Below are 113564 nucleotides of genomic sequence, written 5' to 3'. Positions count from 1 at the left end.
GTCGCGCTCTTGTCGCCGCCGTCCGCCATGAGGGTCACGATGAGCGCGACCTCGATGACCGTGACGGCGATGGCGAGGACCAGGGAGCCGAAGGGTTCGCCGACCCGGTGGGCGACCACCTCGGCATGGTGCACGGCGGCCAGCACGGACGCCGCCAGGACGATGGTGAGCAGCGCGACGACCACACCGGGCAGCGAGCGGCCCCAGGTAAGTACGAGCAGCACGACCGCGACCACGGGCGTGACGGTCGTCCACCGTGCGAGGAACGCCCTGGGACCGGTGACCATGCGGTGATCGTCGCAGAGGGCGACGGGGCACGCACGCCGGGTCCCCGGGCCGCTCACCCGCCGGGCCGGCCGCCCCGCCCGGCACGCCAAAGGCGCCGGGCATGCGGGGAGCGGCGAACGGCTCCGCGCCGTTCGCCGCTCCCCGGCCGGGTGGATCAGGCCTCGATGCTGTCCTTCGACGTCTCGCCGCTCCCGGCGGCCGCCGCTTCCGCCTCGGCCTGCTTCTTCGAGGCGCGGAGGCTGGTGATCGTGGTGACGATCAGGACGGAGCAGATCACGCCGAGCGAGACCGGAATGCTGATCTCGGGGACGTGGACGCCGGACTCGTGCAGGGCGTGCAGCACCAGCTTGACGCCGATGAAGCCCAGGATCACGGACAGGCCGTACGAGAGGTGGACCAGCTTCTTCAGCAGACCGCCGATGAGGAAGTACAGCTGGCGCAGGCCCATCAGCGCGAACGCGTTGGCCGTGAACACGATGTACGGGTCCTGGGTCAGGCCGAAGATCGCCGGGATGGAGTCGAGCGCGAAGAGCACGTCGGTGGTGCCGATCGCGAGCATCACGACCAGCATCGGGGTCATGATCCGCTTGCCGTTCTCCTCGATCCACAGCTTGGTGCCGTGGTATCGGTCGGCGACGCCGAAGCGGCGCTCGGCGGCCTTGAGGAGCTTGTTCTCCTCGAACTCCTCGTCGTCCTCGTCGGCCCGGGCCTCCTGGATGAGCTTCCAGGCGGTGTAGATGAGGAAGGCGCCGAAGATGTAGAAGACCCAGGCGAAGCTGGCGAGGATCGCGGCACCCGCGGCGATGAAGATGGCCCTGAGGACCAGGGCTATGAGGACACCGATGAGCAGGACCCGCTGCTGGTACTGCGAGGGCACCGCGAACTTCGCCATGATCAGGACGAAGACGAAGAGGTTGTCCACGCTCAGCGACTTCTCGGTGATGAAGCCCGCGAAGAACTCACCGGCGGGTTCACCGCCGCCGAAGAGGAGCAGGCCGAGCCCGAAGAGGCCCGCCAGGGCGATCCAGACGCCGGTCCAGATGCCGGCTTCCTTGATCGATACGTCGTGCGGCTTGCGGCCGATGAAGAAATCGACCGCGATGAGGGCGGCGAGGCCCACGATGGTCAGGACCCACAGGGTCACCGAAACTTCCACTTACGCCTCCGGCAGTACGTCACACGGCAGATGTCAGCGTCGTCGCTGCCGGAGGTCTCTTCCACCCCGGCCCGGGACGCGTGAAGCGTCCGGACCACGGGCCGACGCCCCGGGATCTGGCCTGATCCGTATTGACGGGTACGCCGCAGCAGACAGGGAGTACTCCCCTCCGTACGGACGACAGTACCCCAATCACCAAGGGAAGGTAAAGAGATTTGCAAATTAAGCTCAAAAGGCCAGCTCGGAGGCGGTCACCGGTCCCATGAGCGACGGGCGGCGGCGACCTGCGCGAGGACCTGCTGGAGTACCTGGCTGCCGGGCGGCACGAGCGGCGGCTCGTACGTCCAGGCATGCCCGACCCACGGGTCGGCGAGGTGGTCCTCGGCCACCGGTGTCAGCCGCAGCAGCGAGCGCCACAGCGGGTCGAGCAGCGGTCCGAACCCGGAGGACTCCTCGCGGTCGGCGACCATCATCAGGTGGACGCCGACGGCCGGCCCCTCGTCGGCGAGGTAGCGCAGCTGGTTGACGGCCCGGTCGTCGAAACCGTGCGGGAAGTCGTTGACGATCAGCAGCTGGTGCGAGGTGTCGAGGCCGGGCGGGAGCGCGTCGGGAGCACCCCCGCGCAACGCCATCTGCACCAGGTCGACGCGCTCGGTGAGACGGGACAGCACCTCCGTCACCCCCGCGGCGCCCTGGGCCGGCGGCGCGGCGAGCACCCCGCTGTGCACCAGCGGCGCCAGTGCCTGCGCCCCGGAACCGGCCGGGTCGATGACGTGCACGGTGAACTCGCCCGGCGGGTAGACGGCGAGCAGCCGGGCCGCGTGGGCGACGGCGGTCTCCAGGCCCAGGCGCCGCATCTCGTGTGAGTCGGCGAACGAACCGTCGAGCGAGGCGGAGCGTCCGCTGTCGATCCACAGGCCCCGCTCGAGCGGCAGCCGGATCAGCATGGGGATGCGTATGCGGTCGGCCTCGGGCAGGTGGAGATCGCCCAGCCGCAGGGCCATCGGGATCTCCATGGGGACGCGGTAGGCGTGCCAGACGGGGTTGTCCCAGCGCGCGAAGGCGGCCGGGAGCGCGGGCTCGACGACCTCGGCCTCCGCGAGGAGCTGGGTGACGTCCCGGTCCAGGACCTCCCGGGCCTGGGACACCAGCTCGCCGTGCCGGGCACGCGCCGCCTCCCGGGCCGCGTCGCCCTGTCCGCCGATCCGGTTGCGCGGGTCGGACAGGACCTGGTCGAGCTCCTTCTCCATGCGGGAGTCGGCGAAGTCGACGGCGCTCCGGTAGGCGGCCATGGTGCGGGCCAGGTCCTCGAACATGCCCCACACCTGGTTGTAGAGCCGCTCCTCCATGGACCAGCCGGTGGCGTCACCGGCGACGGGCCTGGCGGGCCGGCCCGGCTCGGCCGGGGGCGCGGCCGGCGGAGGCGGGGGCGGCGCCGCGGTCTGCCGGCGCGGGTGGCTGTAGTCGATGGGGCCGTCTCCGCCGGGCGCGGCCGGCTGACCGGCGGTGGCGGACTCCCCCGGACCGCCCGGGTACGGCTGCTGCGCTCCGTGCTGCCCGGGCACTCCGGGGCCCTGCGGGCCGGGGCCGGAACCGGGGGCGCCCTGGGGGTCGTACGGCGACGACGCCGGCGGTACGGAGCCACCGGTACCGGTCCGCGGCGCGGTGCCTTGGTCCGGACGGTGCGCCGGGGCGGCGGCCGGAGGAGCCGGCACCGAACGGGCCAGCCCGCTCGCCACCGCCTCGTGGATGCTCCCCGCGAGCTGGTGGGCCTGGGCCAGTTGCTGGTCGGCGAAGAGCTCGGCGAGGCCGCCCGCGTAGCCCTGGCCCACGGCGCGCACCTTCCAGGCGCCCTGGCGCCGGTAGAGCTCCAGGGCGACGACGGCGGACTCGGCCTCCAGGCCGGTGATGGTGTAGCTGGCGACCTCGTCGCCGTCGAGGCCGGTGACGGCGACGAAGGGCGCGGCGACGGCGCCGAAGCGGGCCGGTCCCCTGCCGCCGGTGGGCAGGGCGAGCAGCACACTGACGCGGTGCACGGCGTCCGGTACGGCGTCCAGGTCCACCGCGAGGCGGTGGTCGGCGGCGGCCTGCCGGGAGACCTCCAGGCCGGGCAGGGTGGGCGCGCCCGGGTGGGCCACCTGCTCGACGCCGTGGATGGTGCCGTCCTCGTCGCCGAGTGTGGCCCCGGCCACGACCGGTGTGCCGGCCGAGACCCGGATCTCGAGACGAGCCCCGGGAAGCGGGTGGTTCTGTCCCCGCGTCAGCTCGGCCGTCATCGCCTGTCCCCCTGTGTCAGTCGTACGTCGCCCGCGAGGCGTCACGCGGGCCTGGCCGGCCCCGCGTACGGGACCGGCCGGTTGGTGTCGGACGGCTGCGGGCCGGACCGCCGCAGCCGGCCCCGGCGGGCCGGGCGCTACAGGACCGGCAGGATCGCCGGCATCAGGTCCTGGAAGGTGCGGCCGTTGGCCGGGGTGCCGATCGCGGTCATCGCCCAGCCCTGACCCGCGCGGTGCACCTTGGCCATGATCTGCGCCGTGAAGGCGCCGCCGCCGGCCAGGGTGTAGCGGGCCAGTTCCTGGCCGTTGGTCTCGTCGACCAGGCGGCAGAAGGCGTTCTGCACCTCCTGGAAGGTCTGGCCGGTGAAGGAGTTCACCGTGAAGACGATCTGGTCGATGTGGACCGGAACGCGCTGGAGGTCGACGAGGATCGCCTCGTCGTCGCCGCCCTGGCCGACACCGCCGACGAGGTTGTCCCCGGTGTGGCGCACCGAGCCGTCGTCGCTCACCAGGTGGCGGAAGAAGACGACGTCGACCGGCTGCTTGTCCGCGAAGAGGACCGCGGAGGCGTCCAGGTCGATCTCCCGGGTGCGCGAACCGAACAGGCCGCGCCGGGGAGCCGCCTGCCAGCCGAGACCCATGCGCACGGACGTCAGGGTGCCGCCGTCGCTCTTCTGCAGACTGATGGCCTGACCCTTGGTCATGTTGACGGTCACGCGCTGATCCCCTCTCGAACTGTCCCCTGTTGCCGCGTTGCCCGCGGTTGACCAGAACACTACGCAGGGGCACTGACAGTGCCCCACCCCGGTCCGCGCTTTGTGTCGGTCTTGCAACACAGTGCGCTGTCCGGACGGGCCGTCAGGCCAGGCCCGCCTCCTTCATCTGGCGCAGTTCCTTCTTCATTTCGGAGACCTCGTCGCGCAGCCGGGCCGCGATCTCGAACTGGAGGTCGGCCGCGGCGGCGCGCATCCGGTTGGTGAGATCCTCGATCTGCTCGGCCAGATCCGCCGCCGGGCGGTCGGTCACCGCCGTTTCCTTGGCCCGGCCCTTGGCCGCCTTGGTCCCGCCCGCCGTCTGGCCGCCCAGCGCGGGCACGGGGGCCTTGGCGCCCTTGCCCTCCTTCGTCTGGCGGTAGCCAGAGCCGAGGAGCTGCTCGGTGTCGACGTCCTCACGGGCGATCTGGGCGACGATGTCGTTGATCTTCTTGCGGAGCGGCTGGGGATCGATGCCGTTCGCCTTGTTGAACGCGACCTGCTTCTCGCGGCGCCGGTTGGTCTCGTCGATGGCCTTTTCCATCGCCGGCGTGATCTTGTCCGCGTACATGTGGACCTGGCCGGAGACGTTGCGCGCCGCGCGGCCGATGGTCTGGATCAGGGAGGTGCCGGAGCGCAGGAAGCCCTCCTTGTCGGCGTCGAGGATCGCCACCAGGGACACCTCGGGCAGGTCGAGACCCTCGCGCAGCAGGTTGATGCCGACCAGGACGTCGTACTCGCCGGCGCGCAGCTCACGGAGCAGCTCGACGCGGCGCAGCGTGTCGACGTCGCTGTGGAGGTAGCGGACCTGGATGCCGAGCTCCACGAAGTAGTCGGTGAGGTCCTCGGCCATCTTCTTGGTGAGGGTGGTGACCAGGACGCGCTCGTCCTTCTCGGTCCGCGTGCGGATCTCGTGCACCAGGTCGTCGATCTGCCCCTCGGTGGGCTTGACGACGACCTCCGGGTCGACCAGGCCGGTGGGGCGGATGATCTGCTCGACGGCGCCGTCCCCACGGGAGAGCTCGTAGGCGCCGGGGGTCGCGGACAGGTACACGGTCTGCCCGATGCGCTCCTGGAACTCCTCCCACTTCAGCGGGCGGTTGTCGAGCGCGGAGGGCAGCCGGAAGCCGTGGTCGACCAGGGTCCGCTTGCGGGAGGCGTCGCCCTCGTACATGGCGCCGATCTGCGGGACGGTGACGTGCGACTCGTCGATGACGAGCAGGAAGTCGTCCGGGAAGTAGTCGAGGAGCGTGTTCGGCGGGGAGCCGGGCGAGCGGCCGTCGAAGTGCATCGAGTAGTTCTCCACGCCGGAGCAGGATCCGATCTGGCGGAGCATCTCGATGTCGTACGTGGTGCGCATGCGCAGCCGCTGGGCCTCCAGGAGCTTGCCCTGCTTCTCCAGCTCGGTCAGGCGCTCGGCCAGCTCCTTCTCGATGTCGTTGACCGCCCGCTCCAGTCGCTCGGGGCCGGCGACGTAGTGGGAGGCCGGGAAGACGTACAGCTGCTGGTCGTCGCTGATGATCTCGCCGGTGACCGGGTGGAGCGTGGACAGGGCCTCGATCTCGTCGCCGAACATCTCGATGCGGACGGCCAGCTCCTCGTAGACCGGGAAGATCTCGATGGTGTCGCCGCGCACCCGGAAGGTGCCGCGGGCGAAGGCCACGTCGTTGCGCGTGTACTGGATGTCGACGAAGCGGCGCAGCAGCTCGTCGCGGTCGTGCTCCTCGCCGACCCGCAGGGGGACCATGCGGTCCACGTACTCCTGGGGGGTGCCGAGGCCGTAGATGCAGGAGACGGAGGCGACCACGACGACGTCGCGGCGGGTGAGCAGCGAGTTGGTGGCGGAGTGGCGCAGGCGCTCCACCTCCTCGTTGATCGAGGAGTCCTTCTCGATGTAGGTGTCCGACTGGGGGACGTACGCCTCGGGCTGGTAGTAGTCGTAGTACGAGACGAAGTACTCGACGGCGTTGTTGGGCAGCAGCTCGCGGAACTCGTTCGCCAGCTGGGCGGCCAGGGTCTTGTTCGGCGCCATCACCAGGGTGGGGCGCTGGAGCTTCTCGATCATCCACGCGGTGGTGGCGGACTTGCCGGTGCCGGTGGCGCCGAGCAGGACGACGTCCTTCTCGCCTGCCTGGACGCGCCGGGCCAGCTCGGCGATGGCGGTCGGCTGGTCGCCGCTGGGCTGGTACGGGCTGACGACCTCGAAGGGCGCCACCGTGCGTTCGATCTGGGAAACGGGCCGCATGGGTTCCACCGTACGACCCCGCACTGACAACGGGTCCCGGTCAGCGGTTCTGCGGGGTGCGGGAGCGCCGGTGGGCGAGGGGACGGCGGGTGCGCCGGGCGGGGTGGTGCGCCGGGTGCCGGACCGTGCGCGGCACCTCGGTGTGGGCGGGGATGCCCGGCTTCCGCTCCACGGGGGCCGCGGCGGGCCTCCCCATGACCATCAGAGGGTCGAAGAGGACGACGACGCCGGCCAGGAGGAGGAAGGCGAGGGGGCCGATCAGCATGGGCGCGAGCAGTTCGGCGGACGATCCGCCGACGGTGGGCTCGGTCGTGCCGGTGAGATGGACCTCGAGGGCGGCCATGCCCGTGTAGTGCATGCCGGTGACGGCCAGCCCCATGACCAGGGCGGCGCCCATGCTCCACAGGAAACCCCGGACCTGTCCGGCCGCCCACAGGGCGGCGGTGGCGGCGGCCATGGCTATGACGACGGACGCGGCGACGGTGAACGTGTTGTACGTCAGCTGCCCGTCCAGGTGCATCCCGGCCATTCCGAGGTAGTGCATCGAGGCGATGCCCAGGCCGGTGACGGTGCCGCCGGTGAACAGGGCCGTGCCACGCGCGCCCCGGTAGCCGACGATGAAGATCCCCACGCCGACCATGACCACGGCGACGGCGAGGCTGGCGAAGGTCATCAGCCAGTCGTAGCGGATCGGGGTGTGTTCGATCGTGAACCCCATCATCGCGACGAAGTGCATGGTCCAGATGCCGGAACCGATCGCGGCCGAGCCGAGGGCGAGCCACCCGGGGCGCCAGGAGCGGGTGACCAGCATGGCCCTGGCGGTGCAGCGCAGACCGAGGGCGCCGCCGAGGCAGGCCATGAGATAGGCCACCAGCGGTGTGACGAGTCCGTAGCTGAATCCGTCGACCGTGCTTTGCATGTGCGGCTGCCTTTCCGCCTTCTTACACCCCGGTGGTGTCCCGGTTGCTCCTGATGTGCGCCCCCTCCCAGGACCGCGCGGGCGATCAGGGTCGAGGCAGAGAGTATGACTTCCACCGGAATGGTCGAACGATTCTCCGGCAAAGAATCACGGTCTCGCCCCAGTTGTGCCGCCTCCGTGAGCGTAGTTGAGCAACTCCATTCAGCCCGTGGCCACTCCGCACCCCTCTTTTGTTGACGCTCTGGTGTCACAGTGGTGCTGTCCGTGATCGTTCGAGGCGAGGAGTACGCATGCCCGTACGCGCAGTAGCCGTCACGACCACCGCTCTTCTGGGGGTCGCCCTCACCGCACCCCTTTCGCACGCCCGGGCCGACGAGGCGGCCGGCGACGGGCCCGTGGTCGTCGCCCACCGGGGTGCTTCCGGGTACGCGCCCGAGAACACGCTGGCCGCCGTCGACCGGGCGGCCGAGCTGGGGTTCCGCTGGGTGGAGAACGACGTTCAGCGCACCCGGGACGGCGAACTCGTCGTCCTCCACGACGAGAGCCTGGCGCGTACCACCGACGTGGAGGAGGTCTTCCCGGACCGGTCGCCCTGGAAGGTGAAGGACTTCACCGCCGCCGAGATCGCGCGGCTGGACGCGGGGAGCTGGTTCGGGCCCGAGTACGCGGGCGCGCGCGTGCCGACGCTGGAGCAGTACGTGCACCGCGTGGAGCACAACCACCAGAAGCTGCTGCTGGAGCTGAAGAGCCCCGGACTGTACCCGGGCATCGAGCGGCAGACCCTCAAGGTCCTCGCCAACGAGGGCTGGCTCGACCGGCGGCACGTGGCGGGACGGCTGGTCGTGCAGAGCTTCGACGCCGACAGCATCCGGACGGTCCACGATCTCAAGCCGGCCGTCAAGACCGGTTTCCTCGGCACTCCGGCCGTGTCGGAGCTGCCGGCGTACGCGGAGTTCGCCGACCAGATCAACCCGTCGCACAGCTCCCTCTCCATGAGCTACGTGTCCTCGGTGCACGCGTTCACGGGCCCGCACGGCAGGCCGCTGGAGGTGCTCACCTGGACGGTGAACGACGCGGAGACCGCGCGCCGGGTCGCCGGGTACGGGGTCGACGGCATCATCACCAACAAGCCCGACGTGGTGCGGGACGCCGTGGACTGACCCGGGCGCAGTGGACCGGCGGGGCGTTGTCAGTGGCGGGTCGTACGGTGGGCGCATGGACAGCCATGGGCAGTACGAGCAGCGGGTCGTGTGGACCGTCGTCGGCACCGGCATCGGTCCGCTGCTGCTGGCCGCCACCCGCGACGGCCTGGTCAACGTCGTGTTCCACGCCACCGACGCCGCGCGGGACCGGGCGCTCGAAAGACTCGCGGCCCGGCTGGGCACGGAACCCGTCGAGGCGCCCGGTTCCCCGCTGCTGGCCGAGGCGATACGCCAGGTGGAGGCGTACTTCGCCGGCCTCAGGCGCGACTTCGAGCTGCCGCTGGACTGGTCGCTGATCTCGGGCTTCAACCGGCAGGTACTGCGCGAGCTGGCCTCCGGCGTCCCCTACGGCGAGGTCGTCGGTTACGGCGACCTCGCCGGCCGGGTGGGCCGCCCGGGCGGCGCGCAGGCGGTGGGCATGGCCATGGGGGCCAATCCGCTGCCGGTCGTCGTGCCGTGTCACCGGGTCGTGGAGAGCGACGGCGGCATCGGCGGGTTCGGCGGCGGCGTGGACACCAAGCGGCGGCTGCTCGCGCTGGAGGGCGTGCTGCCCGAGCCGTTGTTCTGACGGGCGGCACCGGCCGCCGGGCAGGCGGGCGGGCAGGCATGCGGGCGGTCGGCGGGCAGAACCAGCAGGCCGCTACTCGTAGTGCCTGGCCTCGATGATGTTGCCGTCCGGGTCGCCGAAGTAGAAGCTGCGCCGGGCGCTGCCGCGGGCTCCGTAGGCGCCGTGCGAGAGGTCGGACATCGCTATGGACTGCTCGTCCAGGCGGGCGCGCAGGGCGTCGAAGTCGTGCGCGGACAGGGATACGCAGATGTGGTTGACGGGATGCCCGGCACTGGCGTCGGCTCCGGGCAGCATGCGCATCCGGGCCGCCATGGAACGCGGTGCGAGGTCGAGGATGGTCTCGTCGTCGATCCGCACGGAGGGGAAGCTCACGGTCCCCGCGGTGTACTCGCCGACCCGCAGGGGCTCGAAGCCCAGGTTCTTCTCGTAGAAGCCGGCCGCGGCGACCGGGTCGCTCACCCACAGGACGACGTGGTCGAGACGTGTCGTGTTGTCTGTCATGGCCCCAGGCTCGCGGCCCGCCCCGGGGGCCGCAACGGTTTTGTTCCCGCGCCGGCTGGGTTTGGCCGGGGCCCCGGCCCGCCAGGGATGAGGGAGAGCGGAGCAGAGGGAGACCGTCCGGACGAGAGGCAGGCACGTGATGCTGGTGGTGTCGGAAGAGGTGCGGGAGGCGGTCGACGCACGTCGCCCCGTGGTGGCCCTGGAGTCCACGATCATCGCGCACGGCCTGCCGCGCCCGCGCAACCTGCTGGTGGCCCGGGAGCTGGAGGAGGCGGTGCGGCGGGAGGGCGCCGTGCCGGCGACGATCGCCGTGCTGGACGGTCGGCCGCATGTCGGCCTGGACAAGGAGCAGCTGGAGCGGGTCGCCAACGAGGACGGCATCCGCAAGCTGGGACACCGGGACCTGCCTCTCGCGGTGGCCTCGGGGGCGAGCGGGGCGACCACCGTGTCCGCGACCGCCCTGCTGGCGGCCCTCGCGGGCGTGAGGGTGTTCGCGACGGGCGGGCTGGGCGGCGTCCACCGGGAGTGGACGGTGACCCAGGACGAGTCGGCCGACCTGGGCCTGCTGGCCCGCACCCGGATCACGGTGGTCTGCGCGGGCGTGAAGTCCATCCTGGACGTCCCGGCGACCCTGCAACGGCTGGAGACGCTGGGCGTCGCGGTGGCCGGATACGGGACGGACCGCTTCCCCGGCTTCTACCTGTCCGACTCGGGACACCCGGTGGACTGGACGCTGGACGACCCGGAGCAGGTGGCGGCGGTCATGCGGGCGCAGGACGCGCTGGGCGTGCCGCCGTCCGCGCTCGTGGTCGCCAACCCGGTGCCCGAGGAGGAGCAGCTCGATCCCGCGCTCCACGCGCGTGTGCTCGCCGACGCGCTGCACGCGTGCGAGGCGGAGGGGATCTCGGGCCAGGCGGTCACGCCGTTCCTCCTGGAACGCCTGGTACGGCTCACCGACGGTGCCTCGCTGAGCGCCAACCTGGCGGCGGTGCGGGGAAACGTGCGGCTGGCGGCCCGGATCGCGGCGGCCTGGACCGGGGCATGAGCACCGCTCCGGAGAGCACTGCCCCGGAGAGCACCGCCCCGGGGGACGCGCTGCTGGTCGTGGGGGACGTGGTCACCGACGTCGTCGCCCGGCACCGGGGACCGCTGGCCGCCGGCACGGACACCGCCGCCTCGATCCGGCGGCTGCCCGGCGGGGCGGGGGCCAACGTGGCCTGCTGGGCCGCGTACGCGGGCTGCGCGGACGTACGGATGCTGGGCCGGGTGGGCGCGGACGCGTCCGCGTGGCACGAGCGGGAGCTGGCGGCGTGCGGGGTGCGTCCACTTCTCGTCGTCGACGCGACGGCGCCCACGGGCACGGTGATCTGCCTCGTCGACACCGGTGACTCGGCCGAGCGGACGTTCCTGACGGACAGCGGGGCGTCGCTGCTGATCGGGCCGGACGACTGGTCGGACACGCTGCTCGACGGCGTCGGCCGGCTGCACCTGTCGGGCTATCTCCTCTTCTCGGAGCCGGGCCGCGCCCTGGTGTCGGCCGCCCTGGCCGCGGCCCGCGCGCGTGGGGTGCCGGTCAGCCTGGACCCGGCGTCGGCCGGGTTCCTCACCGAGCTGGGCGTCGGCCGTTTCCTCGGCCTGGTCGAGGGCGTGGACGTGCTGCTGCCCAGCCGCGGAGAGGCGGGTCTGCTCACCGGCCTGCCCGACGCGGCGGACGCGGCCGCGAAGCTCAGCCGGCACGTTCCGCTGGTGGTCGCCAAGCAGGGCGCGGAAGGGGCGCTGGTGGCCCGGTCCGGCACGGTGAGCGCCCGGGTCGACGCCGTCACGGCGTCGCCGCGGGACAGTACGGGCGCGGGGGACGCCTTCACCGGCGCGTTCCTCGCCGCGCTGCTCACGGGTGCGGAGCCCGAGGAGGCGGCGGCCGCCGGGTGCCGGGCGGGCGCACGGGCGGTCGAAGGGGTGGGCGGGAGACCGCCGCGTACGCAGGGGCAGCGTACGGACGGGCAGCGTACGGACGGGCCGCGAGCGGCCGACGGGTAGCCGCGCTCACCCCTTGCGGCCCCATGCCGAGATCATCGGCGCGGTAGCGAGGTCCATGCCGCCGGACGCGACGTTCGCGAGGTGGCGGTCGATGTCGTCGTGGGAGGCCACCCCCGCGGAGACCAGCTGGTCGCGGACCTGCCGTACGGTCGCCGACTCCAGGGCGGCGCACGCCGGCGAGGTGACCGGAAAGTAGGCGTCGGCCTCCACCCGGCGCAGGCCCGCCTCCCGCAGCAGCCGGGGCAGCCGGCGGCCGTAGGACAGGTCGGCGCCACGCCGGGACAGCAGCTGGCGGAAGCCGTGCCGCAGCCGGTTCGCCAACTGCTGCTCCGGGCCGTGCTCGTCCGGGCAGAGCAGGGGCTGGAGCGCCGGGTCCGCGTCCTCGACCAGGAGGCGGCCACCCGGCCGCAGGGCCTTGATCATGGACCGCAACGCCTGTTCCCGGTCGGGGACATGGACGAGCACGAGCCGCGCGTGGACGAGGTCGAAGCCGTCCCCCGGCGGTTCCTCCGCGCCGACGTCGTGCACCCGCACCTCGACCGGCGGACGGCCGGCCGGGGCGACGCGTGAGGTGTCGATGTCCGTCGCGAGGACCCTGCCGGTCGGCCCCACCCGCTTGGCCAGCCACGACACCACCGAGGTGCCGCCGGCCCCGACCTCCCAGCAGCGCCACCCCGGGCCGACGCCGAGCGCCTGGAGGTGCCGGAACGTGGTGGGGTCGAAGAGCGTGGCGAAGGCGTCGAAGCGCTCCGCAGCCTCGGACTGACCGTTGTCGAGGAGGTATCCGTCGGTTCGCGTCATGCTGGGATCATCCCAGTTGTCCCGCTTGCCCGAAGGGGGCGACGCTCCGGCGGCAGCGGCCCTCCGGGTCAGCCGTTCCAGGCGGGACGGCGTGGATCGTCGGCGCGCACCACGACGTCGGCGGTGCCGGACGGGTCGCTCTCCTCGTCGTAGCGCGCGAAGGCGGGCAGGGTCCAGTGCTCGGGCTCGGGGGTGCGGCGGCGCAGCGCGCCCGGGGTCAGGACGAGGTGGACGCTCAGGTCCAGGGGGAACCAGTGGCGCAGCAGGAAGGGGCCGTGGAGCAGCAGCGCGCCGCCGGCGGGCAGCGGGACGCGGGGACTGCGGGTGGCGCGGTCGGTGACCGGGTCCCACAGGTCGGGCAGGACCCGCCCGTCGCCGCCGGGCCCGAGGGGGTCGAAGACCTCGCGCCACAGGGCGCCGGTGTCGTACCAGCCGTTGTAGTAGGACTCGACGTCCTGGTGTCCGTATTCCAGACGGAGCGAGGCGGGGCGCAGGAATCCCGCCGTCCCCACGACGAGCGAGGGGCGGCCTCGGACGCGAAGCGCCTCGCCGACGCGGTCGGCGAGGTCGCCGGGGCGGGCGGCCGGGGCGCCGTCGAGGGCGACCCGCGTCCAGGCACTGCCGTCGGCGGGTTCCAGGTCGAGCAGCCGCTCGGCGAGCCGGTCGCCGAGCCGGTCCCAGGTGATCGCTTCCAGTCGCACCCGCCCATGATGCGTCACCCGGCGGGCCGGCCGTCGCCTCGGTCGTGCGGGCGACCGTGCGGGCGCTCGCGCGGGCGGTCGCCGGCCCGGCCCGCCTGGACGCTCGCGCATGGGTCCGCGGCGCTCGGCCATGGTCACCGTGCCGGTGGGGCGGTTGACTTGGGGTGATCGGCGGCCGGGAGGACGGCCGCCGCGCGAGGGGTGGGAGTGGACTGGACATGACCGACGGACCGTACTTCGTGCTGACGGTGCTGGGTGTGCTCGGGACCGGTGTGACGGCCGGTGTCTTCTGCGCCTTCTCCACGTTCGTCATGCGGGGGCTCGCCGCGCTGCCGCCCGCGCGGGGGGTCGCCGCGATGAACGCGATCAACACGGCCGCGGTACGGCCGGCCTTCATGTCGGTGTTCCTCGGGACGGCGGTACTGGCGGTGGTGATCGCCGTGGTGACGCTCGTGCTGTGGCCCGAGGAGGCCGCGGTGGAGTTGCTGCTCGGCAGCGCGCTGTATCTGGTCGGGGCGTTCGGGGTCACGGCGGCCGCCAACGTGCCGCGCAACGCGGCGCTGCTCCGGCTGGAGCCGGGTTCGGCGGAGGCGGCCGCCCGCTGGTCCGCCTACGTGCGCGAGTGGACGGCCTGGAACCACGTCCGCGCCGTCGCCTCGGCCGCCGCGGCGGTGGCGTACGTGCTGGCCCTCGCCTGAGCCGGTGGGGGCGGGCCGGCCGGGCGGCAAGCCGCCGGCCGCCCGGCCGCCGACGGCTTGTCGCCTCGCCGGCCGGGTGGTCGTCCTGTCACTCCAGGTGGTGGGTTCTCCTCGCGACGGGTGGTCGACTCAGTGCCAAACAGCTTAAAAACAACAATCCGAAGCGCAGGGTTCAGGACAGCAGGAAGTCCGCCTCTCCCGCCTTGGCGCCCTGGATGAAGGCCGTCATCTCGGCCGAGGTGTAGATCAGCGCCGGCCCGTCCGGGTCGGTGGACTGCCGTACCGCGATCCGGCCGTCGGAGAGCTTCATCGCCTCCAGGCAGTTGCCTCCGTTGCCGCCGCTCCACGGCTTGTGCCAGCCCTCGCTGCCCAGCTCGCGGGCGGGCATGCCGTTGTAGATCCGCTCACCGCGGGTCAGTGGCGGGCGCTGGGGTTTGATGCGGTTCATTCACAGCTCCTTGCGGAGATCCCGGAGGATCTCCTTCGTGCGATGTGCCGTGGCGGACTGCGCCGCCATGCGGTCCATGACCTCGAGGTGGGTCGCCACCTCGGCACGCGCGTCGAGATAGACGGCGCCGGTCAGGTACTCGCTGTAGACCATGTCCGGGAGTTCCGGCATGGCGAATCGGAACAGCACGAAGGGCCCGTACGTGCCGGGGTGCGGCCCGTTCGCGAACGGGGCGATCTGAAGCGTCACGTTGGGCAGCTTCGCGGCTTCGAGCAGCCGGTCGATCTGGGCACGCATCACCTCCGGTCCCCCGACGGGGCGGCGCAGCGCGGTTTCGTCCATCACGACCCACAGCCGGGGTGCGTCGTCACGGGTGAGCAGTTCCTGGCGTTGCATGCGCAGGTCGACGTGGCGCTCGATGTCGTCCGGCCGGGTCTGTCCGATGGCGCCCGAGCGCAGCACCCCGCGCGCGTAGTCCTCGGTCTGGAGGACTCCGGGGACGAAGTGGGGCTCGTAGGAGCGGATCAGGGAGGCCGCGCCCTCGAGGCTGACGTACAGCGAGAACCAGCCGGGGAGGATGTCGTGGAAGCGCTGCCACCATCCCGGCTTGTTGGCGTCCTCGGCCAGCCGGACGAAGGCGTCGGCCTCCTCGTCGCCGACACCGTAGGCCTTCAGCAGGAGCTGGAGGTACGGGATCTTGAGGGCGACCTCGGCCATCTCCATGCGGCGCACCGTGGCGGGGGCGACGCGCAGGACACGGGCGGCTTCCTCGCGCTTGAGACCGGCGCGTTCCCGCAGGTCCAGCAGGCGCCGGCCGAGTACGACCTGGCCGACCGTCGGCGCGGACCGCGGCTCGCTCACCGCCCACCTCCTGAAGAGTCCCGAAAGAGTCCTTGCGTCCCTGTTCCGTTGTACGGACAGCCTCGGCGAGCCCGGCGTGTCCTGGTGCGGACAGCCCGGCGGCGCCATTCGAAGTTCTGTTCGAAAGCCGGAAAGGCCTTTCGAACGACCTGAAGTGGCGCCGCTCGACGTGCTGTTGCGAGCAGTGTGCCACGGCCGTCCAGAACGTCACACAGCACTCTGCATTTTTCAGAGTGACACTTGCCAAGTGTTCACGGCGGGGCGATAGTGGCAAGCGTGATTCCGTCCGCGCCCTTAGGAACAGACGCCACCGTGGGCTCCCTGGGCCTCGGTGCCGCCATGGGAGCCGGCTCCTCGGGAGCCACCGCCGCCGAGCGCCGGTTCCGTTTCGAGCTGGCCGCCCATCCGGGCTCTCCCTCGCAGGCCAGACGCCTGACCCGGGCCCGGCTGAGCGGCTGGGCGGTGTGCGCGGACACCTGCGACACCGCGGCCCTGGTGGTCTCCGAGCTGGTGACCAACGCGATCGTGCACACGGCGAGCAGACACATAGTGTGCGAACTGCACGACGCCGACGACCTGGTCCGCATAGCCGTGCGAGACGAGGGCTGCGCCCCCGGCCAGCCCCACCCCTCGGAGGATCAGCAGCCCGAGGACGAGCACGGCAGGGGCCTGCTCCTCGTCGACGCCCTGTGTGACGCCTGGGGCGCCCACGAGCACGGTCCCGGACTGCTGGTCTGGGCCGAGCTGCCGCGCAAGGCCGACGGACCGGTCGGCCCCGCGGAGCCCCGCAACGACCTGGGCTGGGGCGCCCGCCCGAAGCCCGGCCCCGCGGACACTCCCGGAGACGAGGACGAGGCGGAGGCCCGCCGCCGGGTGAGCCGTGAGAGCCGAGAGACACGCCGCGGAACGGGGACCGAATGGCTATGAGGGCTGCGTCCGGCATCCGACCGCTCGGTCTGGACACCATGGTCCGCCTCCAGCGCGGACGGCGCGGTGCCGGGACGCCCGTGCGGCTGCCCGTGCCGGACGGCATGACGGCACCGCTGGGCTGCGACGCGGTGGCGGTACCCGCCCTCCTCGCCCAGCAGGTTCTGCCCCGGCTGCCGCGCGTGGGGTGCGTCTACGCCGATGAGACGCACTGGTGGTGGATCGTTCCGTCCGACTCCGACTACGCCCTGGAGTGGCCCGCGCCCGCGCGCTACGCCACCGGTGCGGTGGTGCCCGGGGCCGCCGACGTCCCCGGCCTCCTGCACCGCTCGGACGGCACGGTTCCCTACACGCCGCCCATCCCGCTGTACCTGGCCCTGTGCCGGCTGACGAACACGACGCCCACCTGGTCGCGGACGGTGGGCGCGCAGGCGCAGTGAGCGCCTGGGCGGCCGCGCGGGTCAGGCCGCCGCGTCACCCGCGGCGTCGCCGCGGCGCACGACGACCAGGAACATGTCCGTGGCGAGGTCCATGACGACCTCGGCGGGCAGGCCTTCCAGACGCCGCGCCTGTGCGAACTCCTCCGCCGGCCAGGATCCTCGGGGTCCACCGGCGGGAAAGCGTTCGAGCACCGTTCGCCCGTTCACTCCGCACCTCCATGTAGCGCTGTACTCGTAGAGTTAAACGCCAACCATGGAGCGAACGCCTCGCGTGGTGATGGTACTGAGACATAGTTGACACCCGTTCACCGCAAAGTGTGAGCGGCGCCTCGGCCGTTCGGCCGTTTCCGCTACGGAGCGTCTCAGTCCTCGTACTCGTCGTGGTATCGGACTCTCCCACTGCCCACGGGCGCACCGAGAGCCGCCGCGCGCCCCTCGGGTTTCTCCCAGGGCTCCCGCCGGCCGAGCGCGGTCAGGTCGAGCAGGCTGGTGGTCGAGCCGATCCCGTCCAGGCCGCGCCCGTACACGGAGTAGGTGTGGAAGACCCGTTCGCGGTCCCGCAGGAAGCAGCTCAGCCCCGGCCGCTCCACCAGCTCGCCCTCGTGCTCTTGGGTCGCCTCGAAGTCGGTGTTGAAGTCGCTGACGAACGACGAGTACCAGGGCAGCGTCCAGCCCATCCGCGCCTTGAACGGCAGGATCCTCGGATACGGCGCCCGGGAGACGGCCGCGAACGACGTACCGCGGGCCCTCAGGTGCGCGAGGTGCCCGATCTGGTCCAGGAACGCCGAGCAGCCGCGACAGCCGGACTCCCACTCGGGCGCGAACATGAAGTGGTGGACGACGAGCTGGTCCCGGCCCTCGAACAGGTCGAGCAGGGTGGCCTTGCCGTCGCCGCCCTCGAAGACGTACTCCTTGTCGACCTCCACCATGGGCAGCCCGCGCCGCTCGGCGTTGAGGACGTCACGCGCGCGGGTGGCCGCCTTCTCCTTGGCCAGTAAGGCCTCGCGCGCCGCGCGCCAGTCCGCGCGGGTGACGATCTCGGGCAGCGACATGGCTCCAGCCTCCTGTGCGACATGCGTCGTGCTTCGGTCCGACGGCCGGCGGTCCGCAAGCGGCCGGGCCGTCCGGGTGGTGACCGAAGGGCGGAGCGGAACTCATCGCTGCCCGGGAGGTTTTTTTTCGACGCGCCTCTGAACAGGCGTTTCAGGTGTCGTACTCCTGGATGCGCCGCCCGTGCCGCCGGTCGGTCAGGGCGGGCAGCCGCTCCCCCAGCTCCCGGACCACCTCGGGCACGTCCACGGTGAGCAGTCGGCGGTCGCGCATGAGGACGCGCCCGTCGACGATCGTCGTGCGCACGTCGGCGGAGCGCGCGCTGTGCACCAGGGTGGCGGCGAGGTCGTGCACGGGCTGCGTGTGCGGTCCGGTGAGGTCGACGAGGATCAGGTCGGCCCGCCGCCCCGGTGCGATGCGGCCGACGGCGTCCCCGAGCCCGACCGCCTCGGCGCTCTGCACGGTGGCGTGGTGCAGTGCCTGACGGGAGGTCAGCCAGCGGGGGTCGCCCTCGGTGGACTTCTGGATGAGGGACGTGAGTGCCATCGACTCCCACACGTCGAGGGAGTTGTTGGAGGCGGCTCCGTCGGTGGCGAGCCCCACGGGGATGCCGATGTCGCGCAGGGCTCGCACGGGCGTGGTGCCGGGCCAGGCGAACTTGAGGTAGCCGCGGGGCGCGGTCGCCACCGCCGTACGGCCGTCCGCACGCGCGAGGAGCGGCAGGTCGCCCTCGGTGATGCCGGTGCCGTGGGCGATGAGCACGTCGGTGCCGAGGACGCCGGTGCGTTCCAGGACCCCGATCGGGGTGACCCCGTGCCGGGCGAGGCTGGTGTCGGTCTGGTCGCGGTTCTCGGCGGCGTGGAGGTGCACGGGCAGGCCGTGCTCGCGGGCGAGTTCGGCGGTCGCGGCCAGGTCGGCGTCGACCACCGTGTAGGGGGCGTGCGGAGCGAGGGCGGTGGTGATCCGGCCGCCGGCGGAGCCACGGCGGCGCAGCGCGAACTCCAGCGACGCCGCCATGCCTTCGGGCCCCTGCGAGGAGAAGTACGCCTGCCCGAGCTGCGCCCGCATCCCGCACTCGTCGACGACCTCGGCCACGGCGTCCATGTGGAAGTAGCTGTCCGCGAAGGCCGTGACGCCCGCGCGGATCATCTCGGCGCAGGCCAGCCGGGCGCCCAGGGTCACGTCCCGCACCGTGAGGTTGGACTCGACGGGCCAGACGACGTCGTTGAACCACTCCTCGGTGGGCAGGTCCTCGGCGAGTCCGCGCAGGGCGACCATCGGCGCGTGCGTGTGGCAGTTGATCAGCCCGGGCAGGGCGACCTGACCGCGTGCGTCGATGCGCTCGGCGGCGGGCACCGCGGCCCCTGCGACGGCGGTGGTCACGCAGTCGACGATCCCGTCGCGCACGACGACGGCCGCGTCCTGCTCGAAGCCGATCCGCCCCCGGTCGTCGTGCACGAGAACGGTGCAGCCGGTGATGACGAGATCGGCCGGCCGGCCGGGACGGCCACGGCGGGCGCCGGGCTGCGGCTTCTCAGGCGGAGAGGGCGTCATCACGCCAACGTACGGCCCCGGGAGTCGGCCCGGCATCCGGCCCGGCTGATCCGCCGGCCCGCCCCGTCACCGGGACCGGGCCGTCCGCACGGCCCGGTCGAGCAGCGTCCCGCAGTCGTCGACCGCGCGTGCCAGGCTCTCCGGCTCCGGTGCCAGGGCCGCGACCAGTGCGTCGACCCCGTCCAGTCCGGCGCGCGCGACCAACCCCTTCTCGTTCGTCACCCATTCCCCGCGCGCCGCCAGGACCGCGTGCGCCGTCTGGGTCGTGGCGAGGGCCAGGGCGCCGGCGACCTGGGTGAGGGCGGCCTTGGGTGCGTGGCCGGCCCCGGCGTAGGCGAGGGTGGCGGTGGCGGCGCCGTACCAGCGGTCGGGGGCCGTGGTGCGCAGGGCCTCCGGGTAGGCGGGGCGGGGCAGACTGCCGCGCAGCACCTTGTTGACCGCCAGTTCGGCGACCACGAGGTACGTGGGGATGCCCGCCAGGTGGAACATCAACGGTTCGACGCCGAAACGGCCCGCCCCCGCCTCCGTCACCTCGTGCTCGACCACGTCCAGGTCGCGGTAGTGCACGTCGACCCGGCGCCCGTCGATCGTCAGCCAGGCACCACCGTTGAACACGCCGCCCCCCCCCACGCGCCGATCTCCGAGATCTCGCCCTCCCAGCCCACCGCCCGGAGGTCGTCCGGGTCGAAGGCGCCCCGGTAGTAGACCGCCAGGTCCCAGTCGCTGTCCGGTCCGTGCGTGCCCTGTGCCCGGGAGCCGCCGAGGGTGACCGCCCGGACCGCGGGCAGGGCGGCGAGCCGGTCGGCGGTGGTGTCGAGGAACGCCTGGTCGGTGAGGGTGGGGGTGGGCACTGGGGTGGGCTCCTGGCATGGGAGGGGGAGGCAGGGCGGGGCCGATGCCGGGAGCCTAGGCGGCCGGGGTGCGGGTCGCGAGCGAAATTCGGGTGCGCGGCGCGGGCCGGGAACGGACGATCGGGAGGTTGTCCGCCCCCCTCTTCCAGGAGTCCCCGTGATCCAGCGCGTCACTGTGCCCGGTCTCTTCCCGCCGCCCGTCTACTCCCACGCCACCGTCGTCGAGGCCGGGACCAGGCTCGCCTTCCTCGCCGGGTCCGTACCGCTCGACGCCGAGGGGAAGCTGGTCGGTGCGGGGGATCCGGTCCGGCAGGCCGAGCAGGTGATCGCGAACCTCACCGAGCAGTTGCGCGCCGTCGGGAGCGGCCTGGAGCACGTGCTGTCGACCGACGTGTACGTCGTGAGCACGGAGACCGCCGCGCTGTCCGCCGTCTGGGACGTCGTCGAGGCGTCCGGGCTCAGTGCGGGCCCGCACTCCTCGACGCTGCTCGGGGTGGCCTGTCTCGGTTATCCGGGGCAGCTGGTGGAGATCACCGCGACCGCGGCGGTTCCGGAGGGCGGTCGTCCGTGAACCGGGGAGCCGAGCCCGGTGCGGAGGCCGGGGCGGGTGCCGGTGCGGTCCTCCTGCGGCGCGCCTCGGCCGCCGACGCGCGCGCGGCGGCCGACGTCTGGCTGCGCTCCTTCGCCGCCGCGCTGCCGGGCGTGGTCCGGCCGCGCACCGACACGGAGGTGCGCGCGTACTTCCGGCACGTGGTGGTGGAGCGGTACGAGACCTGGGTGGCGGAGGCGGCCGGCGGTGCGGTGGTCGGGGTGATGGTGCTGGAGGGCGAGGAGCTGTCGCAGCTGTACCTCGCCCCCGAGTGGCGCGGCATCGGAATCGGGGACCGGTTCGTCGCCCTGGCCAGGCAGCGGCGGGCGGCCGGGCTGTCGCTGTCGACGTTCCAGGTCAACGCGCCCGCGCGCCGCTTCTACGAACGGCACGGTTTCACGGCCGTGGAATGGACGGACGGCGCCCGGAACGAGGAACGGGAGCCGGACGTGCGCTACGTGTGGCGGCCCTAGGCCCTCACGATCCTGCACACCCCGGTGCCACCGCGTTCTTCACACCCCGGTGCCACCGCGTCCTCCACACCCGGTGTCGCCGTGTCCTTCACACCCCGGTGTCGCCGCGCGCGTACTTGTCCGTCGCCGCGATCAGGGCCTCGTCGCCGGCCGCTCCGGCGTCGTGCCCGGCCTCGTCCACGACCACCAGCTCGCTGTCCGGCCAGGCGTGGTGGAGCCGCCAGACGATGCCGAGGAGGTTGCCGAAGTCGAGGCTGCCCTGGACCAGCGTGCCGGGGACGCCCGTCAGCAGGTGCGCGTCCCTGAGGATCACGCCCTCGTCGTTGCCGTCGCCCAGGAAGTGGTCGTTGCCCCAGTAGTGCGTGACGGTACGCGCGAAGCCCATGCGGAACTCCGGGTCCCGGAACCGGGCGACCGAGCCGGGCGGTGCCGGGATGATCGCCGTCTCCCAGTCGGTCCAGGCCCGCGCGGCCCGTTCCCGCACCGCCGCGTCCGGCGACTCCAGCAGACGGTGGTACGCGGCCGCGAGGTTGCCGTCGCGTTCGTCCGGGGGCAGCTCGGCGAGGAACCGCTCGTGGGCCTCCGGGAAGATGTTTCCCAACCCGCGCGTCAGAAGGGCCACTTCGGCGTCGGAGCCGGTGGCGACGCCGGTCAGCACCAGCTCGGTCACCACTCCGGGGTGCGTCTGCGCATACCGCAGGCCCAGGGCCGAGCCCCACGACACGCCCCACACCAGCCACCGCTCGATGCCCAGGTGGGCGCGGAGCAACTCGAGGTCGGCCATGAGGTGGGCGGTCGTGTTGACGCTCATGTCGGTGTCGGGGGCACTCGCGCGGGGCAGCGAGCGTCCGGCGCCCCGCTGGTCGAGCAGGACGATCCGGTAGGCGGCGGGGTCGAAGTACCGCCTCAGGCCCGGACTCGCACGGCTGCCCGGCCCGCCGTGCAGCACCAGCGCGGGCCTGCCGTGCGGGTTTCCGCACGTCTCCCAGTAGACGTGGTTGCCGTCCCCGACGTCGAGCATGCCGTGGTCGTACGGTTCGATCTCCGGATACAGGCCCATCGGGGCACCATAGTCGCAGCGGCCCCCGGCACTCATCTCCTTTACGGGGTGGGGCCTACCGGGTGGCCAGGCCCGCCGTCTCCGCCGCCCCGCGCAGCACGTCGCGCAGCATCTCGGGGGTGAGCCGGCCGGTGAAGGTGTTGCGCTGGCTGACGTGGAAGCAGCCGAAGAGGTGCAGGTCCGGTCCGTCGGGCGCGTCCAGCGTCACGTGTCCGCCGTGTGCGAAGGCCGGGCGGGGGCGGGGCACGGTCCAGCCCGCTCCGGCGAACGCGGGCAGCGCGGCCTGCCAGCCGAAGGCACCCAGGACGACCACCGCGCGCAGCGTCGGCCGCAGCAGTTCGAGTTCCTGGACCAGCCAGGCCCGGCAGGTGTCCCGCTCGGCCGGGGTGGGTTTGTTGGCGGGCGGGGCGCAGTGCACCGGTGAGGTGATGCGCACCCCGTACAGTTCCAGGCCGTCGTCCACGCTGACCGCGGTGGGCTGCGAGGCGAGGCCCACGTCGTACAGCGCCTGGTACAGGACGTCACCGGAACGGTCGCCGGTGAACATCCGGCCGGTGCGGTTGCCCCCGTGGGCGGCGGGCGCCAGTCCGACGATCAGCAGCCGCGCGTCCGGCGGGCCGAAGCCGGGCACCGGCCTGCCCCAGTAAGTCCAGTCGGCGAACGCCGCCCGCTTGGTACGGGCCACCTCCTCCCGCCACTCGACCAGCCTCGGGCAGGCCCGGCAGCCCGCGATGCGCTGGTCGAGCACGGAGAGTCCACCGGTGTCCATGCGTCCACCGTAAGACCGTCCCGGCCTCCGTGAGGTGTCCCGGGGCCGTGCTGCCCGGTCCCGCACGCCGGCCGGCCGGGGAAATCACGGCCCGTGCCACCGTGCCGGGCGGTTAAGGTCGAGGCATGGCTTCCGAGCATGACGAAAACGGAAGCGGCCCGGTGGCCGCCCCGCAGGACGGTGCCGCTCCCGCCGCCGGGACACCGGACCCGAAGACCGCCGCGGCGATCGCCGCCGCCGAGGCGGCCGGGCCGCAGAACGGCGAGAGCGTCCGCGTGGACAGCTGGATCTGGGCCGTCCGTCTGATCAAGACCCGCTCCCTGGGCGCCACCGCCTGCCGCGGCGGCCACGTCAGGGTGAACGGGGAGCGGGTGAAGCCCGCGTACTCGCTCCGCGTCGGCGACGAGGTGCGCCTGCGGCAGGAGGGCCGGGAACGCGTCGTCGTCGTGAAGCGGCTGATCCGCAAGCGCGTCGGTGCCCCGGTCGCCGTCCAGTGCTACATCGACAACTCCCCGCCGCCCCCGCCCCGCGAGGCCGTCGCCCCCGCCGGCATCCGCGACCGGGGAGCCGGACGTCCGACCAAGCGCGACCGCCGCGAGATGGACCGGCTGCGCGGGCTGGAGGGCCTGAGCAGCTCCCGAAGGGACGCCGGGAGCAGGCCCTGAGCCCGACCGCGGCACGGCCGGGTTGGCTCAGCCCCGCCGGACCCGGGCCCGCACCAGGCGGTCCAGCTCCTCGTTGGACCCTCGGCGGGCCCGGGCGACGATCAGGAGCGGCACCATCAGGATGAGCGGTGTCGCCGCGTTCTCACCGTCGAAGTACATGAGCTGGACGACGAACGCACCCACCATCAGCGCGCTCAGGGCCGTCGCCGCCACCGACTGCAGCAACGGGACCATCAGCGCCACCGCTCCCGCCAGCTCGAGGACACCGATTGCGTACATGCCCGCGTCGCCCCAGCCCATCTCGGCGAAGGTGTCGGCCGCCGAGGAGTGCCCGATCAGCTTGGGCAGGGCGCTCGCGACGGCGAAGAACAGCGCGAGAAGCACCTGCACGACGCGCAGGGCGACCCGGAGGCCCCTCCCGCGGGCAGGCAGGGTGGCGGCGGGGGAAGTGGTGGCGGCGGGGGAAGTGGTGGTGGCGGGGGAAGTGGTGGTGTCCGGCATGGCGGTCTCCTGAGCCGAGCGGTCCGTGCTGCTGTCGGGATACAGACCGCTCGCCGCCCCGGGACTCATCGCCGGGACCGACGCCTTTCTCCTCCCGTTCTCTCCACTACCCGTGCCGCACGGGCACGGCCCTCACCCATGTCCCGTCGTCGGTGAGATACCGGTCCACCGCGAGTCCCGCCTCCCCCAGCGCCTCCTCGAACTGCTCCGTGGTCAGCGGCCGGGCGCGGAAGGTCTGCGTCCAGACCGCGTCCGGGAACTCGTACTCGGCCCGGACCGAGTTGACTCCGTCCCCCACCGGATCCGCCGACAGGATCCGGACGGTGAAGCCGCTGGGGTCCACCCGCTCACGCGGCAGATTCGTGTGATAGTCCGCCCCCTCGCGCTGGATCAGTACACAGCCGTCCGCCGCGACATGCCGGGCGCAGGTGCGCAGCAGCCCTCTCCGCACCTCGGCCTCCCCGGTGTGCACGAGGAACGACGCCAGCATCACCGCGTCGAAGCGCTCGTCGAGGTCGAGGTCCTCGATCGGGCTGCATATGGTGCGCGCCCCGCGCACGCGTTCCAGCATCTCGGCGGACTCGTCCACCGCGGTGACGGTGAGACCCCGCTCCAGCAGCGGATGGGTCATGCGTCCCACGCCACTGCCCAGCTCCAGAATCCGCGCGCCCTCGGGCACGGCGGCGGCGACGATGTCCGGCTCGGCTCCGGCCGGCAGCCGCGCATAGAGCTCGACCGCGCAGCCGTCCGGGGTGATGGCCCCGGGTCCCGTGCCCTGGTGTCCCTCTCGCATTTTCAGCTCCATGCCCGTCCAACGGCCCGCCCTCGCACGCTCGTTCCCTCGCGGCAGCGGTTCACCCGACCGAGTGAACGGACCCGGTCGCGCGGTGTGGCCGGCCCGGCGGCAGCCCTCGCTTCCCCCTCGCGGTCCGCCGGAGTACGTTCGTTACAGGAAGTGGTGAACCGATGCGTACGGGCAGTGAACCGGCCACCGCGCGCAGTGCCCTGCGGGCGCGTTTCTGGCTGAGCCTGTGGGGGCTGGCCTGGGCGGTCTTCGGCACGGCCGCCTTCGCGCTCACGGGACGGTTCGGCTGGGCGCTCGCCTGCGGGGTGCTGTGGCTGATCGCCACGGTCGACCTGACCGTGATCCTCCGGCACATCCGCCAGGGCCCGCACTACCAGCCGGGCCGGGACATCCCGCCGTACCTGCCGCCGAAGCGCTGACCGGCCCCTCGACCGCCCGCACACCCCCGAGGGGCGGCTGCCGGGAGCCGAGCGGCAGTCAGGAGTCGAACCGCGCCTGCTGCAAGTACTCCGGGTTCGGGTCCAGCGCCGCCGCCAGCCGGAAGTGGCGCCGGGCCTGGTCGGGGCAGCCCCGGCGCTCGTAGGTGCGGGCGAGTGCGAAGTGCGCGAACGCGTTGTCCGGCTCGCGCTCCAGGACGATGGTGAACTCCAGCTCGGCCGGTCGCAGTTGCGCCGCCGCGAAGAAGGCACGCGCGCGCAGCATCCGCGCGGCGGTGTTCTCGGGGTGGGCGCCGACGACCCCGTCGAGGAGCTTCACCGCGCCGCGCGGGTCCCGCGCCGCGAGCAGCTGCTCGGCGGCACGGAAGTCGATGACATCCGTCTCCGGCGTACGTCCGGTCGAACCGCTTGTCTCGGGCACGGCAGAGTCCTTCCCTCGCTGGAAGGGATCAACGCGCGCGCGGGGTTCGCTATTCCGTGCGCCGCCCGGCGTCCCGTTCGCCGTGCGCCCTGCGCACCAGTCCGGCCCACACCTCTGCCACCCGGCGGCGCAGCTCCTCGAGCGGTACGTCGTTGTCGACGACCACGTCGGCGATCTCCCGGCGCTGCTCGCGCGTCGCCTGGGCGGCCATGCGGGCCCGCGCGTCCTGCTCGGTCATGCCCCGCAGTCGTACCAGCCGGTCGAGCTGGGTGGCCGGGTCGGCGTCCACGACGACCACGAGGTCGTACAGCGGTGCGAGGCCGTTCTCCGTGAGCAGGGGGACGTCGTGGACGACGACGGCGTCCTCGGCGGCGGACTCTTCGAGGGCGCGGGAGCGCTCACCGACCAGGGGGTGCACGATGCCGTTCAGGACGGACAGTTTCTCCGGGTCGGCGAAGACGATCGAGCCCAGTTTCGGCCGGTCCAGGCTGCCGTCCCGGGCGAGGACGTCCTCGCCGAACGCCGCCACGACCGCGGCGAGCCCCGGCGTCCCGGGGGCGACGACCTCACGCGCGATCCGGTCGGCGTCGATCAGGACGGCGCCGTGCTCGACGAGGAGCCGCGACACCTCGCTCTTGCCGGCGCCGATCCCGCCGGTCAGGCCCACGGACAGCACGACCGCGCCTCCACCTCACCAATCCCCGCGGGTGCGGGGAGCAACTTACCGACTCCGATACCGCCGGTCAGACCCACCGGATCATCCCCGCTGCAGCGAGGAGAGGTGGGGCGCGCTCATCCGGCAGGTTACCGGATCAGCCGTCGCCCTCCCGCTCCGCCAGGAACCGTTCGAACTCGCGGCCGATCTCGTCCGCCGAGGGGATCTCGAGGGGCTCGGCGAGCATGTTGCCCCGGGTCTCGGCACCGGCGGCCGCGTCGTACTGGTGCTCCAGGCCCTGGACGAGCGCGGTGAGTTCCTCGTCGCCCTCCTGGATCTGCCGGTCGATCTCCGTCTGAGTGCGATGGGCCTCGGTGCGCAGGGCGTGCGCGATGCCGGGCAGGACCAGACCGGTCGCCGCGGTGATCGACTCCAGGACGGTCAACGCCGCGTCCGGGTACGCGGAACGGGCGATGTAGTGCGGGACGTGCGCGGCGACGCCGAGCACCTCGTGGCCGGCCTGCGCGAGCCGGTACTCGACGAGCGCCTCCGCGCTGCCGGGGACCTGTGCCTCCTCGAAGGGGCTGCGGTGGCCCGGCACGAGGTCGGTGCGGGTGCCGTGCGGGGTGATGCCGACGGGACGGGTGTGCGGGACGCCCATGGGGATGCCGTGGAAGCTCACCGACAGACGGACGCCGAGCCGCTCCACGATCTGCCGTACGGCGGCGGCGAAACGCTCCCACTCGACGTCCGGCTCGGGGCCCGACAGGATCAGGAAGGGCGCTCCGGTGGCGTCCTGGACGAGCCGCACCTCGATGGTGGGTTCCTCGTAGTCCGTCCAGGTGTCGCGTTTGAAGGTCAGCAGCGGCCGGCGCGCCCGGTAGTCCACGAGCCGGTCGTGGTCGAAGCGGGCGACGACCTGGTGGGGCAGCGAGTCGAGCACCTGGTCGACGATCTGGTCGCCGGTCTCGCCGGCGTCGATGTAGCCGTCGAAGTGGTACAGCATGACCAGTCCGGCCGACTCCTGGGCGAGTGCCATGTCGACGACGGCAAGGCCCTTCGGCTCCCAGGCGTACAAATCCTGCGGATCAAGCACAGTGACCGCTCCCCTCCTCGTGTTCACACGTGACAACGCCCTTGCGGGGCGGGGCATTCCCAGAAGGAACCGCCCCGGGAGAAACCCCGAAGGGGCCGCACCTCGGAAGGTGCGGCCCCTCGGTCAACCGCTGTGCTTCAACCGCCGTGGGTCAGCGGCCGGTGTGCGGAGCTTCAGCTCTGGCCGCCGGCCAGCTTCTCGCGCAGCGCGGCCAGCGCCTCGTCCGACGCCAGGGCGCCGGAGTTGTCGCCACCCTCGGAGGAGTACGAGCCACCGCCGCCGCCACCGCTGCCGGACGCGGCCTGAGCCGCACCCGCGGTGTCGACACCCTCGGCCGCGGCCTTCTCGTCCGCCTCGCGGGACTTGATGACCTGCGCCTGGTGCTGCTCGAAGCGCTGCTGGGCCTCGGCGTACTGCGTCTCCCAGGCCTCGCGCTGGGTCTCGTAGCCCTCGAGCCAGTCGTTGGTCTCGGGGTCGAAGCCCTCGGGGTAGATGTAGTTGCCCTGGTCGTCGTAGGACGCGGCCATTCCGTACAGGGTCGGGTCGAACTCGACCGCCGACGGGTCGGCGCCGAAGGCCTCGTTGGCCTGCTTCAGCGAGAGGCTGATGCGGCGACGCTCGAGGTCGATGTCGATGACCTTGACGAAGATCTCGTCGTTGACCTGGACGACCTGCTCCGGGATCTCCACGTGGCGCTCGGCCAGCTCGGAGATGTGGACCAGACCCTCGATGCCCTCGTCCACGCGGACGAACGCACCGAACGGCACCAGCTTCGTGACCTTGCCGGGCACGACCTGGCCGATCTGGTGGGTGCGGGCGAACTGCTGCCACGGGTCTTCCTGGGTCGCCTTCAGCGACAGGGAGACACGCTCGCGGTCCATGTCGACGTCGAGGACCTCGACGGTGACTTCCTGGCCGACCTCGACAACCTCGGACGGGTGGTCGATGTGCTTCCAGGACAGCTCGGAGACGTGGACCAGACCGTCGACGCCACCCAGGTCCACGAAGGCACCGAAGTTGACGATCGAGGAGACGACGCCGGAACGGACCTGACCCTTCTGGAGGGTGGTGAGGAACGTCTGGCGGACCTCGGACTGGGTCTGCTCCAGCCAGGCACGGCGGGACAGGACCACGTTGTTGCGGTTCTTGTCCAGCTCGATGATCTTCGCCTCGAGCTCCTTGCCCACGTAGGGCTGGAGGTCGCGGACGCGACGCATCTCGACCAGGGAGGCCGGGAGGAAGCCGCGGAGGCCGATGTCGAGGATGAGACCACCCTTGACGACCTCGATGACGGTACCGGTGACGATGCCGTCCTCTTCCTTGATCTTCTCGATGGTGCCCCAGGCACGCTCGTACTGGGCGCGCTTCTTCGAGAGGATCAGGCGGCCTTCCTTGTCCTCCTTCTGGAGAACAAGGGCTTCGATCTCGTCACCGACGGCGACGACCTCGTTGGGGTCGACGTCGTGCTTGATCGAGAGCTCGCGGCTCGGGATGACACCTTCGGTCTTGTAACCGATGTCGAGCAGGACCTCGTCCCGGTCGACCTTCACGATGACGCCGTCGACGATGTCGCCGTCGTTGAAGTACTTGATCGTCTCGTCGATCGCGGCGAGGAAGGCTTCCTCGTTACCGATGTCGTTGACCGCAACCTGCGGGGTGGTGGCGGTGGTCTCGGTGCTGCTCGTCATGTGGGAAAGGGCTCCGGTACGGACATTGAGTCGTAGGTACTGCTTGCGCCGGGAGCCCGTTTCGCTCTGAAGAAGCCGGACAGCTTAGGAAGCGTCACCGAAACCAGGGGTGACACCTCGAGAACCGAGGGGACATACAACAGATGCGAGCGCGACCTGCTACGTCTGAGGTGCGCAGGCCCGCAGCGCAACTTGTAGCATACGGGGGCAGCCGGGCAGGGTCAATGCGCGAAGCCGCACACCCGGGGCGGATCGTCGCATACCCGGCACAAAAGCCGTCTCCCGAGGCCACACGGAGCCCTGGACGCCCCTTGCGCGACACGCGGGCGGCGGCACGGAAGAGCCCGCAGACTAGTACGAGGGAGCCGGTCATCCAAGAGCCCGCAACGTCCGAAGCCGTATCCGGGGTCGCATCCGGGGCCGAGGGAGCCGAAGGTCCAGAACCCGAGGCCACCCGGCGTGCCGCCGGTGTCACGGAGAGTTCCCGCGCCAACCGCGGCTGGTGGGACCGGAACGCGGACGAGTACCAGACCGAGCACGGCACCTTCCTCGGCGACGACCGCTTCGTGTGGTGTCCCGAGGGGCTGGACGAGGTGGAGGCCGAGCTGCTCGGCCCGCCGGAGGACCTGAAGGGCAAGGACGTCCTGGAGATCGGGGCCGGCGCCGCCCAGTGCTCGCGGTGGCTGACCGCCCAGGGCGCCCGCCCGGTGGCGCTGGACCTCTCCCACCGCCAGCTCCAGCACGCCCTGCGCATCGGCGGCTCGTTCCCCCTGGTGTGTGCCGACGCGACGGTCCTGCCCTTCGCGGACGGCTCGTTCGACCTGGCCTGCTCTGCGTACGGGGCGCTGCCGTTCGTCGCCGACCCGCGGCTGGTGCTGCGGGAGGTGCACCGGGTGCTGCGGCCCGGCGGCCGCTTCGTCTTCTCGGTCACGCACCCGCTGCGCTGGTCGTTCCCGGACGAGCCCGGGCCCGAGGGGCTGTCGGTGTCCGCGTCGTACTTCGACCGCACGCCGTACGTGGAGCAGGACGACGAGGGCCTCGCGGTGTACGTCGAGCACCACAGGACGCTCGGCGACCGGGTGCGGGACGTGGTGACGTCGGGGTTCCGGCTGGTGGACCTCGTGGAGCCGGAGTGGCCGGAGTGGAACACCTCGGAGTGGGGCGGCTGGTCGCCGCTGCGCGGGCATCTGATCCCGGGGACGGCGATCTTCGTCTGCGAGCGCGACTGAGCCGTGGCGCCATCGGCCCGGCTGCGGGGCCACGCGCGCGTGGAGGGCGGTTTCGTGGGCGTACGACACTGGGGGCGTGATCCGTTACGACGCCCTGGACGCGCTGCCCGTGCGCGGCGCCCTGCCCGCGCTGCACGACGCCCTGGAGGGGCCCGGCACCGCGGTGCTGGTCGCGCCGCCCGGCACCGGCAAGACGACGCTGGTGCCGCTGGCGCTGGCCGGTCTGCTGGGCGGGGCCGGGGCTCCCGCGCGGCGCGTGGTCGTGGCCGAGCCGCGGCGGATCGCGGCGCGGGCGGCGGCGCGGCGGATGGCGTGGCTGCTGGGCGAGAAGCCGGGCGAGCGCGTCGGGTACACGGTGCGCGGTGAACGGCTGGTCGGGCGGCACGCGCGCGTGGAGGTCGTCACGACCGGCGTGCTGCTCCAGCGGCTCCAGCGTGACCAGGAGCTGACGGGCGTCGACGTGGTGGTGCTGGACGAGTGCCACGAGCGGCATCTGGACGCGGACACGACGGCCGCGTTCCTGTGGGACGTGCGGCAGGCCCTGCGTCCCGAGCTGCGGCTGGTGGCCGCGTCGGCCACGACCGACGCGGAGGGCTGGTCCCGGCTGCTGGGCGGCGCGCCGGTCGTCGAGGCGCCGGGCGTGTCGTATCCCGTCGAGGCCGTGTGGGCGCCACCGGCACGTCCCGTGCGGCCGCCGCACGGGATGCGGGTGGACCCGGCGCTGCTCGCCCACGTGGCGTCGGTGGTGCGGCGGGCGCTGGCCGAGCGGGACGGGGACGTGCTGTGTTTCCTGCCGGGGGTCGGCGAGATCTCCCGCGTCGCCGGGCATCTGGGGGCGCTCGGGGACGTCGACGTGCTCCAGGTGCACGGCCGGGCGTCCGCGGCCGTGCAGGACGCGGTGCTGGCGCCCGGGGCACGCCGCAGGGTGGTGCTGGCGACCTCGGTGGCCGAGTCGTCGCTGACGGTTCCGGGCGTACGGGTGGTCGTCGACGCGGGCCTCGCCCGGGAGCCGCGCGTGGACCACGCGCGCGGGCTGAGCGCGCTGACGACGGTACGGGCGTCGCGGGCGGCGGCGCGGCAGCGGGCGGGCCGGGCCGGCCGTGAGGCGCCGGGGGTGGTGTACCGCTGCTGGGCGGAGGCGGAGGACGCCCGCCTGCCGCGGTTCCCGGCGCCGGAGATCAAGGTGGCCGACCTGACGGCGTTCGCGTTGCAGGCGGCTTGCTGGGGCGACCCGGACGCGTCGGGTCTGGCGCTGCTCGATCCGCCGCCGGGCGGGGCGATGACGGCCGCCCGGTCGGTGCTGGAGGCGGTCGGCGCGGTGGACCCGGCCGGCCGGGCGACGGAGCGGGGGGCGCGGCTGGCCCGCCTCGGGCTGCACCCTCGGCTGGGCCGGGCGCTCCTGGACGCGGAGGAGCTGAGCGCGGGGACTTCGCGCCGGGCCGCCTCGGGGCCGGGGGCGGCACCGGGGGGTCGCGCCGGGGCACGGGGCGCGAGTGCGGGTACGGGTGGCGGCGCGGGGGCACGTGACCGTGCGGGGGCACGTGACGGTGCGGGGGCGCGTGACGGTGCGGGGGCCTCGCCGGCGAAGGGCTCGGCCCCGCGGCACGCCGACGGCGACACCGCGCGACGGGCCGCCGCCCAGGACGAGGGCTCAAGCCCCGGTGTCTCCGGGGCTGGTGTCTCCGGGGCCGGTGCCTCCGGGGCCGGTATCTCCGGGGCGGGCGCCCGCGAGGCAGGTCTGCCACGGATCGACGCCCCCGGTACGGGCGCTTCCGGTGCGGGCGCTTCCGGGACGGGCGCTTCCGGGACGGACGCCTCCAGGGCCGGTGACTCCGGAGCAGACGCGGCCGGGGCGGCCCCCTCCACGACGGACGCCCTCGGGACGACCCCCTCCGGGGCGGGCATCTCCGGAACGCGGGCCTCCGCCGCAGGCGATGACCGGGCGGGCGGCTACGCGGGCCGGGGAGCCGGGGTGGGTGCGGTGGTGGCCGAGGTGGTGGGGCTGCTGAGTGAGGAGGCGCCCCGGGAGTACGGGGACGATCTCCCGGCCGTGCTGCGGGCCGCTCGGCGCGGCGGGGACGCGTACGCGGCACGGTGGCGGGCCGAGGTGCGGCGGCTGCGGGGCGCCGTGGAGGGCGGGGGTGGTGGACGCGGACGGCAGGTGGGCGAGGAGGCTCTCGCCGGACTGGTGGCCGCCCTGGCGTTTCCCGAACGGGTGGCCAGGAAGGACGGCGGTTCGTATCTGATGGTGTCCGGCACCCGGGCGGAGCTGCCGGAGACGTCCGCGCTGCGCGGGGCGCAGTGGATCGCCGTAGCCGTGGCCGACCGGCCCGTGGGAAGGGGGCACGCGCGCGTGCAGCTCGGCGCGGTCGTCGACGAGGACACCGCCCGGCTCGCGGCCGGGGCGCTCCTGACGGATCGGGACGAGGTGCACTGGGCCGACGGCGACGTGGTGGCCCGGCGTGTCGAGCGGCTCGGGGCCGTGGAGCTGGCGGTGCGGCCCCTCTCCGACGCCGACCCCGGCCTCGTACGGGGCGCGCTGCTGGAGGGGTTGCGGCGGGAGGGGTTCGGGCTGCTGCGCCGGTCGGCGGACGCGGAACTGCTGCGCCAACGGCTCGCGTTCCTGCGGCGGCACCTGGGTGAGCCCTGGCCGGACGTCACCGACGACGCGCTCCTCGCGCGCGCGGACGAGTGGCTGGAGCCCGAGCTGAGCCGGGCCCGGCGGCGGTCCGACCTGGGGCGGATCGACGCCGGCCAGGCGCTGACGCGGCTGCTGCCCTGGGCCTCCGGGGAGGCGGCGCGGCTCGACGAACTGGCCCCCGAGCGGATCGCCGTCCCCAGTGGGTCCAGGATCCGGATCGACTACGCCAACCCCGAACAGCCCGTCCTCGCGGTGAAGTTGCAGGAGATGTTCGGGCTCCAGCGGTCACCGGAGGTCGCCGGGGTGCCGCTCCTCGTGCATCTCCTCTCCCCCGCCGGCCGTCCCGCCGCGGTCACGGCCGACCTGGCCTCGTTCTGGAGGGACGGATACAAGGGCGTACGGGCGGAGCTGCGCGGCAGGTATCCGAAGCACCCGTGGCCCGAGGACCCGGCCACGGCGGAGCCGACGCGGTACACGAAGGCCCGGCTCGGCAGGTGACCGCGGCGGCCCGGCGGGGCGGAGGGCGCCCCGCCGGGCCGGCCGGCCTACGCCTCCGGTCCGGTGGACGGTTCAGTGGCGGGGGTCTCGGACGGGCCGGTGGAAGGGGTCTCGGACGGGTCGGTGGAGGGTTCCGGTGTCGTGCCGGCCTCCTTGGCCACCGTCAGGGTGACGTCGAGCGTGCCGCCGCCCGGGGTGGTGAGGCGGAGGATGTACGTGCCCTCGGCGTCGTCGGCGTAGAGCTTCGGCAGCTCCAGCACGCCCTTGGCGTCGGTCTTCCGGCCGGTCAGCGTGCGGACGGCCTTCTGGTCGGCGTCCTTGAAGTAGGGGCCCTTGTCGTTCTCGGTCGGGTCGGCGTCCGACTTGATGAGCGTCGCGGTGACGGCGACCTTGTCCGCGACCGCGCCCTTGAGCGTGGCCTTCACCACGACGGGGTCGGCGAACTCGCCGCCCGGCGTGCACGTCGGCTCGGTCTCGGTGGTGCGGGTGAGCTTGTCGGCGACGCGCTCGGTGACGGTGGCCTTGTAGTCCAGGCCCGGGAGGGTACGGCCGATCACCGTGGCGCGGACGGTGAACTCGCCGGTCTGCTCGCCGGCCACCAGCGCGGGTGCCTCGGCGGTGCCGGAGGCGTCGGTGGTGACCGCGGCGAACTTGTCACCGCCGGTGAAGGCCGCGTCCGTGTCGCCCAGGACCGTGAAGCGGATGCGCACCTTGCCGACGGCGTCTCCGGCCTTGGTCTCGGCACGGGCGCTGATCTTCTTGGCGAAGGTGTCGCCCGCGGTCGCGGTGAGCCCCGTGGTGCCGGCGTTCTCCAGGTGGTGAACGGTGTCGGTGGGGGTCGGGACCGGCGTGGGGGTGCTGGTCGGCGGCTCCGGGTCCTTCGGGGGCTTGGTGCTCGGACCGCCGGGGCCGGTGGACTCGCCCGACGTCGGCGGCTTGCTCGGGCCCTTGCCCGGGCCGCCCGGGCCGGGCGTCGCGCCCGGAGCCTTGGGCGGAGTGCTCGGGCCCGTCCTGCCCCGCGGGGGACCGGCGCCCGCGTCGGTGTCGTCGCTGCGGCCGACCGGGAGGCTGCCGGTGCCGTCCGGGATCTCGTGGGTTCCCCTGCGGTAGTGCTCGAGCCACGACAGGACCGTGTTCAGGTAGTCCTGCGAGTTGTTGTAGCTGAGGATCGCGCGGTCGAGGTCGGCCTGGTCGGACAGGTTCCAGTCGTAGCGGCACAGGTAGTGGCCGGCGGCGAGCGCGGCGTCGTAGACGTTGTTGGGGTCTTCCTTGCCGTCGCCGTTGCCGTCGCGTCCCGCCCACGCCCAGGTGGACGGGATGAACTGCATGGGGCCGACGGCGTTGTCGTAGCTGCTGTTGCCGTCGTAGACGCCGTTGTCGGTGTCCTTGATGAGCGCGAAGCCGTTGCCGTCGAGCTGCGGGCCGATGATCCTGCCGATGGTGGTGCCGCCCGCGTCCACGCGTCCGCCGCGGGCCTGACCGGACTCCACCTTGCCGATGGCGGCGAGCAGTTGCCAGGGCAGGTTGCAGCGGGGCTTGGCACGGCGCAGCTCCGCCTCGGCCTTCTTGTAGGCGTCGAGGACGGTCGCGGGGATGCCTGCCTCGGGCGAGCCCGGGGAGGTGGGCGTACCCGTCGTCGGGGCGGGGCTGGGGCTGTTGAGCGGCGGCAGGTCGGTGTAGTAGGGCGAGTTGCCGGTGGCGCTCTCCGCGGAGGGCGTGTCGGACGTCGGCACGTTGTCGGCGGTGGTCTGTCTGCCGTTGCCGTCGGCCGTCACGTCGGGAGCCTGGGACGCGGACAGGGCCGCGACCGCGAGCGCCGCAACGGTGGTGGTGACCGCCGCCTTGCGGAGCCTCCTGTCGAAATGCGCCGCCATAGAGTGAACCCCTCCCCTGGACGCCCGCGCGTCCTTGTCCGTCCGGCCCGTACGGGGCCGCAGGCGACCCTACGACAACTTGCTTTGCACGGGCACCCGTTCGTGCCCGATATTCACCACTTGCTCATATGAGGAACTGTGGTGGCGCTCGTCCTCCGTCACGCGGCCGCCGTGCCGCCGTGCCGCCGGGAGCGTCAGTACGGAGCCGGGCCTCCGCGTCGTGCGCCCAGGGGGTCGGCGCTCGCGACGAAGACGGTGAAGGTGCGGGCGGGGCGCGGCCGCGGCAGCAGGCTGAGGGCCAGGGCGAGGTAACCGCGGGCCAGGCCGGCCCACAGGCGCCAGGCGGGTGTCTCGTGCGGGGCGGAGACGGCGGAGGTGGCGGGGGCGGCCGGTGCCTTGCGGGCGAGGCTGCGGCGGATGTCCTTCGCGGTGTGCCGCAGGGCCGTCGTGAGGGTGGCGGGGGTGCGGCCGGTACTTGCGCCCGGCGCGAAGACCGGGACGGGGAGGAGTGGCACGCGGGCGGGTCGGTCTGTGCGTGCCCGTGCCGGTGTTGTCCGGGGGTGGAGCATGCGTATACCCATGTCCGCATCCTCGGCGGAGAGCGGGGGCGGGGCGTTTCCTCGGGGGCCAGCGGAGTGACGGGGGGGCGGGGCGTGGGTGTCCCTAGCGGAACGGAGGGCCGCCCCCCGGTGCCGACAAGGTCGCCGGCGTTGGTGGGGGGGGCGGGGGACGCAGCCCGGCGTTGCGGGTGCCGCTGCGCCCACCCGTGCCGCCCCAGCGGCACGACTGCCCGCAGCAGCGCGCGGCAGGGCCGCAGGGCCGCAGGGCCGCAGGGCCGCAGGGCCGCAGGCGAGGCTAGTGCGCTGCTGACTCCCAGTCTCGGCCCACGCCCACCGAGACGCCCAGGGGGACCCTGAGCCGTACCGCGTCGGCCATTTCGCGGCGGACCAGTTCCTCTGCCGTCGCGCGCTCGCCCGGGGCGATCTCCAGGACGATTTCGTCGTGGACCTGGAGGAGCATGCGGGACTCGAGGCCGGCCTCGCGCAGCGCCTTGTCCACGTTGAGCATGGCGATCTTGACGATGTCGGCCGCCGTGCCCTGGATCGGCGCGTTCAGGGCCATGCGCTCGGCCGCCTCGCGGCGCTGGCGGTTGTCGCTGTTGAGGTCGGGCAGGTAACGGCGGCGGCCGAAGAGGGTCGCCGTGTAACCCGTGGCCCGTGCCTCGTCGACGACCCGGCGCAGATAGTCCCGGACACCGCCGAAGCGCTCGAAGTAGGCGTCCATGAGGCCGCGGGCCTCGGCCGCCTCGATGTTCAGCTGCTGGGAGAGGCCGAAGGCGGACAGGCCGTACGCCAGCCCGTAGGACATGGCCTTGATCTTGCGGCGCATCTCCGCGTCCACGGCCGACTGCTCGACGGAGAAGACCTGGGCCGCCGCGGTGGTGTGGAGGTCCTCTCCGGACGTGAACGCCTCGGTCAGGCCCTCGTCCTCGGACAGGTGGGCCATCACGCGCAGCTCGATCTGGCTGTAGTCGGCCGTCATCAGGGACTCGAAGCCCTCGCCCACCACGAAGCCGCGGCGGATGGCGCGGCCCTCGTCGGTGCGGACCGGGATGTTCTGCAGGTTCGGGTCCGTGGACGAGAGGCGGCCGGTCGCGGCGACCGTCTGGTTGAACGTGGTGTGGATTCGGCCGTCCGCGGCGATCGTCTTGATCAGGCCCTCCACCGTGACGCGCAGCTTGGCCTGCTCGCGGTGGCGGAGCATGATCACCGGCAGTTCGTTGTCCGTCTGGGCGGCGAGCCAGGCCAGGGCGTCGGCGTCGGTGGTGTAGCCGGTCTTGGTCTTCTTGGTCTTCGGCAGGTTCAGCTCGCCGAAGAGGACTTCCTGGAGCTGCTTGGGCGAGCCCAGGTTGAATTCTCGTCCGGCCGCCGCGTGTGCCTCCTTCACCGCCTGCTGGACGGCGCCCGCGAACATCTGCTCCATCGCCTGGAGGTGTTCCCGGTCGGCGGCGATGCCGTGCCGCTCCATGCGGGCGAGCAGCGCGGACGTGGGCAGCTCCATGTCGCGCAGCAGGTCGGCGGCGCCGACGTCCGCCAGGCGGCCCTCGAAGGCCTCGCCCAGGTCGAGGATCGCGCGGGCCTGCACCATCAGCGCCTCGGCCTCGGCGCCCTCGTCCGCGCCGAAGGCGAGCTGCCCGTCGGCCGCGGCGGCGGGAGCCAGCTCGCGGTGCAGGTACTCCAGGGACAGCGCGTCCAGGTCGAAGGAACGGCGGCCGGGCTTGACCAGGTAGGCGGCGAGCGCGGTGTCCATGTCCACGCCGGCGACGCTCCAGCCGTGCTCGGCGAAGACGCGCATCGCGCCCTTGGCGTTGTGCAGGACCTTCGGCCGGTCCGGGTCGGAGAGCCAGGCCCGGAACGCCGTCTCGTCGGCCTCGTCGGTCTCCGTCGGGTCGAACCAGGCGGCCTTGCCGTCGGCCGCCGCCAGTGCGACCTCGGTGACCGAGCCGGTGCCCAGGGCCCAGGTGTCGACCGTGGCCACGCCGAGCGGCCGGTCGCCGTGCTCGGTGAGCCAGCCGGCCAGCTCGCCCGTGCCGAGGACCGTGCCGTCCAGTTCCACGCCGTCCGCGACCACCGGGGCGGCCTCGGCCTCCTCGGCGCCCGGGTCCACGGCGTGGAGGCGCTCGCGCAGGGAGGGGTTGCGGATCTCCAGGGTGTCCAGGATCACCGCGACGCCCTTGCGGTCGTACGCCGTCCGCTCCAGGTCGGTGACCGTCTTCGGCAGCTCGACGCGCCGCTCCAGCTCGGTGAGCCGGCGGTTGAGCTTGACGGACTCCAGGTGGTCGCGCAGGTTCTGCCCGGCCTTGCCCTTGACCTCGTCGACGCGCTCGACCAGCTCGGCGAAGGACCCGAACTGGTTGATCCACTTCGCGGCGGTCTTCTCGCCGACGCCCGGGATGCCGGGCAGGTTGTCGGACGGGTCGCCGCGCAGCGCCGCGAAGTCGGGGTACTGGGCGGGGGTCAGCCCGTACTTCTCGAAGACCTTCTCCGGGGTGAAGCGGGTCAGCTCGGAGACGCCCTTGGTGGGGTAGAGGACCGTGGTGTGCTCGCTGACCAGCTGGAAGGAGTCCCGGTCGCCGGTGACGATCAGCACGTCGAAGCCCTCGGCCTCGGCCTGGGTGGCGAGGGTGGCGATGACGTCGTCCGCCTCGAAGCCCTCGACGGCGAAGCGGGGGACGTGCATGGAGTCGAGCAGCTCGCCGATCAGCTCGACCTGACCCTTGAACTCGTCCGGGGTCTTGGAGCGGTTCGCCTTGTACTCGGTGAACTCCTCGGACCGCCAGGTCTTGCGGGAGACGTCGAACGCCACCGCGAAGTGCGTGGGCGCCTCGTCACGCAGGGTGTTGGCCAGCATCGACGCGAAGCCGTAGATCGCGTTGGTCGGCTGGCCCGTCGCGGTCGTGAAGTTCTCCGCGGGCAGCGCGAAGAACGCGCGGTACGCCAGGGAGTGCCCGTCCATGAGCATCAGCCGCGGTCGGCCGCCGGAGGTGCTGTCGGTCTTCTTCGATGCTGTCTTCGCCACGAGTCCGATCCTGCCATGTGCCACTGACAGTCGGTGCGGGGATCGTCTGTGGCACCGGCGCGGCGATCCGTCTGCGGGTACGTTGCGGCTGGTCGCGCCCACGCGGCGGAGCCGCACATCGAGCACAGCCCCGCGCCCCTTTGGGCATGCCCCCGCCCGGCGCCGGCAGACCTGCCCCTCCCCGCACGGCAGCGGTGTCGGCGGCGCGTGCGAGGATCGGAGACGTACTTCACAACGCGTAAGCGAAGGAGCGCGCGATGGCGACCAAGCCGCCCAAGGGTGACCCGGTTCAGGACGCGCCGCGGGTCTCGGAGCCGCAGCACGCGGCGGCGGGCATCCCGGCGATCGGCCACACCCTGCGGATCGCGCAGCGGCAGATGGGCGTGCGGCGGACGGCGCTGACGCTGCTGAGCGTCAACCAGAAGGACGGCTTCGACTGCCCGGGCTGCGCCTGGCCGGAGGGCGACCACCGGCACAAGGCGGAGTTCTGCGAGAACGGCGCGAAGGCGGTGGCCGAGGAGGCCACCCTGCGCCGGGTCACCCCGGAGTTCTTCGCGGCGCACTCCGTGGCCGACCTCGCGACCCGCAGCGGCTACTGGTTGGGCCAGCAGGGCCGGCTGACGCACCCGGTGTACCTGCCGGAAGGCGGCGCGCACTACGAGCCGGTCACCTGGGAGCGCGCCTTCGACATCGTCGCCGAGGAGATCACCGCCCTGGACTCGCCCGACGAGGCGGTCTTCTACACCTCGGGGCGCACCAGCAACGAGGCGGCGTTCCTCTACCAGCTCTTCGCGCGCGAGCTGGGCACCAACAACCTGCCGGACTGCTCCAACATGTGCCACGAGTCGTCCGGCTCGGCCCTGTCCGAGACCATCGGCGTCGGCAAGGGCAGCGTCCTGCTGGAGGACCTCTACAAGTCCGACCTGATCATCGTGGCGGGCCAGAACCCGGGCACCAACCACCCGCGGATGCTCTCGGCCCTGGAGAAGGCCAAGGCGAACGGCGCGCGGATCATCAGCGTCAATCCGCTGCCCGAGGCCGGTCTCGAGCGCTTCAAGAACCCGCAGACTCCCAAGGGGCTCACCGCGGGCGCCTCCCTCACCGACCTGTTCCTGCAGATCCGGCTCGGCGGCGACCAGGCCCTCTTCCGGCTCCTCAACAAGCTGATCCTGGAGACCGAGGGCGCGGTCGACGACGCCTTCGTCGAGGAACACACGCACGGCTACGAGGAGTTCTCCGCGGCCGCCCGCGCCGCCGACTGGGACGACACGCTCGCCGCGACCGGTCTCACGCGCGCGGAGATCGAGGAGGCCCTGCGCATGGTGCTCGCCTCGAAGCGCACCATCGTGTGCTGGGCCATGGGCCTGACCCAGCACAAGCACTCGGTCCCCACCATCCGCGAGGTCGTGAACTTCCTGCTCCTGCGCGGCAACATCGGCCGCCCGGGTGCGGGCGTCTGCCCGGTGCGCGGCCACTCCAACGTGCAGGGCGACCGCACGATGGGCATCTTCGAGCGGCCCGCGCCCGCGTTCCTGGACGCCCTGGAGAAGGAGTTCGGTTTCGCCCCGCCGCGCGAGCACGGCTACGACGTCGTACGGGCGATCCGCGCGCTGCGGGACGGCGAGGCGAAGGTCTTCTTCGCCATGGGCGGCAACTTCGTCTCCGCCTCCCCCGACACGGAGGTCACCGAGGCGGCCATGCGCCGCGCGCGGCTGACGGTGCACGTGTCGACGAAGCTGAACCGCTCGCACGCGGTCACGGGCGCACGGGCGCTGATCCTGCCGACACTGGGCCGCACGGAGCGCGATCTCCAGGGCGGCGGCGAGCAGTTCGTCACCGTCGAGGACTCCATGGGCATGGTGCACGCCTCGCGCGGCCGGCTGGAGCCCGCGAGCCGGCAGCTGCTGTCCGAACCGGCGATCGTGTGCCGCCTGGCCCGCCGGGTGCTGGGCGAGGACAGCCGCACGCCGTGGGAGGAGTTCGAGAAGGACTACGCGACGGTCCGCGACCGCATCGGGCGGGTCGTGCCGGGCTTCGAGGACTTCAACGCGCGCGTGGCGCATCCCGGGGGCTTCGCGCTCCCGCACGCCCCGCGCGACGAGCGCCGCTTCCCGACGGCCACGGGCAAGGCCAACTTCACCGCCGCGCCGGTCGAGTTCCCCGAGCTGCCCGAGGGGCGGCTGCTGCTCCAGACACTGCGCTCGCACGACCAGTACAACACCACGATCTACGGCCTGGACGACCGTTACCGGGGGATCAGGAACGGCCGACGCGTCGTCCTGGTCAATCCGGAGGACGCCCGGAAGCTGGACGTCGCGGACGGTGCGTACGTCGACCTGGTGAGCGAGTGGCGGGACGGGGTGGAGCGGCGGGCGCCCGGTTTCCGCGTCGTGCACTACCCGACGGCCCGGGGCTGTGCGGCGGCGTACTACCCGGAGACCAACGTCCTGGTGCCGCTGGACGCCACCGCGGACACCAGCAACACCCCGGCCAGCAAGTCCGTGGTCGTCCGTCTGGAACAATCGGCGACCGACTGAGCGTTTGCTCAGCGAAGCGAAGCGATGCGAAGCGGCCTGCCGGTCACCGCGACCGGCAGGCCGACGGGCGCACGGACGGATCGACGAAACGGAGCCGGCTCATGGGCGAGCAGCAGCAGGTGCAGTTCCCGCAGGAGGTCATCGACGAGTACGCCGCGCTCGGCGTCGACCTGCCCGCCCTGTTCTCCGCCGGGCACCTGGGGACGCGCATGGGCGTCCAGATCGTGGAGGCCTCGGCCGACCGGGTCGTCGGCACCATGCCGGTGGAGGGCAACACCCAGCCGTACGGGCTGCTGCACGGCGGCGCCTCGGCGGTGCTGGCCGAGACGCTCGGGTCGGTCGGCTCGATGCTGCACGGCGGCGCCTCCAAGATCGCCGTCGGTGTCGACCTGAACTGCACCCACCACCGCGGGGCCCGCTCCGGCCTGGTCACCGGGGTGGCCACGCCGGTGCACCGGGGGCGGTCGACGGCGACGTACGAGGTCGTGATCAGTGACGAGCAGGACCGCCGGGTGTGCACCGCCCGGCTGACCTGCCTGCTGCGGGACGTGAACCCCGGCGACGGGGCCGGGGTGGGCAAGGCGAGCTGAGCCGTACGCCCGCCCCCGGCGGCCCCGTGACGGCCCGTCAGCACCCCCGTGCCGCGAGCCCCCGGCCCACGAGCCCCGGGCCCGCGGCACCCCTGACCGCGGGGCGCACTCCTGACCGCGGCATTGCCCCCGCTCGCCCCGCGCCCTAGCGTCGGGCCATGGGACGGGGAGGGGTGCTCCGGACGGGACTGGCGGCACTGGGGCTGGTGATGGCCGTCGCGGCCGCCGGCTGCGGCGGCCGCGGCGGCTCCGGTGACCGGGTGGGCGCTTCCACTGGTACCGCACACAGCGCGCCCACGTCACCGGCGACGTCCGGGCCCCCGCGCCCCCTCTCCCGCGCGGAATTGTGCGTGGGCGCCGTCGGATACTGGGCGCACGAGATGCTGGACGGCGGCGAACCGTACGGCGACTATCAGTCGATGGGACTGTCCAACCGGCAGTACGACATCCTGCGCCGGGTCGTGGAGGCGGCACGGGCCGCGAAGCGGACTCAAGGCGTCCGGGCTGCCGAGGAGTTGATCGGCCGTCAGGCGCGTGAGGCATGCGCCGAGGGGTACCGCGACGGCGGTCCGAGCCACGGTCCGTGGCGGTCATGAGCGGCGTGGGCCCCGTCGAGCCGGGCGAGGGCACCCTCGTCCGGGAGGCACCCCCGCCCCGGCCGCGCGGACGGCTGGCCCTGCACTACGAGCGCCACCGCCGGACCGCCCTCGCCTCCGCCACCGCCCTCGCCGCCCTGGCGGGCGGCGGCTACCTGTACGCGAGCCGGCCGCAGCCGCGTCCCGCGCCCCCGCCGCCCTACCCGTCCCAGGCGATCGACCTCGTCTACGTGGCTCCGGTGACCGGCCCGCCCGGAGCCGCGGCCGACGGCTTCAGCTTCACGGTGCTGCTGAGCGTGCGGTCGGGTCCGCCCGTCACCGTGACGCGGCTGACCCAGCCCTACGACGGCCTGTCGGCGACCTCCTCCCCCGCGGCACCTTTCCAGACAAAATCGCATTCCGCCCGCAAGATCATTGTCACGCTCCGGGTGACGGAATGTGAAAAAGCGCCCCGGAATCCCGGACTCCCTTTCCTGGATGTAACGCTGCGTAATGCGCGCGCAATAGAGGCACACAGTTTCATCCTGGGGACGCGCTATGCGCGGGACCTCTCCCGGACCCTTGCGGTCGCCTGCGGCAACGTTTCCAGGTAATCACCAAAACGCCCCAGACGCCTGAACACGCACCGTCGGTCCTGCGGGTTCTCAGCATGCGGACAGGGCGAATCGGCCTGAATTCAGCCCTTCTTCCCAGCCAGTACCGCTCTGCAATACCCGGTGTCATAACAAGAGAGTCACAGCCTGAGTCAGACCCTCCTCCACCTTCCCTACACACGCTTAGAGTCACGGCCAGTCACCGCGCCGTCGGATTGTCATTTCGGCCCCGCGCTCGACTCGACCGCCTCCACGGGGAAGCGGCCGTGCCAGTGAAAGGACTGATCGTGCGTCAACGTTCGCTCATCGCCATCACCGCCGCTCTGGCGGCGGGAGCGCTCACCCTCACCGCCTGCGGCTCGCGCGACGACGACGGCGGCTCGGACTCCGGCAACGGCGGCGGTGGCACCACCGTCGTCATCGGTGTCGACGCCCCGCTGACCGGCGACCTGTCCGCGCTCGGCCTCGGCATCAAGAACTCGGCGGACCTCGCGGCCAAGACGGCCAACAAGGAGAAGACCGTCGAGGGCGTCACCTTCAAGGTCGAAGCCCTCGACGACCAGGGCCAGCCCTCCGTCGGCCAGCAGAACGCCACCAAGTTCGTCGCCGACGACAAGGTCCTCGGCGTCGTGGGTCCGCTGAACTCCTCGGTCGGCGAGTCCATGCAGAAGGTCTTCGACACGGCCAAGCTGGTCGAGGTCTCCCCCGCCAACACCAACCCCTCGCTCACCCAGGGTGTGGACTGGCAGACCAAGAAGGTCCGGCCGTACAAGTCGTACTTCCGTACCGCGACCACGGATGCCATCCAGGGTCCGTTCGCCGCGCAGTACGTCTACAACGACTCCAAGAAGCGCAAGGTCTTCGTCATCGACGACAAGAAGACCTACGGCGCCGGCCTCGCCGCCACCTTCACCCAGGAGTTCAAGAAGCTCGGCGGCAAGGTGGTCGGCACCGAGCACATCAACCCGGACACCAAGGACTTCAACGCGGTCGCCACCAAGGTCAAGAACTCCGGCGCCGACGTCGTCTACTACGGCGGCGAGTACCCGCAGGCCGGACCGCTCAGCAAGCAGATCAAGGCCGCCGGCGCCAAGATTCCGCTGGTCGGCGGCGACGGCATCTACAGCGCCGACTTCATCAAGCTCGCCGGTGCCAGCGGCAACGGCGACCTCGCGACCTCCGTCGGCGCCCCGGTGGAGGAACTCCCCTCCGCCAAGGAATTCGTCGCGAACTACAAGGCCCAGGGATACAAGGAGGCCTACGAGGCGTACGGCGGCTACTCCTACGACTCCGCCTGGGCGATCATCGAGGCGGTCAAGAAGGTCGTCGAGGCCAACGACGGGAAGCTTCCCAGCGACGCCCGGGCCAAGGTCGTCGACGCCATGCAGGACGTCTCCTTCGACGGTGTGACCGGCAAGGTCTCCTTCGACGAGTTCGGTGACGCCACCAACAAGCAGCTCACCGTGTACGCCGTCGAGAACGGTGCGTGGGGCTCCGTGAAGTCCGGCACCTTCACCGGCTGACCCAGGACACCCGCACCACAGCCCACGAGCCGCGCGGGGCGCTGTTCCACAGGCGCCCCGCGCGGACTCGCATCCGGCCACATCCGTCGATTATCCGAAAGTCTCGGAGGACATGCGGTGAACGAACTGCCGCAGCAGCTGGTCAACGGCCTGCTACTGGGATCCATGTACGGGCTGATCGCCATCGGCTACACAATGGTCTACGGCATTGTCCAGCTCATCAACTTCGCCCACGGCGAGATCTTCATGACCGGCGCCTTCGGCGCGCTCACGGTCTACATCTACATCCTGCCCGACGGCACCTCCATGCTGATCGCCCTGCCCCTGATGCTCCTCGGTGCCATGGTCGTCTCCGTCGCCGTCGCCGTCGGGGCGGAACGGTTCGCCTACCGTCCGCTGCGCGGCGCACCCCGGCTCGCGCCCCTCATCACCGCCATCGGCCTCTCCCTCGCCCTCCAGCAGGCGGTGTGGGCCTGGTACCCCGAGGCCAAGTCGGCCCGGACCTTCCCGCAGATCGACGGCGGCCCCTTCCACATCGGCAGCGTCACCCTGCAGACCGGCGACATCTTCCTGTTCATCGCCGCCCCGGTGAGCATGGCCATCCTCGGCTTCTTCGTGATGCGCACCCGCACCGGACGGGGCATGCAGGCCACCGCGCAGGACCCGGACACCGCCAAGCTGATGGGCGTCAACACCGACCGCATCATCGTGGTCGCGTTCGCGCTCGGCGCCGTCTTCGCCGCCGTCGGCGCCGTGGCCAACGGCCTCAAGTACGGCCAGATCGACTTCAAGATGGGCTTCATCCTCGGCCTCAAGGCGTTCACCGCGGCCGTCCTCGGCGGCATCGGCAACATCTACGGCGCCATGATCGGCGGCATCACCCTGGGCGTCGCCGAGACCCTGGCCACCGCCTACATCGCCGACATCCCCGGCCTGGACAAGTTCGGCAGCCAGTCCTGGTCCGACGTCTGGGCCTTCATCCTCCTCATCCTCGTGCTGTTGTTCAGGCCACAGGGCCTGCTCGGCGAACGCGTTGCGGACAGGGCGTGACACCGATGACCACACAGACCACCGCGCCGAAGAACACCGGTGCCCCCGCCGCGGGCGACGCCTCCGGCCTCATCGGCATCCCCGCGCACATCGGCCGCGCCCTCGCCACCGGCGGCGGCGTCCTCACCGTCGTCTCCACCTTCCTCGCCTGGACCTGGACCGCGGAGTTCCCCGGCGACCTCACCGTCTACGGCTACCCGGGCGGCCTCCAGGTGCTGGTGCTGGTCGCCGGCGCCCTCACCGCCCTCATCGGCGCCGCGTCGTACGGCGTCAAGGGGCTGCGCTGGCTCGTGCCGGCCGGCGCCGACGCGGCCCTCAGGCTCGCGGCACTCGCCGCCTTCGCCACCGCCTGGTACACGGTCATCGCGATCAGCGCCCAGCTCGGCGGCCTCGTCAACCTGGAGCCCGGCGGCTACATAGCCGCCGCCGTCACCCTGATCGCCCTGCTCGGCTCCCTGGCCCTGCCCGTCGAGCGCCCCGAACCCGACCCGTTCGACCCGGACGACACCGGCTGGGAGCGGTTCAAGCACAACAGCGCGCACAACTGGCAGATCGTCAAGGCGGCCTTCGCCTCCGGCACCCCGCGCCCGGTGCGCGCCCTGCCGTCCTACGCCGAGATCCTGATCATCGTCGCCGTCCTCGCCGCCGGCCTGTTCGTCTTCACCTACGGCATCGGCACCGAGTACGACGAGCTCTTCGTCGGCTTCCTCATCACCGCCGGCTTCGGCTTCGCCGCCCTCAACAAGTCCGGCCTGATCGCCCAGGCCTCCGAGATCACCGCCCGGCACCAGAACATCACCGTCTGCGGCGCCTTCATCGCGGCGGCCTGCTTCCCCTTCACCCAGTCCGACGACCAGTACGCCACCATCGGCGTCTACATCCTCATCTTCGCCACGGTCGCCCTCGGTCTGAACATCGTCGTCGGCCTCGCCGGTCTGCTGGACCTCGGCTACGTCGCGTTCCTCGGTGTCGGCGCCTACGCCGCCTCCATGGTCTCCGGCTCCCCCAGCTCCCCGTTCGACCTGCACCTCCCCTTCTGGGGCGCCGTCCTCGTCGGCGCCGCCGCCTCCCTGGTCTTCGGCGTCCTCATCGGCGCCCCCACCCTGCGGCTGCGCGGCGACTACCTGGCCATCGTGACGCTCGGCTTCGGCGAGATCTTCCGGATCACCGCCAACAACCTGGACGGCACCTCGGGCCCGGACATCACCAACGGCTCCAACGGCATCTCGTCCATCCCCGACCTCAAGGTCCTCGGCTTCGACCTCGGCATCGCGCACGAGTTCGGCGGCTTCACCATCGGCCGGTTCGCGAACTACTTCTTCCTGATGCTCGTCATCACGGCCGTCGTCGTCCTCGTCTTCCGGCGCAGCGGCGACTCCCGCATCGGCCGCGCCTGGGTCGCCATCCGCGAGGACGAGACCGCCGCGCTCGCCATGGGCATCAACGGCTTCCGCGTCAAGCTGATCGCGTTCGCCGTCGGCGCCTCGCTGGCCGGACTCGCCGGCACCGTCCAGGCACACGTGACCTACACCGTCACCCCCGAGCAGTACCTCTTCGCCGGCACCACCCCGCCCAACTCGGCCTTCCTGCTCGCCGCGGTCGTGCTGGGCGGCATGGGCACCATCGCCGGCCCGCTCATCGGCGCCTCGCTGCTCTTCCTCATTCCCAACAAGCTCCAGTTCCTCGACGACTACCAGCTCTTCGCCTTCGGACTCGCGCTGGTCCTGCTGATGCGCTTCCGCCCGGAGGGTCTCATCGCCAACCGGCGCCGGAAGCTGGAGTTCCACGAAGAGGACGAAGCGCCCGCAGTCCTGAGCAAGACAGGGGCCTGACCACCATGACCACCGACACCACCACCAAGGACACCGCACCGGGCGCCCCCGCCCCCGGCACCACCATCCTCGACGCACGCGGTGTCACGATGCGCTTCGGCGGACTGACCGCCGTCAACGGCGTGGACCTCACCGTGAACAGCGGCGAGATCGTCGGCCTGATCGGCCCCAACGGCGCCGGCAAGACGACCTTCTTCAACTGCCTGACCGGCCTCTACATCCCGACCGAGGGCGAGGTCCGCTACAAGGACCGGGTGCTGCCGGCCAAGTCCTTCAAGGTGACCGCCGCGGGCATCGCCCGCACCTTCCAGAACATCCGGCTGTTCGCCAACATGACGGTCCTGGAGAACGTGCTGGTCGGCCGCCACACCCGGACCAAGGAAGGCTTCTGGTCGGCCGTGCTGCGCGGTCCCGGCTTCCACCGGGCGGAGAAGGCGTCCCGGGAACGCGCCCTGGAGCTCCTGGAGTTCGTGGGACTCGCCGCCAAGGCCGACCACCTCGCCCGCAACCTGCCCTACGGCGAGCAGCGCAAGCTGGAGATCGCCCGCGCGCTGGCCAGCGAGCCGGGGCTGCTGCTCCTGGACGAGCCGACGGCCGGCATGAACCCGCAGGAGACGCGGGCCACCGAGGAACTGGTCTTCGCCATCCGCGACAAGGGCATCGCCGTCCTCGTCATCGAGCACGACATGCGGTTCATCTTCAACCTCTGCGACCGCGTCGCCGTGCTCGTCCAGGGCGAGAAGCTCGTCGAGGGCGACAGCGCCACGGTGCAGGGCGACGAGCGCGTCGTCGCCGCCTACCTCGGCGAGCCGCTCGCCGACGACCCCGGCGCCGCGGAAGCCGCCGAGGTGGAGGCCGCGGAGGCCGCCCAGGCACAAGCCGCGGGAGCCACCGGAGCCGCGGAGACCGCCGAGGCCGACACCACCACGGACACCGCGGCCGGCAAGGAGAACGACCGATGACCGCACTGCTCGAGGTCGAGGACCTCCGCGTCGCCTACGGCAAGATCGAGGCCGTCAAGGGCATCTCGTTCAAGGTGGACGCCGGCGAGGTGGTCACCCTGATCGGCACCAACGGCGCGGGCAAGACCACGACCCTGCGCACCCTGTCGGGGCTGCTCAAGCCGGTCGGCGGTCAGATCAGGTTCGGCGGCAAGTCCCTCAAGAAGGTCCCCGCCCACCAGATCGTCTCGCTGGGGCTCGCCCACTCGCCCGAGGGCCGGCACATCTTCCCGCGCATGACGATCGAGGACAACCTGCGCCTCGGCGCCTTCCTGCGCAGCGACCGGGCCGGTATCGACAGGGACATCCAGCACGCCTACGACCTCTTCCCCATCCTCGGGGAACGCCGCAAGCAGGCCGCGGGCACCCTCTCCGGCGGCGAGCAGCAGATGCTCGCCATGGGCCGCGCGCTGATGTCCCAGCCCAAGCTGCTGATGCTCGACGAACCCTCCATGGGCCTCTCGCCGATCATGATGCAGAAGATCATGGCGACCATCGCCGAGCTGAAGTCCCAGGGCACCACGATCCTGCTCGTCGAGCAGAACGCCCAGGCGGCCCTCTCCCTGGCCGACCACGGCCACGTCATGGAGGTCGGCAACATCGTCCTGTCCGGCAGCGGCCGGGACCTGCTTCACGACGAGTCGGTCCGCAAGGCCTACCTCGGCGAGGACTGACACCCCGGCGGACCGTGCACACGGCCGAGGCCCGCGCCCCCCACACCGGGGACGCGGGCCTCACGCGTACGTCAGGGGATCAGCCCTTGGACGCCTTCTTCTCCTCGGCGTCCTGGATGACCGCCTCGGCCACCTGCTGCATCGACATCCGCCGGTCCATCGAGGTCTTCTGGATCCACCGGAAGGCGGCCGGCTCGGTCAGCCCGTACTCCGTCTGGAGCACCGACTTGGCGCGGTCCACCAGCTTGCGGGTCTCCAGGCGCAGGCTGAGGTCGGCGACCTCCTTCTCCAGCGCCTTCAGCTCCGTGAACCGCGAGACGGCCATCTCGATCGCCGGCACGACGTCGCTCTTGCTGAACGGCTTCACGAGGTACGCCATGGCCCCGGCGTCCCGGGCCCGCTCCACCAGGTCGCGCTGCGAGAAGGCGGTCAGCATCAGGACCGGCGCGATGGACTCCTCGGCGATCTTCTCGGCCGCGGAGATGCCGTCCAGCTTGGGCATCTTCACGTCCAGGATCACCAGGTCGGGCTTGTGCTCCCGGGCCAGCTCGACGGCCTGCTCACCGTCACCCGCCTCACCGACGACGGAGTACCCCTCCTCCTCCAGCATCTCTTTGAGGTCCAGCCGGATGAGCGCCTCGTCCTCGGCGATGACGACACGGGTCGTCAGCGGAGGAACGTGCGACTGGTCGTCGTCGGTCACGTCGGCGGGCTGGGGCGGCTCGGGGGCGGTCACGTGAGCTCCTCGTTCGGGGCAGGGGTACTGCTGACAAGAGCCTACCTAGCTCCTGTATGTTTGAGTCACCGAGGGGCTACACTGACCTTCGGTTCGAAGAGGCTCCGGTAGTCCAATCGGCAGAGACGATGCCCTCAAAAGGCATTCAGTGTGGGTTCGAGTCCCACCCGGGGCACTTTACCTTCGTTTCGAAGGCCCCTCAGGCGCAGCGGTGACACCCGTTCAGCTGTCGTCCTCCCCGATGTGGTGCACCCGCACCAGGTTCGTCGTGCCCGACACCCCCGGCGGTGAGCCGGCCGTGATGACCACGACGTCGCCCTTCTCGCAGCGCCCGTAGCGGGTCAGCAGCTCGTCCACCTGGTCGACCATCGCGTCGGTGGAGTCCACGTGCGGGCCGAGGAAGGTCTCCACGCCCCAGGTCAGGCTCAGCTGGGAGCGGGTCGCCGGTTCCGGGGTGAAGGCGAGCAGCGGAATGGGCGAGCGGTAGCGGGACAGGCGGCGGACGGTGTCGCCGGACTGGGTGAAGGCGACCAGGAACTTGGCGCCGAGGAAGTCGCCCATCTCGGCGGCGGCGCGGGCGACGGCGCCGCCCTGGGTGCGGGGCTTGTTGCGTTCGGTCAGCGGGGGGAGCCCCTTGGCGAGGATGTCCTCCTCGGCGGCTTCGACGATGCGGGCCATCGTGCGCACCGTGTCGGTCGCGTGCTTGCCGACGCTGGTCTCGCCGGAGAGCATCACCGCGTCGGTGCCGTCGATGACGGCGTTGGCGACGTCGGAGGCCTCCGCGCGGGTCGGGCGGGCGTTGTCGATCATCGAGTCGAGCATCTGGGTGGCGACGATGACCGGCTTGGCGTTGCGCTTGGCGAGCTTGACGGCGCGCTTCTGGACGATCGGCACCTGCTCCAGGGGCATCTCGACGCCGAGGTCGCCCCGGGCGACCATGATGCCGTCGAAGGCGGCGACGATGTCCTCGATGTTCTCGACGGCCTGCGGCTTCTCGACCTTGGCGATGACGGGCAGGCGGCGGCCCTCCTCGTCCATGATGCGGTGGACGTCGAGGACGTCGCGTCCGCTGCGGACGAAGGAGAGGGCGACGACGTCGAAGCCGCTGCGCAGCGCCCAGCGCAGGTCGTCCTCGTCCTTCTTCGAGAGGGCGGGCACGGACACCGCGACGCCGGGCAGGTTGAGGCCCTTGTGGTCGGAGACCATGCCGCCCTCGATCACCTTCGTGCGCACGCGGGGCCCGTCCACGCCGGTCACCTCGAGGCAGACCCTGCCGTCGTCGACGAGGACGCGTTCGCCGGGGGTGACGTCCTCGGCGAGGCCGGCGTAAGTGGTGCCGCAGATGTGGCGGTCGCCCTCGACGCCTTCTTCGACGGTGATGGTGAAGGTGTCGCCGCGTTCGAGGAGTACGGGCCCTTCACCGAAATGGCCGAGGCGGATCTTCGGACCCTGAAGGTCGGCGAGGGCGCCGACGCTGCGTCCGGTCTCGTCGGACGCCTTGCGGACCCGGTGGTAGCGCTCTTCGTGTTCGGCATGGGTGCCGTGGCTGAAGTTGAAGCGGGCGATGTCCATTCCGGCGTCGACCAGGTCCTTGATCTGGTCGTACGAGTCGGTGGCGGGACCAAGGGTGCAGACGATCTTTGCTCGGCGCATGGTTCGAGCCTATGACTTACTGCCGGGTAGCGAATTGGCCACGCATGACCACTCAACAACCTTTGAGTAAAGGGATATTGACAAGTGTTGAATTGTGCGGCGGGGCGCTCTGATGAGCATTCAGGTGGGGCCGCACCTCTTGACAAGGGACATGTTCAGGACAGAATCTACGCGCGTCGCCACTGCGCGTCGCCACTGTCTGCACGGGTCCCCGAGGAGAGTCAGTCATGCCGTTGAACCGCCGCACGTTCCTGAGCAGGTCCGCCGTGACGGGGGCGGGTGTCGCGCTGGCCGGCGCGGCGGCGGCTCCGGCGGCCGAGGCGGCGGCCCCCGCGCACCGGGGGCGCAGGAAGCCCAAGCGGTTCGCGCTGACCGTGCTCGGCACCACCGACCTGCACGGGCACGTCTTCAACTGGGACTACTTCAAGGACGCCGAGTACCAGGACGCGGCGGGCAACGCCCAGGGCCTCGGCCGGATCTCCACCCTGGTGAACCGGGTCCGCGAGGAGAAGGGCCGCCACCACACCCTGCTGGTGGACGCGGGCGACACCATCCAGGGCACCCCGCTGACGTACTACTACGCCAAGGTCGACCCGATCACGGCCGAGGGCGGTCCGGTGCACCCGATGGCGCAGGCGATGAACGCCATCGGCTACGACGCGGTGGCGCTCGGCAACCACGAGTTCAACTACGGCATCGAGACGCTGCGCCGGTTCGAGGAGCAGTGCGACTTCCCGCTGCTCGGAGCGAACGCGGTGGACGCGAAGACGCTGAAGCCCGCCTTCCCGCCGTACTTCATGAAGACCTTCCGGGTGAAGGGCGCGCCGCCGGTGAAGGTGGCGGTGCTGGGGCTGACCAACCCGGGCGTCGCGATCTGGGACAAGGCGTACGTGCAGGGGAAGCTGGCCTTCCCGGGGCTCGAGGAGCAGGCGGCCAAGTGGGTGCCGAAGCTGCGTTCGATGGGCGCGGACGTGGTGGTCGTGTCGGCCCACTCCGGTTCGTCGGGCACGTCCTCCTACGGTGACCAGGTCCCGTACGTCGAGAACGCGGCGGCCAACGTGGCCCGGCAGGTGCCGGGCATCGACGCGATCCTGGTCGGGCACGCGCACGAGGAGATCGCCGAGCTGAAGGTCGTCAACGAGGAGACGGGGAGGACCGTCGTCCTGTCGGAGCCGCTGTGCTACGCCGAGCGGCTCACCCTGTTCGACTTCGAGCTGTTCTTCGAGCGGGGCCGCTGGCACGTCGAGTCGGTGAAGGCGTCGCTGCGCAACTCCAACGAGGTCGACGACGACCCGAGGATCACCAAGCTGCTGGCGGACGAGCACGCGAAGGTCGTGGCGTACGTCAACCAGGTCGTCGGCACGGCGACCGAGACGCTGACGACGGTCGAGGCGCGGTACAAGGACGCTCCGATCATCGACCTGATCACCAAGGTGCAGGAGGACGTGGTCAAGGAGGCGCTGGCGGGCACGGAGTACGCGTCCCTGCCGGTGCTGGCCCAGGCCTCGCCGTTCTCGCGGACCTCCGAGATCCCGGCGGGCGACGTGACGATCCGGGACCTGTCGAGCCTGTACGTCTACGACAACACGCTGGTCGCGAAGCTGCTGACGGGCTCCCAGGTGCGGGCGTACCTGGAGTACTCGGCGGAGTACTACGTGCGAACGGCGGCGGGTGCGCCGGTGGACGTGGACAAGCTGACCAACGCGAACGGCCGCCCGGACTACAACTACGACTACGTGTCGGGCCTGAAGTACGAGATCGACGTGGCGCAGCCGGCCGGTTCACGGATCCGGAACCTCACGTACGGCGGCGCTCCGCTGGACGACGCCCAGCAGTTCGTGCTGGCGGTGAACAACTACCGGGCCAACGGCGGCGGCGCCTTCCCGCACGTGGCGTCGGCCAGGGAGCTGTGGTCGGAGTCGACGGAGATCCGCACCCGGATCGCGGAGTGGGCGACCGGTAAGGGTGTGCTGGACCCGAAGGACTTCGCGTCCGTGGACTGGTCGCTGACGCGGGACGGCGAGCCCGTCTTCTGAGCCGGGACGGTGCGGGGCGGCCTCAGATTCCGTCCACCAGGGGGGTGAGTGCCCGGTGGTTGCGCGCGGACGGGATCTGGGGCAGGCCGTCTTCCAGGCCGAAGGTGGTGAAGGCGGTGCGGCCGGGCAGCGGGTAGGGCTCGTGCCCGGTGAGGTCGTTGAGGATGGTCGCGCTGCGCCAGGCGGCGAGGCCCAGGTCGGGTGTGCCGACCCCGTGGGTGTGCGTCTCGGCGTTCTGGACGTAGACGGAACCGGTGACGGAGGGGTCGAGGAGGAGGCGGTGGCGGTCGTCGACGCGGGGGCGTTCCCTGCTGTCGCGCCGCATGTAGGGGTCGAGGCCGGCGAGGAGGCGGCCGAGGGGGCGTTCGCGGTGGCCGGTGGCGAGGACGACGGCGTCGGTGGTGAGGCGGGAGCGGGTCTTCTGCTGTTCGTGTTCGAGGTGGAGTTCGACCTGGGTGGCGCCGATGCGGCCGGCGGTGCGGACGTGGACGCCGGGGGTGAGGGTGGTGTCGGGCCAGCCGCCGTCGAGGGTGCGGCGGTACAGCTCGTCGTGGATGGCGGCGGTGGTGTCGGCGTCGATGCCCTTGTGCAGCTGCCACTGGGCGGCGACGAGGCGGTCGCGGACCGGTTCGGCCAGGCCGTGGAAGTAGCGGGTGTAGTCGGGGGTGAAGTGTTCCAGGCCGAGCTTGGAGTACTCCATGGGGGCGAGCGCCTCGGTGCGGCCCAGCCAGTGCAGCCGCTCACGGCCGGCGGGGCGCCGGCGGAGCAGGTCGAGGAAGACCTCGGCGCCGGACTGGCCGGTGCCGACGACGGTGACGTGTCCGGCGGCCAGCAGCGTGTCGCGGTGGCGGAGGTAGTCGGCGGCGTGGACGACGGGGACGGCGGGGTCCTCGACGAGGGGTCTGAGCGGGTCGGGCACATGGGGTTCGGTACCGACGCCGAGGGCGACGTTGCGGGTGTACGTGCGGCCGAGCGCCTCCGCCTCTCCGTCGGAGTCGAGCTGGGTGTAGTCGACCTCGAAGAGGTCGCGTTCGGGGTTCCAGCGGACGGCGTCGACCTGGTGGTGGAAGCAGAGGGCGGGCAGGCGCTCGGCGACCCAGCGGCAGTAGGCGTCGTACTCGGCGCGCTCGATGTGGAAGCGCTCGGCGAAGTAGAAGGGGAAGAGGCGTTCTCTGGCCCTGAGGTGGTTGAGGAAGGTCCAGGGGCTGGCCGGGTCGACGAGGGTGACGAGGTCGGCGAGGAAGGGCACTTGGACGCGTGCGCCGTCGATCAGCAGGCCGGGGTGCCAGCGGAACTCGGGGCGCTGTTCGTAGAAGACGGTGTCGAGGCCGGTGAGGGGGTCGGCGAGGGCCGCGAGGGAGAGGTTGAAGGGGCCGATGCCGATGCCGACGAGGTCGCGCGGGGCGTCGGGGCCGGGGGGCGGGGTGGCGTTCATCGGGGGGTGTGTCCTTCCACGAGGGTCAGGAGGGCGGCGAGGTCCTCCGCTCGGGCGTGCGGGTTGAGGAGGGTCGCCTTGAGCCAGAGCCGGCCGTCGGCGCGGGCCCGGCCGAGGACGGCGCGGCCGGTGCCGAGCAGCGTGCGGCGTACGGCGGCGACGGCGTCGTCGGGGGCACCGGCGGGCCGGAACAGGACCGTGCTGATGGTGGGCGGCGCGTGCAGTTCGAACCCGGGGTGTGCCTCGACCAGCCCGGCGAACTCCCCGGCGAGGGAGCAGACCGCGTCGACGAGCGAGCCCAGTCCGGTGCGGCCCAGCGTCTTGAGGGTGACGGCGGCCTTGAGGACGTCGGGGCGGCGGCTGGTGCGCGGGGACCGCCCGAGGAGGTCGGGGAAGCCTGCGTCGGTGTCGTCGTCGGCGTTGAGGTAGTCGGCGCGGTGGCGGAGGGCGGCGAGGTCGTCGGTGTCGGTGACGGTGAGGAGCCCGGCGGGGATCGGCTGCCAGCCGAGCTTGTGCAGGTCCAGGGCGACGGTGTCGGCGGCCTCGATGCCCGCGAGCCGTGCGCGGTGCCGGTCGCTGAAGAGGAGGCCCGCGCCGTAGGCGGCGTCGACGTGCAGGCGGGCGCCGTGGGCGGTGCAGCGGGCGGCGATCTCGGGCAGCGGGTCGATGAGCCCGGCGTCGGTGGTGCCGGCGGTGGCGGCGACGAGGTGGGGGCCGGGGATCCGGGTGAGCGCCTCGTCGAGGGCGGCGGGGTCGAGGGTGCCGGCGGGGGCGGGGACGACGACGGGTTCGGGCAGGCCGAGGAGCCGGGTGGCGCGGGGCAGGGAGTGGTGGGCGTTCTCCCCGTGGACCACTCGCAGGCCGGCGCCGTGCTTCTCGCGGGCGAGCAGGACGGCGAGTTGGTTGGACTCGGTGCCGCCGGTGGTGACGAGGGCGTCGGCGGCGCCGGCCTCGCGGGCGAGGGCGCGGGTGACGAGGGTTTCCAGGGCGGAGGCGGCGGGTGCCTGGTCCCAGGAGTCGAGGGAGGGGTTGAGGACGCTCGCGGCGAGGTCGGCGGCGGCCGCGACGGCCAGCGGCGGGGCGTGCAGATGGGCGGCGCACAGGGGGTGGGCGGGGTCGGCGGCGCCTTCGGCGAGGGCGGTGACCAGGACGCGGAGCGCGTCGGGGTCGCCCCGGTCGGGCAGGATGTCGCCGGCCGCGTCCGCCACCCGGGCGGCGACGGAGTCGGGGCCGCCCGGGGGCAGCGGGCCGCCACGGGCGGCGGTGCCGGTGCGCAGGGCGTCGAGCACGGTGTCGAGCAGGGGCCGCAGGGCGTCGGTGCCGTGCGGGCCCGAGGCTAGGGGCGGCATGCCCATGAGCCGTCCTTGGGGCACGGGGACTGGGGTTCCAGCTTGTACGCACGGATGCGCTTACGCCGGACAGCTCAGTGATCGCAACCCGAAAGGGGTATCCCGGCGGCCCGCGCCCCGGGTGTCGCGGCCGGTTCTCCCCGCCCCGCAGGGGGAACCGGCCGCGTCCGGTCTCAGGCGGCGTGTGCCTCCCGTACCCGCAGTGCGCGGGCCAGGTCGTCGAGCTGGTCGGTGAGCTTGCGGCGCAGGGCGGGAATCGGGTCGGCGGCGGCGAGGCACTCCCGGCCGAGGCGGAGGGTGTCGGCGTCGACGGCGTGGGCGGGGAAGGCCCAGCGGCCGGCGGCGTCGGCGATGGCGGGGCCGCGGCGGGCGGCGAGGGCGACGGCCTCGGTGTAGTAGCGCGGCACGTAGTCGCGTACCAGGTCGGCCTGTTCGGGCTGCCAGAAGCCCTGGGCGGTGGCGGTGAACAGGTAGTTGGAGAGGTCGTCGGAGGCGAACATGGCGTCCCAGGCACGGGCCTTGGCGTCGGCGTCGGGCAGCGCGGCGCGGCAGCGGGCGGCGCCCTCCTGGCCGGTGGCGCTCGGGTCGCTCGCCAGTTCGGCGGCGATGGCGGCCTCGTCGGTGGCGCCGAGGACGGCGAGCCGGGTGAGGATGCGCCAGCGCAGCTCGGGGTCGAGTTCCGGGCCGCCGGGCACGGTGCCGTCGGCGAGCCAGGCCGCGATGGTGTCGGGGTGGGCGGCGGTGGAGATGCGGTGGCGTACGGCGATCAGGCGCAGGCCGGGGTGGTCGCCGTCCTCGGTGCGGCGGATGAGGTCGCGGCACAGCTCCGAGAGGGTGTTGAGGGCGGCGGGCCGCTGCTCGGGGGTGACGTAGCGGTCGGCGACCTGGCCGGCGGCGAAGGCGAGGACGCCGTCGACGAGGGCGAGGTCGGTCTCGTGCGGGAGGTGGGTGCGGGCGATGCCGAGGTAGGCGGCGGCGGGGAGTTCGCCGTCGCGGACGGCGTCCCTCAGGGCGTTCCAGACGACGGCCCGGGTGAGCGGGTCGGGCAGGCCGGACAGGCTGTCGCTCAGGGTGCGGAAGGAGTCGGCGTCGAAGCGGATCTTGGCGTAGCTCAGGTCGCCGTCGTTGAGGACGACCAGGGCGGGGAGCTTGCCGATGGGCCGGGGTTCGGCCTGCGGGACGTCGAGGTCGAGCCGTTCGCGCGGGGTGAGGCGGCCCTCCTCGCCGGGGTCCTGGTCGTAGAGGCCGACGGCGATGCGGTGGGGGCGCTCGCCGGTGCGGTGGACGGTGAGGGCGCGGCTGCCGTTGTCGCCGGTGATGCTCGGGGTGAGGGTGTCGACGCCGGTGGTGCGCAGCCAGGCGTCGGCCCAGGCGTGGACGTCGCGGTCGGTGGCGGCGGCGAGGGAGTCGATGAAGTCGGCGAGGGAGGCGTTGGCGAACTTGTGCCGGTCGAAGTGGATGTTGATGCCGGCCAGGAAGTCCTTCTCGCCGAGCCAGGCGACGAGCTGGCGCAGGGCGGAGGCGCCCTTGGCGTAGGAGATGCCGTCGAAGTTGAGGAGGGCGGAGGCGGTGTCCCGGACGTCCTCGGGGGCGACGGGGTGGGTGGAGGGGCGCTGGTCGGCGTCGTAGCCCCAGGCCTTGCGGGTGACGCCGAAGTCGGTCCAGGTGTCGGTGAAGCGGGTCGCCTCGGCGGTGGTCTGGTAGCCCATGTACTCGGCGAAGGACTCGTTCAGCCAGATGTCGTCCCACCAGCGCAGGGTGACGAGGTCGCCGAACCACATGTGGGCCATCTCGTGCGCGATGACCATGGCGCGGGTCTGGCGCTGGGTGTCGGTGACGGCGGAGCGGAAGACGAACTCGTCGCGGAAGGTGACCAGGCCGGGGTTCTCCATCGCGCCGGCGTTGAACTCGGGGACGAACGCCTGGTCGTAGGAGTCGAAGGGGTAGGGCTCGGTGAACTTCTCGTGGTAGCGGTCGAAGCAGGCCCGGGTGACGTCGAGGAGTTCGTCGGCGTCGGCGTCCAGGTGCGGGGCGAGCGAGCGGCGGCAGTGGAGGCCGAAGGGCAGGCCGCGGTGCTCGGTGCGCACGGAGTGCCAGGGGCCGGCGGCGACGGCGACGAGGTAGGTGGAGATCAGCGGGGTGGTGGCGGCCTTCCAGCGGCCGTCGCCGGTGTGCTCGGTGACGCCGTTGGCGAGGACGGTCCAGCCCTCGGGGGCGGTCACGGTGAGGTCGAAGACGGCCTTGAGGTCGGGCTGGTCGAAGGCGGCGTAGACGCGCTGGACGTCGTCCAGGAAGAGCTGGGTGTAGACGTAGGTCTCGCCGTCGGAGGGGTCGGTGAAGCGGTGCATGCCCTCGCCGGTGCGGGAGTAGCGCATGGCGGCGTCGACGCGCAGCTCGTGCTCGCCGGGGGCGAGGTTCTTCAGGGCCAGCCGGTTCTCGTCGAGCGCGGCCGGGTCCAGGGGGTGTCCGTCCAGGGTGACGGTGCGCAGTTCGGCGGGCTTGACCTCGACGAAGGTGTCCGTGCTGTCCGTGTCGCCGCGGACGGTGAACCGGATGACGGTACGGGAGTCGAAGGTCTCGTCCCCACGCGTCAGATCGAGGTCGATCGCGTAGTGGTGGACGTCGAGGAGCCGGGAACGGGTCTGCGCTTCGTCGCGCGTCAGTACGGACATGCACGACATGCTGCCTGATGCGGTGGGCAGGGCACAGAGGCGGTTCGGTACGTACGGTATGTCCGGGCCGCCGCGCCGCCCGCGCGTCTGCGCCGCGCTCCCCCGGCGCGCGCCCCCGGGGGCGGGGGCGCACTCCGGTCTCAGCCGGCGGCCGGTGCGTCGCCGGCGGCGTTGCTCTCGGCGATGCGCTCGTGGTGGTGGATCACCTCGGCGACGATGAAGTTCAGGAACTTCTCGGCGAACGCCGGGTCCAGCTTGGCGCTCTCGGCGAGGGTGCGCAGCCGGGCGATCTGCTGGGCCTCCCGGGCCGGGTCGGCGGGCGGCAGCCGGTGGCGGGCCTTGAGGTGGCCGACCTGCTGGGTGCACTTGAAGCGTTCGGCGAGCATGTGGACGACGGCCGCGTCGATGTTGTCGATGCTGTCCCGCAGCCGGGCCAGCTCCTCGCGGACCGCGGGTTCGACGGCACCGGTACCGGTGTTGCTGGTGGTCATGGGCGCACACCCTACGGGTGGGGGCCCGGCTGTCGCAGACCGTCTCAGGCGCTGAACGCCGCACGGTCCCCGTGCGGCTCCTACAGTGGGACCGGCAGGGCTCAGGGAGCAGGGTTCAGGCGTCTTGGGGGTAGGGCGTGGCGAACGGCGGACCGGTCGAGCACGGGTTCCCGCATCTGGAGACGGTGCGGGAGGCGGTCACGGCGCTGTACCGGCGGCTGTCGTACGACACCGTTCGGACCTTCTCGGCCAGTGTGGCCCCGGTGGACGTGGCGTTCTGCGACACGGACGACCTGTACCTGGGCACGCAGCGGGTGGCCCGCGAACTGGTGCGGCACTACCGGCTGCCCGACGCCCGCATGATCGTCTCCTTCCGCGAGATGACCCACGCGGCGAACGTGGAACTCACGGCGGGCCCGGAGTACTTCATCGAGCTGAACGACCGTTTCCGCACCCATCGCCGGGACATCGGCGCGGCCCTCGCGCACGAGGTGATGCACGTCTACCTGCACCGTCTCGACCTGTCCTTCCCCGGCACCCGGGCCAACGAGATCCTCACCGACACGGCGACGACGTACCTGGGCGCGGGCTGGCTGCTCCTGGACGCCTACCGGGAGGACGCGGCGTCCTCGCAGAAGCTGGGGTATCTGACGCCGGAGGAGTTCGGGTACGTCCTGGCCAAGCGGGCGCTGCTGTTCGGCGAGGACCCCTCGGTGTGGTTCACCAGTCCCCAGGCCTACACGGCGTACGGCAAGGGACTGGCCCGGGCGCGCCGGGACGAGCAGCAGCCGCCGCTGACCGCGGCCGGCTGGGCGGGCCGCCGCCGCTACGCCCGGGACCGCCGCCACGCGCAGGACCCGCACCCGGCCGGCCCGGCGGCGGACGGCGGCCCGTACGCCTTCACCGTTCCGGCGCCGGGGCAGCTCCGGGTGTCGTTCCCCTGCCCGACCTGCCACCAGCGGATCAGGGTGCCGGTGCGGGGGCGGGTCCGGGCGCGGTGCGGCCTGTGCCGGACGGTGCTGGAGTGCGACACCTGAACGGGAGCGCGGGGCGCGGGGACGCTGCTTGAATGCCCGTATGACACAGGCGATCGAAGACCCCTGGGGCATCAGCGTGTTCGGCTCGGGGACGGTGCGGGCCGAGCCGTCGTTCGCGCGGGTGCAGCCCTCGGTGGACGTGCTGGAACCGTCGCCGGAGCAGGCCTTCCAGCGGGCCGGGGAGGCCGTGGCCCGGCTGCGGGAGGTGCTGCGGCGGCACGGCGTGCCGGACGCCTCGGTCTCGGACTCCCGGCTCGTCCTCGGCTCGGAGTACGACGGTCACGGCGGTGGCCGGACGCTGCTCGGATACCGGTGCCAGGCGTCGTACTCGGTGGAGACCGAGGCGCTGGACGGTCTCGAGCGGCTGATCGTGGACGTGGTCGACGCCGGCGCGCACCGGATCGACGGCGTCGAGTTCGACGTGCGCGACAAGGCGGCGCTGCTCGACGAGGCACGGCGCAGGGCGGTGGCCGCCGCCCGCCGCAAGGCCCAGGTCTACGCGGAGGCGGCGGACGCGCGGCTGGGCCCGGTGCTGCACATCCAGGACGTGGAGGCGGGGCCGGTCGCCGCGTTCGCCCGGAGCGGCGGCCCGCCGGGCGCGCTGGTTCCGGGGGTGGTGGAGGTGTCCGCCCGGGTCGCGCTGGGCTTCTCCCTCAGGCACTGAGCCGTCCTCAGACGGGCCGCACGATCCCCTGGGCGCGTGCGGCCGCCAGCCACTGGGGGAACTCGCCCACCAGCCGGTCGTACAGCTCGGCGTCGGTGACCTTGCGGGGGTCGCGGCCCGCGTGGAAGAAGCCCGCGTTGTCGACGACCCGCTTGCCGGGCACCGCGAGTTCGTCCAGCTTGCGCAGGTACTCGAACTGGCGGCTGCCCGGGTCGCCGAAGCCGACGAACTGCCAGAACAGCGGCAGCGGGGCCGCCTTGCACAGGTAGCGCTCTGCGGCGAGCCGGTTGATCGGGCCGCCGTCGGTCTGGAAGACGACCAGGGCGGGGTGGGGGGAGCCGCTGTCCAGGTAGTGGTCGATGACGGCGTCCATGGCCAGGTGGTAGCTGGTCTTGCCCATGTGCCCGAGGCCGGACACGATCCGCTCGATCCGCCCCTCGTGGTCGGTGAGCGCGATCTCGGTGACGGCGTCCACGTCGGTGGAGAAGAACACCACGGGCACGGTGCCGTCGTCGTCGAGGTGGGCGGACAGGCTCAGCACCCGGTCGGCGAGCTCCTGGACGCTGCCGTCCTTGTAGTAGGGCTTCATCGAGCCGGAGTAGTCGACGACGAGGTAGACCGCGGCCCGGGTCCCGTCCATGCCGTGCTTGGTGAGCGACTCCCCGGCGGTCTTGTACAGGTCGACCAGCGCGGGCGCCGTCTCCCGCACCTTGGTGAGACTGATCGCGGTCATGCGGACTCCCCCCGTCACTGCCGCCCTGCGGCATCCGGGTGCCGAGGGTACGGCACCGCGCACCCCGCCTCCCGCCCGGTCCACCGGCATTCGCTATTTTGTTCGCCGCCGTCCCCACCGGCTCACCGTCCGCCCGTCCCGAGGAGCCGGCCCCGTGGATTCCGAGTCCACCGCCACCACCTGCTACCGCCATCCCGCGGTGGAGTGCCACGTCCGCTGCACTCGCTGCGAGCGGTACATCTGCCCGGACTGCATGCGGGACGCGCCCGTCGGCCACCAGTGTCCGGAGTGCGTGAAGGAGGGGGCGCGGTCGGTACGGCAGGCCCGGACCCTCGTCGGGGGCAGGATCTCGACGACGCCCGTGGTGACGTACGCGCTGTTCGCGCTGAACGTGCTGGCGTACCTGGCGGAGCTGGTGCGGCCGGAGCTCGTGGACCGGTTCGCCATGGTGGGTTCGCGGCCGGTCGCTGCGGACGGCACCCCGCTGCCCGGCGGTGACGGCCTGTTCCTGGGCTCCGGGCCGCTGCGGGTGGAAGGTGTCGCCGGGGGCGAGTGGGAGCGGATGCTCACCAGCGCCTTCCTGCACCAGTCGCCCTTCGAGGGCACGTTCGGGATCCTGCACCTCACGATGAACATGGTCGTGCTGTGGCAGTTGGGGCGGGTGGTGGAACTGATGCTCGGCCGGGTTCGTTTCCTCGTTCTGTACCTGCTGTCGGCGCTCGGCGGTTCCGTCCTGGAACTGGTGCTCGCCGATCCCGGGCAGGTCTCGGTCGGCGCGTCCGGGGCGGTCTTCGGGGTGGGGGCCGCGTACTACGTGCTGCACCGCAGGCTGGGCGCCGAGCGGGGGCGGGTCAACCGTTTCATGGCCTGGCTGCTGCTGTGGCTGGTGGTGTCCGCCTGGTTCACCTCGTGGCAGGGTCATCTCGGCGGCCTGCTGGTGGGCGGTGCGCTGGCCCTGGCGTACGCGTACGCACCCCGTGGCGGACGCCGGCTGGTGGTGCAGGCCGGGGCGGGGGCCGGGCTGGTGGTGCTGCTGGCGGTGACGGCGGCGGTGAAGGTGTCGGAACTGACCGGCGGAAGTGTTCCCCTATGAGAGGTGTCCCCCTGTGAAACGTGTCGGAGTGCTGCTCCTCGGGGCCCTTCCCGTGATCGCCGCGGGCGTGTACCTCGCCGTGCCGGACGACTCGGCCGGCTCGGCGGACACCGCGGCGGCCGCGTCCTCGTCGGCCCCGACCACCGCCGAGTCCGCCCGCGACGACGCCAAGGACCGGGCCGAGGAGGAGCGGGAGGCGGACGACGCGCTGATCGCCGACCTGCCGCCGGGGCTCGCCGCGCCGGCGAAGAAGGAGCTGGCCCAGCAGCTCGTGTCCAGCGCGGAGAACTCGACCACGAAGTGGCGCACCGCCTACGGCAGCATCCGGGACGTCGGCGACGGCGACGGGTACACCGCGGGCATCGTCGGCTTCTGCACCGGCACCCACGACCTGCTGACCCTGGTCGAGCGCTACACGGAAGCCCACCCGGACAACGGTCTGGCCGGCTATCTGCCCGCCCTGCGCGAGGTGGACGGCAGCGACTCCCACGAGGGCCTGGACCCGGGCTTCACGGCGGCCTGGCAGGCGGAGGCGGAGGTCCCGGCGTTCCGCGCGGCCCAGGAGGAGGAGCGCGACCGGGTCTACTTCGAACCGGCGGTGCGGCTGGCCAAGCTGGACGGCCTGGGCACGCTCGGCCAGTTCGTCTACTACGACGCGATGGTCTTCCACGGCCCCGACACCGACGCCGAGGGCTTCTACGGGCTGCGCGAGCGGGCCATGGCGAAGGCGAGGACGCCGGGGCAGGGCGGCGCCGAGAAGGCCTACCTGGAGACCTTCCTGGACGTCCGCAAGCAGGCCATGGAGGCCAAGCGCCCGGGCATCGACACCTCCCGCGTCGACACGGCCCAGCGCCGGTTCCTGGCGGCCGGGAACATGAAGCTGGCGACGCCGCTGGTGTGGGAGATGTACGGGGACACCTACCGGGTGCCCTGAGCATGCGACGGCGCCTGCCCATGGTCCGGTCGGGGACGGGGCAGGCGCCATCAGTGTTCCGCACGCCTTTGTGCGGGACGTTCTTCGGTTGTCCGTCCGTCAGGACGGTTGTCCGCCTCTCGGGACGGTTGTTCCGTCCGTCAGACCGCGAGGGCGCGGTCGGTCGGGCGGATCGGGGCCGGCAGTTCGCTGGCCCCGGTCAGGAAGCGGTCGGCGCCGCGCGCGGCCGAGCGGCCCTCGGCGATCGCCCAGACGATGAGCGACTGGCCGCGGCCGGCGTCACCGGCGACGAACACACCCGGCACATTGGTCTGGAAGTCGGCGTCCCGGGCGATGTTACCCCGTGCGTCGAGCTCCAGGCCGAACTGGTCGACCAGACCGTTCTCCTTGTCGGTGCCGGTGAAGCCCATGGCGAGGGTGACCAGCTGGGCCGGGATCTTCCGCTCGGTGCCGGGCTTCGAGGTGAGCTTCCCGTCGACGAACTCGACCTCGCTCATGTGCAGCCACTGGACGTTGCCGTCCTCGTCGCCCTCGAAGTGGGTGGTGGAGACGGCGTAGACCCGCTCGCCGCCCTCCTCGTGGGCGCTGGTGACCTTGTACAGCATCGGGAAGGTCGGCCACGGCTGGCGCACCGCGTCCCGCTCCTCGCCCGGGCGGGGCATGATCTCCAGCTGGGTGACGGAGGCCGCGCCCTGGCGGTGGGCGGTGCCGACGCAGTCCGCGCCGGTGTCACCGCCGCCGATGACGACGACGTGCTTGCCCTCGGCCGTGATCGGGGGCGCCACGTAGTCGCCCTCCTGGACCTTGTTGGCCAGCGGCAGGTACTCCATCGCCTGGTGGATGCCGTTGAGCTCGCGGCCGGGGACCGGCAGGTCGCGGGCGGTGGTGGAGCCGGCGGCGATGACGACGGCGTCGTAGCGCTTCTTGAGACTGGTGGCCGTCAGGTCGCGGCCGACCTCGACGCCGGTGCGGAAGCGGGTGCCCTCGGCGCGCATCTGCTCTATGCGGCGGTTGATGTGCCGCTTCTCCATCTTGAACTCGGGGATGCCGTAGCGGAGGAGGCCTCCGACGCGGTCCGCGCGCTCGTAGACGGCGACGGTGTGGCCGGCCCGGGTGAGCTGCTGGGCGGCGGCCAGACCGGCCGGGCCCGAGCCGATGACGGCGACGGTCTTGCCGGACAGGCGCTCGGGGATGCGCGGGGCGACGTCCCCGGTCTCCCACGCCTTGTCGATGATGGAGACCTCGACGTTCTTGATGGTGACCGGCGGCTGGTTGATGCCGAGCACACACGCCGACTCGCACGGGGCCGGGCACAGGCGGCCGGTGAACTCCGGGAAGTTGTTGGTGGCGTGCAGGCGCTCGGACGCCGCCGACCAGTCCTCGCGGTAGGCGTAGTCGTTCCACTCGGGGATCAGGTTCCCGAGCGGGCAGCCGTTGTGGCAGAACGGGATGCCGCAGTCCATGCAGCGGCTGGCCTGCTTGCTGATGATCGGCAGCAGGGAGCCGGGGACGTAGACCTCGTTCCAGTCCTTGACGCGCTCGTCGACGGGACGGGTCCTGGCGACCTCGCGTCCGTGGTTCAGAAAGCCCTTGGGATCAGCCATTGGTCGCCGCCTCCATCATCTTCTCGGTGGTCTCGGTCTCGGAGAGACCGGCTCGCTCGGCGGCGTCCTTGGCGGCGAGCACTGCCTTGTACGTGCGGGGGATGAGCTTGCTGAAGCGCTCCACGGCGGCGGGCCAGTCGGCCAGCAGCTTCCCGGCGACCGTGGAGCCGGTCTCCTCGGCGTGGCGGCGCACCACGTCGTGCAGCCAGTCCTTGTCGGCGTCGTCCAGTTCCTGGATCGCGTCGGCGTTGCCGGCGTTGACGTTGTCGCGGTCGAGGTCGACGACGTAGGCGATGCCGCCGGACATGCCGGCCGCGAAGTTGCGCCCGGTCTCGCCGAGGACGACCGCGTGGCCGCCGGTCATGTACTCGCAGCCGTGGTCGCCGACGCCCTCGGAGACGACCAGCGCGCCGGAGTTGCGGACGCAGAAGCGCTCGCCGACCTTGCCGCGCAGGAACATCTCGCCGCCGGTGGCGCCGTAGCCGATGGTGTTGCCGGCGATGGTGGAGTACTCGGCGAGGTGGTCGGCGCCCCGGTCGGGGCGGACGATCACGCGGCCGCCGGAGAGGCCCTTGCCGACGTAGTCGTTGGCGTCGCCCTCCAGGCGAAGGGTGATGCCGCGCGGGACGAAGGCGCCGAAGGACTGTCCCGCGGAGCCGGTGAAGGTGATGTCGACGGTGTCTTCGGGCAGGCCGCCGCCACCGAACTTCTTGGTCACCTCGTGGCCGAGCATGGTGCCGACCGTGCGGTTGATGTTGCGGATGGCGACCTGGGCGCGCACCGGGGCGGCCTGGGTGGCGTCCGGGGCGGCCAGCGCGTCGGAGGCGAGCTTGATCAGCTGGTTGTCGAGCGCCTTCTCCAGGCCGTGGTCCTGGTCGACGGCCTGGTGGCGCACCGCGCCCTCGGCCAGCGCGGGCACGTGGAACAGCGGCTCGAGGTCGAGGCCCTGCGCCTTCCAGTGGTCGACCGCGCGGGTCACGTCGAGGGTCTCGGCGTGGCCGACGGCCTCCTCGATGGAGCGGTAGCCCAGCTCGGCGAGGATCTCGCGGACCTCCTCGGCGATGAACCGGAAGAAGTTCACGATGTACTCGGCCTTGCCGGAGAAGCGCTCCCTGAGGACCGGGTTCTGGGTGGCGATGCCGACCGGGCAGGTGTCCAGGTGGCAGACGCGCATCATGACGCAGCCGGAGACGACGAGCGGCGCGGTGGCGAAGCCGAACTCCTCGGCGCCGAGCAGCGCGGCGATGACGACGTCGCGGCCGGTCTTGAGCTGGCCGTCGGTCTGCACGACGATGCGGTCGCGCAGGCCGTTGAGCAGCAGGGTCTGCTGGGTCTCGGCGAGGCCCAGCTCCCAGGGGCCGCCCGCGTGCTTGAGACTCGTCAGAGGCGAAGCACCCGTGCCGCCGTCGTGGCCGGAGATCAGCACCACGTCCGCGTGCGCCTTGGACACGCCCGCCGCGACCGTGCCGACGCCGACCTCGGAGACCAGCTTGACGTGGATCCGCGCCTGCGGGTTCGCGTTCTTCAGGTCGTGGATCAGCTGGGCGAGGTCCTCGATCGAGTAGATGTCGTGGTGCGGCGGCGGGGAGATCAGGCCGACACCGGGGGTGCTGTGCCGGGTCCTGGCGACCCAGGGGTACACCTTGTGGCCGGGCAGCTGGCCGCCCTCGCCGGGCTTGGCGCCCTGGGCCATCTTGATCTGGATGTCGTCGGCGTTGACCAGGTACTCGGAGGTGACACCGAAGCGGCCGGAGGCGACCTGCTTGATGCTGGACCGGCGCGCCGGGTCGTACAGGCGCTCCGGGTCCTCGCCGCCCTCACCGGTGTTGGACTTGCCGCCCAGCTGGTTCATGGCGATGGCGAGGGTCTCGTGCGCCTCCTGGGAGATGGAGCCGTACGACATGGCGCCGGTGGAGAAGCGCTTGACGATCTCGGAGACGGGCTCGACCTCGTCGATGGAGATCGGCGGCCGGCCCGACTTGAAGCCGAACAGGCCGCGCAGCGTCATCAGCCGCTCGGACTGCTCGTTCACCCGCTCGGTGTACTTCTTGAAGATGTCGTACGTGCCGGAGCGCGTGGAGTGCTGGAGGCGGAAGACCGTCTCCGGGTCGAACAGGTGCGGCTCGCCCTCGCGGCGCCACTGGTACTCGCCGCCGATCTCCAGGGCGCGGTGGGCCGGCGCGATGCCGCTGGCCGGGTACGCCTTGGCGTGGCGGGCGGCGACCTCCTGGGCGACGACGTCGATGCCGACGCCGCCGATCTTGGTGGCGGTGCCGTTGAAGTACTCGGCGACGAAGGCCTCGTCCAGGCCGACGGCCTCGAAGACCTGGGCGCCGCGGTAGGAGGCGACGGTGGAGATGCCCATCTTGGACATGACCTTGAGGACGCCCTTGCCGAGGGCGTGGATCAGGTTGCGGATGGCCTGCTCGGGCTCGCCGTCGTCGGTCTGGAGGAAGGTGCCGGCCCGGACCAGGTCCTCGACGGACTCCATCGCGAGGTACGGGTTGACCGCGGCGGCGCCGAAGCCGATCAGCAGGGCGACGTGGTGGACCTCGCGGACGTCCCCGGCCTCGACCAGCAGGCCCACCTCGGTGCGCTGCTTGGTGCGGATGAGGTGGTGGTGGACGGCGGAGGTGAGCAGCAGCGACGGGATCGGTGCGTGCTCGGCGTCCGAGTGGCGGTCGGACAGGACGATCAGCCGGGCGCCGTTCTCGATGGCGGCGTCGGCCTCGGCGCAGATCTCCTCGATGCGCGCGGCCAGCGCGTCGCCGCCGCCGTGCACCCGGTAGAGCCCGGAGAGGGTCGCGGCCTTGAAGCCGGGCATGTCGCCGTCGGCGTTGATGTGGATGAGCTTGGCCAGCTCGTCGTTGTCGATCACCGGGAAGGGCAGCAGGACGCTGCGGCACGAGGCGGCCGTCGGGTCGAGCAGGTTGCCCTGGGGGCCCAGTGAGGAGCGCAGGGAGGTGACCAGTTCCTCGCGGATGGCGTCCAGCGGCGGGTTGGTGACCTGGGCGAAGAGCTGGGTGAAGTAGTCGAAGAGCAGCCGGGGGCGCTCGGAGAGCGCGGCGATGGGCGAGTCGGTGCCCATGGAGCCGATCGGCTCGGCGCCGGCCTTGGCCATCGGCGCGAGGATGACGCGCAGCTCCTCCTCGGTGTACCCGAAGGTCTGCTGGCGGCGGGTGACCGAGGCGTGGGTGTGCACGATGTGCTCGCGCTCGGGCAGGTCGGACAGCTCGATCTCGCCGGCTTCCATCCATTCGGCGTACGGCTGCTCGGCGGCGAGCTGGGCCTTGATCTCGTCGTCCTCGATGATGCGGTGCTCGGCGGTGTCCACGAGGAACATGCGGCCGGGCTGGAGGCGGCCCTTGCGGACGACCTTGGCGGGGTCGATGTCGAGGACGCCGACCTCGGAGCCGAGGACGACGAGGCCGTCGTCGGTGACCCAGTAGCGGCCGGGGCGCAGACCGTTGCGGTCGAGCACGGCGCCGACCTGGGTGCCGTCGGTGAAGGTGACGCAGGCGGGGCCGTCCCAGGGCTCCATCATCGTGGAGTGGAACTGGTAGAAGGCGCGCCGGGTCGGATCCATGGAGTCGTGGTTCTCCCACGCCTCCGGGATCATCATCAGCACCGAGTGCGGCAGCGACCGCCCGCCCAGGTGCAGCAGCTCCAGGACCTCGTCGAAGGAGGCGGAGTCGGAGGCGTCCGGCGTGCAGATCGGGAAGAGCCGGTCCAGGTCGGAGGAGGATCCGAAGACGTCCGAGGCGAGCTGGGACTCGCGGGCGCGCATCCAGTTGCGGTTGCCCTTGACCGTGTTGATCTCGCCGTTGTGCGCGACGAAGCGGTACGGGTGGGCCAGCGGCCAGGCCGGGAAGGTGTTGGTGGAGAACCGGGAGTGCACGAGCGCGATCGCGGAGGCGAAGCGGCGGTCGGACAGGTCCGGGAAGAACGGCTCCAGCTGGCCGGTGGTCAGCATGCCCTTGTAGACGATGGTCCGCGCGGACAGCGACGGGAAGTAGACACCGGCCTCGCGCTCGGCGCGCTTGCGCAGCGCGAAGGCGTGGCGGTCCAGGGCGATGCCCTGCGAGGCGCCGTCGGTCACGAAGATCTGGCGGAAGACCGGCATCGTGGAGCGGGCGGTGGCACCGAGCATCTGCGGGGCGACCGGGACCTCGCGCCAGCCGAGGACGGTGAGGCCCTCCTCGCCGGCGACGGCCTCGATGCGGGCGACGGCCTCGTCGGTGCCGTCGACCGGCAGGAAGGCGATGCCGACGGCGTACGACCCGGCCTCGGGCAGGTCGAATCCGGCGACCTCGCGGAAGAAGGCGTCCGGCACCTGGGAGAGGATGCCGGCGCCGTCGCCCGAGTCGGGCTCGGAGCCGGTGGCGCCGCGGTGCTCCAGGTTGCGCAGCACGGTGAGTGCCTGGTCGACCAGGGTGTGGGACGCCTCGCCGGTGAGGGTGGCGACGAAACCGACGCCGCACGCGTCGTGTTCGTTGCGGGGGTCGTACATACCCTGCGCGGCAGGGCGAGCATCCATGAAGGACCAGTTCTGGCCATTCGCGGAGTGCTGGGACGGCTGGCGCGGCGTACGCATCGGCTCTCCCGTCGTCGTCATCTGGCATGTGGCAAGTGCCGAGGGACGACGTTGGCCCTCTGCGTGGGTGCATCAGTGGCTGAAAAATTTGGTGCAGGTTACATGATGGATTGGTTCTCGGTAAACGGGACAATCCGTTCCAACATGCGGACACCGAAGGGTCGCGGTGGGGGTTCCGCACCCGTGGTGGAGGCTATGGAGACCGACGCGGACAGATCGATGTCCGTCGGCCGGAGGGGGCGGAGGGAGCGTCGTCGCCCACTCCGCCGATGCGCGACAGGCTTCATTGCCCACAGCGCTTACGGCTCATGCCCGGAGATTAAGCACTCGAAACCAGCGAGTAACGGCTACGGGCGGGGCTGCGGGCAGCGGCCGCGTGCGGCGACTACTTATGCAGCCCCTCGCATAAGTTCGAGCCGGGCTATCCTACGGCCGTTCCGAACAGGCTGCCCAGGAGATACGTCACACCGGCCGCCGCCCCGCCGAGGGCGAGCTGCCGCAGGCCGCTGTACCACCAGCTACGGGCCGTGACCTTGGCGACCACCGCGCCGCACAGGAACAGCCCGGCCAGGGCGAGCAGCACCGCGGGCCACAGGGCACTGGCGCCGAGCAGGAAGGGCAGCACGGGGAGCAGGGCGCCCAGCGCGAAGGACCCGAACGAGGACACGGCCGCCACGGTCGGCGAGGGCAGGTCGGAGGGGTCGATGCCCAGCTCCTCGCGGGCGTGTATCTCCAGGGCCTGCTCGGGGTCGCTGGACAGCTGGCGGGCCACCTCGCGGGCCAGCTCCGGCTCGACGCCGCGCGCCTCGTAGAGCGCGGCCAGCTCCGCCTCCTCGTCCGCCGGGTGCTTGCGCAGCTCGCGGCGCTCCACGTCCAGCTCGGCCTCGACCAGCTCGCGCTGGGAGGCGACGGAGGTGTACTCGCCGGCGGCCATCGAGAAGGCACCGGCGGCCAGCCCCGCGAGGCCACTGATCACCACGGTCTGCTGGCTCGCCGTGCCGCCGGCGACACCGGTCATCAGGGCCAGGTTGGAGACCAGTCCGTCCATCGCGCCGAAGACTGCGGGGCGCAGCCAGCCGCCGTTCACGTCGCGGTGGGTGTGGTTGTCGCGGTGCGCCTCGTGCAGCGCCGCCTCGGTCTCGATGATCGCCATGAGGGTTCCCCCGGGGAAGCTAGTTTGGACTCATTCCACTTTTTAACAACACCCAATCTACGCCGATCATTTCCGTCCTGCCAGCAAGGAAAGGCTGGGCTTACCTGCGGTTTTACCTCCCCACACTCATCCGTGATCTTGTCCGCTCACATGTCGACCGGGTGACACCGGCCCCGGTTCGGCTGCGGTGCGCACCGCACCGGGGACAGATGTGCCGAGGGAGAGGAGAGGCCGCATGGCATCCACCGCCTGCATTCCCCCGGTCCCCGCGTCCCAGGGCGCCGTCGGGCTCCGCGACCGGGCCCGGGGCGCGCTGCTCGGGCTGGCCGTCGGGGACGCCCTCGGGGCACCGGCCGAGAACATGAAGCCCTCCGAGATCCGCGCCCGCTGGGGCCGCATCACGGGGTACGTGGCCGACCGGCCCGCCGGTACCGACGACACCGAGTACGCGATCTTCTCGGGCCTGCTGCTGGCCCGCCACGGGGCCGGACTCACCCAGGCCCACGTGGAGACGGCCTGGCACGAGTGGATCGCGGACCGGGAGGAGGGCCCGTTCCGGGGCGCGGGCTTCAGCGAGCGCGGCACCCTGGAGAACCTGCGCCGGGGTCTGGCCGCGCCGATCTCCGCCCAGCACCGGCACGCCTGGAGCGACGGGCTCGCGATGCGGGCCGCGCCGCACGGCGTGTTCGCGGCCGGACGGCCCGCGGAGGCGGCCCGGCTGGCGGCGATCGACGGCTCGGTCAGCCACGAGGGCGAGGGCATCTACGGCGGCCAGGCGGTGGCGGCGGGTGTCGCGGCGGCGATGGCCGGGGCGTCCACCGTCGCGGTGGTGGCCTCCGCGCTGGCCGTCGTCCCGGACGACTCCTGGACGGCGCGCTGCCTGCGCCGCGCGATGACGGCGGCCCACCGCGGCGAACGCGCGGTGCGCTCCGCGGTGGTCATCGGCGGCTACCCGTGGACCGACCTGGCGCCCGAGGCCGTCGCCCTCGCCTTCGGGGCGTACGCGGCGGCCGACGGCGACTTCACGGACGCCGTCCTGACGGCCGTCAACATGGGCCGCGACGCCGACACCACCGCCGCGGTGGCCGGTGCCCTGGCGGGGGCGACCGGGGGCGTCCACGCCATCCCGCCCGACTGGGCCGCCGCCATCGGCCCGGTCCGCGGCACCTGCCTGCCGACGATGGCCGGCCACCACGTCCTGGAGGTCGCGGACCTGCTGACCCGTGCGGCACGCCAGGCACCGCCGGACGCGACGCGAGCACCGGGGGGCGCGGAACGGGCGCCCCGGTACCCGGAGCGCGCACCCCACGGCCCGGAGCCAGCACTCCGGGGCACGGAGCCAGTGCCCCACGGCCCGGAGCGGGTGCCCCACGCCCCGGAGCGGGTGCCGTCCGGCGAGGAGCGGGTGCCGCCCGGCGAGAGGCGGGTGCCGCCCGGCGAGGAGCGGGTGCCGTCCAGCGAGGAGCGGGTGCCGCCCGGCGAGGAGCGGGTGCCGTCCAGCGAGGAGCGGGTGCCGCCCGGCGAGGAGCGGGTGCCGTCCAGCGAGGAGCGGGTGCCGCCCGGCGAGGAGCGGGTGCCGTCCAGCGAGGAGCGGGTGCCGCCCGGCGAGGAGCGGGTGCCGCCCGGCGAGGAGCGGGTGCCGCCCGGCGAGGAGCGGGTGCCGCCCGGCGAGGAGCGGGTGCCGCCCGGCGAGGAGCGGGTGCCGCCCGGCGAGAGGCGGGTGCCGCCCGGGGCACCACCGAGCGCGGAAGCGGCGCCCCACCACCCCGGACGGGCGCCCCACCGCCCCGAGCGGATGCCGTCCGGCACGGAGCAGATGCGGCCGGACGCGGAAACCCTTCCGTTGCCGCTGGGTGCGCTACGGACCCCGCCGCACACGAAACCGGCACCACCGGGCACGAACCCGGCGCCCCACCGCCCCGAACCGGCGCCGTCCGGCACGGAGCGGGGAGCAGGCGGGGCGCCGGTCCAGGAACCGGCGCGGGGGACGCGGGGCCAGGAGGCAGGTCCGCCTCCCGTACCGGACGAGCCGGCCGGCGTCGCGCTCCCGCCCGGCCGCACCGCACCCGCCGGCACCCGCCCTCCGCCCGGCCCGGGTGCGCACCCGCCCGGCGCGGACGCCGGCGCGACGGCCGAGGTGGGGCCGTGAGCAGGGCGCGGGGCGGGGCCGAGGCGTCGGGCGTCACGGCGTACGTCGAGGCGCCCGGGGGGCCGGAGAGGGACGCACCCGCCGGGAACGGTCACCGGCCGGGGACGGCCGCGGCGTCCCGTGCGGTACCGCTCGGCGACCGCGTCGAGGGGCTCCTCCTCGGGCTCGCCGCGGGAGACGCCGCCGGCTGGCCCGCCGCCCGGCACCGGGCCGCCCGGATGCCGGAGTGGACGCGGCGGCTCACCCGCGAGCTGGACACGTTCGCCGAGCGGAACGCCACCACCACTCTCCCCGTCCCCATCGCCCTGAACCAGCCCCCGGAGCCGCTGCGCCTCGGCCCCTCGGACGACGCCGAGTGGGCGGCGTTCGCGGCGGAGGCGGTGCTGCGGGCCGGGGACGACAGTCTGCTGGGGGACCTGAGCCGAGACCGCCGGATGCGCGCCGCGATCGACCTGACGTGGAACGCCGTCGCCAGCGAGGTCGCCGCGGCGGCCGACCGCGCCCCCGAGGTCGAGTCGGCGGTGCTGCCGCTGCGCGCCCGCATCTCGGTGCGCGCCGGGCTCGGCAACCTCGCCGCAGGACTGCGCCCGCCCGCCACCGGCCACGACAACCCGCACTACTTCGACGACGCCGCCTGCGTACGGGCCTGCGTCCTCGCCGTCGCCCACCCCGGCGACCCGCACGCCGCCGCCGACCTCGCGGAGTTCGACGCCCGCTACACCCAGGACGGGGACGGCGTGCACGGCGCCCGGGCGATGGCGGCGGCGCTGTCCCGCGCGCTGGACGGCGCCGACGTGGACGCCTGTGTGGCGGCCGCGCTCGCCGAACTCCCCGAGGCGACGGAGATCGGCCGCAACGCCCGCCAGGCCCTGGCCCTCGCGGCGGACGCCGAGAGCACCTTCGCCCTGGTCCCGCTCCTCGAGCACCGCATCGTCGACCACGTCTACAGCTACGGCATCGCCGCCGCCGAGACCGTCCCGGTCGCCCTCGCCCTGGCCGACGCCGCCGGTGGCCGCATCGCCGAGGCGGTACCGGCCGCGGCGTGCCTGTCCCGGGTCGCGGACTCCGCCCCCGCGCTGGCCGGCGCCCTCACCGGCGCGCTCGGCGGCGGCACGTCGGTCCCCGCGTCCTGGCGGGACGCCTGCCGCACCCTGCCCGGCTGCGTACTGCCCCGGCTCACCGGCACCGACCTGGTCGAACTCGCCGCTCTCCTGCACGCCACGCAACCGTCCCGACCGGAAGGACGAGGCACCCAATGACCCCCATGACACCCATGGCCCCCAGCACCCCGAACACCGCGCCCCTCGAGGAACGCGTCACCGGCGCCCTCGTCGGCGCGGCCGTCGGCGACGCGCTCGGCGGCCCCGTCGAGGGCTACTCCCCCGAGCAGATCCTCGAACGCCACGGCGGCCGCGTCCACGGCGTCGTCGGCCCCTGGAACGGCGACGCCTGGCGCACCGCCCGCCCCGTCGCGCCGTACCACAAGGGCGACGGCCACGTCACCGACGACACCTTGATGACCCACGCGCTGGTCCGGGTCTACGGCACGGTCCGCGACCACCTCGACGCATACGCGGTCGCCGAGCACCTGGTCCCCGACCTGATCACCCACCCGCGCTGGATCCCGGAGCTGGAGGCCGAGGCGCTTCCGCTCCAGCGGATCTTCCTCGCCGAGAAGTGGCTGGTCGCGCGGATCCACTACGGCCACGTGGACCCGCGCGAGGCCGGCGCCGGCAACATCGTCAACTGCGGTGCCGCGATGTACATGGCCCCGGTCGGCCTGGTCAACGCGGCACACCCGGCGGCCGCCTACGCCGAGGCCCTGGACGTCGCGGGCGCGCACCAGTCGTCGTACGGCCGTGAGGCGGCCGGTGTCTTCGCGGCGGCGGTGGCCGCGGCGTGCGTGCCCGGCGCGACCCCGGACTCGGTGATCACCGCCTGTCTGTCCCTGGCCAAGGACGGCACCCGGGCCGCGATCGAGGCGGTGTGCGACGTGGCCGCCCGCCACTCGGACTTCGAGTCGGCGCTCGCACCGCTGCGGGCGGCGGTCGCCCCGTTCGACACCGTGGGTCCCGACTACCGCGCACCCTCCCTCGGTGCCCGCCGCCCCTCGCGCCTGCACGCGATCGAGGAGCTGCCCGTCGCCCTCGGCATGCTGCTCGTCTCCGGCGGCGACTTCCGGCACGCGGTCCTCGGCGCGGTCAACTACGGCCGCGACTGCGACTCCATCGCCACGATGGCGGGCGCGCTGGCCGGGGCGCTGGGCTCGCCGGTGCCCGAGGACTGGGCCAAGACCGTCGCGGAGGCGAGCCGCCTGGACCTGTGGGAACCGGCGGCGACGCTCACCGCCGTCGCGCGGGAGGTCTTCGCGCGCGACGTACGGCGCCGCCGCGCCCACGAGGAGGCGTTCGCGGAGATCGGGGGCGCGGGATGCTCCGGCTGACCTGGGTCCAGCCCGAGGACCTGGTCGGCCACGAGCTGCGCCAGGCGCGGCTGGACGGCCGCGACGCGTCGGCGGTCGCGGCCCGCTGGCGGGCGGCGGGCGGCACCGAGGCCCCGTCCCGGGCCGGTGCCTCCGCCCGGCCCCGGCCCGTCTCCCCCCGCCTCCGTCGCCTGGCGGAGGATCTCCTGGACGAACTCTCCCGTCTGCCGTCCCCGGCGGCGGACGCCGAGCCGACGGACCTGGGCCGGATCAGAGCGCTGTGCCCCGACTGGCCGTCCCCGCGCCCCGCCGCCTCCGTGTCCTCGTCCGCCGCCCGGCTGGAGGCCGCCTGGCTCGGCCGCGCCGTCGGCTGCCTCCTCGGCAAGCCCGTCGAGAAGCTGCCCCTGACCGGTATCCGCCTCCTCGGCCGGGCCACCGGCAACTGGCCCCCGGCCACGTACTTCACCGCCCGCGGCGTCCCCCGCGACCTGCTGGCCGCGTACCCCTGGAACCGCCGCTCCGCGTCCACCTCCCTCGCCGAGAACATCGACGGCATGCCGGAGGACGACGACCTGAACTACCCGCTGCTCAACCTCCTGCTGCTCCGGCGCCACGGCAGGGCCTTCACCACCGACGACGTGGCCCGCGTCTGGCTCGACGAACTCCCGCCCGGCCGCACCTTCACCGCCGAGCGCGTCGCCCTCCGCAACCTCCTCACCGGGCTCGAGCCCCCGGACACCGCCCGCCACCGCAACCCGTTCCGCGAGTGGATCGGCGCCCTGATCCGCGCCGACCTGCACGGCTGGACCAACCCCGGCGACCCGGCCGCCGCCGCCGGACAGGCCCACCGCGACGCGGCCCTCAGCCACACCGCCAACGGCGTCTACGCGGCGATGTTCGCGGCGGCCGTCGTCGCCGCCGCGGCCCCCGCCGACGCCCCCGACGTCCACGCCTGTCTGCGCGCCGGCCTCGCGGTCGTACCGCCCGGCTCCCGGCTCGCCGGGGCCGTCCGGCACGCCGTGCGGCTCGCGGGCGCGCACGCCGACTTCGACACGGTCGTGGACGAACTCCACGCCGTGCACTCGCCCGCGCACCACTGGGTGCACGCCGTTCCCAACACCGCCCTGATCGCCGCCGCGCTCACCCACGGGGACGGCGACTTCACCGGCTCGGTCTCCCGCGTCGTCTCCGGCGGCTGGGACACCGACTCCAACGGCGCCACCGTCGGCGGCGTCGTCGGACTGCTCGCCGGTTCCGCCGCCGCGCTGCCCGAGCGCTGGACGGCCCCGCTGAAGAACCGCCTGGCCACCTCCGTCGGCGGCTTCGACGGCACCGGCTTCGACACCCTCGCCCACCTCACCCACCGGGAGGCCACCCGCCCATGCCCGAGCCCACCGTGACCTCCGCGGCCTCCGCGACCGCCGTCCCCGCTCCCTCCGCCGCCCCGCTCACCGGCCTGCGGGTCCTCGACCTCGCCACCCTCTTCGCGGGGCCGCTGGCCGCCACCATGCTCGGCGACTTCGGCGCCGAGGTGATCAAGGTCGAGCACCCCACCCGGCCCGACCCCTCCCGGGGGCACGGCCCGTCGAAGGACGGGGTCGGCCTGTGGTGGAAGCTGCTGGGCCGCAACAAGCACACGATCACCCTGGACCTGTCGAAGCCCGCCGGGCGCGCCACCCTGCTCCGGCTCGCGGCCACCGCCGACGTCGTCGTCGAGAACTTCCGGCCGGGCACCCTGGAGAAGTGGGACCTGGGCTGGGACGAGCTGTCCGCCGTCAATCCGCGCCTCGTCCTCACCCGGGTCACCGGCTTCGGCCAGTTCGGCCCGTACGCGCGCCGCCCCGGCTTCGGCACCCTCGCCGAGGCCATGAGCGGCTTCGCGGCGATGACCGGCGAGCCGGACGCGCCGCCGACGCTGCCGCCGTTCGGCCTCGCCGACTCGATCGCGGCGCTGGCGACGGCGTACGCCGTGATGACGGCGCTGGCCGCCCGGGAGCGCACCGGCGAGGGCCAGGTCGTCGACATGGCGATCATCGAGCCGATCCTCACCGTGCTCGGCCCGCAGCCCCTCTGGTACGACCAGCTCGGCCACGTCCAGCCGCGCACCGGCAACCGCTCGCAGAACAACGCCCCGCGCAACACCTACCGCACCGCCGACGGCACCTGGGTCGCCGTCTCCACCTCGGCCCAGTCGGTCGCCGAGCGGGTGATGCGGCTGGTGGGCCGCCCGGAGCTGATCGACGAGCCCTGGTTCGCGACGGGCGCCGACCGGGCCCGGCACACCGACGTGCTGGACGCGGCGGTCGGGGACTGGATCGCCCGGCACTCCCGCGCGGACGTGCTCGCCGCGTTCGAGAAGGCCGAGGCGGCCGTCGCGCCGGTCCAGGACGTGCGGGACGTGATGGCCGACCCGCAGTACCAGGCCCTCGACACCGTCACCACGGTCGACGATCCGGAGCTGGGCCCGCTGCGCATGCAGAACGTCCTCTTCCGGCTCTCCGCCACCCCGGGCGCGATCCGCTGGGCGGGCCGCCCGCACGGCGCGGACACCGAGGAGGTGCTGACCGGGCTCGGACTCACCCCGGCGGACGTCAAGGAGCTGCGCGAGGAGGGCGTCGTATGACCGCACCCCTGACCGTATCCACGTCCGCTCCCCCGCTGACCTGGCTGTACGTGCCGGGGGACCGGCCCCGGGTGGTGGCCAAGGCGCTGGCCGCCGGTGCCGACGTGGTGGTGGTCGACCTGGAGGACGCGGTCGCCGCCGACCGCAAGGAGTACGCCCGCGACGCCACGGCCGAGCTGCTCACCGCGCCGCAGCCGGTGCCGGTGCACGTCCGCGTCAACGCCCTGGACGGTCCGCTCGCCGCCGCGGACCTGGCGGCGCTGGCCGCGCTGCCCGGCCTGTCCGGGCTGCGGCTACCCAAGGTGACGGCGCCGGAACAGGTCACCGAGGTCGCGTCGGCCGTCGGCGGGTCGCCGCTGTACGCGCTGCTGGAGACGGCCCTCGGCGTCGAGCGGGCGTACGGGATCGCCGCCGCCCATCCGGCGCTGCGCGGCATCGCCCTCGGGGAGGCGGACCTCCGGGCCGATCTGGGGGTGCGCGGGGACACCGGCCTGGACTGGTCGCGCTCGCGCGTGGTCGTGGCCGCGCGGGCGGCGGGGCTCGCTCCGCCGTCCCAGACGGTGCATCCCGACACCCGGGACCTGGAGGGCCTGGCCGCGTCCTGCGCCCACGGCCGCGCCCTGGGGTTCCTGGGGCGGGCCGCGATCCACCCCCGCCAGCTGCCGATCATCGAGCGGGCGTACCTGCCGACCGAGCGGGAGCTGGAGGAGGCGGAGACCATCGTGAAGGCGGCCACGGTGCAGCCGGGCGCGCAGGCACTGCCGGACGGCCGGTTCATCGACGCGGCGGTGGTGGCGACGGCCCGGCGCACCCTGTCGCTGGCCCGGCGGCCCACCCTGTCCTGAACGCCCCCACTCCGCACACGCCGAGGGCGCCCGGGGAAGTCCCGGGCGCCCTCGGCGGCGTGTACGGCGGGCGGGGTCAGCCCTTCTTGGCGGAGTCGGCCCCGTTCTTCACGCCGTCGGCGTCCTTCTCGTCCCCCGCGTCCGCCGCCGCGTCGTCCGCGTCCCCGGGGGCCTTGGCGGCCTCGGGGACGTCGGTCTGCCCCGGAGCCTCCTCGGAGCCCGCGGTGTCCGGGCCGTCGGCCGCGCTGTCCGCGGAGGCCGTCCCCGCGTCCTCCTTCGCGTCCGTCTTCGCGTCCTTCTCCCCCTCGGGCCCGGCGTCGCCGTCGGCGGACTCGGCGCCCGGCTCCACCACGGCCTCCCGGCCCGGCCGCATCCGCGCCGAGAGCACCATGTACAGCACGGCCAGCAGGAAGACGAAGAGCGCGGTCCAGTTGTTCAGGCGCAGGCCGAAGATGTGGTGGGCGTCGTCGACGCGCAGGTACTCGGTCCAGAACCGGCCCGCGCAGTACGCCGCCACGTACAGGGCGAAGGCCCGCCCGTGGCCGAGCCTGAAGCGGCGGTCGGCCCAGATGACGAGCAGCGCGACACCGATGCACCACAGCGACTCGTACAGGAACGTCGGGTGGTACGTGCCCGGCAGCCGTCCGTCGGCCGTCGAGGTGATCTCCACGGCCCACGGCAGGTCGGTCGGCTTGCCGTACAGCTCCTGGTTGAACCAGTTGCCCCAGCGGCCGATGGCCTGCGCGAGGGCGATGCCGGGGGCGACGGCGTCGGCGTACGCCGGCATCGGGACACCCCGGCGCCGGGCACCGATCCAGGCACCCACCGCGCCGAACGCGATCGCGCCCCAGATGCCGAGTCCGCCCTCCCAGACCTTGAAGGCGTCGACCCAGTCACGGCCCTCGCTGAAGTACAGCTGGTAGTCCGTGATCACGTGGTAGAGGCGTCCGCCGACCAGGCCGAAGGGAACGGCCCAGACCGCGATGTCGGCCACCGTGCCGGACCGCCCGCCCCGGGCGATCCAGCGCTTGTTGCCGAGCCAGACGGCAACGAAGACGCCGATGATGATGCAGAACGCGTAGCCGCGCAGCGGGATGGGTCCGAGGTACAGCACCCCGCGCGACGGGCTGGGAATGAAGGCAAGTTCCATGGCAGGGTCGACGCTACCGTGTCGGACGGGGAGCGCGGCGAGCAGCCCGGCTACGGGTCCGTAACGAGCGGGCGCGCTACTTGTTGGCGTCCTCCACCATCTGCTTCAGCTTGGCCGGGGTCATGGAGCGGTCCTGGTAGATGTTCTTGCCGTCCAGGAGCACCGTCGGGGTGCCGCTGAAGCCGCCTTCCTGGAAGGCCTTGTTGGACTTCTCCACCCAGCTGTCGTGCTTGCCGTCCTTCACGCACTCCTGGAAGAGGGCGGTGTCCAGGCCGTCGACCTTGCCCGCCAGGTCGAGCAGCTTGCCCTCGTCGGCGAAGGCGTCGTCGGTCTCCGGCGGCTGGTTGTCGTACAGCACGTCGTGGTACGCGGGGAACTCCCCGGCGTCCTGGGCGCAGGCGGCGGCGTTGGCCGCCTTGCGGGAGCCGGTGCCGCCCATGTTGCCGTCGATGATGGTCGCCAGGTGGTACTCGACCTTGAGCTGCCCGGCGTCGGTCAGCTCGTGAACGGTGTCGCGGTACGCCAGCTCGAAGGCCTTGCAGGCCGGGCAGCGGAAGTCCTCCCAGACGACGAGCGTGGACTTGGCGCTCTCCTTGCCGACGGGGATCGCGAGGCCGTCCTTGCCCTGCGCGCCCGAGGGCGCCACGATCGGACCGCTCGACTCGCTGCCGTCGTCCTTGCCCGCGTTCGCGGCGACCACGCCGATCACCGCCGCCAGGCCCAGGACGCAGACCACGCTCGCGCCGACGATCAGCGCACGGCGGCGCTTGTCCCTGGACTTCTGCTTCTCGCGCTCGGCCGCCAGCTTCTCGCGGGCGCCGCGCTTTCCCTGTCGGTTCTTCTCGCTCACACCCCGCAGAACGAACCGGGGAGGCGCAGCGCGCCTCCCCGGTCCCAGGTCCACTCGTACGAGGGACCCCTGTCATGTGCCCGTCCGTCGGACGGCGACGGTCACGCCTGTCCGCGCACGCCCTTCGCCAGGTCGGCGGCGAGCGCGCGGACGCCCTCGACGCCGGCCGCGTCGTCGGGCGCGTCCAGCATCCGCTTGACGAAGGCGGAGCCGACGATCACACCGTCGGCGAAGCGGGCGACCTCGGCGGCCTGGGCGGCGTTGGAGACGCCGAGGCCGACGCAGACCGGGGTGGCGGTGGTGGCGCGGGTGCGCCGCACCAGGTCCTCGGCCTGCGCGCCGACCGACTCGCGGGTGCCGGTGACGCCCATGAGGGAGGCGGCGTAGACGAAGCCGCTGCCGGCCGCGGTGATCTCGGCGAGGCGCGCGTCCTTGCTGCTGGGCGCGACCACGAAGACCGTGGCGAGCCCGTGCTTGTCGGCGTGCTCCCGCCACAGCGCCGACTCCTGGACGGGCAGGTCGGGCAGGATGCACCCGGCGCCGCCCGCCTCGGCCAGCTCGGCGGTGAAGCGCTCCACGCCGTAGCGGTCGATGGGGTTCCAGTACGTCATGACGAGGATCGGCTTGCCCGTGGCCTCGTGCGCCTCGCGGACCGTGCGCATCACGTCGGCGATCTTCAGGCCGCCGCGCAGGGCGATGTCGTCGGCGGTCTGGATCACCGGGCCGTCGAGCACCGGGTCGCTGTGCGGCAGGCCCACCTCGACGACGTCGGCGCCGCCGTCGAGGGCGGCCTTGATCGCCGCGATCCCGCCGTCCACGGTCGGGAACCCGGCCGGGAGGTAGGCGATCAGGGCGGCGCGGCCCTCGGACTTCGCCGCGGCGAGGGTGTCGTTCAGCAGCTGCACGTTCCCGCTCACTTGGCGTCCCCCTGAATCTCGGCGGTGCCGGCGGCGTCCTCGGTGACCTCGGCGTCGGTGTCGTACAGCCCGAAGTAGCGGGCGGCGGTGTCCATGTCCTTGTCGCCGCGGCCGGACAGGTTGACCACGATCAGCCCGTCCTTGCCCAGCTCCTTGCCGACCTCCAGGGCGCCGGCCAGCGCGTGGGCGCTCTCGATGGCCGGGATGATGCCCTCGGTGCGCGACAGCAGGCGCAGCGCCTGCATGGCGGCGTCGTCGGTGACCGCGCGGTACTCGCCGCGGCCGGAGTCCTTGAGGTGGGCGTGCTCGGGGCCGATGCCGGGGTAGTCCAGGCCGGCCGAGATGGAGTACGGCTCGGTGATCTGGCCCTCCTCGTCCTGGAGGACGTAGGACCGGGAGCCGTGCAGGATGCCGGGCTCGCCCGCGGTCAGGGTGGCCGCGTGCTCGCCGGTCTCCACGCCGTGCCCGGCGGGCTCGCAGCCGATGAGGCGGACGTCCGCGTCGGGGATGAAGGCGTGGAAGAGGCCGATGGCGTTGGAGCCGCCGCCGACGCAGGCGATCGCGGCGTCGGGGAGACGTCCGGCCTGCTCCAGGAGCTGGCGGCGGGCCTCGACGCCGATGACGCGGTGGAAGTCGCGGACCATCGCCGGGAAGGGGTGGGGACCCGCGACGGTGCCGAACAGGTAGTGGGTGCGGTCGACGTTGGCGACCCAGTCGCGGAACGCCTCGTTGATCGCGTCCTTCAGCGTGCGGCTGCCGGACTTCACGGCGACGACCTCGGCGCCGAGCATGCGCATGCGGGCCACGTTGAGGGCCTGGCGGCGGGTGTCGATCTCGCCCATGTAGATGGTGCAGTCGAGGCCGAAGAGGGCGCAGGCCGTCGCCGTCGCCACGCCGTGCTGGCCCGCGCCGGTCTCGGCGATGACGCGGGTCTTGCCCATGCGCTTGGTGAGCAGGGCCTGGCCGAGCACGTTGTTGATCTTGTGCGAGCCGGTGTGGTTCAGGTCCTCGCGCTTGAGGAAGATCCTGGCTCCGCCGGCTTCGGCGGCGAAGCGGGGGACCTCGGTGAGGGAGGACGGGCGGCCGGTGTAGTGGACGAGAAGGTCGTCCAGCTCGCGGGCGAACTCCGGGTCGGACTTGGCCTTGTCGTACTCGACGGCGACCTCGTCGACGGCTGCGACGAGGGCCTCGGGGATGAACTTGCCGCCGTACGCCCCGAAGTAGCCCTCGGGGCTGGGGGTTCGACCCTCCGGGTCGGGGATGAAGAAGGTGCTGGGCATGCGGGTACCTCACGGTGAGTGTCTGGTGGGGACTAATCGCCGTGGGGGCGGGGACCTCTTGTCGGCTGCCGGCCATCGGTGGCTGGTCGCGCAGTTCCCCGCGCCCCTAAAAAACGGGGCGTTGCCATCGCTGTCCGTTTACCTGCCCGGGCTCGTCTCCGATGACGTACCGCACCCGGCGGCCATGCACCCTGCGTGCGGGCGCGCGGCAGCCTCGGGGCCGGCAGCCGCGCGCGAGGCGGGCGTACGGGTCCCGGGGGGCCGGAATGAGTACGGGTGTCATCGCTGTCAGCCTACCGGGGTGTCAGCCCCGGCCGTGGCGCAGTGCCGGGTGTTCGCCGGCCGCCACCAGGTCGGAGACCGCGGTCTTCGGGTCGCGGCCGGTGACCAGGGACTCGCCGACCAGGACGGCGTCGGCGCCCTCGTTGGCGTAGGCGATGAGGTCGTGCGGGCCGCGGACGCCGGACTCGGCGACCTTGACGATGTGCGCGGGGATCTCCGGGGCGACCCGCTCGAACGTGCCGCGGTCGACCTCGAGCGTCTTGAGGTTGCGCGCGTTGACGCCGATGACCTTGGCGCCCGCGTCCACGGCGCGCTCGACCTCGTCCTCGTCGTGCACCTCGACCAGCGGGGTGAGTCCGATGGACTCGGCACGCTCGATCAGCGACTCCAGGGCCGGCTGTTCGAGGGCCGCGACGATCAGCAGCACGAGGTCGGCGCCGTGCGCGCGGGCCTCCCACAGCTGGTACGAGGTGACGATGAAGTCCTTGCGCAGCACGGGGATGTCCACGCGTGCGCGGACCGAGTCCAGGTCGGCCAGCGAGCCGCCGAAGCGGCGCTCCTCGGTGAGGACGGAGATGACGGCGGCGCCGCCCGCCTCGTAGTCGGCGGCGAGCCCGGCCGGGTCGGCGATGGCCGCCAGCGCGCCCTTGGACGGGCTGGAGCGCTTGACCTCGCAGATGACCTTGACTCCGTCGCCACGCAGTGCGGACACACCGTCCTTGGCGGGGCGTGCCTCGGCCGCGCGCTCCTTGAGCTCGTCGAGGCTGACGCGCGCCTGCCGCTCCGCGAGGTCGGCACGGACTCCGTCGATGATCTCGTCGAGCACACTCACAGCGAGCGGCCCCCTTTCAGACGGCAAAACGTGTGGTCACTGTGATGGTATCCGCAGCCGGGCACCGGTCCCGCATCCGGCCTTCACCGGTCCCACTACCTGGACGCCCATCAAATGATCAAGGGATCAGCCAGCCACCGAACGGCAGGTTCCGGACAACGGTGAAGACCAGCAGCAACGTCCCCAGCGTCCACAGGTGGACCGGTCCGAGGTCGACGCGCACCGGGCGGCCCCGGGCCGCGCGGACCACCCAGACGGTCCACAGGACCGCGAAGCCCAGGTAGGCGAGGACGGCGGGCGCGTTGGCGTGCAGCGCGGCCGTCAGGTCGCCGTGGACGAAGGCGTGGGCGCTGCGCAGGCCGCCGCAGCCGGGGCAGTAGACGCCGGTGAAACGCAGCAGGGGGCAGACGGGGTAGTGGCCGGGCTCGTAGGGGTCCACGCTCCCCACGTAGGCGAAGGCTCCGGCGACGGCCGCGAGCACCCCGGCGGGGACGGCCAGGCGCAGGGCCGCGCCGCGGTACTGGGGGGTGCCGGTCCGGCTGGGTTTCCCGCTCTCGACGTCCACGCCCGCATTCTGCACCGGGCGGCCCCCACGCGCACACGAGGGGCGGGCCCGGCCAACACGCACACGAGGGGCGGTCCCGGCACCCGTGTGCCGATCCGCCCCTCAGGAGGTCCGTGACCGCCGCTGCGGTCAGCCCTTGGCGCCGGCCTGCGCGTGCTCGCCGCTGACCTGGTGCACGGGGTGGGTCTGCTTCGGCTGGCCGAGGCCCATCATCTTCATGATGTAGCCGACGACACCGCCGAGGAGCACGACCACCATGCCGGCCCAGAAGCCCCACGGCTGGGCCGCCACCATGAACATGCCCGCGATGCAGAAACCGATGAAGGCGATGATGACACCGGTCCAGGCGGCCGGGGTGTGACCGTGGCTGCTGCCCGCCATTGCTTGCTCCTCGTTGCTGTGTGCCATGTCTGAGCAGGACGCTCGCGCCCATTGTCGCGCACGGCGGCACGCGCCGTGAGCGGGGGTGCTCCGGTGGGTGAACGCGGGCCCGGACGCGGGTCAGGCGCCGGTGGGGTCCTCGCCGCGGTCGATGGCCTTCCACAGGTCCTCGGGGCGGTCCGGGTCGACCGTCTGCGGTCCGCGGCGCGGGCGCGGGGTGCCGTCGCGCTCGTAGCGGCCGGACATCGCGGGCCACAGGCGGCCGTAGCGCAGCGCGAGCAGCCCGGCCAGCAGGAGCAGGGCGCCGCCGACGGCCGCGACGTACGGCCAGGCGGTGTGGGAGAGGGCGTCGACGGTGGCCGAGGTGTCGCCGGCGGCCTTGGCCGCCTGGTCGTCGAGGGCGGAGCTGTCGGAGGCGCCGGCCAGGGCCGCGGCGACGGTGCCGGCGCCGCTCAGCGCGAGCACGGCGGCGACGGCGAAGCGGCCGGCGCGGCGGACGGCGAAGACGGCGACGAGCGCGGCGAGCCCGACTATGGCGAGCGCCGCGGGTACGCCCGTGACGTCGCTGCCCTTGGCGGTCAGCGAGAACGCGCCGCCGGCCACGGTCGCGGTGCCCTCCGCCCACTCCTGCCGGGTGGCGAGCAGGGCGACGGCCGCGCCGAGCGCGCCGCACAGCAGGGCGACGGCGAGGCTCCGGCGGCCGGCCCGGGCGGGTCCTGCGGCTGGGTTACGGGGGTGAGGAACGGCTGTCACGTACTCCACTATCACCCGAACCCCGGGCGTTCCGTCACCCGGGGTTCGAAATGGGGTACGTGATAATCACCCCACCACGGGGTCCGGTTGGCCCTGTCGCGCCAGCCGGTTGGCCGTGTGCACGGCCCTGAGCACCGCCGCCGCCTTGTTGCGGCACTCGGTGTCCTCGGCGACCGGGTCGGAGTCCGCGACGACGCCCGCGCCCGCCTGGACGTAGGCGGTGCCGTCGCGCAGCAGGGCGGTGCGGATGGCGATGGCGGTGTCGGAGTCGCCGGCGAAGTCGAGGTAGCCGACGCAGCCGCCGTACAGGCCGCGCCGGGAGGGTTCGAGTTCGTCGATGATCTGAAGGGCGCGCGGCTTGGGCGCGCCGGAGAGGGTGCCGGCCGGGAAGCAGGCGGTGAGGACGTCGAAGGCGGTGCGGTCCGGGGCGACCCGGCCGGTGACCGTCGAGACGATGTGCATGACGTGCGAGTACCGCTCGACGGACATGAAGTCGACGACCTCGACGGAGCCGGGCTCGCAGACGCGGCCGAGGTCGTTGCGGCCGAGGTCGACGAGCATCAGGTGCTCGGCGCGCTCCTTGGGGTCGGCGAGCAGCTCGTCGGCCAGGGCCTGGTCCTCCTGCGGGGTGGCGCCGCGCGGGCGGGTGCCGGCGATGGGGTGCACCATGGCGCGCCCGTCCTCGACCTTGACCAGCGCCTCGGGGGACGAGCCGACGACGTCGAAGCCGTCGAGGCGGAGCAGGTACATGTACGGGGAGGGGTTGGTGGCCCGCAGGACCCGGTACACGTCGAGCGCGCTCGCCGTGCAGGGCGTCTCGAAGCGCTGGGAGGGCACGACCTGGAAGGCCTCGCCCGCGCGGATGCGCTCCTTGATGTCCTCGACGGCGTCCTGGAAGTCGGGGCCGCCCCACAGCGCCGTGTACTCGGGCAGTTCGGAGGGCGGCAGCGCGGCCGGGGGCTGGGCGACCGCGCGGGTGAGGTCGGACTCCATGGCGTCCAGGCGGGCGATCGCGTCGGCGTAGGCCTCGTCGACGCCGGTCTCCAGGTCGTTGTGGTTGATCGCGTTGGCGATCAGGAGGACCGAGCCCTCCCAGTGGTCCATGACGGCGAGGTCGCTGGTGAGCAGCATGGTCAGCTCGGGCAGCTTCAGGTCGTCGCGCTCGCCCGGGCCGACCTTCTCCAGGCGGCGCACGACGTCGTAGCCGAGGTAGCCGACCATGCCGCCGGTGAAGGGCGGCAGGCCCAGGTCGTGGGCGAGGTCGCGCGGGGTGTGCAGGGCCTCGACGGTGGCGCGCAGGGCGGCGAGCGGGTCGCCCGCGGTGGGGACGCCGACGGGCGGGGTGCCCTGCCAGTGGGCCTGCCCGTCCTTCTCGGTGAGGGTGGCGGCGCTGCGGACGCCGACGAAGGAGTACCTGGACCAGGATCGTCCGTTCTCCGCGGACTCCAGCAGGAAGGTGCCGGGGCGCTCGGCGGCGAGCTTGCGGTACAGCGCCACCGGGGTGTCGCCGTCGGCGAGGAGCTTGCGGCTGACCGGGATCACCCGGCGGTCGGCGGCCAGCTTGCGGAAGGTGTCGAGGTCCATGTCATGCGTGACGTCCATGGCGGCAGACCCTACTGATCCGCGCCGGGCGCGTCGGCCCCGGCGACCTCGGACCCCTCGGCGAGGAGTACGTCGGTGTCGAAGCAGGTGCGGGTGCCGGTGTGGCAGGCGGCGCCGACCTGGTCGACCCTGACCAGCACGGTGTCGGCGTCGCAGTCCAGCGCCACGGACTTCACCCACTGGAAGTGTCCGGAGGTGTCCCCCTTGACCCAGTACTCGCGGCGGCTGCGCGACCAGTAGGTGCAGCGTCCGGTGGTCAGTGTGCGGTGCAGCGCCTCGTCGTCCATCCAGCCGAGCATCAGCACCTCCCCGGTGTCGTACTGCTGGGCGATGGCGGGCAGGAGCCCGTCGGCGCTGCGCTTGAGCCGGTCGGCGATCTCCGGTGCGAGCGGGCTGGGCCGCCCGGGGGCGCCGCTGGTGGGGGAGCTGCTGGTCATGCGCCCATTGTGCCGCGCGGACCCGACACGCCCCCGGGATGTCCATTGGGCGGACCCGGCCGGCCGCCGTAGGCTGACCCCATGTCGACTTTCGCCAAGCGTGAACGACTTCTGCTCGCGGATCTGTTGGAGACGGCGGGTCCGGACTCCCCGACCCTGTGCGACGGCTGGCGGACCCGGGACCTGGCCGCGCACGTGGTGGTGCGCGAGCGCCGGCCGGACGCCGCCGGGGGCAGCATGATCAAGCAGCTGGCGTCCCGCCTCGACCGGGTGATGGAGGAGTACACCGCGAAGCCGTACGAGGAGCTGCTCCAGCTGATCCGCACGGGTCCCCCGCGCTTCTCCCCCTTCCAGCTCAAGCAGGTCGACGAGGCGGCGAACACGGTCGAGTTCTACGTCCACACCGAGGACGTCCGCCGCGCCCGGCCCGACTGGTCGCCGCGCGAGCTGGACCCGGTCTTCCAGGACGCCCTGTGGTCCCGCCTGGAGCGCGCCGCCCGCCTGATGGGCCGGGGCATCCCGACGGGCCTGGTGCTGCGCCGTCCGAACGGCCAGACGACGGTCGCCCACCGGGGTACGCCGGTGGTGACGGCCACGGGCGAGCCGTCCGAGCTGCTGCTGTTCGCGTACGGCCGGCAGGACGCCGCGAAGGTGGAGCTGGAGGGCGAGAAGGACGCGATCGCCAGGCTGCGGGAGACGAAGCAGCTCGGGATCTGATCCCCGGGTCGCTCACTTCGGCAGCTCGGCCCGCCGTACGCCGGGCGCGCACAGGGCGACGACCCCGCCGAGGCCGCAGACGGCGGCGCTGACGGCGAAGACCGGGCCGGTGCCCCAGACGCCGATGGCGGCGGCGGACAGGGGCATGCTCAGCGGCGCGATCCCCAGGCTGACGATACCGCCGACGGCGGTGACCCGGCCCAGGTAGGCGGGGTCGGACTGGGTCTGCAGCAGGGCTCCGCACATGGCGCCGCTGAGCCCCGTGAGCAGGCCGACGAGCAGCGCCGTGCCGACGGCCACGGGGAGGGCGGGCGCGTGGGCCAGGGCGGCGATCGCGGCCGCGCCGGGGATGATGGCGCCGGCGGCGACGTACCCGGCGTGCGGCAGGCGTCCCCGTACGGTCAGCAGCAGGGCGGCGACTCCGGCGCCGGTCCCGAACCCCGCGAGCACCCAGCCCATCCCGGACGCGCCCCAGCCCCGTTCGTCCGCGAGCAGGGTGAGGCCCACGTTGAGGGGGCCGACGAAGCCGAGGTCGCCGAGGGCGATGGTCACCATGAGCGGGCCGAGGACGCGGTGCCTGCGGACGTAGCGGAGGCCGCCCACCAGGTCGCGCCAGGCGGTGGTCTCCCGTGCGGCACCCGCGTCGTCGGCCGGCAGGTCACGCATCCGGACGGAGACCAGCAGCGGCACGGACACGGCGATCAGCAGCCCGGCGAACGCGAAGGCCGCCGCCGCGCCGCCGACCGCCACGCCGAGTCCGCCGAGCGGAGCGCCCACGACGGCGGCGAAGCGTATGGCGAGGCCGCGCATGCCCTGGACGCGGGCGAGCTGGTCCTTGCCGGTGATCCGCGCCGGGAGCGCCCCCACGGCGGGCATGAACACGGCGTCGACGGTGCCGAAGACGACGGCGAGGAGGGCGAGGAGCCACAGCCCGGGGTCGGTCGCGAACAGCACGGCGGCGACCGCGAGGACGGTGACGCACCGCACGGAGTCACTGCCGATGACGACCCGGCGCGGCCCGAGCCGGTCGGCGACCACTCCCCCGCCGAGCATGAGCAGGGCGCGGGGCACCGCGCTGACGGCGGTGACGAGACCGGCCTGCGCGGGCGTGCCGTTCTGCACGGCGGCCCAGGACAGCGCGAGGAAGAACACCATGTCGCCGACCATGGACGCGGTGTAGGCGGTGACCCAGCGCAGGACGTTGGGGTCGCGGTGGGCGGGGCGCTCCGGGGCGGCAGCGGATATGTGCACGTCCGTCACGGACTCGGTCGTCTCAGACACGGAAGGGGAATCCGTAGACGTGCAGCGCGACGTTCTCGCGCCCCTCGGTGTCGCCGGCGGCTTCGGCGGCCCGGCCCCGTTCGTCGTACTTCTTCGCCAGGGCGAGCAGTTCGTCGCCCAGTTCCTTCAGGTCGGCGGGGGTCAGGCGCAGCTGTGACTCGTTGTCGGGGGCGGCGGAGTTCCACTCGGGGCCCCAGGTAGGGCGTTCGTCGAGGTAGCGGCGGTACATGGCGGCGCGCTGCTCGTGGAAGAGCCGGGTGGCCGCGAGGTGGGCGGCGGCCCGCTCGGGGGCGTCGCGGAAGTTCTCGTCGCGGATGCTGACCCCGTCCGACGACGGCTGCCACCACCGCTCCCTGCCGTCCGCGCTCTGCGGCTCGGCCTCCTCGACCAGCCCGTGCTCGGCCAGCTTGCGCAGGTGGTAGCTGACCAGCGACACGGCCTCGTCCACCTGCTCGGCGAGCTGCGAGGCGGTCGCCGTGCGCGCCACTCCGAGGTTGCGGTAGAGCTGGCTGCGCAGCGGGTGGGCGAGGGCTTTGAGGGTGCCCAGGTCGGTGATGGGGCGGTTCTCCTGACGCGGCATGCATCCAGGCTAGGTTACGAAAGGAAAATTGCGCAACGAAGATTGCGCAATTTTTCTTTTCTAGCCCGAGGGAGACGTGAAGCCTCTCGCTCGACGCCTGACCGCCACCCCTTCCATCAGCACGTCATACGCGAGTCGGTCGACGGCGACGTCTCGCTCCTGGGCCTCCGCCGCAAGCTCGGCCAGCTCTTCCTCGGTGAACTCGATCGTGATCGCAGCCATACGGGCAGGTTAGAAGCAGGGGCTTCGACGATTCCGCCCCCGCCACCAACGAGCGCCTGCTCGAACTACCGAACGGGATGCCCCGCCCCCCGCAGCGTCTCCTTCACCTCGCCGATCCGCAGATCCCCGAAGTGGAAGACCGACGCCGCCAGGACCGCGTCCGCGCCCGCCTCTACCGCCGGAGCGAAGTGGGCGAGGGCGCCCGCGCCGCCCGAGGCGATCACGGGGACGGTCACGTGCTTGCGGACCGCCGCCAGCATCTCCAGGTCGTAGCCGTCCTTCGTGCCGTCCGCGTCCATCGAGTTGAGCAGGATCTCCCCCGCGCCCAGCTCGGCGGCCCGGTGCGCCCACTCCACCGCGTCGATGCCGGTGCCGCGCCGGCCGCCGTGGGTGGTCACCTCGAAGGTGCCGGCCTCGGTGCGCCGGGCGTCGACCGACAGGACGAGGACCTGCCGGCCGAAGCGCTCGGCGATCTCGCGGATCAGGTCGGGCCGGGCGATGGCGGCCGTGTTCACGCCCACCTTGTCGGCGCCGGCCCGCAGCAGCTTGTCGACGTCCTCGGCGGTGCGCACCCCGCCGCCGACGGTGAGCGGGATGAACACCTGCTCGGCGGTGCGGCGCACCACGTCGTAGGTCGTCTCGCGGTTGCCCGACGAGGCGGTGATGTCCAGGAACGTCAGCTCGTCGGCGCCCTCGGCGTCGTACACCTTGGCCATCTCGACGGGGTCGCCCGCGTCGCGCAGGTTCTGGAAGTTGACGCCCTTGACGACCCGGCCGTTGTCCACGTCCAGGCAGGGGATGACTCGGACCGCCAGGGTCATGAATCCACGGCTCCTCTATACGCTTCCACTTCGACCGACACCAGGACCCGCGAGTCGATGAATCCCTGCACGACCAGCAGGGTCGTGACCGGGCGCACGGAGTCGAACAGCTCCTTGTGGGCGCGGCCCACCGCATCGACGTCGCGCGAATGCGCCAGGCACACACGGGTCCGGATCACGGACTCGACGCCGAGCCCGAACTCGCCGATCGCCTCGACGGCGGTGGCGAAGGCGACCTTGGTCTGTTCGTACGGGTCGCCTTCCCCGTACAGCATGTCGCCCTTGAAGGCGGTCGTACCCGCCACGATCACACGGTCGCCCGCCGCCACGGCGCGTGCGAAACCGAAGGACTCTTCCCAGGGACTTCCGCTCTGCACGCGCCGTACGGCTTCAGATGTCATGGCGACACAACCTCCAGGGCTTCTTCCAGGGTGAACGCCTTCGCGTAGAGGGCCTTCCCGACGATGGCCCCCTCGACACCGTCCGGGACCAGCCCGGAGATCGCGCGCAGGTCGTCCAGGGACGACACGCCGCCCGAGGCCACGACGGGACGGTCGGTGGCCGCGCACACGTTCTTCAGGAGCTCCAGGTTGGGGCCCTGGAGGGTGCCGTCCTTGGCGATGTCGGTGACGACGTACCGGGCGCAGCCCTCCTTGTTCAGGCGGTCCAGCGTCTCGTAGAGGTCGCCGCCGTCGCGGGTCCAGCCGCGGCCGCGCAGCGTGGTGCCCCGTACGTCGAGACCGACGGCGATCTTGTCGCCGTGCTCGGCGATGACCTTGGCGACCCACTCGGGGGTCTCCAGGGCCGCGGTGCCGAGGTTCACCCGGGTGCAGCCGGTGGCGAGGGCGGCGGCGAGGGTGTCGTCGTCGCGGATGCCGCCGGACAGCTCCACCTTGATGTCCATGGCCTTCGCGACCTCGGCGATCAGCGCGCGGTTGTCCCCGGTGCCGAACGCCGCGTCCAGGTCGACCAGGTGCAGCCACTCGGCGCCGGAGCGCTGCCAGGCGAGGGCGGCCTCCAGCGGGGAGCCGTAGGAGGTCTCGGTGCCGGACTCGCCGTGCACGAGGCGGACGGCCTGGCCGTCGCGGACGTCGACGGCGGGGAGGAGTTCGAGCTTGCTCATCTCTACCGGGCTCATCTCTTCTACCGGGCTCATCTCTACAGGGTCTCGATCCAGTTGGTGAGGAGCTGGGCGCCGGCGTCGCCGGACTTCTCGGGGTGGAACTGCGTGGCCCACAGCGCGCCGTTCTCCACGGCGGCCACGAAGGGCTTGCCGTGCGTGGCCCAGGTGACCCTGGGCTCGGCGATCAGCGGGTTGTGCGACTCCTGGCTCCACTCGTGGACGGCGTAGGAGTGCACGAAGTAGAAGCGGGCGTCGGCGTCCAGGCCGGCGAAGAGCTGGGAGTCGGCCGGTGCCCGGACCGTGTTCCAGCCCATGTGGGGCACGACGTCGGCCTGGAGCGGTCCGACCGTGCCGGGCCACTGGTCCAGGCCCTCGGCCTCCACGTCGTGCTCGATGCCGCGCGAGAAGAGGATCTGCATGCCGACGCAGATGCCCATGACCGGACGGCCGCCCGAGAGCCGGCGGTCGACGATCCAGTCGCCGCGGACGGCCTTCAGCCCCTCCATGCAGGCGGCGAAGGCGCCGACGCCGGGGACAAGCAGCCCGTCGGCGTTCATGGCCCTGTCGTAGTCACGGGTGATCTCGACGTCGGCCCCCGCGCGCGCGAGGGCGCGCTCGGCGGAACGGACGTTGCCGAAGCCGTAGTCGAAGACGACGACCCGCTTTGCGGTCAACTCCAGACCTCCAGCCTCAGGACGCCCGCGAGCAGGCACATGCCGGCGCCGATGGAGAGCAGCACGATCAGGCCCTTGGGCATCTGCTGCTTGGCGAAGGAATAGATGCCGCCGGCCAGGAAGAGGCCGACGAGGATCAGTGCGGTGGACGTACCGTTCATCGGTTAGAGCGCGCCCTTCGTGGAAGGCAGGATGCCGGCGGCGCGCGGGTCGCGCTCGGACGCGTAGCGCAGGGCCCGGGCCAGCGCCTTGAACTGGCACTCCACGATGTGGTGCGCGTTGCGCCCGTAGGGCACGTGCACGTGCAGGGCGATCTGGGCCTGGGCGACGAAGGACTCCAGGATGTGCCGGGTCATCGTCACGTCGTACTCGCCGATCATCGGCGCCATGTTCTCGGGCTCGGTGTGCACGAGGTAGGGGCGGCCGGAGAGGTCGACGGTGACCTGGGCGAGCGACTCGTCCAGCGGGACCGTGCAGTTGCCGAAGCGGTAGATGCCCACCTTGTCGCCGAGGGCCTGCTTGAAGGCGGCGCCCAGCGCGAGGGCGGTGTCCTCGATGGTGTGGTGGGAGTCGATGTGCAGGTCGCCGTCGGTCTTCACGGTCAGGTCGAACAGACCGTGCCGGCCGAGCTGGTCGAGCATGTGGTCGTAGAAGCCGACACCGGTGGCGATGTCGGTCTTGCCGGTGCCGTCGAGGTCGATCTCGACGAGGACCGAGGTCTCCTTGGTCGTGCGCTCCACGCGTCCCACGCGGCTCATGTGTTCTGCTCCTTCTTGACTTCACGTACCGCGTCGAGGAACGCGTCGTTCTCCTCCGGGGTGCCGGCGGTGACCCGCAGCCACCCCGGCACGCCGTTGTCCCGGACCAGGACGCCCCGGTCGAGGATCTTCCGCCAGGTCTCGTGCGAGTCCGCGAACCGCCCGAACTGGACGAAGTTGGCGTCGGACTCGGTCACCTCGTAGCCGACGGCCCGCAGTTCGGCGACCAGCCGGTCCCGCTCGTTCTTCAGCTGCTCGACGTACTTCAGCAGCGTGTCCGTGTGCTCCAGGGCGGCCAGCGCGGTCGCCTGGGTGACGGCCGACAGGTGGTAGGGAAGCCGTACGAGCTGGACGGCGTCGACGACGGCCGGGTGTGCGGCGAGGTAGCCGAGGCGCAGGCCCGCCGCGCCGAACGCCTTCGACATGGTGCGCGAGACGACCAGGTTCGGCCGGCCGTCCAGCAGCGGCAGCAGGGACGCGCCGTGGCTGAACTCGATGTACGCCTCGTCCACCACGACCATGGACGGCTTCGCCGCCTGGGCGGCCTCGTACAGGGCGAGGACCGTCTCGGCCGGGACCGCGGTTCCCGTGGGGTTGTTGGGGGTGGTGATGAAGACGACGTCCGGGCGGTGCTCGGCGATCGCCCGCGCGGCGGCGGGCACGTCGATGGTGAAGTCCTCGTGGCGCGGCCCGGAGATCCAGCCGGTGCCGGTGCCGCGCGCGATGAGGCCGTGCATCGAGTACGACGGCTCGAAGCCGATCGCGGTGCGGCCCGGCCCGCCGAAGGTCTGGAGCAGCTGCTGGATGACCTCGTTGGAGCCGTTGGCCGCCCAGACGTTGCTCACGTCCAGGGGGTGTCCGGAGGTGTCCGTCAGGTAGCGGGCCAGCCCGGCGCGCAGCTCGACGGCGTCCCGGTCGGGGTAGCGGTTGAGGTCGCGGGCGGCCTCGCGGACCCGCTCGGTGATCCGCTCGACCAGCGCCTCGGGCAGCGGGTAGGGGTTCTCGTTGGTGTTCAGCCGTACCGGCACGTCCAGCTGGGGCGCGCCGTAGGGGGACTTGCCGCGCAGCTCGTCCCGTACGGGGAGATCGTCGATGCCGAACGTCACTTGCTTTCCGGGACCTTCCACTCGAACCTCGCCTTGATCGCCGCGCCGTGCGCGGGCAGGTCCTCGGCCTCCGCCAGCGTCACCACGTGCCGCGCGACCTCGGCGAGCGCGTCGCGCGTGTAGTCGACGATGTGGATGCCGCGCAGGAAGGACTGCACGGACAGGCCCGAGGAGTGGCAGGCGCAGCCGCCGGTGGGCAGGACGTGGTTGGACCCGGCCGCGTAGTCGCCGAGCGAGACGGGCGCCCAGGGGCCGACGAAGATCGCGCCGGCGTTCCTGACCCGGTCGGCGACGGCCGCGGCGTCGGCGGTCTGGATCTCCAGGTGCTCGGCGCCGTAGGCGTCGACCACGCGCAGGCCCTCGTCCAGGCCGTCGACGAGGACGATCGCGGACTGGCGGCCGGCCAGGGCCGGGCGGATCCGGTCCTCGACGTGCTTGGTGGCCTCGACCTGCGGCTGGAGCTCCTTCTCCACCGCGTCCGCCAGCTCCACGGAGTCGGTGACCAGGACGGCGGCGGCCAGCGGGTCGTGCTCGGCCTGGCTGATCAGGTCGGAGGCGACGTGCACCGGGTCGGCGGTCGAGTCCGCCAGGACGGCGATCTCGGTCGGGCCGGCCTCGGCGTCGATGCCGATCTTCCCGGTGAAGAAGCGCTTGGCGGCGGCGACCCAGATGTTGCCGGGGCCGGTGACCATGTTGGCGGGCGGGCAGGACTCGGTGCCGTACGCGAACATCGCGACGGCGGTGGCACCGCCCGCCGCGTACACCTCGTCGACGCCGAGCAGGGCGCAGGCGGCCAGGATGGTGGGGTGCGGGATGCCGCCGAACTCGGCCTGCGCGGGCGAGGCGAGCGCGATCGAGCCGACCCCGGCCTCCTGCGCGGGCACCACGTTCATGATCACGGACGACGGGTAGACCGACCGGCCGCCGGGCACGTAGAGCCCGACCCGCTCGACCGGGACCCACTTCTCGGTGACCGAGCCGCCGGGCACGACCTGGGTGGTGTGCGTGGTGCGGCGCTGCTCGCGGTGGACGAGACGGGCGCGGCGGACGGACTCCTCCAGGGCCGCGCGCACCTCCGGGTCGAGGCCCTCCAGGGCGCGGGTCAGCTCCTTGGCCGGAACGCGCACCCGCTCCAGCCGGACGCCGTCGAACTGCTCGGTGAAGTCGATCAGCGCCGCGTCCCCGCGATGATGCACGGCCTCGCAGATCGGACGCACCTTCTCCAGGGCGACCGAGACGTCGAAGTCGGCTCGGGGCAGCAGGTCGCGCAGGGCGGGGCCCTCGGGGAGGGCGTCGCCGCGCAGATCGATTCGGGAGATCACGGAACCAATTCTCTCAGACCCGCGTCCGGCGCGGTCCGCGCGTATCAATGGCTGATACAGAACGCGACGGAGCTCACGGCCCAGGGTGAACTCGCGCGATCCGTGCTCACTTTGAGTGTTCGGAAGGTCACTCAGTGGGCATGAACGGTTGTACGAAGCGTGAGCGACCGACGAGTAGTTGGGGAGGGAGTGAAGCACCGTGACCGAGGGGGCCGGCCGTCGTGACGGAGAGCTGCCGGACGACCTGACCACCGCCGAGGCCGGCATGTGGCAGGCCTTCCGCAACGGCAGTGTGTACGACCTGAGCAGCGGCGACGCGCTCGCCGACGACCCGCACGGCGGGCAGCCGTGGGGTCCGGAGCGGACCGTGCGCGCCCGCGTCGTGTGCTGGCTGCTGCTCGACGGCCCGCCGGCGCTCGCGGGCCGGGTGTCCTCGCTGCAACTGGTGGGGGTGCGGATCAGCGACACGATGGACCTGGCGGGCGGCACGGTGGTGCCGTACGTGGAACTGCGGCGCTGCCGGTTCGACCGGGAGGTGCTGCTGCCGGAGACCCGGTTCACGACGGTGCGGCTGGTGGACTGCGCGGTGCCGCGCCTGGAGGCGGCCCGGCTGCACACCGAGGGCGACCTGCACCTGCCGCGCTCCCGCTTCCCGGGCGGCATCCGGCTCACGGACGCGCAGATAGGCACCGACCTGCTGCTCAACCAGGCGATCGTGCACCGGGACCGCAGCGGGCGCTCGATAGCGGCGGACGGCATGACGGTCGGGCAGGACCTCCAGGCCGAGATGCTGGAGTCGCACGGCGAGGTGAGCCTGCGCAGCGCCCAGGTCGGCGTGTCGCTGAGCCTGCGCGGCGCCCGGCTCCTCAACCCGTACACGCGGCACGCGCTGAACGCCCCGCAGCTGACGGTGGAGCGCACCCTGTACCTGACGCCGGCGGGTCTGGGCAGCCCGCTGCTGCGCGGCACCACGCCCGCGCAGGGCACCCGCATCCAGCGCTTCGAGTGCGAGGGCGGGGTCCGGCTCGACGACGGACGGTTCGGCGACGCACTGGACCTGGAGCACGCGCGGTTCACCTTCACCGACGACCAGGAGCTGTCGCTGCGCCGGGTGCAGACGCCCGAGCTGCGCTTCCTGGGCGAGCGTCCGGCGCGCGGGCGGGTGGTGCTGTCGGGGGCGCGGGTGGTCAACCTGATGGACCGGGCGGACAGCTGGCCGGGCCCCGGCCGGCTGCACATGGGCGGCTTCGCCTACGAGAACCTGGTGCCGCGCGGGCCGTTCCCGCTGGCGAAGCGGCTGCGCTGGGTGGGCGCCGCGACCGCCGAGTACCACCCGGAGCCGTACGAGCGGCTCGCCGCCGTGCTGCGGGCCGGCGGGGAGGACGAGGACGCCCGCGAGGTGCTGCTCGCCAAGCACCGCAGGCGCCGGGAGAGCCTGCCGATCGCCGCGAAGCTGGTGGGCTACGCGCAGGACTGGACGGTCGCCTACGGCTACCGGCCGGGCCGGGCGGCGGTGTGGATGGCGGTGCTGTGGGCGGCCGGCTCGCTCGTCTTCGCCCGCACGGAGCCGCCCCCGCTGAAGAGCGGCGAACACCCGGACTGGAACCCGGCCCTCTTCGCCCTCGACCTCCTCCTCCCGGTGATCGACCTGGGCCAGGCCGGCTCCTGGCAGCTCCACGGCGGCTGGCAGTGGCTGTCGACGGCACTGGTCCTGCTGGGCTGGGTCCTGGCGACCACCGTGGCGGCGGGCGCCACCCGGCTGCTGCGCCGCAGCTGACCCCTCCGGGGGCGGACCCCCGCGCCCCGCACGAGCAGTGCGGCCGGCAACACGACCGGCCGAAGGCGATGCCGCGACCGCACAACCATCCCGAACCCTCGGCCGTCGTACTGGCCATGCTGCGCGCGTTCCTGCGGTCCGCCGCCGCCCGGGCCCGCTCCCGGCCGGCACGGCCCGCCCCCGACGACGACGTGCTCCTCGACGCCCCCGACGACCGCCTCGCCCCCGCCCTCGTCGCCGCGGCCCGCGGTGAGCACGGCCCCGCGGCCGGCCTCCTCGCCGGTACCCGCGAGAACGCCGAATGGGACCACCGCGACCGCTACGCGACCCGGCTCGCCGCCTTCGCCCGCTCCCGCTCCGAGTGGCTCGACACCTGGCGGGCGACCGCCCCGGACGACCCCGACGCCCGGCTGGTGGCGGCCCGCCTGACGGTCGACCGGCACTGGTACTCACCGGCCCGCACGGAACTCCTGCGCCAGGTGATCCCCGCGGTCGTCGCCGCCGCCGAGGCCGCCGGCCCCGTCGACCCGGTGCCGTGGCGGACGGCGCTGGACGCCGCGCGGGGCGCACACGCGCCGCACGCCGAGTTCGAACGGCTGTGGGAGCAGGCGGTCCGCCGCTCCCCGCACCACTACGGCAGCCATGTCGCCGCCCTGGAGTACCTGGCCGACGCCTCGCCCGAGGCCCACGGCGAGTGCCTGGACTTCGCGGAGACGGCCGCCCAGGACGCCCCCGAGGACGCGCTGCTGCGGGCCCTGCCCCTGCGCGCGGCCTTCACCTGCCTGACGGCCACCGGCGCCACCGCCACCGGCGCCACCGCCGTACGCGCGCACCGCCCCCGCCTGGACGACGCGGCCGACCGCGCGACCGTCCTCTCGGCGGCCCACCCGGCGGCCGATCCCTGGGCGGCGGAGCTGCGGAACCTGCTCGTCTACGTCCTCGTACGCCTGGAACGCCACCGGGAGGCCGCGGAGCAACTGCGGCTGACCGGCCCGTACGTCACGTCCTTCCCGTGGGAGCGGGACACGGCCGACCCCGACCCGCTCGGCCGTTTCCTCCAGGTGCGCGCGGACGTCCGTGCGCACCTGGAGACGGGCTCCCATTAGGCTTCTGCGTCGTGACCACCGTCCGGCTCCCCCTCTTCCCCCTGAACTCGGTCCTGTTCCCGGGGCTGGTGCTTCCGCTCAACGTCTTCGAGGAGCGCTACCGCGCCATGATGCGCGAGTTGCTGAAGACCTCGGAGGACGAACCACGCCGGTTCGCCGTCGTGGCGATCCGCGACGGCCACGAGGTGGCCCGGACCGCCCCCGGCCTGCCCGACCCGACGGCCACCGTCGAGCACGGGCCGGCGGCCGGCTTCGGGACCGACCCGCTCAAGGCGTTCCACAAGGTGGGCTGCGTCGCGGACGCGGCGACGATCCGCGAGCGGGCCGACGGCTCCTTCGAGGTGCTCGCCACCGGCACCAACCGGGTGCGCCTGACCTCCGTGGACGCGTCGGGCCCCTTCCTGACCGCCGAGCTGGAACCGCTGCCCGAGGAACCGGGCGACGAGGCGGGTGCGCTGGCCGAGGGCGTGCTGCGCTCCTTCCGGCAGTACCAGAAGCGGCTCGCGGGGGCCCGCGAACGGTCGCTGGCGACCGGCGCCGAACTGCCGGACGAACCGGGTGTGGTCTCCTACCTGGTCGCCGCCGCGATGATGCTGGACACGCCGACGAAGCAGCGTCTGCTCCAGGCCCCGGACACCGCCTCGCGGCTGCGGGACGAGCTGAAACTCCTTCGCTCCGAGACCTCCATCATCCGTACGCTGCCGTCCCTGCCGGCGCAGGAGCTGACGCGCGGCCCGACGAGTCTCAACTGAGGTACTGGGTTTCATGGCGAAGAAGCCGAGCAAGGCGAACAAGAAGCAGCAGTCCGGCGGCACGCCCGCCACGGTGGCGCTCACCGCGGCCGGGGTGACGTACACGGTCCACGCCTACGAGCACGACCCGGCCCATCCGTCCTACGGCGAGGAGGCGGCCGAGGCGACGGGCGTCGCCCCGGAGCGGGTGTTCAAGACGCTGGTGGCGGACGTGGACGGGGCGCTGACGGTCGCGGTGGTGCCCGTGGCGGGTCAGCTGGACCTCAAGGCGCTGGCGGCCGCGGTCGGCGGCAAGCGCGCGGCGATGGCCGACCCGGTCCTGGCCGAGCGCACCACGGGCTATGTACGCGGCGGCATCTCCCCGCTGGGCCAGCGAAAGCGCCTCCCGACGGTCCTGGACGCCTCGGCCTCGGCCCACCCCACGATCTGCGTCTCGGCAGGCCGCCGCGGCCTCGAGGTCGAACTCTCCCCCACCGACCTCACCAACCTCACGACCGCAGTCCTGGCCCCGATCGCCCGCCCCTAGCTGCGGGCAATCGTGCCTCCCCCAGTGCCTGAACGGCCTGGGAGGTACCCCCAGGGGCGGCACGGGTGGGCGCAGCGGCACCCCGCGACGCCGGGCCGCACACTCCCACGCCCGACCCACCGTCACCCGCAACGCCGGGCCGCGCGACGCCCTACTTACCCCCGTACGCCCCCGGATACTGCCCCGGCGCCGGCCAGGGATCCGGCTCCGGATCCCGCGGCCCGAACAACCCCGTCAGCCCCAGATGCACCACCAGCGCCGCGAAGGACCACGCCAGCAGCACCCCCTTCGCCCCCAGCTTCAGCGGCGCGGAGAACGTCACCCCCTCGCCCACCTCCTTGGCGTGCGCGATGACGTCCTGCGCGGGCCCGAGCTGCACCCCGAGCCACCACGCCAACAGCGACCCGAGCAGCCCGCCGACACCGAGGGCCACCACCAGCGGCACACCCCCGCGCCGGCGCAGCAGGAAGACCACGACCGCGCTGAGCGCCCCGAACGCCAGCGCGAGCAGCGTGAACGTTCCGTCGACGCCGATCGCCTGCTCGCCCTCGGAGTCCTTGAGGTAGACGACCCAGCCGCCGTCGGCCACGTCGCCCACCAGCGGCACGCTCGGCGCCAGCTTCCACCACAGCACGCCCAGCAGCGCGCCGAAGACCGCGACCGCCACCACGGTCACGGCGGCCTGCCGCACTTCCTTCAACATCCCGGGGCCGTCCTGTTCGCCGTGGTGGTCACCGTGGTGGTCGTACGGGCCGCCGGGCGCGGTGCCCAGCGCGTCGGCGCCCACCGCGTGCGCACCGACGGGCGGCGGCACCGGCCCGCCCTGGTACGACGAGCGTTCGTTCGGCGGCGGTGGCGGAGTCCAGGGTGCTGTCACCGTGCCATCGTGCCAAACGCGCCTGTGCGCCGCGTCACCGGACGGCGGCCCTGCGGTACGCCCAGGTGGCCACGGCCAGCGAGATCACCCCGACCGCGGCGCACACCGCGAGGTCGCCGAGGACGAAGCCCCAGTCGGGCCGTTCGCCGAAGGTGCGGGCGAAGGCCTCCACACCGTACGTGGAGGGCAGCAGGTCACGGGCCAGGCGCACCAGCTGCGGCATCCGTTCGGGCGGCAGCACGCCGAGGAGCAGCGCCGCCGACATGCCGAGCTGGCCGAGGAGCGTGGCGAACTCCGGCCGGGGGGCGAGCAGCCCCAGCGCCGCGCCCAGTCCGGCGAGCGCCGCGCCCGCCAGCGGGATCACGGCGAGGAGCACCCACAGGTGGGTCATCGGCAGCCCGAACAGCAGGCAGCCGAACACCGCCGTCACCACGGTCCCGGGCGCGGTGAAGGACGCGTAGGCGCCCGCCGCGCCCAGTACCACCGCGGCGGGCGGCACCGGGAGCGTCGCGTAGTGGTCGAGGCCGCCGCTGGCGCGCAGCTGGCCGAAGTACTGGGCGAGGAGGTTCAGCGCGACGAAGGCCACGACGAGCACCGCCGACCCGGCGACCACGGCCTGCGCCTCGCCGCCGCCGTCCACGACGCCCCGCATCAGGATCATGATGCCGATCGACTGGAAGGTCGCCACGAACAGCAGCGGGATGCGCGCGACCCGCGCCCGGGACAGCTGCGCCCGGTACACGGCCACCAGGGAGGGCCACAGCCGTGCCCTGGGCCCCAGCTCGGCCGGGCGGCCGGTCACGTGCCGCTCCTCGGCTGCCGGGGCAGCGCCCCGCAGGGCATCGGCGGGTACGACACTCACGTCGCGCTGCTCCCCTTCGCTCGGGTCGGTTTCGCTGGGGCCGTTCTCGCTGGGGCCGTTCTCGCTGGGGTCGTTCCGACTGGAGTCGTTGCGACTGGAGTCGATCTGGCCGGAGTCGATCTGGCCGGAGTCGATCTGGCCGGAGTCGTTCGCACTGGAGTCGTTCGAAGCGTTCGCCCGCACGGGTGGGTGCGTCCCGTGGGGTACGGATGCTGCGGCCGGTGTGCTCACCGCTCGCGTGCTCACGCCCTCACCAGCCCCTGCCGCGCGGCGCCGCCCAGCGCCAGATACACGTCCTCCAGGCTGGGCGTGGCCAGGGTGAAGTCGTCCAGGGCGGCGAAGGCGGCGCCACCGGTGACGGTGGCGACGACGGCACGGGCCTCCTCGGGGGCCAGCCGCAGGGTCCAGCGGCGCCCCGACTCGACGACGCGGTCGCGCAGGGCGGCGACCTCCGGGACGTGCAGCGGCGCGCTCTCGCGCCACACCAGGTCGACGCGGACCTCTCCGGCCACCTTCTCCTTGAGCCCCGAGGGCGTGTCGCAGGCGATCACGCGGCCCCGGTCGAGGACGGCGACCCGGTCGAGGACGGTCTCGGCCTCGATGACGTTGTGGGTGACGAGCACGACGGTGGCGCCCTGTTCGGCGCGCCGCCGGTCGACGGCCGACCACACCGCGCGCCGGGCCACCGGGTCCATGCCGGTGGTCGGCTCGTCCAGGACGAGCAGCGGGCGCTCCCCCACCAGCGCGGCGGCGAAGCAGGCCAGGCGGCGCTGGCCGCCGGAGAGCTTCTTGATCGGGCGGGCGGCGAGGCCGGTCAGTCCCAGTTCCTCGAGTACGGCGTCCCGCTCGGCGCGGGCCCGGCGCACCTCGAGGCCGCGCAGCCGTCCGGTGGTCTCGGCGGCGAGCGACACGGTCAGCTCGTCCAGGGCGCTGGACTCCTGCCCCAGGTAGGCGAGGATCCGGGCGGCCCGCTCCGGGTGGCGCACGATGTCGTGCCCGAGGATCTCCACGCTGCCGCCGTCGGGCCGCATCAGGCCGGTGAGCTGGCGTACGAGGGTGGACTTGCCAGCGCCGTTGGGTCCGAGCAGTCCGAAGATCTCACCGCGGCGGATGTCCAGGGTGACGTCGTCGGTGGCCCGCACCTCGGGGGTGGCCGGAGCGCCGCGCCGGCCGCGTACGGCCGGATAGGTCTTGGACAGTTCGCGCACCACGCACACGGCATCGCCACCGGGTCGAGGTGCCTGTGCCGCGCGCGTACTCACAAGGGACGAGACTACGGGGTCGGTCCCTCCGGCCCGCCCCCGGGTCCGCCCATAAGTGTCGATTCGGCCGGGGTGGAGCGGGGGTGTGCCGGGGGCGGGCCCAAGGGGGCTGGGGCGGGCCGGGGCGGGCCGCAGGCGCTCACTCCGCCGCGGGTGTGCGTTCGGTCGCCGTGCGCACGTCGATCTCGCGCCAGAAACCGGCCCGGATCGCGTACCGGTCGTGTTCGTCGATCTGGTCGTCCTTGTGCGCGAGGAGCCCGAAGCGGGCCGCGTAGCGCAGCAGCTCGCCGTCGACGCGGTGCGGGATGCGCGGGTACATCCCGGACAGCTTTTGCAGGTGGCCTTGGTCGCCGAGGCGTTCGAGCCAGCGGCGGGCGAAGACCTGCCCGACCTCGTACGGGTCGCCGCCGACCGTGGTGATGTCCTCCTCGCGGTCCGCCCAGCGCTGCTCGGCCGTGGTGAGCTGGGCGAGCGTCGGCAGCGAGGCGGCCTCGGACGGCTCGGCGGCGGGCCGGTCGACCCAGCCCTTGTCGGAGGACCAGCGCAGGGTGGCGTTGGCCGGGGCCTGCGGCGGGGCGGGGTGGGCGCCGGGGGCGCGCAGGGCGGCGAGGTCCTTGGGGGTGGGGACGCCCTTGGCGGGCGGCACCCGCTCGTCGGTGGTGCCCGGCGCGGCGGCCGCGGTGGTGGGGTGCTCGGGCGTCTCGGCGGGCCGCCGGGCGGCGGAGAGGGCGGAATCGGGCAGCGGCGCGGAGAGGATGGCGGCGATCTCGGGGCGGGGCACCGGCGGTGGAGCGCAGATGCCGCCGAGTTCCTTGGCGCGTACGGCCTTGGTGATCCACGTACGGTCCAGGACGCGGCGTTCGTCTGCCTCGGCGACCAGGTCCTCGGACTGGTTGTAGTCGCCGTCGGCGGCCTGCACGGCCCACAGGTGGACGGCGACACCGTGTTCCTTGGCGGCCATCATGCCCGGCAGCAGGTCGCCGTCGCCGGTCACCAGGACGACGTCGGAACAGGCGCGGTTGCGGGCCAGTTCGGTCAGTTCGGCGTGCATGGCGGCGTCCACGCCCTTCTGCGCCCAGCGCCCGTCACTGCGCGTGAGGGCGCCGAGCCGAACGGTGACCCGGGGCATCACGCGCAACCGCCGGTGTTCGGGCTGCGGAACGCGGTCGGGGGCGCCGTCGAACCAGTAGATGCGCAGCAGCGGCTGCTGCGTGTCGGACTCGGCTCGGTCGCGCAACCCCTGGACGAGGGCGGCGTGATCGACGGTGATGCGCGAGCGCGAGGGCTCTCCTGCCAGGAGACTCGCGGCGGCCCCCAGCAGATACCCGGCGTCCACCAGGACGATGCAGCGGTCCACGCGATCCACCCTCTTTCCGGGAGGTTTGCTTCGGGCTTCCTTCGAGTCTGCCCGACCACGCGGAGGTTAACGGCCCGAACTCGATCTTCGGCGTGGCGTTTCGGCGCCCCGCACCCCGTCAAGCCGCGTCACGGACGGTAATTGCCCGATATGCGTTCTTTGTTGGCCTATGTGAATCTGGTGTCGGCCCTGGCCCCTAGATCCCCCTCAGGAGGTAGATCACCATGGCCAAGAACAAGAACAACCGTGATCGTAAGCAGCCCCGGTCCGAGCGTTCCCCGCAGACCGCCGAGTCGGCCGTGATGGACCGCGAGGAGCAGCACTCCCCTCAGCTGACGACGCCCGGCGACGCGGCCGCCCGCAAGCGGAACAAGCGCTTCGGCCACAACTGACGCACACGACGAAGGGCGCACCCGGCAACCGGGTGCGCCCTCGCTCGTCCTGGTCCGGGATGCCGCTCAGCCCGCCAGGCAGGACGGACCGAGCAGCACCTTCAGGTCGCCGAACAGCGCCGGGTCGGGCTTCACCCGGTGCCGGTCCAGGCGCAGCACCGTCGTCTTCGTGGGCCCCTGGAGCTTGATCCGCACCTCGCTGTCGCCCCGGTGGTGGGTGAGGATCTCCCCGAGCCTGCTGACCATCGGCGGCGTGATGCGGGTGGCCGGGATGGTGAGGACGACGGGCGCGTTGGTGCCCGCGTGGGACAGGTCGGGGATCATCAGCTCCATCGCGACCAGCCTGGGGATGTCCTCCCGCTTGTCGAGCCGCCCCTTGACGAACACCACGGCGTCCTCGACGAGTTGCGTGGACACCAGCTGGTAGGTCGCCGGGAAGAACATGCACTCCAGGGAGCCGGCCAGGTCCTCGACGGTGGCGATGGCCCAGGCGTTGCCCTGCTTGGTCATCTTGCGCTGGAGGCCGGAGATGATGCCGCCGATGGTGACGACCGCGCCGTCGCCGAAGTCACCGCCGGTGAGCTGGGAGATGCCCGCGTCGGCCTTGTCGGACAGCACGTGCTCCAGGCCGAAGAGCGGGTGGTCGGAGACGTAGAGGCCGAGCATCTCCCGCTCCTGGGCGAGGAGATAGGTCTTGTCCCACTCGTCCTCGCCGAAGACCACGTCGAGTCCGAAGCCGGGCTCGTCGTTCGCCTCCTCGCCCATGCCGCCGAAGAGGTCGAACTGGCCCTCCGCCTCCTTGCGCTTGACCGCGACCACGTTGTCGATCATCGGTTCGTACTGCGCGGTGAGGCCCTTGCGGGTGTGCCCCATCTCGTCGAAGGCGCCGGCCTTGATCAGCGACTCCGTCGTCCGCTTGTTGCAGACGACCGCCTCGACCTTGTCCAGGTAGTCGGGGAAGGAGGCGTACTTCCCCTTGGCCTTGCGGCACCTGATGATCGACTCGACGACGTTGGTGCCGACGTTGCGCACGGCGGAGAGGCCGAAGAGGATCACGTCGTCGCCCTGCGCGGCGAAGTTCGACATGGACTCGTTGACGTTGGGCGGCAGCACCTTGATGCCCATGCGCCGGCACTCGTTCAGGTAGACGGCGGACTTGTCCTTGTCGTCCTTGACCGAGGTGAGCAGGGCGGCCATGTACTCGGCCGGGTAGTTGGCCTTCAGGTAGCCGGTCCAGTACGAGACCAGGCCGTAGGCGGCCGAGTGCGCCTTGTTGAAGGCGTAGCCGGCGAAGGGGACCAGCACGTCCCACAGGGCCTGGATGGCCTCGTCGCTGTAGCCGTTCTTCCTGGCTCCGGCCTGGAAGAGGACGAAGTTCTTCGCCAGTTCGTCGGGCTTCTTCTTGCCCATCACGCGGCGCAGGATGTCGGCCTCGCCGAGCGAGTAGCCCGCGATGATCTGGGCGGCCTTCTGCACCTGCTCCTGGTAGACGATCAGGCCGTAGGTGACCGCGAGGACCTCCTGGAGGGGCTCCTCCAGCTCCTTGTGGATCGGCGTGATCTCCTGGAGGTTGTTCTTGCGCAGCGCGTAGTTGGTGTGCGAGTCCATGCCCATGGGGCCGGGGCGGTAGAGCGCGGAGACGGCGGAGATGTCCTCGAAGTTGTCGGGCTTCATCAGCCGCAGCAGGGAGCGCATCGGGCCGCCGTCGAACTGGAAGACGCCGAGCGTGTCGCCGCGCTGGAGCAGTTCGAAGGTCGTGGGGTCGTCCAGCGGCAGCGACAGCAGGTCGAGGTCGATGCCCTTGTTGGACTTCACCATCTTGACGGCGTCGTCCATGATCGTGAGGTTGCGCAGGCCGAGGAAGTCCATCTTCAGCAGGCCGAGCGACTCGCACTGCGGGTAGTCCCACTGCGTGATGGTCACGCCGTCGGTGTGCCGCACCCAGATCGGGGCGTGGTCGACGATGGGCTCGCTGGACATGATGACGCCGGCCGCGTGCACGCCCATCTGCCGGACCAGGCCCTCGACGCCCTTGGCGGTGTCGATGACCTTCTTGACGTCCGGCTCGCTCTCGTACATCGAGCGGATCTCGCCGGCCTCGCTGTAGCGCGGGTGCGTCGGGTCGGTGATGCCGTTGAGGTCGATGCCCTTGCCGAGGACGTCGGCGGGCATGGCCTTGGTGAGCCGGTCGCCCATCGCGTACGGGTAGCCCAGCACGCGCGCGGAGTCCTTGATGGCGTTCTTCGCCTTGATCTTGCCGTACGTGCCGATCATGGCGACCTTGTCGGCGCCGTACTTCTCCGTCACGTACCTGATCACCTCGACGCGCCTGCGCTCGTCGAAGTCGATGTCGACGTCGGGCATGGAGACGCGCTCGGGGTTGAGGAAGCGCTCGAAGATCAGGCCGTGCGGGATGGGGTCGAGGTCGGTGATGCCCATGGCGTACGCCACGATCGAGCCGGCCGCGGAGCCTCGGCCGGGGCCGACCGCGATGCCCTGGTTCTTGGCCCACATGATGAAGTCGGCGACCACGAGGAAGTAGCCGGGGAACCCCATCTGGATGATGACGTCCATCTCGTACTCGGCCTGCTTCTGGCGGTCCTCGGGGACCTGGCCCGAGAAGCGGCGCTCCATGCCGCGGCGGACCTCCTCCTGGAACCAGGTGACCTCGGTGAAGCCGTCGGGGATGTCGAACTTCGGCATGAGGTCGCGCTTCTCGAACATGCCGGTGGTGTCGATCATCTCGGCGATCAGACGCGTGTTGGCGCAGCCCTCCTGCCAGGCGTCCGAGGAGTCGATGGCGTACATCTCGTCCGTCGACTTCAGGTAGTAACCCGTGCCGTCGAAGCGGAAGCGGTCCGGGTCGGAGAGGTTCTTGCCGGTCTGGATGCACAGCAGGGCGTCGTGGGCGGTCGCCTCGTGCGCGTAGGTGTAGTGCGAGTCGTTCGTCACCAGCGGCGGGATGCCGAGCTTCTTGCCGATCTCGAGCAGCCCGTCGCGGACCCGGTGCTCGATCTCGATGCCGTGGTCCATCAGCTCCAGGAAGTACCGGTCCTTGCCGAAGATGTCCTGGTAGTCGGCGGCCGCCTTCAGGGCCTCGTCGAAGTGGCCGAGGCGCAGCCGGGTCTGGACCTCGCCGGAGGGGCAGCCGGTGGAGGCGACGATGCCCTCGGACCACTGGCTGATGGTCTCCTTGTCCATCCGCGGCCACTTCTGCAGCCACCCCTCGGCGTACGCGTCGGAGGAGAGGCGGAAGAGGTTGTGCAGGCCCTTGCTGTTCGTCGCCCACATGGTCTTGTGGGTGTAACCGCCCGAACCCGAGACGTCGTCCCGCTTCTGGTGCGGCTGGCCCCACTGGATCTTGCGCTTGTTGCGCCGGGACTCGGGGGCGACGTACGCCTCGATCCCGATGATCGGGGTGACCCCGGCCTTCTGCGCGGAGTGGAAGAAGTCGTACGCCCCGTGCAGGTTGCCGTGGTCGGACATGGCGATGTGCGACATGCCCATCTCGTTGCACGCGTCGAACATGTCCTTGAGCCGCGCGGCACCGTCCAGCAGCGAGTACTGGGTGTGGACGTGCAGGTGCGTGAACGGCGGCTTTGACACGTGCGGCCTCCTGGGAAAACTGGGGACGACTGGCGGCGGTCGATCCGGGGGGTCAGCGTCGAAGTCTATGCCTCGCCACTGACACTTCGAGCAGATCCTGCGGCGCGTAGCGCCTCCATGAGGGGTGGCGGTCGGGTGACGGGCGGGATCCCCACGCGTACCTTCTGGGGCGGGCACTCCCGCACCCCTTCGAACGTTGGCCCGAGTGGAGATCCGCTCCACTCGTCAGGCACCACCCGCACCAGGAGGCACCAGGCATGTCGGTCCCGCAGCTCAACGAGGAGCACCGCGGCGAGGAGATCCTCGCCGTCTTCGACACCGCCTTCGGCCGGCTGCTGGCCGCGGATCCCGCGGCGTTCCGTGTGAAGTTCCGGAAGATGGCGGCCTCGGCCTTCGCGTTCTACCGCGGCACCGCCGGTCTCTTTTACCGCGATTTGACCGAGGACCCGGAGTTCGCTGATCAGCCGGGCGGCGCCTACCTGGACGACCGGACCTCCCGGGTGTGGATCCACGGCGACCTGCACGCGGAGAACTTCGGCACGTACATGGACTCCACCGGCCGGCTGATCTTCAACGTCAACGACTTCGACGAGGCCTACGTCGGCCCGTTCACCTGGGACCTCAAGCGCTTCGCCGCCTCCGTCGCGCTGATCGGGTACGCGAAGGCGCTCAGCGACGAGCAGATCACCGAGCTGGTGCGGGTGTACGCGGGCGCGTACCGCGAGCGGATCCACGCCCTGGCCACCGGCGCCAAGAGCGACGAGGTGCCGCCCTTCAGCCTGGACACCGCGGAGGGGCCGCTCCTCGGCGCGCTGCGGGTGGCCCGCTCGCTCACCCGCTTCGGGCTGCTGGACTCGATGACCGAGATCCGTGACTTCGAGCGCCGCTTCGCCCCCGGCGGCGGCTCCATCGAGCTGGACGCCGCCACGCGCTACAAGGTGCTCGCGGCCTTCGACGGCTACCTGGAGACGCTCCCCGAGTCCTCCCTGGCCCGCCCGGACTCCTACCGCGTCAAGGACGTCGTCGGCCGCCGGGGCATCGGCATCGGCTCGGCCGGCCTGCCCTCGTACAACATCCTGCTCGAGGGCAACAGCGACGCCCTGGAGAACGACGTCGTGATCTACATCAAGCAGGCCCAGACCCCGGCCGTCTCGCAGCACATCACCGACCGGGCGATCCGGGACTACTTCCAGCACGAGGGCCACCGCACGGTGATCTCCCAGCGGGCCCTCCAGGCGCACGCCGACCCGTGGCTGGGCTGGACCGAGCTGGACGGCGCCGGACAGCTGGTCGCCGAGGTCTCGCCGTACGCGGTCGACCTGGACTGGGGCGACATCGACGACCCGGAGGAGATCGCCGAGGTCGTCGCCGACCTGGGCCGGGCCACCGCGACCATGCACGCGGCGGCCGACGACCAGTCCGGGGAGTCCCTGGTGCCGTTCTCCACCGAGCGGGCCATCGACGCGGCGATCGCGGCCGACGAGGAGGGCTTCGCGCCCCTGCTGGTCGACTTCGCGCACCGGTACGGCGCACGCGCGCGCGGTGACCACCAGACCTTCGTCGACCTGTTCCGCAACGGCCGGATCCCCGGCCTGTAGGCACCGGAACCCGGGTCGGCATTCTCACAGCAACCCTTTAGGGGTCCCTTACCGCACCCCGTGACACACTCTTCTACTGCTATGGACATATCCGGAACCCCGCTCAGAGCCGTACGCGCGGCGCTGTTCACGGCCCTCGCCGTGACCCTCAGCACCGCGTCGCACGTGCTGCTGTCCGGGGTTCCGCTGCCGCTGGCCACGGTGGCGGCGGTCGCCGCCGTCGTGTTCCTGATCGCGTACGCCCTGGCCGGGCGGCGCGAACGCGGCTTCGGGCGGATCGCCGCCCTGCTGATCCCGCTGGAGCTGGCCGCCGACACGGTCTTCACCACCGGCCAGCACGTCTGCTACGGCCGGGCAGGCGGCCCGGTCACGGGACCGCTGCGCTCGGTCGGCTTCGACGTGCTGTGCGGCGACGGAACCGGCATCCACGCCGGGGTGGCCGCGCCGCTGAGCCGGGTCACCGGAGCCGAGACCGACCGCATGGCGTCGGTGCTGGCCCAGGCCGACCCCGGCACCGCCTGGCTGCTCCTTGCCGCGCACGTCGGCGTGGGGCTGCTCGCGGCGGCCTGGCTGCGGCGCGGCGAGCGGGCCCTGGCCCAGCTGCTCGGCGCGGTGGCCGCGACCACCTTCCGGCCCCTGCTGCTCGCCGTCGCGGCCGTGAACGTACGCCGGGCCCCGGCGGTGCGCCGCCCGGCGCCCCCGGCCCGCCGCGCCGCCGGCGCCCGTGAGCGGATCCTCACGCACTCCCTGGGACGTCGCGGACCGCCGCGCCCGGTGGCCGCCCTCGTGTGACCCGGCACCCGAGCCGCAGCAGTCGCACGAGCACCACCGAGCACAGCAGTCCCCCATACGTACGTCCGCACACCCCCGTGTGCGCGTCCCCGCGGAGAGATCACCGACATGAGCAAGCGGAACAGCCAGGCGGCGAAGACGGCGGCCCGTGAGCGTCTGCGCCAGGAGCGCGAGCGCCAGGCCAAGCGCGACAAGGTCAAGCGGCAGGCCGTCGTGGCCGCCTCCATCGTCGGCGTGCTGGCGATAGCCGGCGGCATCAGCTACGCCGTCGTGCAGAACAACAAGCCCACCGGCTGGGACAAGGCCGCCGAGGCGAAGGTGGTGCCCCCGGCCAACACCTCCGGCAAGGACGGCACGACGGTCGTCCTGGGCGAGTCCAAGTCCGACAACGTCGTCCACCTCTACGAGGACCCGCGCTGCCCGGGCTGCGCCGCCATGGAGCAGAGCATCGGCGAGAGCGTCAACAAGGGCATGGAGGACGGCGACTACAAGCTCTCCTTCACCATCGGCACCTTCCTCGACGGCAACCTGGGCGGCGAGGGCTCGAAGAACGCGCTGAGCGCGCTCGGCGCCGCGCTGAACGTCAGCCCCGAGGCCTTCGTCGACTACAAGACCGCGCTCTACTCCACGAAGTACCACCCCGAGGAGTCGACCGACGAGTTCGCCAAGGACGACTACCTGATCAAGGTGGCGGACTCGGTCGACGCGCTGAAGAACAACAAGAAGTTCCAGGACGCCGTGGAGAAGGGCACCTACGACGCCTGGGCGGTACGGATGAGCAAGTCCTTCGACAAGGCCGAGGGCGTCGAGTCGACCCCGACCATCAAGATCAACGACAAGGTGGTCGAGACGCCGAGCACGCCCGACGCGTGGCAGAAGGCGCTGAAGGACGCGGGCGTCACCAAGTGACCCGGTGATCGTCGTCTGACGAGTGGGCGAACTTTTGCGAGTTCGCCCACTCGCGCGCATACCGATCAGTAACCTGATCGGCCGTGACCAGTCGACACAGAGCGTCCGAAGACAACAAGACCTCCGCGAACTCCCGCGCCCCGAGCCGCCGTACGGTCGTCAAGGCCGCGGCGGCCGGTGCCGTGCTGGCCGCCCCGCTCGCCGCGGCGCTGCCCGCCGGT

104 protein-coding genes, 1 tRNA gene and 3 pseudogenes (2 of these 108 only partly in view) are annotated in these 113564 nt (G+C 72.5%); 45 read left to right on the top strand and 63 right to left on the bottom strand.

Translation table 11 applies throughout. The features are described from left to right. From OHA99_RS28240 to OHA99_RS28215, 6 genes are all read right to left on the bottom strand, one after another. A protein-coding gene (locus tag OHA99_RS28240) for a calcium:proton antiporter (RefSeq protein WP_405698295.1) crosses the window boundary here: on the bottom strand, positions 1-287 show its beginning. It extends 814 nt beyond the left edge of the window; only the first 287 of its 1101 coding nucleotides appear in the window; it begins with the start codon at positions 285-287; its stop codon lies beyond the left edge, outside the window. A gap of 155 nt (positions 288-442) precedes the next feature. Beyond that, positions 443-1444, bottom strand: a complete 1002-nt coding sequence (locus tag OHA99_RS28235) for a TerC/Alx family metal homeostasis membrane protein (RefSeq protein WP_153180384.1) — start codon at positions 1442-1444, stop codon at positions 443-445. A gap of 251 nt (positions 1445-1695) precedes the next feature. Beyond that, entirely contained in the window at positions 1696-3720 is a 2025-nt protein-coding gene (locus OHA99_RS28230; protein ID WP_381503051.1) for a TerD family protein, read from the bottom strand. Positions 3721-3857: 137 nt separating this feature from the next. Next, a complete protein-coding gene (locus OHA99_RS28225) occupies positions 3858-4436 on the bottom strand; it encodes a TerD family protein (RefSeq protein ID WP_007448387.1) in 579 nt (192 codons plus the stop codon). Between the two features lie 142 nt (positions 4437-4578). Then, positions 4579-6717, bottom strand: coding sequence for an excinuclease ABC subunit UvrB (gene uvrB, locus OHA99_RS28220; protein ID WP_153180382.1), 2139 nt, complete (start codon positions 6715-6717; stop codon positions 4579-4581). Positions 6718-6757: 40 nt separating this feature from the next. Continuing rightward, positions 6758-7636: an MHYT domain-containing protein gene (locus tag OHA99_RS28215; RefSeq protein WP_153180381.1), complete on the bottom strand. Its 879-nt coding sequence runs from the start codon at positions 7634-7636 to the stop codon at positions 6758-6760. Between the two features lie 290 nt (positions 7637-7926). Between OHA99_RS28215 and OHA99_RS28210 the strand changes: the two genes are divergently transcribed. Then, positions 7927-8796 carry a glycerophosphodiester phosphodiesterase family protein gene (locus OHA99_RS28210; protein ID WP_164385171.1) on the top strand — a complete coding sequence of 290 codons (870 nt, stop codon included), beginning with the start codon at positions 7927-7929 and terminating at the stop codon, positions 8794-8796. Positions 8797-8851: 55 nt separating this feature from the next. Then, on the top strand, positions 8852-9406 hold the full coding sequence (locus tag OHA99_RS28205; protein ID WP_153180379.1) for a methylated-DNA--[protein]-cysteine S-methyltransferase: 555 nt from the start codon (positions 8852-8854) through the stop codon (positions 9404-9406). Positions 9407-9478: 72 nt separating this feature from the next. On the opposite strand, the gene OHA99_RS28200 is transcribed toward OHA99_RS28205, so the two are convergent. After that, positions 9479-9907: a VOC family protein gene (locus tag OHA99_RS28200; RefSeq protein ID WP_153180378.1), complete on the bottom strand. Its 429-nt coding sequence runs from the start codon at positions 9905-9907 to the stop codon at positions 9479-9481. A gap of 136 nt (positions 9908-10043) precedes the next feature. Between OHA99_RS28200 and OHA99_RS28195 the strand changes: the two genes are divergently transcribed. Both OHA99_RS28195 and OHA99_RS28190 read left to right on the top strand, forming a co-directional pair. Continuing rightward, positions 10044-10952 carry a pseudouridine-5'-phosphate glycosidase gene (locus OHA99_RS28195; protein WP_194280124.1) on the top strand — a complete coding sequence of 303 codons (909 nt, stop codon included), beginning with the start codon at positions 10044-10046 and terminating at the stop codon, positions 10950-10952. Next, positions 10949-11944, top strand: coding sequence for a carbohydrate kinase family protein (locus OHA99_RS28190; protein ID WP_381503045.1), 996 nt, complete (start codon positions 10949-10951; stop codon positions 11942-11944). The genes OHA99_RS28195 and OHA99_RS28190 overlap by 4 nt, the downstream gene beginning before the upstream one ends. A gap of 6 nt (positions 11945-11950) precedes the next feature. Here the strand turns inward: OHA99_RS28190 and OHA99_RS28185 are convergent, their stop codons facing one another. Further along, positions 11951-12745: a methyltransferase gene (locus OHA99_RS28185; RefSeq protein WP_153180375.1), complete on the bottom strand. Its 795-nt coding sequence runs from the start codon at positions 12743-12745 to the stop codon at positions 11951-11953. A gap of 68 nt (positions 12746-12813) precedes the next feature. Then, complete coding sequence (locus OHA99_RS28180; protein WP_405698294.1) at positions 12814-13446, bottom strand: uridine kinase; 633 nt, start codon at positions 13444-13446, stop codon at positions 12814-12816. 218 nt (positions 13447-13664) lie between these two features. Between OHA99_RS28180 and OHA99_RS28175 the strand changes: the two genes are divergently transcribed. Next, positions 13665-14144, top strand: a complete 480-nt coding sequence (locus OHA99_RS28175; protein WP_153180373.1) for a DUF1772 domain-containing protein — start codon at positions 13665-13667, stop codon at positions 14142-14144. Between the two features lie 172 nt (positions 14145-14316). Here the strand turns inward: OHA99_RS28175 and OHA99_RS28170 are convergent, their stop codons facing one another. Both OHA99_RS28170 and OHA99_RS28165 read right to left on the bottom strand, forming a co-directional pair. Further along, positions 14317-14592: a DUF397 domain-containing protein gene (locus OHA99_RS28170; RefSeq protein WP_007448399.1), complete on the bottom strand. Its 276-nt coding sequence runs from the start codon at positions 14590-14592 to the stop codon at positions 14317-14319. After that, entirely contained in the window at positions 14593-15453 is an 861-nt protein-coding gene (locus tag OHA99_RS28165) for a helix-turn-helix transcriptional regulator (RefSeq protein ID WP_054103402.1), read from the bottom strand. Positions 15454-15720: 267 nt separating this feature from the next. Between OHA99_RS28165 and OHA99_RS28160 the strand changes: the two genes are divergently transcribed. After that, positions 15721-16380 carry an ATP-binding protein gene (locus OHA99_RS28160; protein WP_153180372.1) on the top strand — a complete coding sequence of 220 codons (660 nt, stop codon included), beginning with the start codon at positions 15721-15723 and terminating at the stop codon, positions 16378-16380. Next, positions 16377-16820 carry a hypothetical protein gene (locus OHA99_RS28155; RefSeq protein ID WP_054103400.1) on the top strand — a complete coding sequence of 148 codons (444 nt, stop codon included), beginning with the start codon at positions 16377-16379 and terminating at the stop codon, positions 16818-16820. The genes OHA99_RS28160 and OHA99_RS28155 overlap by 4 nt, the downstream gene beginning before the upstream one ends. Before the next feature lie 21 nt (positions 16821-16841). Here OHA99_RS28155 and OHA99_RS28150 read toward each other — a convergent pair whose 3' ends face one another. The 4 genes and pseudogenes from OHA99_RS28150 to OHA99_RS28135 all read right to left on the bottom strand — a co-directional run bounded on the left by OHA99_RS28150 (position 16842) and on the right by OHA99_RS28135 (position 20275). Next, positions 16842-17027: a hypothetical protein gene (locus OHA99_RS28150; protein WP_087809936.1), complete on the bottom strand. Its 186-nt coding sequence runs from the start codon at positions 17025-17027 to the stop codon at positions 16842-16844. A 155-nt stretch (positions 17028-17182) separates the two neighbouring features. Beyond that, positions 17183-17872: a DUF899 domain-containing protein gene (locus OHA99_RS28145; RefSeq protein WP_405698293.1), complete on the bottom strand. Its 690-nt coding sequence runs from the start codon at positions 17870-17872 to the stop codon at positions 17183-17185. A gap of 151 nt (positions 17873-18023) precedes the next feature. After that, complete coding sequence (locus OHA99_RS28140) at positions 18024-19424, bottom strand: amidohydrolase (RefSeq protein ID WP_405698292.1); 1401 nt, start codon at positions 19422-19424, stop codon at positions 18024-18026. A gap of 66 nt (positions 19425-19490) precedes the next feature. Next, positions 19491-20275 (bottom strand): annotated as a pseudogene (locus OHA99_RS28135) (nucleotidyltransferase domain-containing protein). 157 nt (positions 20276-20432) lie between these two features. Here OHA99_RS28135 and OHA99_RS28130 point away from each other — a divergent pair. Continuing rightward, positions 20433-20846, top strand: coding sequence for a RidA family protein (locus tag OHA99_RS28130; RefSeq protein ID WP_153180368.1), 414 nt, complete (start codon positions 20433-20435; stop codon positions 20844-20846). Continuing rightward, positions 20843-21337 (top strand): GNAT family N-acetyltransferase, encoded by a 495-nt coding sequence (locus OHA99_RS28125; protein WP_405698291.1) that lies wholly within the window; start codon positions 20843-20845, stop codon positions 21335-21337. Before OHA99_RS28130 ends, OHA99_RS28125 begins: the two co-directional genes overlap by 4 nt. An 88-nt stretch (positions 21338-21425) precedes the next feature. On the opposite strand, the gene pip is transcribed toward OHA99_RS28125, so the two are convergent. Together pip and OHA99_RS28115 are read right to left on the bottom strand one after the other, a co-directional pair. Continuing rightward, on the bottom strand, positions 21426-22397 hold the full coding sequence (gene pip, locus OHA99_RS28120; protein ID WP_153180366.1) for a prolyl aminopeptidase: 972 nt from the start codon (positions 22395-22397) through the stop codon (positions 21426-21428). Positions 22398-22452: 55 nt separating this feature from the next. After that, positions 22453-23166, bottom strand: coding sequence for a uracil-DNA glycosylase (locus tag OHA99_RS28115; RefSeq protein ID WP_153180365.1), 714 nt, complete (start codon positions 23164-23166; stop codon positions 22453-22455). Positions 23167-23291: 125 nt separating this feature from the next. Here OHA99_RS28115 and OHA99_RS28110 point away from each other — a divergent pair, with 125 nt between their 5' ends. Then, complete coding sequence (locus tag OHA99_RS28110; protein ID WP_153180364.1) at positions 23292-23831, top strand: RNA-binding S4 domain-containing protein; 540 nt, start codon at positions 23292-23294, stop codon at positions 23829-23831. 27 nt (positions 23832-23858) lie between these two features. On the opposite strand, the gene OHA99_RS28105 is transcribed toward OHA99_RS28110, so the two are convergent. Continuing rightward, positions 23859-24332, bottom strand: a complete 474-nt coding sequence (locus tag OHA99_RS28105; RefSeq protein ID WP_405698290.1) for a DoxX family protein — start codon at positions 24330-24332, stop codon at positions 23859-23861. Between the two features lie 106 nt (positions 24333-24438). After that, positions 24439-25125 (bottom strand): bifunctional 2-polyprenyl-6-hydroxyphenol methylase/3-demethylubiquinol 3-O-methyltransferase UbiG, encoded by a 687-nt coding sequence (locus OHA99_RS28100; RefSeq protein ID WP_087791474.1) that lies wholly within the window; start codon positions 25123-25125, stop codon positions 24439-24441. 173 nt (positions 25126-25298) lie between these two features. Between OHA99_RS28100 and OHA99_RS28095 the strand changes: the two genes are divergently transcribed. Continuing rightward, positions 25299-25556, top strand: a complete 258-nt coding sequence (locus tag OHA99_RS28095; RefSeq protein ID WP_153180361.1) for a DUF6343 family protein — start codon at positions 25299-25301, stop codon at positions 25554-25556. Positions 25557-25614: 58 nt separating this feature from the next. Here the strand turns inward: OHA99_RS28095 and OHA99_RS28090 are convergent, their stop codons facing one another. The 4 genes from OHA99_RS28090 to rpsA all read right to left on the bottom strand — a co-directional run bounded on the left by OHA99_RS28090 (position 25615) and on the right by rpsA (position 29434). Continuing rightward, positions 25615-25995 (bottom strand): tetratricopeptide repeat protein, encoded by a 381-nt coding sequence (locus OHA99_RS28090; protein ID WP_405698289.1) that lies wholly within the window; start codon positions 25993-25995, stop codon positions 25615-25617. 49 nt (positions 25996-26044) lie between these two features. Next, complete coding sequence (gene coaE, locus OHA99_RS28085; RefSeq protein WP_381502832.1) at positions 26045-26671, bottom strand: dephospho-CoA kinase; 627 nt, start codon at positions 26669-26671, stop codon at positions 26045-26047. A 136-nt stretch (positions 26672-26807) separates the two neighbouring features. Beyond that, entirely contained in the window at positions 26808-27746 is a 939-nt protein-coding gene (locus OHA99_RS28080; protein ID WP_007448422.1) for a PAC2 family protein, read from the bottom strand. 173 nt (positions 27747-27919) lie between these two features. Beyond that, a complete protein-coding gene (gene rpsA / locus OHA99_RS28075) occupies positions 27920-29434 on the bottom strand; it encodes a 30S ribosomal protein S1 (RefSeq protein ID WP_007448423.1) in 1515 nt (504 codons plus the stop codon). Positions 29435-29658: 224 nt separating this feature from the next. Between rpsA and OHA99_RS28070 the strand changes: the two genes are divergently transcribed. Then, positions 29659-30663 carry a class I SAM-dependent methyltransferase gene (locus OHA99_RS28070; RefSeq protein WP_381502835.1) on the top strand — a complete coding sequence of 335 codons (1005 nt, stop codon included), beginning with the start codon at positions 29659-29661 and terminating at the stop codon, positions 30661-30663. Between the two features lie 76 nt (positions 30664-30739). Then, complete coding sequence (locus tag OHA99_RS28065; RefSeq protein WP_405698288.1) at positions 30740-33802, top strand: ATP-dependent RNA helicase; 3063 nt, start codon at positions 30740-30742, stop codon at positions 33800-33802. 47 nt (positions 33803-33849) lie between these two features. On the opposite strand, the gene OHA99_RS28060 is transcribed toward OHA99_RS28065, so the two are convergent. The 3 genes from OHA99_RS28060 to polA form a co-directional block, all read right to left on the bottom strand. After that, positions 33850-35676: a lytic murein transglycosylase gene (locus tag OHA99_RS28060; RefSeq protein WP_405698287.1), complete on the bottom strand. Its 1827-nt coding sequence runs from the start codon at positions 35674-35676 to the stop codon at positions 33850-33852. Positions 35677-35870: 194 nt separating this feature from the next. Next, a complete protein-coding gene (locus OHA99_RS28055; RefSeq protein ID WP_313895821.1) occupies positions 35871-36191 on the bottom strand; it encodes a hypothetical protein in 321 nt (106 codons plus the stop codon). 340 nt (positions 36192-36531) lie between these two features. After that, positions 36532-39255, bottom strand: coding sequence for a DNA polymerase I (gene polA, locus OHA99_RS28050; protein WP_366473716.1), 2724 nt, complete (start codon positions 39253-39255; stop codon positions 36532-36534). A gap of 257 nt (positions 39256-39512) precedes the next feature. Between polA and OHA99_RS28045 the strand changes: the two genes are divergently transcribed. The 9 genes from OHA99_RS28045 to OHA99_RS28005 all read left to right on the top strand — a co-directional run bounded on the left by OHA99_RS28045 (position 39513) and on the right by OHA99_RS28005 (position 49651). Beyond that, positions 39513-41792 (top strand): FdhF/YdeP family oxidoreductase, encoded by a 2280-nt coding sequence (locus OHA99_RS28045; RefSeq protein ID WP_366473717.1) that lies wholly within the window; start codon positions 39513-39515, stop codon positions 41790-41792. A gap of 101 nt (positions 41793-41893) precedes the next feature. Then, entirely contained in the window at positions 41894-42382 is a 489-nt protein-coding gene (locus OHA99_RS28040) for a hotdog fold thioesterase (protein WP_366473718.1), read from the top strand. A gap of 158 nt (positions 42383-42540) precedes the next feature. After that, entirely contained in the window at positions 42541-42978 is a 438-nt protein-coding gene (locus OHA99_RS28035; protein WP_366473719.1) for a hypothetical protein, read from the top strand. Then, positions 42975-43571: a Tat pathway signal sequence domain protein gene (locus OHA99_RS28030; protein ID WP_366473720.1), complete on the top strand. Its 597-nt coding sequence runs from the start codon at positions 42975-42977 to the stop codon at positions 43569-43571. Before OHA99_RS28035 ends, OHA99_RS28030 begins: the two co-directional genes overlap by 4 nt. Before the next feature lie 287 nt (positions 43572-43858). Continuing rightward, positions 43859-45094, top strand: coding sequence for a branched-chain amino acid ABC transporter substrate-binding protein (locus tag OHA99_RS28025; RefSeq protein WP_366473721.1), 1236 nt, complete (start codon positions 43859-43861; stop codon positions 45092-45094). Between the two features lie 117 nt (positions 45095-45211). Continuing rightward, a complete protein-coding gene (locus OHA99_RS28020) occupies positions 45212-46144 on the top strand; it encodes a branched-chain amino acid ABC transporter permease (RefSeq protein WP_153180351.1) in 933 nt (310 codons plus the stop codon). A gap of 5 nt (positions 46145-46149) precedes the next feature. After that, a complete protein-coding gene (locus OHA99_RS28015) occupies positions 46150-47976 on the top strand; it encodes an ABC transporter permease subunit (protein ID WP_366473722.1) in 1827 nt (608 codons plus the stop codon). Between the two features lie 5 nt (positions 47977-47981). Then, positions 47982-48938 (top strand): ABC transporter ATP-binding protein, encoded by a 957-nt coding sequence (locus OHA99_RS28010; protein ID WP_153180348.1) that lies wholly within the window; start codon positions 47982-47984, stop codon positions 48936-48938. Continuing rightward, positions 48935-49651: an ABC transporter ATP-binding protein gene (locus OHA99_RS28005; protein ID WP_153180346.1), complete on the top strand. Its 717-nt coding sequence runs from the start codon at positions 48935-48937 to the stop codon at positions 49649-49651. The genes OHA99_RS28010 and OHA99_RS28005 overlap by 4 nt, the downstream gene beginning before the upstream one ends. Before the next feature lie 79 nt (positions 49652-49730). Here the strand turns inward: OHA99_RS28005 and OHA99_RS28000 are convergent, their stop codons facing one another. After that, entirely contained in the window at positions 49731-50387 is a 657-nt protein-coding gene (locus OHA99_RS28000) for an ANTAR domain-containing response regulator (RefSeq protein ID WP_153180345.1), read from the bottom strand. Between the two features lie 101 nt (positions 50388-50488). Here OHA99_RS28000 and OHA99_RS27995 point away from each other — a divergent pair. Then, positions 50489-50562: transfer RNA gene (locus OHA99_RS27995), tRNA-Leu, on the top strand. Positions 50563-50609: 47 nt separating this feature from the next. Here the strand turns inward: OHA99_RS27995 and pyk are convergent. Next, entirely contained in the window at positions 50610-52040 is a 1431-nt protein-coding gene (gene pyk / locus OHA99_RS27990; protein ID WP_153180344.1) for a pyruvate kinase, read from the bottom strand. Between the two features lie 227 nt (positions 52041-52267). Between pyk and OHA99_RS27985 the strand changes: the two genes are divergently transcribed. Next, a complete protein-coding gene (locus OHA99_RS27985) occupies positions 52268-54076 on the top strand; it encodes a 5'-nucleotidase C-terminal domain-containing protein (protein WP_366473723.1) in 1809 nt (602 codons plus the stop codon). Between the two features lie 22 nt (positions 54077-54098). On the opposite strand, the gene OHA99_RS27980 is transcribed toward OHA99_RS27985, so the two are convergent. The 4 genes from OHA99_RS27980 to OHA99_RS27965 all read right to left on the bottom strand — a co-directional run bounded on the left by OHA99_RS27980 (position 54099) and on the right by OHA99_RS27965 (position 60023). Then, a complete protein-coding gene (locus OHA99_RS27980; RefSeq protein WP_164385142.1) occupies positions 54099-55511 on the bottom strand; it encodes a lysine N(6)-hydroxylase/L-ornithine N(5)-oxygenase family protein in 1413 nt (470 codons plus the stop codon). Continuing rightward, positions 55508-56866, bottom strand: a complete 1359-nt coding sequence (locus OHA99_RS27975) for an aminotransferase class V-fold PLP-dependent enzyme (protein WP_153180341.1) — start codon at positions 56864-56866, stop codon at positions 55508-55510. Before OHA99_RS27975 ends, OHA99_RS27980 begins: the two co-directional genes overlap by 4 nt. Positions 56867-57033: 167 nt before the next feature. Then, the gene (gene pepN, locus OHA99_RS27970; protein ID WP_194280121.1) at positions 57034-59532 is read right to left on the bottom strand and encodes an aminopeptidase N; all 2499 of its coding nucleotides are present in this window, start codon (positions 59530-59532) and stop codon (positions 57034-57036) included. A gap of 140 nt (positions 59533-59672) precedes the next feature. Continuing rightward, positions 59673-60023, bottom strand: a complete 351-nt coding sequence (locus OHA99_RS27965; RefSeq protein WP_153180339.1) for a chorismate mutase — start codon at positions 60021-60023, stop codon at positions 59673-59675. Between the two features lie 137 nt (positions 60024-60160). Between OHA99_RS27965 and OHA99_RS27960 the strand changes: the two genes are divergently transcribed. Together OHA99_RS27960 and OHA99_RS27955 are read left to right on the top strand one after the other, a co-directional pair. After that, entirely contained in the window at positions 60161-61060 is a 900-nt protein-coding gene (locus OHA99_RS27960; RefSeq protein ID WP_153180338.1) for a hypothetical protein, read from the top strand. 40 nt (positions 61061-61100) lie between these two features. Further along, complete coding sequence (locus tag OHA99_RS27955; protein WP_194280120.1) at positions 61101-61724, top strand: SIMPL domain-containing protein; 624 nt, start codon at positions 61101-61103, stop codon at positions 61722-61724. A 7-nt stretch (positions 61725-61731) separates the two neighbouring features. Here the strand turns inward: OHA99_RS27955 and OHA99_RS27950 are convergent, their stop codons facing one another. Next, positions 61732-62457, bottom strand: a complete 726-nt coding sequence (locus OHA99_RS27950) for a VWA domain-containing protein (RefSeq protein ID WP_153180337.1) — start codon at positions 62455-62457, stop codon at positions 61732-61734. A gap of 154 nt (positions 62458-62611) precedes the next feature. On the opposite strand from OHA99_RS27950, the gene OHA99_RS27945 reads away from it, so the two are divergent. Both OHA99_RS27945 and OHA99_RS27940 read left to right on the top strand, forming a co-directional pair. Continuing rightward, complete coding sequence (locus OHA99_RS27945; protein ID WP_153180336.1) at positions 62612-63550, top strand: rhomboid family intramembrane serine protease; 939 nt, start codon at positions 62612-62614, stop codon at positions 63548-63550. A gap of 13 nt (positions 63551-63563) precedes the next feature. After that, the gene (locus OHA99_RS27940) at positions 63564-64484 is read left to right on the top strand and encodes a chitosanase (RefSeq protein ID WP_153180335.1); all 921 of its coding nucleotides are present in this window, start codon (positions 63564-63566) and stop codon (positions 64482-64484) included. A gap of 140 nt (positions 64485-64624) precedes the next feature. Here the strand turns inward: OHA99_RS27940 and OHA99_RS27935 are convergent, their stop codons facing one another. The 3 genes from OHA99_RS27935 to OHA99_RS27925 form a co-directional block, all read right to left on the bottom strand. Continuing rightward, positions 64625-66088 (bottom strand): glutamate synthase subunit beta, encoded by a 1464-nt coding sequence (locus OHA99_RS27935; RefSeq protein ID WP_153180334.1) that lies wholly within the window; start codon positions 66086-66088, stop codon positions 64625-64627. After that, on the bottom strand, positions 66081-70682 hold the full coding sequence (gene gltB, locus OHA99_RS27930) for a glutamate synthase large subunit (protein WP_405698286.1): 4602 nt from the start codon (positions 70680-70682) through the stop codon (positions 66081-66083). Before gltB ends, OHA99_RS27935 begins: the two co-directional genes overlap by 8 nt. A gap of 421 nt (positions 70683-71103) precedes the next feature. Then, positions 71104-71835, bottom strand: a complete 732-nt coding sequence (locus tag OHA99_RS27925) for a VIT1/CCC1 transporter family protein (protein ID WP_061445294.1) — start codon at positions 71833-71835, stop codon at positions 71104-71106. 235 nt (positions 71836-72070) lie between these two features. Between OHA99_RS27925 and OHA99_RS27920 the strand changes: the two are divergent. From OHA99_RS27920 to OHA99_RS27895, 6 genes and pseudogenes are all read left to right on the top strand, one after another. Next, positions 72071-73055, top strand: a pseudogene (locus tag OHA99_RS27920) (ADP-ribosylglycohydrolase family protein); the annotation flags it as partial. A 925-nt stretch (positions 73056-73980) separates the two neighbouring features. Beyond that, positions 73981-75243, top strand: coding sequence for an ADP-ribosylglycohydrolase family protein (locus tag OHA99_RS27915; protein ID WP_366473726.1), 1263 nt, complete (start codon positions 73981-73983; stop codon positions 75241-75243). 5 nt (positions 75244-75248) lie between these two features. Further along, the gene (locus OHA99_RS27910) at positions 75249-76427 is read left to right on the top strand and encodes an ADP-ribosylglycohydrolase family protein (RefSeq protein ID WP_405699014.1); all 1179 of its coding nucleotides are present in this window, start codon (positions 75249-75251) and stop codon (positions 76425-76427) included. Beyond that, positions 76415-77806 carry an ADP-ribosylglycohydrolase family protein gene (locus OHA99_RS27905; RefSeq protein ID WP_405698285.1) on the top strand — a complete coding sequence of 464 codons (1392 nt, stop codon included), beginning with the start codon at positions 76415-76417 and terminating at the stop codon, positions 77804-77806. The genes OHA99_RS27910 and OHA99_RS27905 overlap by 13 nt, the downstream gene beginning before the upstream one ends. Next, the gene (locus OHA99_RS27900; RefSeq protein ID WP_405698284.1) at positions 77788-79029 is read left to right on the top strand and encodes a CaiB/BaiF CoA transferase family protein; all 1242 of its coding nucleotides are present in this window, start codon (positions 77788-77790) and stop codon (positions 79027-79029) included. Before OHA99_RS27905 ends, OHA99_RS27900 begins: the two co-directional genes overlap by 19 nt. Then, positions 79026-79874: an HpcH/HpaI aldolase/citrate lyase family protein gene (locus tag OHA99_RS27895; protein WP_381565773.1), complete on the top strand. Its 849-nt coding sequence runs from the start codon at positions 79026-79028 to the stop codon at positions 79872-79874. Before OHA99_RS27900 ends, OHA99_RS27895 begins: the two co-directional genes overlap by 4 nt. Before the next feature lie 76 nt (positions 79875-79950). Here OHA99_RS27895 and lgt read toward each other — a convergent pair whose 3' ends face one another. The 11 genes from lgt to hisI form a co-directional block, all read right to left on the bottom strand. Then, positions 79951-81024, bottom strand: coding sequence for a prolipoprotein diacylglyceryl transferase (gene lgt, locus OHA99_RS27890; RefSeq protein WP_405698283.1), 1074 nt, complete (start codon positions 81022-81024; stop codon positions 79951-79953). A 76-nt stretch (positions 81025-81100) separates the two neighbouring features. Further along, entirely contained in the window at positions 81101-81874 is a 774-nt protein-coding gene (locus OHA99_RS27885; protein WP_366473730.1) for a thioredoxin domain-containing protein, read from the bottom strand. A 101-nt stretch (positions 81875-81975) separates the two neighbouring features. Continuing rightward, positions 81976-82791 carry a tryptophan synthase subunit alpha gene (gene trpA / locus OHA99_RS27880; protein WP_153180326.1) on the bottom strand — a complete coding sequence of 272 codons (816 nt, stop codon included), beginning with the start codon at positions 82789-82791 and terminating at the stop codon, positions 81976-81978. Next, the gene (trpB, locus tag OHA99_RS27875) at positions 82788-84071 is read right to left on the bottom strand and encodes a tryptophan synthase subunit beta (RefSeq protein WP_153180325.1); all 1284 of its coding nucleotides are present in this window, start codon (positions 84069-84071) and stop codon (positions 82788-82790) included. The genes trpA and trpB overlap by 4 nt, the downstream gene beginning before the upstream one ends. 106 nt (positions 84072-84177) lie before the next feature. Then, on the bottom strand, positions 84178-84354 hold the full coding sequence (gene trpM / locus OHA99_RS27870) for a tryptophan biosynthesis modulator TrpM (protein WP_153180324.1): 177 nt from the start codon (positions 84352-84354) through the stop codon (positions 84178-84180). A gap of 21 nt (positions 84355-84375) precedes the next feature. Next, positions 84376-85185, bottom strand: a complete 810-nt coding sequence (trpC, locus tag OHA99_RS27865) for an indole-3-glycerol phosphate synthase TrpC (RefSeq protein WP_153180323.1) — start codon at positions 85183-85185, stop codon at positions 84376-84378. A 118-nt stretch (positions 85186-85303) separates the two neighbouring features. Further along, entirely contained in the window at positions 85304-85750 is a 447-nt protein-coding gene (locus OHA99_RS27860) for a DUF2752 domain-containing protein (RefSeq protein ID WP_205616745.1), read from the bottom strand. 129 nt (positions 85751-85879) lie between these two features. Beyond that, positions 85880-86131 carry an HGxxPAAW family protein gene (locus OHA99_RS27855; protein WP_153180321.1) on the bottom strand — a complete coding sequence of 84 codons (252 nt, stop codon included), beginning with the start codon at positions 86129-86131 and terminating at the stop codon, positions 85880-85882. Between the two features lie 120 nt (positions 86132-86251). Next, positions 86252-86893 (bottom strand): TIGR02234 family membrane protein, encoded by a 642-nt coding sequence (locus OHA99_RS27850; RefSeq protein ID WP_153180320.1) that lies wholly within the window; start codon positions 86891-86893, stop codon positions 86252-86254. 57 nt (positions 86894-86950) lie between these two features. Then, positions 86951-88486: an anthranilate synthase component I gene (locus tag OHA99_RS27845; protein WP_153180319.1), complete on the bottom strand. Its 1536-nt coding sequence runs from the start codon at positions 88484-88486 to the stop codon at positions 86951-86953. Positions 88487-88497: 11 nt separating this feature from the next. Continuing rightward, the gene (gene hisI, locus OHA99_RS27840) at positions 88498-88923 is read right to left on the bottom strand and encodes a phosphoribosyl-AMP cyclohydrolase (protein WP_153180318.1); all 426 of its coding nucleotides are present in this window, start codon (positions 88921-88923) and stop codon (positions 88498-88500) included. An 81-nt stretch (positions 88924-89004) separates the two neighbouring features. Between hisI and OHA99_RS27835 the strand changes: the two genes are divergently transcribed. Beyond that, positions 89005-89640 (top strand): TIGR03085 family metal-binding protein, encoded by a 636-nt coding sequence (locus OHA99_RS27835; RefSeq protein WP_153180317.1) that lies wholly within the window; start codon positions 89005-89007, stop codon positions 89638-89640. 12 nt (positions 89641-89652) lie between these two features. On the opposite strand, the gene OHA99_RS27830 is transcribed toward OHA99_RS27835, so the two are convergent. The 11 genes from OHA99_RS27830 to hisD all read right to left on the bottom strand — a co-directional run bounded on the left by OHA99_RS27830 (position 89653) and on the right by hisD (position 97527). Further along, positions 89653-90921, bottom strand: coding sequence for an MFS transporter (locus tag OHA99_RS27830; protein WP_153180316.1), 1269 nt, complete (start codon positions 90919-90921; stop codon positions 89653-89655). After that, positions 90914-91501 carry a transcriptional regulator gene (locus OHA99_RS27825; RefSeq protein ID WP_153180315.1) on the bottom strand — a complete coding sequence of 196 codons (588 nt, stop codon included), beginning with the start codon at positions 91499-91501 and terminating at the stop codon, positions 90914-90916. The genes OHA99_RS27830 and OHA99_RS27825 overlap by 8 nt, the downstream gene beginning before the upstream one ends. Positions 91502-91561: 60 nt before the next feature. Further along, the gene (locus tag OHA99_RS27820) at positions 91562-91723 is read right to left on the bottom strand and encodes a hypothetical protein (RefSeq protein WP_153180314.1); all 162 of its coding nucleotides are present in this window, start codon (positions 91721-91723) and stop codon (positions 91562-91564) included. A gap of 65 nt (positions 91724-91788) precedes the next feature. Next, positions 91789-92544 carry an imidazole glycerol phosphate synthase subunit HisF gene (hisF, locus tag OHA99_RS27815; RefSeq protein ID WP_153180313.1) on the bottom strand — a complete coding sequence of 252 codons (756 nt, stop codon included), beginning with the start codon at positions 92542-92544 and terminating at the stop codon, positions 91789-91791. After that, positions 92541-92945, bottom strand: a complete 405-nt coding sequence (locus OHA99_RS27810; RefSeq protein ID WP_153180312.1) for a RidA family protein — start codon at positions 92943-92945, stop codon at positions 92541-92543. Before OHA99_RS27810 ends, hisF begins: the two co-directional genes overlap by 4 nt. Then, the gene (gene priA, locus OHA99_RS27805; protein ID WP_007448562.1) at positions 92942-93667 is read right to left on the bottom strand and encodes a bifunctional 1-(5-phosphoribosyl)-5-((5-phosphoribosylamino)methylideneamino)imidazole-4-carboxamide isomerase/phosphoribosylanthranilate isomerase PriA; all 726 of its coding nucleotides are present in this window, start codon (positions 93665-93667) and stop codon (positions 92942-92944) included. Before priA ends, OHA99_RS27810 begins: the two co-directional genes overlap by 4 nt. Before the next feature lie 35 nt (positions 93668-93702). Then, positions 93703-94341 carry an imidazole glycerol phosphate synthase subunit HisH gene (hisH, locus tag OHA99_RS27800; protein WP_165686305.1) on the bottom strand — a complete coding sequence of 213 codons (639 nt, stop codon included), beginning with the start codon at positions 94339-94341 and terminating at the stop codon, positions 93703-93705. Beyond that, positions 94338-94502, bottom strand: coding sequence for a hypothetical protein (locus OHA99_RS27795; RefSeq protein ID WP_007448565.1), 165 nt, complete (start codon positions 94500-94502; stop codon positions 94338-94340). Before OHA99_RS27795 ends, hisH begins: the two co-directional genes overlap by 4 nt. A 3-nt stretch (positions 94503-94505) precedes the next feature. Beyond that, positions 94506-95099 carry an imidazoleglycerol-phosphate dehydratase HisB gene (hisB, locus tag OHA99_RS27790; protein ID WP_007448566.1) on the bottom strand — a complete coding sequence of 198 codons (594 nt, stop codon included), beginning with the start codon at positions 95097-95099 and terminating at the stop codon, positions 94506-94508. Then, the gene (locus OHA99_RS27785; protein ID WP_153180311.1) at positions 95096-96205 is read right to left on the bottom strand and encodes a histidinol-phosphate transaminase; all 1110 of its coding nucleotides are present in this window, start codon (positions 96203-96205) and stop codon (positions 95096-95098) included. Before OHA99_RS27785 ends, hisB begins: the two co-directional genes overlap by 4 nt. Next, on the bottom strand, positions 96202-97527 hold the full coding sequence (gene hisD, locus OHA99_RS27780) for a histidinol dehydrogenase (RefSeq protein ID WP_153180310.1): 1326 nt from the start codon (positions 97525-97527) through the stop codon (positions 96202-96204). The genes OHA99_RS27785 and hisD overlap by 4 nt, the downstream gene beginning before the upstream one ends. A gap of 199 nt (positions 97528-97726) precedes the next feature. Between hisD and OHA99_RS27775 the strand changes: the two genes are divergently transcribed. From OHA99_RS27775 to ybaK, 4 genes are all read left to right on the top strand, one after another. Next, positions 97727-99304 (top strand): oxidoreductase, encoded by a 1578-nt coding sequence (locus OHA99_RS27775; protein ID WP_153180309.1) that lies wholly within the window; start codon positions 97727-97729, stop codon positions 99302-99304. 68 nt (positions 99305-99372) lie between these two features. Beyond that, complete coding sequence (locus OHA99_RS27770; RefSeq protein WP_366473735.1) at positions 99373-100410, top strand: hypothetical protein; 1038 nt, start codon at positions 99373-99375, stop codon at positions 100408-100410. 11 nt (positions 100411-100421) lie between these two features. Further along, entirely contained in the window at positions 100422-101162 is a 741-nt protein-coding gene (locus OHA99_RS27765) for an LON peptidase substrate-binding domain-containing protein (protein ID WP_366473736.1), read from the top strand. Between the two features lie 13 nt (positions 101163-101175). Further along, positions 101176-101688, top strand: a complete 513-nt coding sequence (gene ybaK, locus OHA99_RS27760) for a Cys-tRNA(Pro) deacylase (RefSeq protein WP_165686302.1) — start codon at positions 101176-101178, stop codon at positions 101686-101688. A 151-nt stretch (positions 101689-101839) separates the two neighbouring features. Here the strand turns inward: ybaK and OHA99_RS27755 are convergent, their stop codons facing one another. Both OHA99_RS27755 and OHA99_RS27750 read right to left on the bottom strand, forming a co-directional pair. Further along, positions 101840-102565: an AAA family ATPase gene (locus OHA99_RS27755; RefSeq protein WP_366473737.1), complete on the bottom strand. Its 726-nt coding sequence runs from the start codon at positions 102563-102565 to the stop codon at positions 101840-101842. 34 nt (positions 102566-102599) lie between these two features. Continuing rightward, entirely contained in the window at positions 102600-103427 is an 828-nt protein-coding gene (locus OHA99_RS27750) for an ABC transporter permease (protein ID WP_153180305.1), read from the bottom strand. On the opposite strand from OHA99_RS27750, the pseudogene OHA99_RS27745 reads away from it, so the two are divergent. After that, positions 103368-103514, top strand: a pseudogene (locus OHA99_RS27745) (hypothetical protein); the annotation flags it as partial. The gene OHA99_RS27750 and the pseudogene OHA99_RS27745 sit on opposite strands and share 60 nt — an antisense overlap. 155 nt (positions 103515-103669) lie before the next feature. On the opposite strand, the gene OHA99_RS27740 reads toward OHA99_RS27745, so the two are convergent. Then, positions 103670-104644 carry an ABC transporter ATP-binding protein gene (locus OHA99_RS27740; RefSeq protein WP_153182019.1) on the bottom strand — a complete coding sequence of 325 codons (975 nt, stop codon included), beginning with the start codon at positions 104642-104644 and terminating at the stop codon, positions 103670-103672. A 184-nt stretch (positions 104645-104828) separates the two neighbouring features. Beyond that, the gene (locus OHA99_RS27735) at positions 104829-106046 is read right to left on the bottom strand and encodes an NYN domain-containing protein (RefSeq protein WP_153180304.1); all 1218 of its coding nucleotides are present in this window, start codon (positions 106044-106046) and stop codon (positions 104829-104831) included. 224 nt (positions 106047-106270) lie between these two features. Between OHA99_RS27735 and OHA99_RS27730 the strand changes: the two genes are divergently transcribed. Further along, positions 106271-106438, top strand: coding sequence for a hypothetical protein (locus tag OHA99_RS27730; RefSeq protein WP_007448592.1), 168 nt, complete (start codon positions 106271-106273; stop codon positions 106436-106438). Between the two features lie 66 nt (positions 106439-106504). On the opposite strand, the gene dnaE is transcribed toward OHA99_RS27730, so the two are convergent. Then, positions 106505-110044: a DNA polymerase III subunit alpha gene (gene dnaE / locus OHA99_RS27725; RefSeq protein WP_153180303.1), complete on the bottom strand. Its 3540-nt coding sequence runs from the start codon at positions 110042-110044 to the stop codon at positions 106505-106507. A 257-nt stretch (positions 110045-110301) separates the two neighbouring features. Between dnaE and OHA99_RS27720 the strand changes: the two genes are divergently transcribed. The 4 genes from OHA99_RS27720 to OHA99_RS27705 all read left to right on the top strand — a co-directional run. Next, positions 110302-111642 (top strand): DUF2252 domain-containing protein, encoded by a 1341-nt coding sequence (locus OHA99_RS27720; protein WP_405698282.1) that lies wholly within the window; start codon positions 110302-110304, stop codon positions 111640-111642. An 81-nt stretch (positions 111643-111723) separates the two neighbouring features. Continuing rightward, on the top strand, positions 111724-112434 hold the full coding sequence (locus tag OHA99_RS27715; protein WP_153180301.1) for a hypothetical protein: 711 nt from the start codon (positions 111724-111726) through the stop codon (positions 112432-112434). Between the two features lie 108 nt (positions 112435-112542). After that, positions 112543-113343: a DsbA family protein gene (locus tag OHA99_RS27710; protein ID WP_153180300.1), complete on the top strand. Its 801-nt coding sequence runs from the start codon at positions 112543-112545 to the stop codon at positions 113341-113343. Between the two features lie 83 nt (positions 113344-113426). Then, a protein-coding gene (locus OHA99_RS27705) for an alkaline phosphatase D family protein (protein ID WP_405698281.1) crosses the window boundary here: on the top strand, positions 113427-113564 show its 5' portion. Its footprint extends 1536 nt past the window's final position; the window shows 138 of its 1674 coding nt (coding positions 1-138); the start codon lies at positions 113427-113429; its stop codon lies off the right edge, out of view.

The organism is Streptomyces coelicoflavus (assembly GCF_045041415.1).
GTDB lineage: Bacteria > Actinomycetota > Actinomycetes > Streptomycetales > Streptomycetaceae > Streptomyces > Streptomyces coelicoflavus.
This window is presented reverse-complemented; position numbering and strand designations above follow the sequence as displayed.

Bases quoted from the DNA above. Each gene is read 5' to 3' on its own strand.
- pepN (WP_194280121.1), bottom strand. From the start codon at position 59,532: ATGTCCGTACTGACGCGCGACGAAGCGCAGACCCGTTCCCGGCTCCTC.
- OHA99_RS28005 (WP_153180346.1), top strand. From the start codon at position 48,935: ATGACCGCACTGCTCGAGGTCGAGGACCTCCGCGTCGCCTACGGCAAG.
- OHA99_RS28170 (WP_007448399.1), bottom strand. From the start codon at position 14,592: ATGAACCGCATCAAACCCCAGCGCCCGCCACTGACCCGCGGTGAGCGG.
- OHA99_RS28105 (WP_405698290.1), bottom strand. From the start codon at position 24,332: ATGCCGGACACCACCACTTCCCCCGCCACCACCACTTCCCCCGCCGCC.
- OHA99_RS28185 (WP_153180375.1), bottom strand. From the start codon at position 12,745: ATGACGCGAACCGACGGATACCTCCTCGACAACGGTCAGTCCGAGGCT.
- hisI (WP_153180318.1), bottom strand. From the start codon at position 88,923: ATGACCAGCAGCTCCCCCACCAGCGGCGCCCCCGGGCGGCCCAGCCCG.
- OHA99_RS27770 (WP_366473735.1), top strand. From the start codon at position 99,373: ATGCCGCGACCGCACAACCATCCCGAACCCTCGGCCGTCGTACTGGCC.
- OHA99_RS28230 (WP_381503051.1), bottom strand. From the start codon at position 3,720: ATGACGGCCGAGCTGACGCGGGGACAGAACCACCCGCTTCCCGGGGCT.
- OHA99_RS27910 (WP_405699014.1), top strand. From the start codon at position 75,249: ATGACACCCATGGCCCCCAGCACCCCGAACACCGCGCCCCTCGAGGAA.
- OHA99_RS27845 (WP_153180319.1), bottom strand. From the start codon at position 88,486: ATGGACGTCACGCATGACATGGACCTCGACACCTTCCGCAAGCTGGCC.
- OHA99_RS28175 (WP_153180373.1), top strand. From the start codon at position 13,665: ATGACCGACGGACCGTACTTCGTGCTGACGGTGCTGGGTGTGCTCGGG.
- OHA99_RS27835 (WP_153180317.1), top strand. From the start codon at position 89,005: ATGTCGACTTTCGCCAAGCGTGAACGACTTCTGCTCGCGGATCTGTTG.
- OHA99_RS28190 (WP_381503045.1), top strand. From the start codon at position 10,949: ATGAGCACCGCTCCGGAGAGCACTGCCCCGGAGAGCACCGCCCCGGGG.
- pyk (WP_153180344.1), bottom strand. From the start codon at position 52,040: ATGCGCCGAGCAAAGATCGTCTGCACCCTTGGTCCCGCCACCGACTCG.
- OHA99_RS27975 (WP_153180341.1), bottom strand. From the start codon at position 56,866: ATGGGCATGCCGCCCCTAGCCTCGGGCCCGCACGGCACCGACGCCCTG.
- OHA99_RS28035 (WP_366473719.1), top strand. From the start codon at position 42,541: ATGGGACGGGGAGGGGTGCTCCGGACGGGACTGGCGGCACTGGGGCTG.
- gltB (WP_405698286.1), bottom strand. From the start codon at position 70,682: ATGCGTACGCCGCGCCAGCCGTCCCAGCACTCCGCGAATGGCCAGAAC.
- lgt (WP_405698283.1), bottom strand. From the start codon at position 81,024: ATGGAACTTGCCTTCATTCCCAGCCCGTCGCGCGGGGTGCTGTACCTC.
- OHA99_RS28205 (WP_153180379.1), top strand. From the start codon at position 8,852: ATGGACAGCCATGGGCAGTACGAGCAGCGGGTCGTGTGGACCGTCGTC.
- OHA99_RS27810 (WP_153180312.1), bottom strand. From the start codon at position 92,945: ATGACATCTGAAGCCGTACGGCGCGTGCAGAGCGGAAGTCCCTGGGAA.
- pip (WP_153180366.1), bottom strand. From the start codon at position 22,397: ATGGGCCTGTATCCGGAGATCGAACCGTACGACCACGGCATGCTCGAC.
- trpM (WP_153180324.1), bottom strand. From the start codon at position 84,354: ATGACACCCGTACTCATTCCGGCCCCCCGGGACCCGTACGCCCGCCTC.
- OHA99_RS28070 (WP_381502835.1), top strand. From the start codon at position 29,659: ATGCGCGAAGCCGCACACCCGGGGCGGATCGTCGCATACCCGGCACAA.
- OHA99_RS28140 (WP_405698292.1), bottom strand. From the start codon at position 19,424: ATGACGCCCTCTCCGCCTGAGAAGCCGCAGCCCGGCGCCCGCCGTGGC.
- OHA99_RS28145 (WP_405698293.1), bottom strand. From the start codon at position 17,872: ATGTCGCTGCCCGAGATCGTCACCCGCGCGGACTGGCGCGCGGCGCGC.
- OHA99_RS28095 (WP_153180361.1), top strand. From the start codon at position 25,299: ATGCGTACGGGCAGTGAACCGGCCACCGCGCGCAGTGCCCTGCGGGCG.
- OHA99_RS28155 (WP_054103400.1), top strand. From the start codon at position 16,377: ATGAGGGCTGCGTCCGGCATCCGACCGCTCGGTCTGGACACCATGGTC.
- OHA99_RS27935 (WP_153180334.1), bottom strand. From the start codon at position 66,088: ATGGCTGATCCCAAGGGCTTTCTGAACCACGGACGCGAGGTCGCCAGG.
- OHA99_RS27720 (WP_405698282.1), top strand. From the start codon at position 110,302: ATGTCGGTCCCGCAGCTCAACGAGGAGCACCGCGGCGAGGAGATCCTC.
- OHA99_RS28200 (WP_153180378.1), bottom strand. From the start codon at position 9,907: ATGACAGACAACACGACACGTCTCGACCACGTCGTCCTGTGGGTGAGC.
- OHA99_RS28100 (WP_087791474.1), bottom strand. From the start codon at position 25,125: ATGCGAGAGGGACACCAGGGCACGGGACCCGGGGCCATCACCCCGGAC.
- hisB (WP_007448566.1), bottom strand. From the start codon at position 95,099: ATGAGCCGCGTGGGACGCGTGGAGCGCACGACCAAGGAGACCTCGGTC.
- OHA99_RS28030 (WP_366473720.1), top strand. From the start codon at position 42,975: ATGAGCGGCGTGGGCCCCGTCGAGCCGGGCGAGGGCACCCTCGTCCGG.
- OHA99_RS27950 (WP_153180337.1), bottom strand. From the start codon at position 62,457: ATGACCGCGATCAGTCTCACCAAGGTGCGGGAGACGGCGCCCGCGCTG.
- OHA99_RS27965 (WP_153180339.1), bottom strand. From the start codon at position 60,023: ATGACCACCAGCAACACCGGTACCGGTGCCGTCGAACCCGCGGTCCGC.
- priA (WP_007448562.1), bottom strand. From the start codon at position 93,667: ATGAGCAAGCTCGAACTCCTCCCCGCCGTCGACGTCCGCGACGGCCAG.
- OHA99_RS27710 (WP_153180300.1), top strand. From the start codon at position 112,543: ATGAGCAAGCGGAACAGCCAGGCGGCGAAGACGGCGGCCCGTGAGCGT.
- OHA99_RS28015 (WP_366473722.1), top strand. From the start codon at position 46,150: ATGACCACACAGACCACCGCGCCGAAGAACACCGGTGCCCCCGCCGCG.
- OHA99_RS27795 (WP_007448565.1), bottom strand. From the start codon at position 94,502: ATGAACGGTACGTCCACCGCACTGATCCTCGTCGGCCTCTTCCTGGCC.
- OHA99_RS28060 (WP_405698287.1), bottom strand. From the start codon at position 35,676: ATGGCGGCGCATTTCGACAGGAGGCTCCGCAAGGCGGCGGTCACCACC.
- OHA99_RS27715 (WP_153180301.1), top strand. From the start codon at position 111,724: ATGGACATATCCGGAACCCCGCTCAGAGCCGTACGCGCGGCGCTGTTC.
- OHA99_RS28210 (WP_164385171.1), top strand. From the start codon at position 7,927: ATGCCCGTACGCGCAGTAGCCGTCACGACCACCGCTCTTCTGGGGGTC.
- OHA99_RS27925 (WP_061445294.1), bottom strand. From the start codon at position 71,835: ATGGCGATCATCGAGACCGAGGCGGCGCTGCACGAGGCGCACCGCGAC.
- rpsA (WP_007448423.1), bottom strand. From the start codon at position 29,434: ATGACGAGCAGCACCGAGACCACCGCCACCACCCCGCAGGTTGCGGTC.
- OHA99_RS27905 (WP_405698285.1), top strand. From the start codon at position 76,415: ATGCTCCGGCTGACCTGGGTCCAGCCCGAGGACCTGGTCGGCCACGAG.
- OHA99_RS27955 (WP_194280120.1), top strand. From the start codon at position 61,101: ATGACACAGGCGATCGAAGACCCCTGGGGCATCAGCGTGTTCGGCTCG.
- OHA99_RS28110 (WP_153180364.1), top strand. From the start codon at position 23,292: ATGGCTTCCGAGCATGACGAAAACGGAAGCGGCCCGGTGGCCGCCCCG.
- hisF (WP_153180313.1), bottom strand. From the start codon at position 92,544: ATGACCCTGGCGGTCCGAGTCATCCCCTGCCTGGACGTGGACAACGGC.
- OHA99_RS27825 (WP_153180315.1), bottom strand. From the start codon at position 91,501: ATGCCGCGTCAGGAGAACCGCCCCATCACCGACCTGGGCACCCTCAAA.
- ybaK (WP_165686302.1), top strand. From the start codon at position 101,176: ATGGCGAAGAAGCCGAGCAAGGCGAACAAGAAGCAGCAGTCCGGCGGC.
- trpB (WP_153180325.1), bottom strand. From the start codon at position 84,071: ATGCCCAGCACCTTCTTCATCCCCGACCCGGAGGGTCGAACCCCCAGC.
- uvrB (WP_153180382.1), bottom strand. From the start codon at position 6,717: ATGCGGCCCGTTTCCCAGATCGAACGCACGGTGGCGCCCTTCGAGGTC.
- OHA99_RS28215 (WP_153180381.1), bottom strand. From the start codon at position 7,636: ATGCAAAGCACGGTCGACGGATTCAGCTACGGACTCGTCACACCGCTG.
- OHA99_RS28040 (WP_366473718.1), top strand. From the start codon at position 41,894: ATGGGCGAGCAGCAGCAGGTGCAGTTCCCGCAGGAGGTCATCGACGAG.
- OHA99_RS28045 (WP_366473717.1), top strand. From the start codon at position 39,513: ATGGCGACCAAGCCGCCCAAGGGTGACCCGGTTCAGGACGCGCCGCGG.
- OHA99_RS28010 (WP_153180348.1), top strand. From the start codon at position 47,982: ATGACCACCGACACCACCACCAAGGACACCGCACCGGGCGCCCCCGCC.
- OHA99_RS28115 (WP_153180365.1), bottom strand. From the start codon at position 23,166: ATGGACACCGGTGGACTCTCCGTGCTCGACCAGCGCATCGCGGGCTGC.
- OHA99_RS27985 (WP_366473723.1), top strand. From the start codon at position 52,268: ATGCCGTTGAACCGCCGCACGTTCCTGAGCAGGTCCGCCGTGACGGGG.
- OHA99_RS27855 (WP_153180321.1), bottom strand. From the start codon at position 86,131: ATGGCGGGCAGCAGCCACGGTCACACCCCGGCCGCCTGGACCGGTGTC.
- OHA99_RS27895 (WP_381565773.1), top strand. From the start codon at position 79,026: ATGACCGCACCCCTGACCGTATCCACGTCCGCTCCCCCGCTGACCTGG.
- OHA99_RS27900 (WP_405698284.1), top strand. From the start codon at position 77,788: ATGCCCGAGCCCACCGTGACCTCCGCGGCCTCCGCGACCGCCGTCCCC.
- OHA99_RS27980 (WP_164385142.1), bottom strand. From the start codon at position 55,511: ATGAACGCCACCCCGCCCCCCGGCCCCGACGCCCCGCGCGACCTCGTC.
- OHA99_RS27820 (WP_153180314.1), bottom strand. From the start codon at position 91,723: ATGGCTGCGATCACGATCGAGTTCACCGAGGAAGAGCTGGCCGAGCTT.
- OHA99_RS27730 (WP_007448592.1), top strand. From the start codon at position 106,271: ATGGCCAAGAACAAGAACAACCGTGATCGTAAGCAGCCCCGGTCCGAG.